Genomic DNA, 114,298 nt, shown 5'->3' with positions numbered 1-114,298 from the left:
TTTTTCTCGGCGCCCTGCTCGGAGGAAATTTAAGCCGCTGGCTCCCGAAGCAGATCGACGCCGGCTTTTTTCAGCTGTCGCTGGTTTCGAATCTGCAGCTTCTCTTCTTGCTCTCCGCGCTCTTACGGTTCACCGTCTCAATGAAGCTCCTTCCGATGATCAGAGAAGTCCGGGAAGTCAGACCGTTCGGGGCGAAGGACTTTTTCGTCGCCATGGCTCAAATGCGGCCGGTCTCCGGATTCAAATTCAATCTGTTTACCCTCGGAAGAGAAAGGGCTTCCACCGTTCTGAAAGAGATCCGCCGCCCCAAGGAAAAAGAAAAACTTCCCGTTACACTCGGAGACAGAAAAGAGTAGCAGCGGGCATCCTCCGCCCGATCACGTACGCCCGCGTCCACAGCATGAAAAAAGCATCGCCCCTGTTTGAGCATTTGAAAGTTTTTACGGATCTTAAGTCAAAAGGTCTTGTCATTTTGATTTTATTAGTGCTAAAATTTTTTAAGATTTCCGAAGGGGGAATTCAACCGGTCTAATCGGCTGTTGAATGAAGGAATCATGAAAACAAGAAGGCATACATCATCGGGCGGGGTCATTTATAAAGCGAAAGAAGACGGCATTCAGGTCGTGCTGATCTCGCATTACAACCAAAGGGGAAAACTGATTTGGTGTCTTCCGAAAGGTTCCGTGGAGAAGGGAGAAAGCCTCCAGGAAACGGCGATCAGAGAAGTGCGGGAAGAGACCGGCGTGTTTGGACGCGTTCTGGAAAAAATCGGACAAATACAATATTGGTTTTATTCCAAAGAGGAAGAGACGAAGATCTTTAAGACGGTCCATTTTTATCTTTTGGAATATTTAAGAGGTGATGAAAAGGATCATGATTCCGAGGTCGATGAAGCCCGGTGGGTGGCTCTGCAGGAAGCGATGGGAATGTTGACCCATAGCAGCGAGAGGACCATTATGGAAAAGGCGACCCGTTACTTGACGGCCGTATACGGCCAGAAAATACCGGTTCCTTCCGTGAAGGTTGAAAACATTCTTCCAAACGACACGGACAATTCAAGCACGATCTAATGAGCACGAACGCGCAGGAGATGAGGATGAGTTTGATGGAGGTTCGACCGATGGAGCAAGGCGATAAGAGAAGAAAGGCACTCCAAGAAATACTTTTGAACAAGAAAAGAGAGGTGGTCCAACAAATCGAGAATTTAATGGTGGCCCAGGAAGACACCCCGTCCGGCATCTTGGATACGGGCGATCAATCGCTCAAGAATCATGAAACCGATGTGGATCTGACCCTTCTCGAAATGAACAATCGTCTCTTGAAGGAAATCGAGGAAGCGCTGATCAAGCTGCCGGAAAACCGATACGGCATATGCGAGGAGTGCGGCGCGGAAATCAGCGCCGGCCGGCTCAAAGCGATGCCGTTTGCAAAATATTGTGTCGCTTGCAAAGAACGGCAAGAGCTTTTCGAAAAGATCGAGAAAACCCGAACCGAGGCGTAAGCGGCAGACCGGCCGATTTGATCGGCTCGCTGCGAAAACGTCGTGATTTCTATCCGGAATACTCACTCGGCGAGTGAAATACTGGAGCCAAGCGCCAAGAAACGGGGGGTGGCCTCTTTAACGAAGGAGGTTCACCCCCAAGTATTCTATATTCTAATCCCGCGACAAAATCCCGCCCGCCGGCCCTATACCTTAAGAGGCGGCCCTCCCTGATTCGCATAAAGGTAACCTGCTAAAAACATCGTCAATTCACGTTCTCGTTGTTTGACAGAAATTAGGTTATAAACTAAACTATTTTTAAAATCATCCTGTTCGAGAGCGTGATGTTAAGAGACCTCATTGCGAATCAGAAAGTACTGTTTTCAAAGAATCTTTACTCCGCGGGCCATATCGAAACGATCTTCAATGATCTGAAATCGAAGGGAGATTTGGTCACCGCCGTTTTATTGTTGGAGGAGAAAGACCGCTCTCTTCTGCTTTTCATTTTACAGGATGATCTCTACGCCGCAGTCGAACTGAAGGAGAATTCCTTCTTGCCCCTTCCCTTTACGGATTATTTTACCGAAATGTCCCAGGCCCAAGGGGCCATCCATCTCTACGTTACCAATCCGATCTTTTTCAAAGCGCTTCTCGTCTTGGCTCAGAAAAAACCGAATATCGTGGCGACGACCGACATCCTCAATATCGAAGCGCTTTTAAATCAGGTGCAGAAAAAAAAGAAGGAGGCCGTTCTCCTGCTGAAGAAGGGGGAAGAGATGAACCTCTTCTATTTCAGGGGAGGAAAACTCTCGGAGACCTATTTCCAGGCCGCGGGCGAAGTGACGAAAGAGGGGAGCCTTCACGAGCAGCTTTTAATCTATACCTACTCGTCGGACGGCGCCGAGCCGATGGAGATCCAGCTTTTTTACGATCTGGACGTCTCGCCGGCGGCCGATGTCGATGATGCCCTCGAAGCGTTAGGGGAGGGGGTGGAGCGCCATCTTGCCTCACGACCCCGCTTGATTCTCAAAGAAGAAAAAACGGAAGCGCCGATCGAAAAAATCCTCGATAAAGGGATTTTCACAATGGGCCGTGATCTCAGAAGCGATTGGGCGATCAAAGACCCGATGGTCTCAAGGGAGCATGCGATCATCAAAGAAGACGAGGACGGATTTTATATCGAGGATCGGGGGAGCCGAAACGGGACCTTCGTAAACAAGGAGAAGGTCCTCCGGAAAAAGCTCTCGGATCAGGATGAGATCCGGATCGGATCGGCGACCTTTCACTTCTCCGGAAAAGAAGGACAGACCGATTCGGAAATCTCCGCTTCGTCGACCTCCGAGCCGATTCGGTCCGCCCCGCAGGAAAATCTCGGAGCCTGGGCCCTCGAAGTGATTTCCGGAAAAGAGGTCGGCCGCTTCTTTGAGCTTTCTCCCAAACTGCTTTCGATCGGCAGGGGAAAAACCGACGTCGTCGTGAACGATCCGAAAGTCTCCCGTCATCATGCTGATCTGGAATGGTCCGAAAAGGGTTTTATCCTCGTCGATCTCAAGAGCACCAACGGCATCTTTGTGAATGATCAAAAGATCGACAGAAAACCCCTCTCCGCAGAGGATGTCATTACAGTGGGGGACACCCGCCTGAGGGTTGTTTGTAAGAAATGAACCAGGCTTCCTGGCGCTTCGACCTCTCCCGCCTTTTTGACGATCCGGTTCTTTTCCTTGAGCAGTGGATATCCGGCGTTTCCAAACCGACCCTCGTCGGTTATGCCTCCCTCTTTTTCCTGATCGCCATCGGTATTCCCCTTGCCCGGCGCTATTTTTCCATGCGTCCTTCGACAAATGCATACAATCCCTTGAAAGAGGCCAAAGAGGCCGCCAAATCGCACGATCTTTACCGGGCGGCCGAACTCTTCGAGCAGGCCGGGGAGTATGAAGAAGCGATCCGTTTATACAAAGAAGGGAAAGCATATCAGCAGGTCGGTCGAATTTTTGAGTTGAAAAAGCAATGGCAGGAATCGGCGCAATTTTATAAGCTTTCCGGGGATACCGAGAAGGCGGCCGTGATGTACCAAAAGGGAGGAGAGTACGTCCGGGCGGCGGAATGTTACCTGACCTGCAAAAAAATATCGCTGGCCGCCGAGGCATACGAAAAGGCAAAGCGGTTCAAAGAGGCGGCGAAGCAATACGAAAAGTTCGGAAACCTGCTTAAGGCGGCGACTCTTTACGATCAAGCCAACGATCTCCCCAAAGCGGCCGAAATGTACGAAAAGTACTTTTTGAGGGAGAAACGGGCCCGTTCGGGCCCCGCTTCCGAGAAAACAAATCAAATCGCTCAGGCCGCTTTCCAGAGCGGGCAAATTTATATGAAACTGAAACAGTTTCCAAAAGCGGTCGAGATCCTCACCGCCGGAGGCTTCGCCTTGGAGGCGGCGGAAGCGGCCGTTCAAGGAGGAGAGGCGGAGAAGGCCGCGGAATTGTTTCTGACCGCAAAAGCGTTTGATCGCGCCGCCTCACTTTACGAGCAAATCGGAGATACCCGCCGGGGGAATCGCGTGGTCGGAAAGAAGTTTCAGGAAGAGGGGAAATTCCTTCCCGCGGCGGAGGCCTTCGAGCGGGGAGAGGGGTGGGTCGAAGCGGCCGAGTTGTACGAACGGATCGGCGATAAAGCGAAAGCGGGCGAAATGTTGATGAAGAATGGAGACTATCACCGGGCGAGCGACCTGTTCCTCTCGGTCGGGGACACGGCGTCGGCCGCTCAGGCGTTGGAGAAAGGGGGCCGATTCAGAGAAGCCGCCGATCTTTATATCCGGCTTGAGCAGTTCGATAAAGCGGCCCGGATGCAAGAGTCCGGGGGGAATTATTACGACGCGGCCCTTCTGTACAAGCAGCAGGGGAAAGTCGATCAGTCGATCTCCTATCTTCAGAAAATCGATTCTCAGTCGTCCGAATATCATCCGGCGTCGCTCTTGCTCGGACAGCTCCTCGTGGAAAGGGGAATGATCGATGCCGCGCGGGAGAGATACCAAAAAATTATCTCGCAGGAGACGATCGGCCCGGAGAATTTGGAATTTTATTATCAGTTGGCCTTGCTCCATGAAAAGCAGAAGGAGTTTGAAGAGGCGCAAAATTTGTATGAGCGGATTCTGGCGGAAGACTACAGCTATCGGGACGCCAAGAGCCGCAGCACCCTCCTCAAAAAAGCGCTCACCACGGTGAAAAAAGTGCTTGATGCCACGCGGATCGAGGAAGCCACCGCCCGGCCGGCCGCCGCGCCGGTTCAGCCGTCCACATCCCGATATAAGATCATCAAAAAAATAGGACAAGGGGGAATGGGGGTAGTCTATCAGGCCGAAGATACCCTCTTGAAACGGCTCGTCGCTTATAAAGTCCTGCCGTCGGCCATACGTGAAAACGAAGCGATGCTCCAAAGCTTCCTGCAAGAGGCAAGGATTGCCGCGGCCCTCAATCATCCCAACGTGGTGACGATTTTCGACACAGGCAAAAATGGGGATGAAATTTTTATCACCATGGAATATGTCAATGGAATCACGCTCAAGGAATACCTGGAAAAAAACGAAACCGGGCTAAAAAAACTGATCGAGATTATGAAAGAGATCTGCGTCGGTGTTTCCTACGCGCACAGCAAAAATGTCGTCCACCGTGATATAAAGCCGGCGAATGTCATGCTGGCGCATGATCTGCGGGTCAAGATCATGGATTTCGGTCTCGCAAAGGTCGTCAGTGAAACGGCGGCGGATAAAACTTCAGTCAAAGGAACCCCGCTTTATATGGCGCCCGAACAAATTCTCGGGGAGAAAGTCGATCATCAATCGGATATTTACTCCCTCGGTTGTACTTTCTACCGGATGGTGGCGGGTCGCCCTCCGTTTGTTCAGGGGGACGTTTATTACCACCATCTTCACACGCGCCCCGCCCACCCCCGCACCTTGAATCCTAAACTTTCGGAAGAGCTCGACCGGTTGATTATGAAAACGATCGAGAAGGACAAATCGAAACGTTATAAGAAAGTCACCGAAATCATCGAAGATCTCGGAAAGCTCGCCTGACCGCCAATCGCCCTTCCCCTTTCCCCTTTTTCCGCATGCCTTGACAGCCTCTCGAAGAGGAGATTACACTCAAGGCAATGGGAAAGCCGTTCCTCAATTCGTGCAAGCAGAGACGTGTTGAGTCCTGATAGGTTTAAATTTCGATTGACAACTCATTCGGCACTCCATTAGAGTGCTGATCATCGTGCGGAGGGTGTTGTGAAGAAAGCGATTCCGTTCATTCTTATCCTCTTGTTGACCGCTTGTGCAACCGGCCCCGAGCGAATGGAAGCCGCTCCTGAGGATTTTCCCAAGGAGGCCGTCATGTTCCAATTCGGTTATCCGGCGGCCTTCGGTCGTATTGTTGATGCGCTGGAGGCGGAGGGTTATGAGGTTGCCGTCGCCGATGAACGCGCCGGGTTTATTCAAACGCATCCGAAGGAGATCGACGTCACCCCTGAAGATCCGAACCTCCAATACCGGGGTCTCTACCGGATTCAGGTCGACGGAGATCGCGACCGCTCATGGGCGCTCATCCAATTTATGGTCGTGCCGGAATTGCCGGGCGAGCGGGAAAAACTGGTCAATCGGATACAAGGAGGGACTCCACCCACACCATGATCCATTGGACCGCCTTTCTTCTATATCGGATGAGGGGATTCGCCGCCCCCATACTGCTTCTCGTTTTTTTGACCGGGTGCGCCTCTTTCACCGTCGATCAAAATGACAAGGCGCAGATTCGGATTTCGAACGGCGCCATGGGATCGGGTTTGGAACTCAATCCCCCCATTCTGAAAATCGAACCGGGAGAAACCGTCTCCTGGAGTAATTTTACGACCTATGATCTCCGGATCCAGATCGAGCCGGCCTCGCCGGCGTCCGATCAACCATCCTTCATCTCACCCTTTACGACGGTTGAAAAAAAATTCGAGGAGGCGGGGAGCTATGATTATACCCTTGTCTTCTCAACCGATAAGACCTTCGGCCGTATCACCGGAACGATCGTGGTGGGGGATCGTCCGACCAGCCCGCCGCACAAAAGAGAACAGCCCGAATCGCCTTCCCGGGAGAGAATCCCTGATACAGAACCGTTCATTCTCTAAAGACCGAGCCCCGAAGAGCGGGATGTCGATCCAGAGATGCTGGACCGCCGCGCTTTTGTTCTCGCTTCTATTCGTTTTATTCTCTTTCTCCACCCCCTCGGCCTTCGTCGGAGACGAGGAAAACACGATCGAGATCTATCAGCGCGTCAACGCCAGCGTCGTCAACATCACCAGCATCGCCGTCACTTACGATTTTTTCCTCAATCCCATTCCTTCCGAAGCCTCCGGCTCCGGCTCCGTCATCGATAAGAAAGGATATATCCTCACCAACAACCATGTGATCCGCGACTCCGAACGCCTGGAGATCACCTTGGCCGACGGGAGTAAGTGGCCGGGGGAACTGGTCGGGTCCGATCCGCAGACCGATCTCGCCGTCATCAAGGTCAACGCGCCGCCGGAGCGTCTGACGGCGATCCCGATGGGGAATTCGGACGGGCTCCGCCCCGGCCAAAAAGTCCTGGCGATCGGGAATCCCTTCGGCCTGGAGCGGACCCTGACCGCCGGCATCATCAGCTCCGTTCGGAAGAACATTCGCGCCGGCGACCTGGAGATGGATGAGGTGATCCAGATCGACGCCGCGATCAATCCGGGGAATTCGGGCGGTCCGCTTCTTAATTCGGAGGGAAAGATGGTCGGGATCAACACCGCCATCTTTACCCCGTCGGGGGGAAGCGTCGGGATCGGATTCGCCATTCCGATCAACACCGCCAAACGGATTTTGAACGAGCTGATTACAAAAGGCTATGTCGCCTATGCCTGGATCGGCATCGATACGCAGACCCTTCTTCCCGAATTTGCGGAGGCCCTCTCGCTGCCGGTCCGAAAAGGGGTGATGGTCGCCCGGGTGGTGCGGGGGGGGCCGGCGCACCGGGCCGGCATCCGGGGAGGAACCCAGCGGGTCGAGGTCGGGAACGCGATTCTCGTAATCGGCGGGGACATTCTGGTCGCCGTCGACGGGGAAGAGGTCGCGTCTGCGGAAGCGTTCCATCAGGTGATGAAGAGCAAACGGCCGGGGGATAAGGTCCGGCTGATCCTCTGGCGGGGCCGGGAGAAGAGGGAAGTCGAGGTCAAGCTGGGCGAACGCCCACGGCGGGGTCGATGATTTTAATAGGGTTCGTAGGGGCGAGGCACCGCCTCGCCCTGCTTTTGCTGTGCGTCTGATTGCCGTGAAAAGAAGGGCGACCCACCGGGTCGCCCCTACAATGCTCCAATGAGGTATGGTATGATTGCTCGGTGGTTATTTTGACAAAGATGAATTTGAGATTGAAATGAAGTTCCTGAACCTCGTCCATTACTTTGAGAAGCTGGAAGCGACGTCGAAACGGCTGGAGATGTTTGCGATCCTCTCCGATCTCTTCCAGCAGGCGAACGCGGAAGAGATCGACAAGATCATCTACCTGGCCCAAGGAGAGCTCCTCCCTCCTTTTCATGGAATCAACATCGGCATGTCGGAGAAATATCTCCTTCGCGCCCTGGCGAAGGCGGGCGATGTCGATCCGGAGATGATCGCGAAACAGTATCGGATCGTCGGAGACCTCGGCGGATTGGCGGAGAAGGTGATTCACGGCGAAGGGAAGGGGCTCACGGTCGCCGAAGTCTACGAGCGAATTGATGCGATCGCGACGATGTCGGGGGAGGGGAGCGTGGAGCGGAAGATCGATGCCGTTTGCGAGCTCATCGGCGCGGTTTCCCCCCTCGAAGCGAAGTATGTCGCCCGGTTTATGGCGGGAAAGCTGCGGCTCGGCGCGGGAGATGCCACCATCCTGGAAGCGCTGGCCCTCTCGAAAGGGGATCGGGCCTATCGAAAGGAGCTTGACCGGGCCTACAACATCACCTCCGATCTCGGCCTCGTCGCCAAAACCCTCTACCAAGCGGGAGAGGAAGGGATCCGCGCCATGTCGGTCCGGATGGGTTATCCGATCCGCCCGGCCCTCTGTGAACGGCTGAGCTCCGCCGAAGAGATCGTCGAGAAGATCGGCCGCTGCTCCGTGGAGGTGAAATATGACGGCCTTCGTTGCCAGATCCACAAGAGCAAGAATGATCTCGCCATCTTCTCCCGAAACCAAGAGCGGACCACCCCGATGTTCCCTGAAATCGCCGAGGCCTGCCGGAATCTCTTCCGCGAACAAGAGATCATCATCGAGGGAGAGGCGCTGGCTTTCAATGAGGCGACCGGCGATCTTCTGCCGTTTCAGATCACCAGTCAGCGGAAGCGCAAACATGGGATCGAAGATATGGCGAAAGCTTTCCCGCTCAAGTTCTTCGTCTTCGATCTTCTTTATTTGAACGGCGAGGATTATACCCATCATGGGTATGCTCAGCGGAGAAAAAAACTGTTCGAGCTGATCAAGAAAAACCCGGTGATGGAAGTCTCCCACGCCATCGAGACCGAAGATCCGGTCGAGATCCAAAAATTCTTCGACGCGTCGATCGAGCGGGGACTGGAAGGGATCGTCGCCAAACGGCTCGATGGACCTTACGCGGCCGGTTCTCGGAACTTCAATTGGATCAAGCTGAAGCGGAGCTATAAAGGAGCGCTCTCCGACTCGGTCGATCTCGTCATCGTCGGCTATTTTGCCGGCAAGGGCCACCGGGCGAAGTTCGGCATCGGGACGATTCTCTCGGCCGTCTACGATCCGGGGGAAGATCGATTCAAAACCGTGACGCGGATCGGAACCGGTTTTTCGGAAGAAGAGCTGGTCCAGCTCAAACAGCTCCTCGACGAAGAGGCGGCCCCGGAGCGTCCCCATCCGGTCGACTCGGAGATCACCCCCGATGTCTGGGTGAATCCCAAATATGTCATCACGGTGACCGCCGACGAGATCACCCGATCCCCCAACCATACCGCAGGGAGAGACGCGGATGGGATCGGTTATGCCCTCCGTTTCCCCCGCGTCCAGGGGTTCATCCGGACCGATAAAAGCCCGCGGGACGCCACCACCGTTTCTGAAATCATCGATATGTTCAACCTGCAAAAACGGGTGAAGATGGAATGAGTGCGCTTCGCTCGTATCTGAAAGTTCGGATCAAGGGGCTTGTCCGGACATGGACGGAGGAGTGGGCGACCTATTTCATTCTCGCTCCGGTCATGATCGGCGCCGTCTTTCTGTTGGGACGGCGGATCTTTCACGATTTCGCTTCCAAGATCGGCGCGGTCCAGTCCATCGCCATCTCCCAAGAGACGTTGCTTCAAGGGGTGCTCGCCGTCCTTTCCTTGAAGATTTTCTTTAACTTTCTCCCCCTTTCAAAACGCCTCTATCCGACCGAGCAATCGCTGACGATTGATGATCTGTTGCCGATCCGGCCTGAGACACGATACGTGATGTTCTATATCGAACAGCTGATCCGAGACTTTCCCTTCTTTCTCTTCGCCCTTTTCGCCGTCCTCTTCTTTGATAAGCCCGACCTGATCGGGTGGGTCTTTACCTTTTGGCTTTTCTTTCCCGGCATGGAGATCGGGTTGACGATCTTATGGAATCATCTTCATCCGCCGAGCCGGGCGGAGCTCCTCTTGGCCCTCTTCATTCTCCTCTGGCTGATCTGGTTTCTCCCGATCGAAAGCATGGGCTGGTGGCTCGATTTCGCCGCCCCGTTTCTGGTGACGGTCGGATTTTGGGGATTCGGGCGGTGGCGGTACAGCGATGTCTCCGGGGTCGAGCAGCTTCTGCTTGAATCTCAATCGAGGGGAAACCTCTTTAACCGGATCGGCCGGTGGCTTCCAGAGAGTGTCCGCCCGCTGGTGGTGCGCGACTTTCAGTTGACCCTGCGGAATTTCGCCCCGCTCTTCTGGCGCAATCTGGCGATTGCCTTCATTCTGGTTGCGGCGGTCGTTCTGCGCGGAAATATTCCCGCCGCGGTTTTCTGCGCGGGGGCGGTCTATTTCCTCTCCGCGACCGCTTCGACCCTCTTTGCCCTCCAGCGGCCTTATCGCGCGATGGATTACATTCTTCCCCTGGCGGTGGAGCGGATCTGGCGAGGAAAGGTCCTCTATGCGGTTTTTCTCTCTCTTCCGATTCCCTGGCTGGTGTGGGCCGTCGAAATGATCGTCCGTCCGCTCTCCTCGACGCAAGGCTTCTCTCTGCTGTTTCAACTGGTCCTCGTGGGGCTTGCAGTATCCGCCCTGACGGGGGGGACTGTCTGCGAGGGGGACCAAAAGCCGGCGCTTCACTACATCATCGCCGGTTTCCTCTCGTTGCTCGCCACCCTTTTTATCGCCGTTTTTCACCCGCTCCTTTTTGTTCTGGTCTTTCCGGTTCTGGGGAACCTGCGCGGTTCCGCAATCACGCGTCTTGAAAATGAGGAGGCGGCCTAGCCATGTCGATTCAGCTCCAAGGGGTCACCAAACGCTACGGCCGGATTGTGGCTGTCCAACCGCTCGATTTAAAAATCGGCGGGGAAATCTGCGGTTTGATCGGCAACAACGGGGCCGGCAAATCGACCTTGATGAAGATGATCACCGGGCTGCTTCACCCCGACGCGGGACGGGTGGAGATCAACGGGATCGACTTGAAGAAGGATCCGGAGGAGGCCAAGCGCCAGATCGGCTATCTCCCCGAATCGCCGATGCTCTACCCGCGCCTCACGCCGGAAGAGCTTTTAACCTACATCGCCGAGATCAAGAATGTTCCTTCCCCGGCGGCGGAGATCGACCGCTGGTTGGCGACCTTCGGACTGAGCGAAAAACGGAGAGCGCTCCTGCGGGATCTCTCCTTCGGGATGAAGAAAAAGGTCGCCCTCTCCACCGCTTTCATCGGCTCGCCGCGCCTTCTGATCCTCGATGAGCCGTTCAACGGCCTGGATGTCGCCACAATGGAGCGGCTGGCGGAGATGATTGTCGAATTCAATCGAAACGGCGCGACTGTCTTGATCTCCAGCCATCTGATGGAGTATGTAGACCGCCTCTGCCGGCGCGTATTGATCCTCAAGAAGGGGGCCGTGGTCCGGGAAGGGACGCCGGAGGCATTAAAGGAAGAAGCCAAGGCCTCTTCCTTTCATCAGGCATTTCTTTATTTCACCAGTGACGGGAACCCGGAGACAAAAAATTGAAAGTCGGTTTCGTCCAATTCGATTGCCGGTTCGGAGAGGTGGAAAAGAACACCGACCGCGCGGCGGAGTGGATCACGCGGCAGCGGGCCGACCTCTGGGTTCTGCCGGAGCTATTTAACACCAGCTATCAGTTTACATCAAAAAAAGAGGTCGCCGCGCTGGCCGAGCCGGTCCCGAGCGGCCCGACGACGCAACGGCTGATCCGCCTCGCCAAGGAGAACAGAACCCATCTCGTCGCCGGGCTGGCGGAGCGAAGCGGAAAACAGTTTTACAATTCTTCAGTCTTGGTCGGGCCGAAAGGGCTTCTTTCCGTCTACCGGAAGATCCATCTTTTCTATGAAGAGACCCGCTGGTTCACCCCCGGCAATCTTCGGTTCCAGGTCCACCCGGTCGGCAAAGCGCGCGTCGGGATGATGATCTGTTTCGACTGGTTCTTTCCGGAGGCGGCCCGAAGCCTCGCCCTTTTGGGGGCGGACATCATCGCGCATCCTTCCAACCTCGTCCTGCCGTATTGTCCCGATGCAATGCCGACCCGCTGCTTGGAGAACCGACTCTTCGCGATCACCGCCAATCGGGTCGGGTCCGAATCGCGCGGGAAGGAAACCCTCACCTATATCGGCATGAGCGAGGTGGTCGATCCGAAAGGGAGAATCCTTTATCGGGCCTCCGATCGGAAAGAGGAGTCCCATGTGGTTGAGATCGACCCGAAGCTGGCCCGGAACAAATCGCTCAATCGCTACAATCATCTCTTAAAAGATCGGCGCGACCGACTTTACGTCAAATCCTAAAGTATGATATCAACTCTTTGCTCTTGATCTTCACCCCTCATTCTTCGTTTCCAGTTCTGTTATGATAAAACCATGAGAGATCCGAGTGTTCATGAAACCCGGCCTGTTCTGATCACGCGCGCCTTTATTCTTCTCTTTACCGCTCATCTTCTTTTTGGGCTCTCTTTTTGGCCGTATGTCCTGCTCCCGGTGTTTCTTCAGCAATTGGGAGCCGATCTTTTTACGGTCGGCCTGATCATGGGGACCGCCTCGTTTTCCGGAATCCTCATTCGTCCGTGGGTCGGCGCGGCGCTTGACCGGATCGGCCGGCGGAAAATATTGATCGCCGGCGGGGCGGTCTTTTTGGGGGCCAATCTTTCTTATCTGGCCATCGATGAGGTCGGGTGGACGATCTTCGTTGTCCGGCTGCTTCATGGGCTCGGTATGGGAATCTTGATGGCGGCCTTCTTCACCCTGGCCGCCGATCTGTCGCCGGCAACGCGGCGGACGGAAGGGATCGCCCTTTTCGGGGTGTCGGGGCACCTCTCCGGCGCGATCGGTGTTTTGGTGGGGGAGCAGATTATCCGGCTTGGGGGATATCCCGCCCTCTTTCTCAGCAGCGCGACCCTTGCGCTTTTATCGATCTTCACCAGCCTCTTTATTCGCGAACCCGAAACCCCTTCTCACGACGCCGAACCGGAGGGCTTCTTCTCCGTTCTGCGGGGGCCGGCGCTTCGCATTCCGCTGCTCGGAACCGTCGCCTTCTCCTTCAGCATGACCTCCTACATGGTCTTTCTCAAGCCGTATGCCCTGAAGATGGGAATCGGCTCGATCACCCCTTTCTTTATCGCGTACACCTTCACCGCCGTGACCGTCCGGCTGGCCGGGAGCAGTTGGCCCGACCGGTTCGGACTCAAGAAGGTTCTTTATCCATCGATGATTTCAATGGCGGTCGGGATCGTCGCCCTTTTGTTCTGGCCGACCCCCTCGGGGTTGATCGTGGGCGGCGTGCTCAGCGGGATCGGGCATGGATTCATTTTTCCGATTCTTTCGGTCATGCTGATCGAGCGGGCGCGGGAAGAAAACCGAGGAAGCGCGATCACCCTCTTTACCATGCTCTACGATTTGGGTCTCTTCATCGGAGCGCCGCTGCTCGGCTTCATCGCGATCGGAGAGCGTTACGGAAGGATGTACGTCGCCGCCGCGGCGGTTCTGATGGTCAGCCTGATTGCATTCATCCGGTTTGATCGGGAGAAGGGGGAAGGGGGGAGCGGGCCGCCGCTCAGGGAAGGCGGAGGATAAAGTCGGCCATCGCCTTGAAATAGGCCTCGCCTCCGACCTCTTCGGTATTGTTGTGGCCGGCGCCGGGAATCGCATAAAAGGTCTTCGGCCCGCGGGCCGCCTCGAAGAGCTTCCGGCCCTGCGCGAAGGGAATCGTCTCGTCCCGGTCGCCGTGGAGGATCAAGATCGGAATTTCCAATCGTCCGATCTTCGAGAGATTATCGTAGCGGGTCGTGATGAGCCCTCCGACCGGAAGCCAGGGGAGGGCGACCCGCGCCATCTCTCGAATCGAGGTGAAGGGCGCCTCCAAGACCAGCCCCTGCACTTTTCTCTGAAGGGCCAGCTCGACCGCAACCGCCGCCCCGAGCGAAGCCCCGAAAGGAATGATCCTCGCCGGATCGACATCGTCCCGGGTGAGAAGGTAATCATACGCCGCGACGGCATCCAGATAGGTCCCTTTCTCCGAGACCCGCCCGCCGCTTCGCCCATATCCCCGATAGTCGATGATGAGAACGTTTGCTTTTAGCGTGTGATGGGAACGGTCGATTCGCCCTACCCGGTGGCTCATGTTCCCCCCGTTTCCGTGAAGCCAGAGAATCGTCGTCTGTGCTTCGGGATGGGGGACGAACCACCCGTTGATTTTGACGCCGTCGGCGGTGGTAAGGGTGAGGTCTTCGAATGCAAGGCCGGCGTCGGCGGGGGTGAGGGTGATCTCTTTCTCGGGGAAGAAAATGAGGCTTTTCATGGCGCAACCGCTTTCCAGGAGAAAGGCCGATAAGAACCAGAAGGTGAAAGATTGAAGGAATCGAATCCGTGGCGCTTTCACCATACCGTAACTGCCGATTGAGTGAAAGATGTCAATGCAAGTACAGTGCGGACTGCCGCAACCTCCGATGACCTGATGCAGTCGAAAACACCCAATGGAAGCGAACCCGGGAATGGCTTAGGATCGACGGGAGACAGACGCGCAGAGCGTTCAATCCGAGATCCACATTCCTGAATCAATCCGGGGGATTTGCCCCACCGTTGGGGGATTTGCCCACCCGATTGGGCGGATTCTTTTCGCAAGAAGAAAGCAAAGTTCATTTTATCTCCTTGTTTCAATAGGATAAAAGAGTATACGAGAATGATCATTTGGCACGGGCCTTGCTGTATATGAAAAATGTATTTTCAAAAATCTTCAAGGAGGTAAAATGATCGATCAATATTTTGGATTATGGATTGTCTTAATTGCTTTCTTATTTATTAATGTGATCTTTGCAATGACTTCATCGATGGATATTCAGTCCGACGTTCCGGACAACAATCAGACACCCGAGGGGATCGAACCGAACTGGAGTGGAACCACGCAGCGGCCTGTCGTTGGGAAAATAAAATATCTGAAGCCCCACGCCGGCGAGCCGATCATCCACTCCGCCCGCTGAACGCGGCTGATTTATTCTTCCTCTAAAAATCATTCCTTCGTCGGCGGACAATCTCCCGGATCAGGGGATTGTCCGTCGACTCATTTCGAGTCATGGAATTTTCATGAGCGGAGGGATGGCCGGGTGAAGCGGATTTTCCGCCGAATCGATGAGGCCAAGGAAGCCTTCGGTCGGCTGGAGCGCATACGATTTCCAAAGCGCTTCGGAGAGCCAGACGGGGCGGGCCGTTTTGTTTTTCATATCGACCTCCCACCACCAGCCCCGCAGAATACCCCGCCGGTCATCCTCCCGCGTGCCATATGTATAGCTGATGAGGTAGACCGCCCCTTTCCATTCGGTATACCAACCGTAAACACAGTGGGTCTGATCTCCCGTCCAACACTCCTCGCGCTCCGCGTAGGCGGTCGTCTCCTCCGGAAGATCCCGAACCCCTTCTGCCAGCATGGATTGATAGTCGGCTTTGATGAATTCGATTGCGGCAAGGGAGTCCGGTTTCCAGATGGAGGGGAGGAGGAAGGAGATAATAAATCCACCCAGCGCGAGCCCCAGGAAGAGGATGACGAAATAGGGCCCCAGCTTTTTGACCCAGCCGGTCGGTTCGATTTCTTTCGGCTCGATGGACACGCAGCTCGGCGTTGAAGGTGAGTGGATCTCTACCTTAGACCCAGGCGCGCGTTTTCTCGTACGCGCTGATCTTCTCTTCCTGCTGGAGCGTCAACCCGATATCATCCAATCCGTTTAAGAGGCAATGCCGCCGGAAGGGATCGACATCGAATTGAAAGAGCAGGCCGTCGGAAGAAGCGATCTCCCGCTTTTCCAGATCGACATTCAATCGATAACCCTCCCTGGCGCGGGTCCGCTGGAAGATCGTTTCGATCTGATCCTCGGAAAGGACGATCGGAAGCATCCCGTTTTTAAAACAATTGTTGTAGAAGATGTCGGCGAAAGAGGGGGCGATGAGGCACTTGAAGCCGTAATCGAGGAGCGACCAGGGGGCATGCTCGCGCGAGGAGCCGCAGCCGAAGTTGGCGCGCGTGACGAGAATCGTCGCCCCTTTATACCGGTCGGCGTTCATCTCGAATTCGGGGTTGAGCTGCTTGCCGTCGATAAAACGCCAGTCATAAAAAAGAAACTGTCCGAATCCGGTCCGCTCGATCCGCTTCAGAAACTGCTTCGGAATGATCTGATCGGTATCGACGTTCGGAAGATCGAGCAGCGCGACCAGTCCGTTTAATTTGGTGAATGGCTCCATGAATTCTCCCTTTCTACTTTTTAGAATCGTATTGACGAACGTCGACGAAATGTCCCTCGACCGCCGCGGCGGCCGCCATGATCGGGCTGACGAGATGGGTCCGTCCTCCCTTTCCCTGGCGTCCCTCGAAATTCCGGTTGGAGGTGGAGGCGCAGCGTTCGCCCGGCTTGAGGATATCGGGATTCATGCCGAGGCACATCGAGCAGCCCGACTCCCGCCAATCGAACCCGGCCTCTTTGAAGATGCGATGGAGCCCTTCCTCTTCGGCCTTTTTCTTCACCTGCTGCGATCCGGGGACGATCATCGCATAGACTTTGGAGGAGACCCGGCGGCCCTTCACGAACTGGGCGACCCGGCGAAGATCTTCGATCCGGGCGTTGGTGCAGGAGCCGATGAAGACACGCTCGATCGGGATCTCCTCGATCCGGGTTCCGGGGTGCAGCCCCATGTATTCGAGGGCCCGCTCGGCCGACTTCCGGTCGTTCGGATCGGTATATTCGGACGGATTCGGAATGCGGGCGTCGATCGGCAGGACCTGGCCGGGATTGGTTCCCCAGGTGACCTGAGGGGTCAACGTCGCCGCATCGATCTTCAGCGTTCGATCGAAGGCCGCGCCCGGATCGGTCGGGAGCTTCTTCCATCGCGCCACCGCCGCATCAAAATCTTTGGGGGCGTATTTTCGTCCTTTCAAATATTCAAAGGTCTTCTCGTCCGGGGCGATCATCCCGGCGCGGGCTCCGCCCTCGATCGACATGTTGCAAACGGTCATGCGCTCTTCCATGCTGAGCGACCGGATCGTATCGCCGGCGTATTCGATGACGCTGCCGACGCCGCCGCCGGTGCCGATCCGCCCGATGATGGAGAGGATGATGTCTTTCGCCTCCACGCCGTAGGGGCGCGGGCCGTTCACGTCGATCAGGAAGGTTTTCGGTCTGTCTTGAAGAAGACACTGCGTCGCCAAGACATGCTCCACCTCGCTCGTGCCGATTCCGAACGCCAGCGCCCCGAACGCCCCGTGGGTGGAGGTATGGCTGTCGCCGCAGACAAGAGTAAAGCCGGGGAGGGTCAGCCCCAATTCCGGACCGATGACATGGACGATCCCTTGCTCCGGATCGTTCAGATCGAAGAGGGTCACCCCGAACTCTTTGCAATTGCGCGAGAGGGTGTCCATCTGTTTGGCCGAGATTTCATCTTCGATCGGGAGGGCGCGATCGGTGGTCGGGACGTTGTGATCCATCGTGGCGAACGTTAATTCGGGCCGCCGCACCTTCCGCTTGGCCAGCCGAAGTCCGTCGAAGGCTTGGGCCGAGGTCACCTCATGAATCAAATGCCGATCGATGTAAATGAGCGACGGCTTCCCGGCCTCTTCATGGACGACGTGGGCTTCCCAGATCTTTTCAAACATTGTTTTCGGTTTCATGCTGTTCTCATCTCCCGATCAATCCGTTTAATGACGATGCGAGCCGCCATTATAACCGAAACCAAGTGGCGTTGAAAAGTGGTTTTCAGACGGACTTTGTTTTGATTATTTCCCTTCTCTTTGATAAGATGCTTTTCATTTTGAAAATAAGGGGGCATAAAGCATGTCGAAACTCATTTGGGCCATGGTGGCGGTCGGAATTTTACTGACAGGTTGTTCGGGCGGAATCAGCGATGAGGCGCTGGCGGGCCTTTCGCCGGCCGAGGCGGGGCAGAAGGTCTTTGATGCCAGGTGCAAGCGGTGCCATGTGATCAACGGCTCCGGCGGAACGCGCGGACCGAATCTCTCGAACGTCGGAGGGCGTTTGGAGGAAGCGGCCCTCCGGGATTTCCTTCAAGATCCCGAAAAAGCAAGGCCGGGAACGCGGATGCCGAAGGTCGCCCTCACCGAGAAACAGCTCGACGCGGTGGCGACTTATCTTGCGGGACTGAAATAATGCTGATAGAGTCAAGAATGGAAAATCTTTCTCTCTGATACTGATCACCGGCTTCTGAATCCTTGATCTCCTCCCTGGATCTCTCCGATGACATGGTGGACGCTCTCTTTCTATCTACTCGTTCTCTTGGCGGCGGGGTCCGTCTTTTCGGTCAAGAAGGACGCCTATCCTGACCGGGGAGCCCTGTTCGACCGACAGGGCTGGAGCATTTGGATCGGCATCTTCGCCGCGACCCTTCTCAAATCGGTCAGCGCCATCGTTCTCTGGTCCCCCTGGTCCTTCCGGAATCAACCGGCCATCGTGCCGATCTATTTTCTGGCCGAAATCTCGGTCTTCGTCGGCGTTCTCCTCTTTTACCGGCTCATCACCGGTCAGCCCTTTACCCTCCTCGGCTTTTCATCGGAGCGGTTGGGAATACGCCTCCTCTTCGCGATGAGGTGGATCATCGGTGTGTTCTTCGTTCTTTACTGCGTCTTCTATATCTTCCTTCTGTTTCAATCGGTCGAAGTGTCCCAAGCCTGGTTGATGCGGCTTTACCGAAACCGCGATCTGGTCACCGCCCTGATGCACTTCTTTGAAAAAATGTGGGGGCTCCCTTCCGTCGTCATTCCAATCCTATTCATGGTGGTCCTTCGTCCGTTTGCGGAGGAGATCGTCTTCCGCGGCCTGTTATATGGGCCGATCCGCCGGAAGTCCGATCCGATCATGGCGGCGCTCATCTCCTCTTTTCTTTTCACCCTGGCGGACGGATCGATCGCGAGCCCCCATCTCCTCACCGGGGTCCTTTCGGCCTATCTCTACGAGCGGACGGAGAGCCTTTTCCCCGGCATGATTCTGCATGGGCTGCTTAATCTGGGAAGCGTCGTCTATTACTTCGGCGGGAAAAATGTCATCTCCGTCGTCGTGCGCAAAACCGAGGCGGGTTGGATGACCCTTTTGCTTGCGGCTCTCTTCGTCGGGGTCGTTATCCTCTATCGCGTTCTGCGGAAGAAGGGATACGGATGGGGAGGGACGGTTTCAATTTCTTAATCGAACCGGCAATCGAGGGCCAGCGCCTTCTCAAGACGTCTCATGTACTCCGGGCGTGAAATCTCGACGGCGCCGAAACTCTGCAAGTGGGACGTAATGAACTGCGTATCGAGGAGAAGGTAGCCCCGATTTTTCAGACGCTCGACCAAAAAGGCGAGGCAGACCTTCGAGGCGTCCCGCTGAGCGGTAAACATCGACTCCCCCATAAAAGCGCCGCCGAGCGCGACCCCATAAAGCCCTCCCGCCAGGGTTCCCTCCGCATAAGCCTCCACAGAATGGGCCTTGCCGGACCGGTGAAGCGCCAGGTAGGCCCGGATGATCTCCTCGCTGATCCAGGTCTCTTGCCGAGAGGCGCAGGCCCGAATCACCGCCTCGAAGTTCCGGTTGATCACAATTTCAAAAGGTTCCCGGCGGATGGTCCTGGCCAGCCGCTTCGGGAGATGGAACGATTCGAGATCGATGATCCCGCGGGGATCGGGAGAGTACCAACGAACTTCCCCCCCGTCGGCCATCGGAAAGATTCCCTGGCGATAGGCGGCCTCAAGGAGTTCGGGGGTCAGGGAGATCTGCATGGAGAGACTATACCCGAACTGATGCAGAAGGGTAAAGTGGAGATGGGGAAATAAAAACGGATTAGATGGGGACGGAAGGTGAATAAGTTTCGTGTCACCGCTCCGATCTCTCTAATCCGTCTTCAATGAATCCGTGTTGGACCGACGCTATGCCGCTTTGCGCAGAAGGTCATCCCGAAGGGAAGAGAACTTTTTCGCTTCGCGCGTAATCGCCTCGTAGTTTTGGCTCTCCACATGTTTACGGGGAGTCAGCAAGCTTCCCAAAGCAATCGCTTCCACGCCGATGGAGAGGTACTCTTTAAACGAATCATAACTCTTGACCCCCGCCGGAATGATTTTAAGAAAGGGGAGCGGCTTGAGGATCTCGTCGATATAATCCGGGCCGCCGAGGGCATCGACGGGGAAGACTTTGACCATATTCGCCCCTCCTCGCATCGCCGTATAAATTTCAGACGGGGTCGAGGCCCCCAATATACAGGCGACATTGCCGTCTCGGCAAACCGGAACCATCTCCAGGTTTCCGACCGGCGAGGCGACGAAGTGACAACCCAGGCCGATCGCGGAGCGCGCTTCACGGAGGGTCAGCACCGTCCCGGCGCCGACCAGGATATTCCTTTCCTTCATCAATTCCCGAATGACGTCCTGCGCATCCGGAATGGTGTAGGATATCTCAAAAATACAAACCCCGCCTTCCATGACGGCCTGCACGGTCTTCACGGCTTGATCGGCATTTTCGGTTCGAATGACTGCGATAATTTTTTCTCTGGTAATACGCTCAAGCACGTCATTTAACATTTTTCCCCTCCGGATCAATAGGCCAAGATTTTTTTGCCGAACCACATGAAAGACCCTCTTCCAGTGTCTCTTGTATATAAAGCATCCGATCTCTCCAGACGGGTTTGAGAACGCGCATCGACCATGAAAGAGCGGTCCTGTTCTATTCCTGGTAGGGGGACTGATCTGCGGCGGCATTCTTCCGAACAGAGAAGATCGATCTGCATCAAAGTAAATTTTTGCAAAACGAATGCCGTAAAATCCGGCCACATAAGCGATTTATAGATCGCTTGCGCCTTCCTTGTGCAAAAAAATCACAGCCGCCGGCCGACCGAGCCGGTTCTGAGAAAAAGAGGTTCGGACAACAAACACAAGGCGTCTGCAGGGGGCACTTCCATTTTGAGCGCCCCTTTGAACCGGAGGAATCGACCGTCTATTGACCCGAGAAAAAAAATCACGACTTCATAAAGAAAATATTAAAACCACCCTACAGATTTCGATTCGGTGCGTCATTCGGCAATGTGATCTTCCCTACTTTGGGTAAAAATGAGCATTTATTTTCAGCCTCAAACACGGTTCAGGCTGAGGTTTCTTCCAAAACCCGTTCAGAAGATTTGCAATGCCTTGTGTGAAAATGCCGAGCCTCCGGCCGGACAGTTGCTCCATCCTCGGTGATAATCATGAATGTGTTCTCTTGATCAAACACGTGAACGCCTGGATCGGTTCTTCATTTCAGGACGGCTTTCCCAATCAGGCCACTCACAAAACAGGCTTCAATCGCGGGTAAAGTAGCATTTTCATGTAAAAGGGCTTGACATGTTTGCGCCGTCTCGGCTAGTATCGGCGATGCTCTTTGGGTCCCCATCGTCTAGCCCGGCCTAGGACATCGCCCTTTCACGGCGGTAACCGGGGTTCAAATCCCCGTGGGGACACCAGATGCCTTTTTAAAAAGTGTCGCTCTTTCCCAAAGCCGAACGGATCTATACCAAAATCAATTTCAGTGATTTCTCCACTTCAAGCGGAAGAGGAAATTTTACCTGCCGTAATCTTTATAAAAGAAGGGAGTTCTTACCGATGTCAAAGAGAGTATTAATCGTTGATGACAACCAGGACGCCATCCATATTTTGTCGGCGGTCCTGAAGAGGGGAGGCTACGCCGTCTCTGTCGCGAAAAACGGAGCCGAGGCGGTCGAGATGGTCCGTCAGGACCATCCCGCTCTGATCCTGCTCGATATCATGATGCCGAAAATGGACGGCTTCGAGGTTTGCCAGGAGATCAAGGGAAGCCCGGAAACACGCGCTATTCCGATTCTCATGATCACGGCGAGAAAAGACCCGGAATCGCGGAAACGCGGTCTGGAGGTGGGCGCCAGCGAATATCTGGTCAAGCCGATCCACCCCGCCGAGGTCTTGCGAAAAGTTCAGGAATATTTGGGGGACGACCGATCTTCTCCGCCTTCCCTGAAATCGATTTTTCTACCGTTTCTTCTTCTTCGTGAAAAAATCACTTTTCAGTTGGGAGCGTTTGCCTACTGCTCCGCCGTCGACAAAAAACCGACAATCTGACAAACACAGGAGAACAACGGCGCAGACCCGATACGCCGTTGTTCACATCCGCCGCTCTCGTCAGAAAAGTGCTCCCTCCCGCCGCCGCTTGTCTTCTTCGAACCGAACATGGTAGATTGACTCATTGACCGGATTCCACCGGAACGCTCGATCACGCTCACTCGAAGCCGGGATACAGAGGGTCGGATGAAGATCGATTTTACAAAAAGCGGCGGCTTTGCAGGAATGAGATTGGCCGTCCGAATCGACACGGATACCCTTCCTTCGATGGAAGCGGATCGGCTGCGCCGCCTGATCGAAGAGGGGCGTTTTTTCAACCTGCCGACCTCCCTCAAATCGAACCTTCCGGGGGGCGACCGTTTTCAATATCGGATCAAGGTGGAAGAAGGGGGAAAACGGAAGGAAGTGTTTGCCGACGAAGCCGCGGTCCCGGAGACCCTTCGTCCGCTGATCGATTATTTGACCGACTGGGCCCGCTCCAGCCAAAGAAGAAAAACGGTTTAACTTTCAAACGCAGCTGACAATTAAGTGAAAATCATTGGTCTTCCGCCTCCGGAAAATCTTTCTCAATCACAATCTCAATCTCATCCTCGGCTGAAATCCCCCGGTTCCGAATGTGGGCTTTCAGATCGGGATGCCGGCGCAATAAGGTGAAGATCGACTTGAGAATTTCCGGCTTGATTTGCCCCTCCCACCGCTTCAGCCAAGCGTAGTCGTCTTCCTCTCCGTCGTAATTTTCTGGAAACCGGGCTTCCAAACTAAACCGCAACACGAACGTCTTCTCTTCGCGAAACACGTTTCCTCTCTTCCGGGATGGGTAATTATGTTTTTGAGATGAACAGCCCGATCTGACCGGCGAGGAATCGCGCGACCTCCGCGGTTTCAAACGGCCAGGCATACAGAATGGAAAGGCCCGGGTGGCGGCGGCGGGCTTGCTCGATCGCCTCGGGAATTTCCGCTTTGGAGTGGGCGCCGCCGGGGGTCATCATCGGCGTAACGACGATCACCTGCTCCGCTCCGACGGCCGCCGCCCGATCGATCGCTTCATCCACCGTCGGCGCGCAAAATTCATTGAATCCGATCACCACTTCGCATCCCATCTCCTTCCGAAGCTGTTCGGCGAGGGCCTGCGATCCTTCGAAAAAAGGATCGTTCTCGGCGGTTCGAGGCCACGTCCGCATCTTCGTGTCGAGCTGATGAAGCCGCTCTTGGAGCGGGGTCCGTCCCGCCGCGGGGGGGTGCTTGAGCTTGGCGCGCAGATCAAAGAACTCCGCCCTCTCTTTTTTGGGAAAATCGTTTGCCGGTGCCCCATGCATGGCGAGAACAACGACCCTCTTCAATGGAATCCTCACAAAGGGGTTTATCATTCGGCGTCAATCGATGTCATGACGGGCCGAGTATAACATGACCGCCTCCCGAATGCTTCTGGAAAAACCGAGAAGGTTGCTGTAGAATAGGCCGACTCATGGAGGAAAAATTGGCTAAAACGGACGGGAAAGTAGAAGCGAAGCGTCCCCTCTTGGGAGCGCATATGTCGGTGGCCGGCGGGCTCGATCAGGCGCTCTACCGCGGGCGGACGGCCGGGTGCGATGTCATTCAGATCTTCTCGAAGAACTCCAACCAGTGGAAAGCAAAACCGCTGACGGTAGAAGATATCGCGAACTTTAAAAAAGCCCGCCTGGAGACGGGGGTCTTCCCCGCCATGGTGCATAGCTCTTACCTGATCAACCTCTGCTCCGACAAGGAAGAAGAGTGGAAGAAGTCGGTCGAAGCGCTCCACATCGAAATGGAGCGGGTCGAGGCATTGGAGATGCCCTATCTGGTCCTCCACCCGGGGTCACACCTCGGGGCCGGAGAAGAGGTGGGGATTTCCAGGGCGGCCGAGGCGCTGAACCTTCTTTTTCAACGGACCGCCCGGTTTAAAATGCAGATCCTCATCGAGCTGACGGCCGGGCAGGGGAGCTGCATCGGGAGCCGGTTCGAGGAGGTCGGCGCGATTTTCGACCGGATCAAAGCGCCGGAGCGGATCGGGGTTTGCTTCGATACCTGCCATGTTTTTGCGGCCGGGTATGACTTGAGAACCGAGACAGACTACCAGGAAACGATGGCCGCCCTCGACCGGGCGGTGGGCTTGGGACAGGTCCGGGCCTTTCATCTAAACGATTGCAAAAAAGAGCTCGGCTGCCGGGTGGACCGGCATGACCACATCGGCCGGGGAAAGATGGGAACGGCCCCCTTTTCATTTTTAATGAACGACCCGCGTTTCTTCGGCTTGCCGATGGTCCTGGAAACCCCGAAGGGAAAAGAGCTCAAAGAGGACATCCAAAACCTGGCCATTTTAAGGAACCTGCAACGGCGATAGGCTTCGAAGCGAGGGTTGAACTTCATCATTTTTTACATTTCTAGATTCCTCATTCATCCTTCTTCATTCTCTGTTTGGGGTTGATTTCACGCCGATGCGCTGTTAGAATCGGGCGAATACGCGATCTCCCGTTCTATTTGCTTTTCATAGCTTAAAAAGGTATGATCGGCCCGTTTTTGAAGATCCCTGAGCCAGGGAGGGTTTTCTTCGGTTCAGCTTTTATAATTGCGTGCCTACGCGGATTGTATTGGAGGAGGATTGATGGCAAACGAAAAAAGACAGTATGTGAACTACATTTTCTACAAGTTGGATCCGGCGTGGCGAAGGTTGCCGGCCGAAGAGCGCGAAGCGGGGAAACGGGAGCTGTCCGCGGCCATCGAAGGCTTCACGTCGAAGGTGCTGGTGATCCCTTATTCCACGGTCGGAATCCGGGCGGAGACCGATATCATGCTCTGGCGGATCAGCTACGATCTGGAATCGTTTCAGGACATGACGGTCAAAATGCTCTCGACCAGCCTGGGCAAATACATGAACACCGTCTACTCCTACATCGCGATGACGAAGCGGTCGATCTACGTCGACAAGCATTCGCACGAGGGACAGGAGTCGAAGCGCCTCACGATCGTCCCCGGCGAGTCGAAATATCTCTTCATCTATCCCTTCGTCAAGACCCGCGAATGGTATCTTCTGACCAAATCGGCCCGGCAGGGGATGATGAACGAGCATATCGAGATCGGCCACAAGTACCCGACGGTGAAGATCAACACCTCCTACTCCTTCGGATTGGACGATGCCGAGTTCGTCGTGGCGTTCGAGAGCGACCATCCCTCCGACTTTTTGGACCTGGTCATGGAGCTGCGCGAAGCCGAGGCGAGCCGGTACACCCTGCTCGACACGCCGATCTTCACCTGCGTTCGAAAAAGCCTCAAGGATACCTTGAACGATCTGGGGAATTAAACCGCACATGACGGAGAAGATCGAAAACGTCATCATCATCGGCTCGGGGCCGGCTGGCCTCACGGCGGCGATTTATGCCGCCCGGGCAAATCTTCATCCCGTCTTGATCGAAGGGGCCCAAGCCGGCGGGCAGCTGATGATCACGACCGACGTGGAAAACTTTCCGGGATTCCCCGACGGCATCCAGGGGCCGCAGCTGATCCTGGAGATGAAGAAGCAGGCGCAGCGCTTCGACACCACCTTTATCACCGGGGATGTCACCTCCGTCGATTTCTCTCAGCGCCCCTTCAGCATCGTGGTCGACGGGGAGCGGACCTACCGGACCCGATCGGTGATCATCTGCTCCGGCGCCCGGGCCAAGCTGCTCGGGATTGAATCGGAGGCGCGGCTGATGGGCCACGGCGTCTCCGCCTGCGCCACCTGCGACGGGTTTTTCTTTCGCGGGAAAGATGTCTTTATCGTCGGCGGGGGCGACACCGCCATGGAAGAGGCGACCTTTCTGACCCGTTTCGCGAATCAGGTCAGCGTCATTCACCGGCGGGATAAGCTGCGCGCCTCCAAGATCATGCAGGACAAAGCCTTCAAGAACCCGAAGATCAAATTCATCTGGGACACGACGATCACCGATATTTTGGACGGGCCTTCCGGAACGGTTTCGGCGGCGGTCCTCCAGAATCTGAAAACCGGGGAGACTTCTCAGCGGAAGATCGACGGGGTTTTCATCGCGATCGGGCATGAGCCGAACACCGCTCTGTTCAAGGGCCAGCTGGCGCTGGATGATCGTGGTTACATCAAAACCCAGCCCGGGACACCGCGCACCAACGTTCCGGGGGTCTTCGCCGCGGGGGACGTGCAAGACCCGAACTATCGCCAGGCGATCACGGCCGCCGGCACCGGCTGTATGGCGGCAATGGATGCCGAGAAGTTTTTAGAATCTGAGGAAGGACATTGAATGGCTGAAAGACCCGATATTCTGTTGATCGCTTGCAGCGAGACCGACTCCAACATCTACTACGCAACCAAGTTCCTCGCCCCCGATAACTTCATCTTCCTTCGCGCCCGCGGTAAAACGTTTCTTCTCATGAGCGATCTGGAAGTCGACCGCGCCCGCGCCCAATCGTCGGTCGATCAGGTCCTCTCCTATTCAGAGTATGAAGAACGGACCAAAAAGCGGGGGATCGATCGCCCCGATATGGCCGATGTCGTTCAAACGCTCCTCCAGGAACAAGGGGTCAAGGAGCTGACCGTTCCGGCGAATTTTCCGTTGGAATACGGCGACGCGCTCCGGTCCCGCGGTTTTACCCTCTCGATCAAGAAGGAGCCGTTCTTCGAAGAACGGGCCCTGAAGACGCCGGAAGAGGTGGCCGCCATCCGAAAGAGTCAGATCGCCGTGGAAGAAGCGGTCGCGGAGGCGTTCGATCTTCTCCGAAGGGCGGAGATTAAGAACGGTCAAATCTATCTTGAGGGAAAGGTCCTCACGTCGGAGTCGGTTCGAAGCCATCTCCACCTCCGGATGATGGAGAAGGGATGCATCGGGCAGCACACGATCATCGCCTGCGGGGTCGATGCCTGCGATCCTCACAATGAGGGATCGGGCCCGCTGCGGGCGAACGAGCCGATTATCTTCGATGTTTTTCCCCGATCCTCCGAGACCCGCTACTTCGCCGACATGAGCCGGACGGTGGTCAAAGGACGGGCTTCCGATGGAATGAAGAAGCTCTACGACACCGTCTTGGAAGGGCAGGAGCTCGGCATCAGCCGCGTCCGAAGCGGCGCCTCCGGGAAGGCGATTCATGAAGAGATCGTCGGGCTCTTCGAGAAAAAAGGCTATCATACCGGCAAGGTCGGCGGGCGGATGCAGGGATTCTTTCATGGGACGGGGCACGGCGTCGGCATCGATATCCATGAGCCGCCGCGGATCAGCCGGGCCGATTGGATCCTCAAAGAGGGAGAGGTGGTGACCGTGGAGCCGGGGCTATATTACCCGGAGATCGGCGCGGTCCGGATCGAAGACATGGTCCTGGTTGAAAAAGACGGATGCCGGAACCTCACGACCTTTCCAAAAAAACTGGAGATTCCCTAAGTGGCTTCCAAGCGCAACGGAAATCGATCGACCGGCGACAGCCTAAAAAAGAGCATGGAGACAGAGACCCCGGCCGTCAAAGAACTGGTGGAAAAACTGCTGGTTTCGTTGGGAGAAGATCCGTCCCGGGAAGGGTTGAAGGGAACGCCGGGCCGCGTCGAGCGATCGCTTCGATTTCTGACCAGCGGCTATCACCAGAATGTCGACCGGATTTTGAACGACGCCTTCTTTACGATTGATCATGAAGAGATGGTGATCGTCAAAGACATCAACTTCTTCTCCATGTGCGAGCATCATCTTCTTCCCTTTTTCGGAAAGTGCCATATCGCCTATCTTCCCAACAAGAAAGTCGTCGGCCTAAGCAAGCTTCCCCGGGTGGTTGAGATTTTCTGCCGGCGGCTGCAGCTGCAAGAGCGCTTGACCGGCGAGATCGCGCAGGCGATCGCCGATAAGATCGACCCGCACGGCGTCGGCGTCGTCATCGAGGCGCAGCATCTCTGCATGATGATGCGGGGCGTCGAGAAGCAGAACGCCCGCACCGTCACCAGCGCGATGCTCGGGGTCTTCAAGACCGACCCTAAAACCCGCGCTGAATTCCTCGACCTGCTGCGACACGATAAGATTTAATTTCTCCGACACCTCACCGTCTTGGGTTCGCGATGATTTCCGTTGAAGAAGCCCGAAAGATCATTCTCGCCGAAATCCGCCGGATGGGGACGGAGCGGGTGCTGCTGTCCAATACGCTCGGGCGGGTTCTTTCGGAGGATCTGCTCTCCGCGCTCGATCATCCCCCTTGGGACACCTCCGCGATGGACGGCTACGCCGTCCGTTGGAACGACACCGCCGGCGCGTCCAGAACAAACCCGCGGATACTCAAGATCATCGAAGAAATCCCAGCGGGGACCCTCCCTCAGAAAAAGATCGAGCCCGGAGAGGCCTCGAAGATCATGACCGGCGCGCCGGTCCCGGAAGGGGCCGAGGCGATCGTGAAGGTCGAGGAGACGGAGCGACACGGCGACCAGGTAAAAATTTTCGAGGCGGCCGATGACGGCGATTTCATCCGGAAAAAGGGGGAGGCGATCCGGACGGGGGATCTGATTTTAAGGAAAGGGATCCGGATTCGTCCCGCCGACATTGCGATGATGGCGTCGATCGGACGGTCGGTGGTTCCGGTCTATCAGCAGCCGCGCGTTGCGATCCTCTCCACCGGGGACGAGCTGGCCGAGATTGATGAGCCGCGCGGGCCGAACAAGATCCTCAACAGCAACGGCTACGGCGTGGCGGCGCAGGTGATCGAGGCGGGGGGACTCCCGATCAACCTCGGCATCGCCAAAGACACGCGGGAGGATCTCGACAAAAAGCTGAGGGGGGGGCTCCACGCCGACTTTCTGATCGCCTCCGGCGGGGTCTCGATGGGCGATTACGATTTCGTCCAGGAGGTCTTGATGGAGCTGGGAGCCGAGATGAAATTCTGGAAGGTGGCGATGAAGCCGGGCCAGCCGCTCGCCTTCGGGGTGATCGGCGGAAAACCGGCCTTCGGGTTGCCGGGGAATCCGGTTTCCGCGATGGTTTCTTTCGAGCAGTTCGTCCGCCCCGCGCTCCTAATGGCCGGCGGCCGGACCGAAGTCTTCCGACCGATTATTCAAGCAACCCTTGAAGAAGAGGTCCGCAAACACCCCGGCCGCCGTCACTTCATGCGGGCAATCGTTTCCGTCCAAAACGGGGAGTACCGTGTCCGGACCACCGGCGATCAGGACTCCCACATCCTCATGTCGTTGGTAAAAGCCAACGCGCTGATGATCCTGCCCGAGGCCGGCAACATCCACAAAGCGGGTGAAAAAGTCGCCGTCCAGCTCCTGTCCGATGTGGCCGTTGCCGGAAACGAGCTAAGTGGATTAATATAGAGTCTGTTCCCAATCTCCTTGTCACCACCCTTCCCTCAGCGATCTTGAAACCCACATCAAGTCACTGATTGTTGGCGCTCGACAAACGTCTCACTGAGAGGAACCTTCATCATGACTTACAAAATAGAATTCCAGCATAAATCGGAAGGCCGCTTGAGACCCTCCGACACGAGCCAAGACCAGGAACTGATCTTTAAACAAGGAGAATTTATTCCGATCCCCAACGTCGGCGACAGCGTGACCTACTCCCATGATAACGAGCGGAGAAGTTATCGGGTCTTTAGTCGGCATTTTAGTTATTCATACACTCCCGCGGAAGGCGAACTCTGTCATATCAATATCGTTGTGATCGATCTTTCGAACGACGAGGAGGCAGGGCGGCGGAAGGGGTAAGCCAAAAAAAGGGCGCCCCAAGGCGCCCGTTTTTCCAGTCATCTATTGATCATCCCTTACCGGGGAGGCTGTTTCACAAATATCGGCCGATGATCGTCGCGATAGATCGCATAGGTAATGCCGGGGCTGATCACGTTGAGGAACATCATCCTGCCGTCGTTCGAGAAACAGGCGCCGCAGAACTCGCTCGTGTTTAGGTTGTTCCGGGCGAATTTGAAGAGATCCCCCGCATCGTCCACTCCCACGACGAATTGCTCCCCTCCGCCGGTGCAGACAAAATAGATCAACCCGTCTGCATACCACATTCCCTCGCCGCGTGAGAATAGAGCCACTCCCTTGCACTGCGCTTCAACGCGGACGGTGTCGCCGGCCGGATCGACCTCTTCGATCTCGACCCAGCTCACCGGAAGCGGCTGCCCGAGGAACGACTGAACGCCGGTACGGGTGTCGGCGCTGGTTCCGGCGGCCGGAAAGATCGTTCCATCGCAGACCACCATGGTGGATAGATTCTCCGCCTGACGAGACGGCCGCCAATCCGGACCCGCTCGTCTGAAGGGAGGCTAACGCAACGAAAATACAGCTGCCTTAAGAAGATGTTAATTTTCTGTTAAGGATGAATTTAGGATGGGAATCGAAGGGACTCGAAAGGCTTAGGATCCGTACTCGTCCTGATAATCTTCCATCGCTGCCAGGATGACCCGCTCCGCATGCTCCCGGTTGTACGCGGCATCGATGACCACATGCGACGACTCGCCGGGGACAAGCTTGTAAGTGCTGAAGTAATGCCGAAGCCGCTCTACAAGGACCCCCGGCAACTCCGAGATGTCCTTCACATCGGACCAGAGATGATCGTTCTTGATCACGGCGATGATCTTGTCGTCGGCTTCCCCGTCATCCAGCATCGGCAATCCCCCCACCACGCGGGCCTGCAAAATCACGTCGGAACGGTCGATCGGACGCTCGCTAAGGACACAGATATCCAATGGATCCCGGTCACCGATCTTGGCGTTCGGCATCAGCGCGCCGACGCGTCGGCCGCAGTAGGTGCGTGGAACGAAACCGTACAGGCTGGGAGGAAGGGCGGAGGACCGCTGAGGACGGTCTACATGCAAATAGCCCGTGGTTTTGTCCAGCTCATATTTGACCGTGTCGAAAGGGGTGATCTCAATATAGGCGTGAACCAATGAGGGAGGATTCGGACCAACTTCGAGACCATGCCAAGGATGCGGCCTCCACCGATAGAAAGGGGATGGAAAGGACATGTCGGTTCTCCAATTGTTTGGGGGATACGATTTAACCGGTATGATCCCCGGCCGGTGCTGTTTTAATCATCCGGTCATGAAGAAAAGAACGGATCATTCAATGATTACATACGATCCACTTAAAGCCGTTTTCTTAAAAAACGGACCCCATTTATAAACCAGTTAGACCTGCATGTCAATCGGTTATTCTGCGGGAGAATTCAGCAGTCCTAGGAAGGGGATGCAGAAGTGTCGTTTTCCAGATAAAGCGCGACAGCGGCGCCGGCGCTGGCGGCGCTGATCGTCTTTTTGACCGCAAAACCGCGTGCGATCAGACTCTCTTCCCGCCAGGAATTGCCGTGGACGCCGAACATGAGGTTGGCGGTCATTCCGATGCCGTTGAGGATCGCTTCGCCCATCTCTTCGCTCGCGGCAATACCGGTGATGAAGCCGATCACGAGAATGGCCAATACGACGCCGATGCTCAGCTTCCACATCTTTTTCATCATCGCCCAGACGAACCCGAAGAAGAAGGCGGGCCAGGACCAGCCTTGCTTCACCGCCTCGATCGCTCCGGACGGATGTTTGAATATCTTAAATTCCTTCATGCCGGTTGCCTTTGAACCTCACGAAATTCACGAACCTTGGTTATTACGTCTCTGTTTTTATATTTCAACTCGCCTTCGTAGTCAACAGCTAATTCCGAGAATATGAATATCGTGAGAAAGAATAGGGGAGTCGGAAGAAAAAGAAAAAGGGGACAGGCCGCCTGAGTCACCTGTCCCCCTTTCTCCGGCGGTAGATCGTCGGCTAGAACACCCTTCGGCCGGGATGGGGCGCCGGTTTGGCTGCTCCCCGGCGGACGATCTCGACCGCCTTGGCGACCTGCTCTCCATATTCCGGGTCGGCGTTACGGAAATGCGCAATGGAACGTTCGATAATCTCCTCACGGCTGACCCGTCCCAGGGTCGACGCAATCGCCTCGATCAGACGTTTCTTTGCATCCGGGCTGATCAGCCGATAAAGATCGCCCGCCTGCACGAAGTCGTTGTCTTCGGCATGGCGCGTCGCTTTTTGCGCGCCGGTCATGCCGTGCACCGCCAAAGGAGCGTCGTACCGTTCGTTGCTCTGGGCGGGGCCGTTGTCGCTGTTCGGCTCGTAGTTCTTCGCGCGTCCGCCGTTGCCGTCGAAGCGCATCGCGCCGTCGCGTCCGTAATTATTGACTTCAGCCGCGTGCGGCCGATTAACCGGGAGAGAGGTGTGGTTGATGCCGAGACGGTAGCGGTGGGTGTCGCCGTAGGCGAACAACCTTCCCTGAAGCATTTTGTCGGGGGAGGGGCCGATACCGGGGACAAAATGGCCCGGGTTGAAGGCGGCCTGTTCCACATCGGCGAAGTAATTCTCCGGATTCCGGTTCAAGACGAGCTTGCCGACCTCGATCAACGGATAGTCGGCGTAATGCCAGACCTTCGTGAGATCGAAGGGGTTGAAGCGATAGTTTGCCGCATCGGCGACCGGCATGATCTGCATCTTCAGCGTCCAAGAGGGAAACTCCCGGCGGTCGATCGCACGGAGCAGGTCGAGATGGTGATGGTCCGGATTTTCACCCGCGATCCGCGCGGCTTCCTGAGCGGTCAGGCACTGAATCCCCTGATCCGTCTTGAAGTGGTACTTGACCCAAAATGCTTCACCGTTTGCGTTCACCCATTGAAAGGTGTGCGAGCCGAAACCGTCCATGTTCCGATAGCTCGCCGGAATGCCGCGATCGCCGAAGAGCCAGGTGAACTGATGGGTCGCCTCCGGGGAGTGGGAGAAAAAGTCCCACACATTGTCCGGCTCCTGGACGTGGCTGTAAGGGTCCCGCTTCTGCGAATGGATAAAGTCGGGGAACTTGAGCGGATCGCGCAAGAAGAAAACCGGCGTGTTGTTCCCGACGAGATCGTAGTTGCCTTCTTCGGTGTAGAACTTGATCGCGAAACCGCGCGGATCGCGAACGGTGTCGGCCGAGCCAAGCTCTCCCGCTACGGTCGAGAAGCGAATGAACAGATCGGTCCGCTTGCCGACCTGATTTAAAAATTTGGCTTTCGTCCAACGGCTCACGTCCGCCGTGACCTCAAAATAGCCGAAGGCCCCTGAGCCCTTGGCATGGACGACCCGTTCGGGGATCCGCTCGCGGTCGAATCGGGCGAGCTTTTCGATTAGGTGGTGGTCTTGCAACAGGATCGGACCGTCCGGTCCGGCCGTTTGGGAGTTCTGGTTGTCGGCCACCGGCGCGCCGGCTTCAGTCGTCAGCTTCTTGGGCTCTTCGTTCATGTTCGTTCCTCCTTTGTAGGTTTATTCTAAAATTAGAATTATTCTAATATCAGAGCAAAAAAATTTACTTCTTTGTCCCTCTCAATAAAACCTGGACCCCGTTGATTTTGAATTCTTCACGTAATTTAACCGAGAGGTTGACCGATTCCGGCTCGACATCGTGCAATTGTCCGGTCTTTTCGTCGAGGAAATGGTAATGGACGTCGGTGTTACAATCATAAACCGCCGAATCGGAATGGGGGAATTTGAACTCCTGAATAATCCCGGCATCGACGAGCGTCTTCAACGTGTTATAGACGGTCGCCAGGCTCATCTTTGGAAAGTAGCGATCGGCCCATTTTTTAATCTCATCGGCGGTGGGATGATCCGCTTCACAGAGAATATAGCGGCAAATCGCAATCCGTTGGGCGGTCGGCTGAACCCCCGCGTCGATCAGCCGCTTCTCAATTTCCGGATGACTGAGTTGTTCTTTTTCTTGATGCATGCTTTTTAGAATAACTCTAATATTAAACTAAGTCAAGATTAAATTTGGAGCCATGCGCACTAGAAAAAACTTCGGGTCATGCCCGAGCATGTCCTTGTCCAAGACAACCTCCCGGACCCGCTGCTCCGCCTGGTTGGCCTGTTCGGCACACTCCTTCGCGACGGCGGGATCGTTTCTCTCGCGCGCCAGCTGCTCCATCTCCCGCAACAGCAATATCCGCTCTTCCAGGACGGCGGCGGGAAATCCGGACGGCAAACCGGAGACCAGTGTTTTCAGGGCCTGAACCCCTCCGGCGGACGCTCCGATGACAACGATGTCGCGTTGAACCATGTATCTCCTTCTTCCAAGGCGACCCAGCGGGACGGAACCGGGTGAGGATGAGACGAAAGCCTCGGAAGGTCGATTTGCGATCAAATTGTCGGCATTAAGCCGCTTCCTCCTTTTCCTCCGGCGGCTTCTCGGATTGGACTTCGATCCGCCTTCCGTTCCCCTCGGTCGCGGGAAGCGTCACGAAGAGAACCCCTTTATCGAACCGGGCCCGGACCTCCTCTTCCCGGATCGGTCCCGGAAAAACCACCGCGCGCTCGAAGCGATCAAAAGAGGACTCCTGAAAAATGCACTTCTCCGGGTCGAACCCCTCCGGCGGTTTCCGCTCGCCCCGGATGTAAAGTTGGTTATTCAGGACAGCAATGGAGACATCTTCAGAACGGACTCCCGGGAGCTCCACCCGGACGACCCAGTGTCCGTCATGTGTGTAAAGATCGACCGAAGGAACCCACTCGCCCGGCTGATAACCGGTGCCGAAGGCCCGCTCACCGAAGGTTTTTCGGAAGATCACATTCAACGATCGGATGAGATCGGCCATTTCTTCAAATGACCGCCATCGGGAGGCATCCCCAGCCATGCGCCTCACCTCCTTTATTCAAGATTGTGCTTGTTTCGGTTTTTTATCGTGTCCAACCGCTTTCTCACATCAACACGAAAGAACCCGTTCACCTCCATATCTGTTGGGACTATGCCGCTTTCGGCGTTTCCTCCGGGGGCTCTTCGGATTGAATCTCGATTCTTTTTCCCTTCTCTTCCGTCGCGGGAAAGGTGATGGAGAGGATCCCTTGCCGGTAACCGGCCTTGATCTGGTCTTCCGGAACGGGAGCAGGAAGGCTGATGATTCTCTCGAAGGAACCGGTGGAACACTCGTGAAGAATGCAATATTCAGATTTTAAGGCCTCCGAAAGCTTTCTCTCCCCCCGGATAATCAATCGATCATCGACCACCGAGACGAAAACGTCATTCGAATTCACCCCCGGCAGCTCGACCCGGACGACCCAGCGGCCGTCCTCTCTGTAGAGATCGGCCGGCGGCGTCCAGACTGTTTCTTGATCGGTGTGGAGCCCGGCTCCCGAGGAGCGTTGCCCAAAAATCATCTTGAAAAGATCATAGAATTGGCGCTTCAGCTTGAAGGGACGCTGATTGGAGCGATCTTTCCTCATCGACACCTCCTTTGTTTCTTTCTAGACCCATTTATTTTATTATGAGCGTATTCATTCAACACGGTCAAGGTCGGCGTCGACGACGAGATGGGTGGGGGATTTAATTTACAAGCTAAAATGCAGCGGCGGAACCAGACGAAGAAGATCCTGAAGCAGACCGAGCCCTGGCTCTTCCGTTAATAAGCTCTTATTGTTTTTAGGTTAGTGCCGGATATTCAAAAAAAGATAGGTTCCGATTCCGATAAAAAGGAGATTGGCGCCCCAGGCGGAGAGCCAGGGGGAAAGGGCGTTCACGTGACCGAGCGAGATCGTGACTGAAAAAACGAGATAATAAAACAGCCCCAGAGAAAGGCTGATCGCCCCCCCCCGGGCCGCCCCCGCGCTCCTCCGGTCATGGAGCGCAAAGGGAATCCCCACGAGGACCATCATGAAATTGATGAAAGGAAAAGCCTGCCGGCCGAGAAGATCGACGCGGTACCGCGTCGCGTCGAATCCATCCCGGGAGAGCTGATCGATATACGCTTCAAGCTGCTCATAGGTCATCTCCTCGGGCTGGGCGACCACTTTCTTGAAATCTTCAGGCGCCTTGTTGATCGGAATGATTTCTTCATCAAACCGTTTGATTTGAACGGTTCCGTCCCGCTGAAACCGGCGGCGGATTCCTTCAGAGAGGACCCAGCTCCCATCCCGGTATGTTAGCGCTTCGGCCTCGATCGTCTCCGGTAAGGAGAAATCGCTCCCGAGAGAATAGATCTTGATCCCGTGCATCTTCCGCCGGTTCGGTTCCGCGAGCTCGATATTGAAGAGGGTGCGGCTGTCGAGGCGGAGCCAGAACTTGTTTTGAACCAACTTTCCTTCCGCATTTCTCTTATCGATCCGGACCTCTTGAATCGTTTTTGCTTTTTTAAACGTCGTTGGGACCACCGTGCCGTTGAGAAAAAAAAGAACGCCGCTGAAAAGGGCGCCGAAGAGAAGGAGGGGAGCGGTCAGCTTGAGAAGGCTGACCCCCGAACTTTTGAATGCAATGATCTCATTATTTCGCGACAACATTCCCAAGGTGAGAAAGGTAGCGATCAGAACGGCGAGCGGGGAGATATCAAAAATGATTCTCGGGAGCTTGTAGAGGAAATATTGAACGACCAGCAGAAAGTCAGCGTCGCGCTGGGAAAACTTTCGAATCTTTTCCAGAAACTCGATCGTCAAATAGACGAGGGAGAGGACCGCCAGCGTGACCGAAAAGAATTTCAGGTACTCTTTCAGAAGATATCGTGAAATGATCGACACGGCTAGGGCCTCTTGTTGCTAAGTTGAAGGAATCGGGGGTAAGACTCCCGCGCCATGACCCTCATCAGATAAAGGGTCAGGGGGATGAGCGCAAAATGGGGAACCCAGACCGCCAGAAAGGGGGCGGCAAGTTGGATCGTGATCAAGTAGTCTCCCAATGTGTTGAGCAAATAATAAAGGGTGATCAACCCGATTCCGACCGTGAAACCTCCCAGACGGCCGGTTCTTCCCGAGATGATGCCGAGCGGAACGCCGACCACACCGAAGACGAGGGAGGCGAGCGAAAAGGAAAAGTTTTTATAAAATTCGGACAAGAGGCGCAAGGCGCGGATATCCGTTCCGCCGGAGGCCTCCACGCTTTTCTTAATCTCCTGATAAGTGGGCGTCTCCAAATTCGTATTTCCTCCTTGAAGGACCGCCTCCAAATCCAACCTCAAATCATACGTGGCAAAGACCACATGCTGATAATCGGACCCGTCTTTCCCTTGTGCGTGAAGACTTCCCTCCAGGAGATGAAACGCGATGGTGCCGGTGCCGGGATCGTTCAAGAGAATTCCCTTCTTGGCGACAATGACCTTGGGAGCGTTCTGATCTCTCACATCGTAAATGAAGACCCCTTCCATCTCCGTGAAGGTCGGCATCGACTCAACGTAGATCATAATATCCGAAAACGTCCCGTTGAATTTCCCCTCCTCGATTCCGACGCTGGCCCGCTTCTTCAGAATCTTCATTCCCAGCGATTTCAAAGAACCCCCTCCCCAGGGCTGGGCAATCATCCCCATAAACAGGGTGATGAGGGCCGCCGCGACCGAAAAGAAAAGGACCGGACGGAGGTAACGATAAAATCCGACGCCGGCCGATTTCAAAGCGGTAATTTCGTTATCATTTGAGAGCCGGTTAAAGGTCATGACGGAAGCCATCAGGACGGCCATCGGAATGGTCAGAAGGAAGAAAGAGGGGAGAAGGGTAAGAAAGATCTGTCCCACGCTGAGAAGATCGACCCCCTTGTCGATGACAAGCTCCATCAACCGCAAGAGTTGATGGATGAGAATTAAAAATGTTAGTATAAAAATGCCGAAAAAAAAAGGGATCAGTAGCTCTTTGAGAATGTAGCGATCGAGAATCCGAATCATGATGTGACACTATACATGGGAAGTGATCCAATTGTAAATATGGATCATTTCAAATTAGAAGGCAGCAAGGAGAGCGTTTCGGAAACCCGCCCACTTCGACCGGGAAGATCTACGGCACCTCGGCGTGGCCGGATGAAACGCACGCTATGCTGATTTGCGAAAGGGGAAATAAAATGAAGAACTGGATCAGATTAGCCGCTGTTTTGCTCATCGCAACCGGTTTGTCCGCCTGCTATGAGCGTCCTCAAGAAGAACAAGGTCCGCAAACACCCGCTGAAACACCTTCACCCGCGACACCCCCTGAAACACCTCCTCCCGGAGAGCCCGGCGGGACGCCTGAACAGCCCCCTCCGGCATCACCGTAAAAGGCGCCGGGCGCAGCTCGGTGATTGCATTCAAACAAAAAGCCTGCTGGTCGAGTCTGGATATAAACCAGCAGGCTTTTTGTTTGGTTTTCTTGACACATCGGGGGTTCTATGATATCTCCTAATACGAGTACATAGAGGGGATATCTTTGTCTTCAGATAAGAGTTCGATCATCGAAAAAGCCCAAAAACTCGCGGCAAAAGGGCAGATCGATAAGGCCATTGAAGAGTGGCAAAAGCTCATCGCTGAAACCCCCAATGACGGAAATATCTATAATACCATAGGTGATCTCCATTTAAAGGCAAATCATACCAAAGAGGCCATTGCGGCCTACCTGAAGGCCGCCGATGCATTTCGAGGGGCCGGCTTCGAGTTAAAAAGCATTGCGGTTTTCAAAAAGATCGTCAAAATCGATCCGACCCGCATGGATGTTTATGAAAAACTGGCCGATGTTCACGCGGAACGCGGGTTGGTTGCCAATGCCGCGGAGGACTATCTAAAGGTCGCGAAGCACTATGCAAAGGAGGGGGATATGCAATCCTCCATTGCAGTTTATCGAAAGCTCGCGAATCTCGACCCGAAGAACTTCGCGGTCCGGCAAAAACTCGCGGAGATTTGTCAGAAGTGGGGCCTCGCGAAAGAGGCCATCGAAGAATACAGCAAAGTCTTGTCGATCTTTAAGGATCGTCAGATGACTTCCGAGGCGCAAGAAGTCATCGACAAGGTGATGAAGATCGATCCCGCCTTTACGGGGACGACCTCGTCCGTCGACGAGAATGTTTCAGCCGAGAAAAGCCCGGCCTCCATCCCTCCCCCTATCGCAGAAGCGCCTCCTCCTCAGGAAGAGGTCTCTTCACAAGAAGTATCCCTTCCTCAGGAAGCGTCTTCTCCTCCGAGCCCGTCCGAACCGATTATCCCCCCTGCCGTCGAGCCGGCGCCGGAAGAAGCCCCCCCGCTGTCGATCAGGATGGAAAAAGCGTTTCAGGATGGAGACTGGTCCGCGGCGGAGCCCCTTGTCGAAGAAGTTCAAGATCAACCGGCGGAAGCTTTTGCGTATTTATCAAAGTGGGTTGATTTTTTTCTTGAAAGGGATTCGTCTCCCAAGGCGTTCTCGATTCTTCAGAAGGCGGTTTCTCTCGCCGAATCCCATCAGCTCTTCTCCGAGGGCCGGTCGCTCATCCAGCGTTACCTTGCGGCGAATCCGGAACAAGTATCGGCCCACCAGCTCCTTGGAGAGTCTTTCGAGAGGTCCGGAGAGGAAGGAGAGGCCATCCAGTGTTATTCAAAAATCATTTCTCTTCTCCATCAGCAACGATCGATGACCGATGCACAAGCCTATTATGAGGAGATTCAATCACGCCTCCCCGGGATTTCCGAGGACGCGCATTGTCGCCGGCTCTTTGAACCGGAAGAAGCAGCAGCGGAAGAAGCAGCGATAGAAGAGTTGCCGCTTGAGTCGCTGGAGGAACCGCTTCAAGCGGAGGCAGCGGCTCCGGTGATCGAAGAAGCGCTGCCCGAACTCGAACCGGCCGCCGAAGAGTTGCCGGAACCGATGGATATCAATGAAGTAAGCCAGGCCCCCGCCGAATCGGTCTCGGCTGAAAGCGGGTCTGCAGAAACGCCTGAGAGCCCCGTGGAGGAGGTTTCCGAAGCGACGTTTCAGGGACACTTGACGGAGGCCGAAGTCTATATCAAATATGGACTCAACAGTAAAGCGATTGAACAATTGACGCTTCTCCGGAAGCTCGCGCCGTCGAGGGAAGAACCTCACCTTCAATTAAAAGAGCTCTATTTAAAAGAGGGGATGCGAGAGGAGGCGGTGCAAGAATGTCTTTTTCTCTCGGAACTCTACGGGAAAATCGACGCGGAGGATAAAAGAACCGCCGTCTTGGAGGAAATGAGAGCCCTCGATCCCGAAGGACAATACCGGCAGGAGGCCGTCCCTGAGATCGCCGACGAAGGATCGGCGCCCGCGATCGAGGCTCTCGACATGCCCGCGGCGCCGACGGAAGGGATCGGTGAGCTTTCGCAAGAAGTCGAGCCGCTCTCGGTCTTAGAGGAGGGGGATTCCTCTTCCCAAGAAGAACTTCTTCAAGAACCGGATGAAGTTAAAATAAAACTAACACAAGCGGAAGAATACATACAGGAGGGAAAAAAGGAAGCGGCGAAATCACTTTTGTGGGAAATATTGAAAAGAGATTCCGGGTGCGCCGAAGCACGTTTGATGCTGTTGAATCTCCAGGCGAAAGAAAAAGAAAAAAAGAAAGTGTCCTCTGATGTAGAACGTGAAGTCGTAACCGATCCGCCGCCGACAGGGGAAGAAATTTCTTTTGAGGGACTCTCAGAGCTTGAGGAAAGTCTGGACGGCCTCCTTTCAGATGAAGGGGGGGAGGACTCTTCGGAAAGTGAACAAATCTCGGAAGAAATCTCATCCGAGAAGGCTGAAGAGCCGGCGAGAGAGGAATATATCGATCTGAAATCTATTTTTGGAGAGGAACTGAATACGGAAGCCGACGATTCATTCGATATCAGTATCCCCGGCTTGGAAGACAGCATCAATGATTTAAAAGCAAATATTCAAAGAGGACACGATGAACAAGAGTACGAGACCCACTATAATCTCGGCATCGCCTATAAAGAAATGGGCCTGATTCCGGAGGCGATCAAGGAGTTCGAGCTTGCATTCCAGGGGAACCTTCGTTTTCAAGACGCGTCGAGCATGTTGGCGAGCTGCTATAAAGAGAACGGAATGATCGATAACGCCGTGGAGATCATCCAAAATGCGTTGGAAGATCCGAGATGCAAAAATGAGAATGTCACCGCCCTGAAATACGAGCTGGCGATGCTCTATGAGATTCAAGGCGTCCTGGACCAAGCGAAAGTCCTTTACGAGCAGATCTATCTTCTTGACCCGACGTTCAGAGATGTTGCGGCAAAAAAGACAATCAAGGCGGAGCGACAAGAAGACACAACCAATCCGACGGTATCCTCGATCTCGGAGCCGGCCAAAAAACCAAAGCGGCAGGATTCCAAAAAGAAGGATAGAATTTCTTATCTGTAAGAATCGATAATAACCGATGAGTTATCTTGAATTTTATAATTTAAAGGAACAGCCTTTCTCGATTTCTGTTGATAATCGATTTTACTTCAACAGCAATCAGCACGCGCATGCATTGGTTAAGCTTCGATATGCGGCTGAAGAGAGGAAGGGGCTCGCCGTTCTGGTCGGAGGGGTCGGAACCGGCAAAACAACGCTGGCGCGCCGGATGCTCGATGAGCTTGAAGAATCCACGTTCGAATCGGCATTGCTTGTCGTGATTCATACCTCCATCACCTCGGAATGGCTTCTGAGAAAAATCGCCGTTCAATTGGGGGTGCAAAACCCGTTAGACGACAAGACCGAGCTGTTGAGCCAGCTTTACAATCGCCTGGTAGAGATCTATGATTCAGGGAAAAAAGCGGTTGTCCTCATCGATGAGGCGCAGATGCTCCAGCGCCGGGAGGTGATGGAAGAGTTCAGAGGAATCCTGAATATTGAGCTCGATGGACAAAAACTGATTACCTTTATTTTTTTCGGGCTGACCGATCTGGATACCTATCTGGCATTGGATAAACCGCTTCAGCAACGGATCGCGGTCCGTTATGAATTGGAATCCTTTACGGAGAAAACAACGGAAGAGTATATTCGGTACCGTCTTGAAGTCGCCGGCGCGAAGAGGGAGCTCTTCACGAAGGGGTCATTAACGACCATCCACCGGTTCTCGGAAGGGATCCCTCGATTGATCAACAGCATTTGCGACAATGCCCTTCTGGAAGGATATCTCCGAAAGAAAGATCGAATCGACGAGGAGATGATTAAGGAAGTGATTTCCGATCTCAAACTCGTCGGAACGGGAAAAGACCCTGTCTAAAAAGGACGTTAGAACAACCCGCCTTTTTTAGGAAACGACATTTACCGGTCCTGATCCACAGTAATCACCGGAACCGCCACACAAACAATTTAAACCTCTCATGATGAAAGGTGTAAGAAAATGCGCGTCCCCTTGCTTGATTTAGTCGCACAGTATCATACCATCCGACCGGATATTCAGAAAGCGGTTCAGGAGGTTTTTGAAAGTCAGCAATTTATCCTCGGCCCATCCGTCACAAAACTTGAAGAGGAGATTGCGGCGCATTGCCAAGTCCGGCACGCGATCGGCGTCGCCTCCGGATCGGACGCCCTCTTGCTGGCCCTGATGGCGCTGGGCGTGGGGCCCGGTGATGAGGTGATCACCTCCCCTTATACATTTTTTGCCACCGCCGGCTCGATTGCCCGGCTCCAGGCCAAGCCCGTTTTTGTCGATATCGATCCAAAAACTTATAATATCGATCCTTCCTTGATCGAAGGGAAAATCACCCCTCGGACCAAGGCGATCATTCCCGTTCATCTTTACGGCCAATGCGCCGAGATGGATCCGATTCTAGAGATCGCAGAACGGAGGCATATTCCGATTGTTGAGGATGCGGCCCAGTCGATCGGGGCGACTTATAAAGGACGGCAGGCCGGCTCGATGGGCGCGTTCGGCTGCCTCTCCTTTTTTCCGTCAAAAAACCTCGGCGGGGCGGGGGACGGCGGGATGATCCTGACCCAAGACGGGCACTTTGCCGAAAAGATCAAAATTCTCAGAGTCCATGGTAGCCAGCCGAAATATTACCACCAGGTCATCGGCTGCAACAGCCGCCTCGATTCGCTCCAGGCGGTGGTTCTCTCGGTGAAGCTCCGCCACCTTGAAGGGTGGAGCCAGAAGCGGCGCGAAAATGCCGAATTCTACAATAAACACCTCGGATCCCTGGACAAGGTGGTTGTCCCCCATGTTGAATCTCATAACAAATCAATTTATAATCAATATGTTATTCGAGTATCCCAGCGGGATCAGCTTTTAAACTATCTGAAAGAGAAGGGAATCGGGACGGAAATCTATTATCCTGTGCCGCTTCATCTACAGGCCTGCTTTAAGTATCTAGGACATTCGGAGGGAGATTTTCCCGAATCGGAGCGGGCCGCGCGCGAAACCATTGCGCTCCCCATTTATCCGGAACTGACAATGGATCAAAAAATCTATGTGGTCGATCAGATCAAGCGGCTTTTATTGTCTTGACTTGACTGGTTGAGCTCTCTATAATGGTAAAAATTTTTTTGTCCAGCGGGGAATAATTGTATCATGTTGGAAAATTTAACAAAACGGCTCGACTCCGTTCTCAAAAACGTGCGCGGAAAAGGGCTCTTGACCGAAGAGAATATTGACGAAGCGTTGAAGGAAGTCCGGCTTGCTTTATTGGAAGCGGACGTTCACTTCAAGATCGTTAAAACATTCAACGAATCGGTCCGCGCAAAGGCAGTCGGAAAAGAGGTTTTGGAGAGTCTCTCCCCCGGACAACAGGTCGTGAAGGTCGTCTGGGAAGAACTGGCCAAACTAATGGGAGAAAAGGGGGTCGGGATCTCCCTGGCCGCTCAACCGCCGACCCTGATCATGCTGGTCGGCTTGCAGGGTTCCGGAAAAACAACCACGGCCGGAAAGCTGGCCCGGCTTTATAAGCGACAAGGGAAACGGGTCCTTCTCGTTGCGGCTGACCTTCAGCGTCCGGCGGCGGTAGATCAGCTTCAGATTTTGGGGAAAAATATTGACGTGCCGGTTGCGGCTCCCCAATCCGAAAAAGACCCGGTCGATGTCATCACGAGAGCCGTTGCGCAAGGAAACGAGCAGGGTTTTGACCTGGTGATCATCGATACGGCCGGCCGGCTCCAGGTGGATGAACCGCTCATGGAGGAATTGGTCCGGATCAAATCCAAAGTACTCCCGAATGAAATCCTCTTCATCGCCGACGCGATGACCGGACAAAACGCGGTCAACGTCGCAGATGCCTTTCATAAGCGGCTCGGTCTCACCGGAATTATTCTGACCAAGACGGAGGGGGACGCCAGAGGGGGGGCGATTTTGTCGATGCGCTCCGCCACGGGCGCCCCGGTTAAATTTATCGGAACCGGGGAGAAGCTGGATGCGTTCGAGCCGTTTCATCCGGATCGGATGGCTTCCCGAATCCTCGGCATGGGGGACGTTCTCTCTCTGATCGAACTCGCAGAGCAGAACTACTCGAGAGAACAAGCGGAAGTCCTTCAGGAAAAGCTTCGCTCTCAGCAGTTCACATTGGAAGACTTCCGTCAACAGATGAAACAGATCAAAAAACTAGGAAGCCTTGAAAAAATCCTGGAGATGATTCCGGGAATGCAAAGCGTGAAGGACCTCCCTGATCAAGGGCAGATCGATAAAGAAATGCGTCACATCGAGGCGATCATTTCCTCCATGACCCCTCGTGAACGCGATGATCCCGGCACCATCAACGGAAGCAAGAGAAAACGAATTGCGAAGGGGAGCGGAACCTCCGTCCAGGAAGTCAACCGACTTTTAAAGCAGTTCTATGAAGCGAAGAAAATGATGAAACGTTTTTCCGGCGGTAAAGGGGGTAAAAAGGGGTTGGGGCAAATGCTGGCGCGATTCAAGTAAACGTCAGCCCTGCAGGCTGGTGAAATCGTTTTAGCGATTTTTTAAACAACGAGGCGAGAATGGCCTCACACAATAAAGGGGCGATACGTGGCAGTTAAGATCAGATTAACCCGGATGGGGCGACATAAACGGCCTTTCTATCGGATTATTGTTGCGGACTCTCAATCTCCAAGAGACGGACGATTTATCGAAATTTTAGGAACCTATGATCCCTTGGCCGACAAAGAAGGGGTGAACATCAAAGAAGAAAAAGCGATTGGATGGCTAAAAAAAGGGGCCGAGGTTTCCGAGACGGTCAGAACCCTTTTTACAAAAGCGCAGTTATTTAAAAAAGCGAAAGAGCCGAAAGCGAGTTAGATCGCGGGTTGTGTAATGTCGCGCGCCGAGGAGTCGTTCCCGGCGCAGATTCCTGTGTCGCCTGTGAATGCAAATGGAGGTAGCGTCGATGAAAGAGTTGATCGAGTACATCGCAAAGTCGCTTGTTGATCGACCTGAGAATGTGGTTGTTAGAGAGACCGAAGGGGAAAAAACGACGATTATTGAGTTGCGCGTTGCCCAAGAAGATTTGGGCAAGGTCATCGGCAAACAAGGCAGAACAGCGAGAGCCATGAGGACGATTCTCAATGCGGCGGGGACCAAGGTGGGCAAACGCTGTGTTCTTGAGATCCTGGAATAACATGTCTGAAAATGTCGATTACGATAGGAACCATACTGAAATCGGTCGGTCTTCAGGGGGAGTTGAAGGTCTCCCCGCTGACCCACTTTCCTCGGCGTTTTAATCAGCTTCGGGATATCACGATTCAGACGAAGGAGGGCCAATCGCAAACATATCGCATCGAGCAGGTACGGTACGCGTCTCCTTTCATCTACCTTAAATTGGCCGGCCTCTCTTCTCTGGAAGAGGCCCAACCCCTGGCGGGGGGATCGATCCTCATTCCCGAGGAAGATCGCATGCCGCTTCCGGAAGGGAGTTATTACCATTTTGAAATCGAAGGTCTCGATGTCTATCTGGAGAACGGAACCCGGCTCGGAAAGATCGCGTCTATCATGGAAACCGGCAGCAACGACATTTATGTCGTAAAAGCGGAAGGGAAGGAGTTTCTGATCCCTGCTCTTTCTTCCGTCGTAAAAGAAATCAATTTACCAGAAAGGCGGATGACGATCCGCCCCATGCAAGGATTGCTAGAACTTTGATGAAGTGTGATATAATAACGCTTTTTCCCGGGATGGTCGCTCCGGCATTACACGAGAGCATCTTGAAGCGGGCGCAAGAGCGCCGTTTTCTGGAAATCGGCGTCCATCGACTGCGCGACTATGCGACGGATAAACATCAGACGACCGATGATGTTCCCTACGGCGGCGGCCCGGGGATGGTTCTTAAACCGGAGCCGATTTTCGCCGTTGTGGAAAAAATTCACCGGGAACAGGGGGAGACGCGAATCATCATGCCTTCTCCCCAAGGCAAACGGTTCGATCAGAAAATGGCCTCTGCATTCTCAAAAGAAGAGCGGCGGCTTGTTTTTATCTGCGGGCATTATGAAGGGATTGATGCCCGGGTAAAAGAGGGAATGCCGGTCGAAGAAGTCTCGATCGGCGACTATATCCTCACCGGGGGAGAATTGGCCGCGTTGGTGATGATCGACGCGGCTGCGAGATTAATCCCGGGGGTCTTGGGGGAGCCCGCTTCCCTCGAAGAGGAATCCTTTGCATCTTCTCTTCTAGAATATCCTCAGTATACGCGTCCAGTGGAGTTTCGTGGGCTTCGGGTTCCGGACATCCTTCTCTCCGGGAATCACAAGTCGATCCGAACCTGGCGGAAACAGCAAGCCCTTCTCAATACCCTTCGGAAACGGCCTGACTTGTTGGCAGACGCCTCTTTAACCGAAGATGAAAAGGAATGGGTCGATCGGCAGTGCGACACGGTTAAATCTCACTCTTGAATTGAAAAAAGGAGATCAACTTCAATGAATCGGTTAGAGCGGTTGGAAAGAGGACTTTTAAAGCAGTCGGTCCCGGACGTTAAAATCGGGGCGACCGTAAGAGTTCATGTCAAGATTGTCGAGGGCGAAAAAGAACGTATTCAGGTCTACGAGGGGGTGGTCATCAGAAAGAAGGGAACGCGTAACCGTGAGACCTTCACCGTCCGGAAGGTATCGTACGGTGTGGGGGTTGAAAGGATCTTTCCGGTCCACTCTCCCTATATCACTCAGATCGATGTCGTTCGCGAGGGAAAGGTGAACCGGGCGAAACTCTACTACCTGAGAGAAAGAACAGGGCAAGCCGCCCGTATCAGTGAGCGGGAAAGATCGTATCCATCGGAACCGAAGACGACCTCCCCCGTCGAAGAGCCGCAGCCCGTGAAGGTGGAATCTTAATTTGCCCTGAGCGGTTTCCCGATCTTTAGTGGACCGACCGCTTCCTTCGATGAGGAGGAAGCGGTTCGCTGAAAGTGAAGAAACGCTCTCTCACCTACTTTACGATCCGTCGGTCACACCATCTTCGGCAAGATCTCGATCTCACTCCTTGGGTTGGTTTCGACGCATGACGCCTCTCAAAACGGAAGAAGCGCATCGCCTGTTTGGAATGACTCTCTTCGAGAGGTCGCTCTCTTCCTACGGCTATCAAATGGTTTGCGGCATCGATGAGGCGGGACGGGGCCCCCTGGCGGGGCCGGTCGTCGCCGCGGCGGTGATTTTACCCTCGGGATACACCGCCGACGGGATACGCGATTCAAAACTGCTGACGGAAAAACAGCGCGAGACGCTTTATGATAAAATCTCCCTGGAGGCGGTTGCCGTCGGGATCGGCGTCGTCGACCACACCACCATCGATGAGATCAATATTTTGCAAGCGACCTATTTGGCGATGGAATCGAGCATACGAAATCTCTCCGTTCAACCGGACCACCTCCTCATCGACGCCCTGACCCTTCCCCGGATCGATCTTCCACAGAAGGGCATTATTCGCGGCGACAACCTCTCCATCACGATCGCGGCCGCATCGATTATCGCCAAGGTCACGCGGGACCGTCTCATGACGGAATACCATCGGGACTTTCCGGAGTACAATTTTCTCTCCCATAAGGGGTATGGGACGGAAGAACATCTTCGGAATTTAAGGACGTTCGGACCTTGTCGAATTCATCGGAAGACATTTCGAGGCGTTCTCCCGTGACGGGGGCGGAAGGGGAGAAGATCGCGGCGGAATTTTTGCGAAAGCGGGGCTATCGGATTCTGGAGCGGAACTTCAGAAACGTTTTAGGGGAAATCGACATCATTGCGCTCGACGGAAAAATTCTGGTCTTCGTCGAGGTCAAAGCCCGCTCCGGAGACCGCTTCGGCGCGCCGCAATTCGCCGTGGACGCGAGAAAACAGGCCAAGATGAGTCGTGTCGCCCTCGCTTATCTCAGCCGAAAGAAAATCGCTCCGTCTGAATGCCGATTCGATGTCGTGGGGATTATCCGCAGGCCGAACGGAGCGACCTCGATCGAACATTTAAAAGACGCCTTTGAAGGACAGGAAACGGGAAGAGGATGTTAAGCGGAATCAATACCGATATTCAGTTCAAGGGCGAAGTGTACCATGTTCAAACGGAAGACGGGGGAACCAACAACCCGATTATCACGACGTTGCTTTTTAAAGGGGGGGCGATCTTTTCATCCAAAAAAACGAACTATGCAGAAATCCTTCAATCTCCTTCTTATCAAGAGGTGGTCAAGGAACTCATGAAAGAGCAGCACAAAAGTATGGTCCGAGATTTGACCGCCGGCAAATTTCAGACACCGGCCCGAAAAGAGTTCCGGGATGATCGGACGGCGCCGGACGTAAAGGCGCCGTCACCGGCGCCCGTTCCGCCGCAAAAGGTAAGCCAAAAGAAAAGTTTGGATGATCTGATTCTCGACTATCTCTCTGAAAAGGAAAAAGACGCCGATTAAGCTCCAAATTCATTTGGATAATTCTTCCTTCTTCTATTTCTTTATCACGACCGACTGTTTCGCTCCGCACGCGGATACCACGACAAATCAACTGCGAACCACGACCAGTGACGCTCGTTTCTTTCGGATCGTTATAAAAAGGCTGGCAAACGATGATCCAGATGTTTCACGTTTATAAATATTACGGTAAAGATCACGTCGCTTTGGACGATATTAATTTGAAGATTGATAAGGGGGAATTTGTTTTTCTGGTCGGTTCGAGCGGCGCCGGAAAGTCGACCCTCCTCAAGCTGATGATCTGTGAAGAAAGAGCGGAACAGGGACAAATTCTCATTGGAGGAAAAAATATCTCTCGGCTGAAAGAAACCCAGGTTCCGTTTCTCCGTCGCAACATCGGATTCGTCTTTCAGGACTTTAAACTGATCCGTCGCAAGACCGTTTATGAGAACATCGCGCTTCCGTTGGAAATCGTCGGGGCTCCCGGCGGAGAAATCCGAAAACGGGTTCACGAGGTTTTAAAGATGGTTCAACTGGAACATCGCCGGAACCAGTTTCCTCAATTCCTCTCCGGAGGGGAACAGCAACGGGTCGCGATCGCCCGGGCGTTGATCAACCGTCCCTCTCTTTTGTTGGCGGATGAGCCGACCGGCAACCTGGATGAATTCCTTTCGGTTGAAATTATGGATCTGCTCAAAAATATTCACATCAGCGGAACCACCGTGATCGTGGCGACACACAATCAGCATCTGATGACAAAAATGGGGAAGCGGACGATTGTCCTACAAAAGGGGAAAATTTACTCGGACGGGGCCTCGGCATGAGGAAAACCTTCTATTTTCTTAGAACGGCCGTTGAAAACCTGCAGATCAATCGAATGATGGCCTTCTTTTCCTTTCTCTCACTGAGTCTCACGTTGACACTATTTGGTGTTTTTCTGCTTTTCTATTATAATGTGCAGAATCTGCTTCGATCGATGCAGGAGGATGTTCAGTTCAGCATTTACCTCTCGGATGGAACGGCTGAAGAAGAAGTCCGCTCGATCAAAGAACGATTATCGAGCGATGACCGCATCTCCTCCGTGACATATATTTCCAAAGAGGAGGCGCTCGCGATTTTTAAAAAAGAATTTCATGACGAATCATTGTTGAACAGCCTGGGAGGAAATCCGCTGCCGGCTTCGTTTGAGGTCAAAGTCAAAGGGGAGTATCAAGATCCGCGACAGCTTTCGGTGATGGTCGATCGTTTCAAACGGCTCCCGGGCGTAGAAGAAATCGCATACGGATCGGAGTGGCTCCAGAACCTTGACGCATTTCTAATCCTATTGAAGAAAGTCGGAATCGGCGTGGGGGGATTGTTGTCGGTCGCAATCGTAACCATTATCGCGAATACGGTCCGTCTGCACTTTTATAGCCGGAGAGATGAAATCGAGGTGATGAATTTAATCGGGGCGACGCACAGCTTCATCAAGATCCCCTTCTTCATTGAAGGTTCTCTCATCGGTTTGATCAGCGGCTGGATCTCCGTGTTGATGCTCTTCGCTCTCTTTCATTTTTCCCAGCCTCATCTGCAATCGATCGGAGGGATGATCGGAGGCTTTCTCAATCCGCTCTTTCTACCCGCCCCGTTTCTTTTCGGCATTACAGTCGGTGGGGGGGTGCTTGGCGGGGTAGCCGGCTTTCTTTCGCTGTCCGTCTTATTGAAGGCGCGTTTTCCGACCGATGGAAAAAAGCAGACTTAAAAGATTTGGACTCTGTCTCGTGATCTTTTCTATGATCGCGATAGAACGGATCCCCGCCGCGGCTGCGGAGAAGGCCCCCTCGCTGAACGAGAAAATAAAACGCGAGAAAAAGGAGCTCGAAAAATTAAGAGAAGAGATCGAGGAAAAAAGAGACAAGAGCATCACCATCAAGAAACGGGAGGGCTCCGTTCTCTCACAGCTGGAGGAGATGGATCGCCGGCTGCGGGTTCTCCAAAAAGAGGCCGGCCTGATCGAATTAAAGACGCGTGAAAAAGATATCGAAATGGAGGAGCTCTCTACGGTGATCGACGGGCTGAACAAAGAGATACGGGAAAAGAGGGGCGCCATCTCAAAACGGCTTCGGACCCTTTATCAAGAAAGACAGACCGGCTCCCTTAAAATATTGTCCGCCGCGCGAGATTATCCCGACTTCATGAGACGGCTGCATTATTTGAAAACGATCGCCCGCAAAGAAGGTGAAATACTGTCTCAATTCAAGGAAAAGCAGAACGAATTGGAAGGGAAAAACCATCAGGTGGGGATGGTGAAGGAACAACTCGTTCAGGAAAAAGAGACGCTGGCCCGTAAGCTGGCCGAGATTCGGTCCGAAAAGAGGAAAAAGGATCAGCTGCTGACGCGGGTCCGTAACGAAAAGGTATTTTATGAAAGGGCTCTCGCCGAGTTGGACGAGTCTTCTATGCAGCTTCAATTGATGATCAAGAAGCTGGAGGAACAAAAGAGCCGTCTGCGTCAGCCCGCTTCCGGTAAATTCTCAAAGGAGAAAGGGCGTCTGACCTGGCCGAGCGACGGCCAGATCGTCTCTTTGTTCGGACGACAAAAACATCCTAAATTTGATACCTTTATCTACAAAAAAGGGATCGAGATCGAGCCGTCGAGAGGTGATACGGTCCGCGCGGTTTACGATGGAACGATTATTTTCGCGAATTGGTTTAAAGGGTATGGAATGGTCATCATCATCGACCATGGCGAGAATTATTATTCGCTTTATGCGCATCTCGCGAAGTTGTTGGTTTCGGTCGGCGACAAAGTAGGACGGAGCAAGCCGATCGGACAGATTGGAGAGACAGGGCTTTCCCAGGGAAGCAGTCTTTATTTTGAAATCAGACATCAAGGGGAGCCGCTCGATCCTTTGACCTGGCTCCAGAAGAAGCGATGACCCGGAACCAACCGGTTCTATCAGCAAGGAGGAATAATATAATGACATTCAGCAAACGGGCACGGATCACCTTTTTGGCGATGATCATACTCTCCATTTTTAGTATGAGCATCTTTGTGGAAAGGGATCTCGAAGGGAAGGTTTCGTCTGAATCGGACAGCTACGAGGACCTGAAGCTCTTTTCAGAGGTTCTCTCCACGCTTCAGAGAAATTATGTCGAGCCGGTGAAGAGTAAAGAGTTGATGTACGGCGCCGTCAAAGGAATGTTGAACACCCTGGATGCCCACTCCGCTTTTATGCCGCCTGAAGTATACAGAGAGATGCAGGTCGATACAAAAGGGGAGTTCGGCGGGTTGGGACTTCAAATCGGGACGAAGGAAAACAGGTTAGTCGTGATCGCCCCCATCGAGGGAACCCCCGCAGAGTTGGCTGGAGTAAAAGCAGGAGATATCATCCTCAAAGTCGATGATAAGGTCTTGACGAAAGAGACCAGCCTGATGGACGCTGTCAATAAAATGCGGGGAGAGAAGGGGACGAAGGTCATCCTGACCATCCAGCGAGACCAAGTTCCAAACCCGCTGGTTTTTGAACTCGTCCGAGATATCATCCGCATTCAGAGCGTCAAATCAAAGGTCCTCGAGCCGGGGATCGGTTATATTCGACTCACCCAATTCCAGGAGCAGACCGCGCGAGATCTCTCAAAAGCAATTTCGAGTTTGCGTGAAAACAATATGCACTCGCTCATCCTCGACCTTCGAAACAATCCGGGGGGTCTGCTCACATCGGCCGTCGAGGTGACGGAGCAATTCCTGGAAAGTGGGAAGCTGATCGTATTTATCAAGGGAAGAGACGGCAAGCGAGATGAGTACCTGGCAAGCAATTCAAGCGCGCTAAAAGAAATACCGATCATTGTGCTTGTGAATGAAGGGAGCGCTTCCGCATCCGAAATTGTCTCGGGGGCGCTGCAGGATTGGGGCAGGGCCATGGTCGTAGGGACCCAAACCTTCGGAAAAGGTTCCGTTCAGACGATTCTTCCCTTGTCCGACGGCTCCGCACTCCGTCTGACGACGGCGAAATATTACACCCCGAAAGGACGTTCGATTCAAAATACCGGGATCGATCCGGATATCCTGGTCAAACCGATTTTGCCGAAAGAGGTCAAAAACACACCGATTCTCCGTGAAAAGGACTTGGATCGGCACCTGGAAAATGAGCTCCGCCCCGATGCGGATAAACCTGATCAGGTCGATTTAGCCCCTCAAGGTTCATCGGATGAAATCATCGGGATCAATGAGCCTCCTCAAGATAAAGAGGAAGACGCTCAGCTTCAAAAAGCGATTGATCTTCTGAAGAGTTGGAGGATCTTCAAGGACCTTTCCCCTAAATTGACGGCGCAGCAAAGCGTCAGGTAGTCGGCCCCGGTGAGGATACGACAGACGACGGAGAGAAATTGAATCCCGAGTTTTGAGAAATTTTAGTCTCAAGATTAAAATAGGACTTGATTTTGTTCTCGGGATTGTTATATATCTTATTAGCACTCTGAATGAGAGAGTGCTAATAAGTCACTCTCCACTCTAAATACCTTGTAAAATCAGCCTAATTTCAATTTTGAAGGAGGGAACCATGGCACAGGCTACGAAATCTGCCGTTAAATTCAAACCGCTCAAGGAGAGAGTTTTCGTCAGCTACTCGGGCGAACCTGAAAAGACTTCCGGCGGGCTTTATATTCCGGATGCCGCCAAAGAAAAACCCCAGAAGGGTAAAATCGAAGCAATCGGCGGAGAAGTGAAAAACGTCAAAGTCGGAGATACCGTCCTCTTCGATAAATATTCAGGCAGCAAAATCACCATCGACAATCAGGAATATCTGATCTTAAAAGAAGAGGACATCCTCGGTATTCTCGAATAAAAAAATTCTAGAACTTTAAACTGTTAACCGCTCAGAAGGAGGAAATTCGATGGCAAAGCAGATGGTATTTAGCGATGAGGCCCGCGCAGCCATCCTACGGGGTGTCAATCAGCTTAGCAATGCAGTCAAGGCGACATTAGGTCCAAAGGGAAGAAATGCGGTCATTGAAAAGAAATTCGGCGCACCCACAATTACAAAAGACGGGGTAACGGTTGCGAAAGAAATTGAGTTGAAAGATCCCTATGAAAATATGGGCGCTCAACTGGTGAAAGAAGTGGCCAGCAAAACGTCCGATGTGGCGGGCGACGGAACGACCACCGCTACGGTTTTGGCCCAGGCCATTTTCAGAGAAGGGGTAAAGAATCTTTCCGCCGGCGCGAATGCAATGGAGTTGAAGCGGGGGATCGACAAAGCGGTCGAAGCGGTGACGGAAGAACTCAAGAAAATTTCCAAGCCCTGCCAGACGAAAAAAGAGATCGCCCAAATTGGAACCATTTCGGCAAACAATGACAAGACCATCGGAGATCTGATCGCCGAGGCGATGGAGAAGGTCGGCAAGGACGGGGTCATCACCGTCGAAGAGGCCAAGAGCATGTCGACTTCGTTGGATGTCGTCGAAGGAATGCAGTTCGACCGCGGTTATATCTCTCCTTATTTCGTCACCGATTCAGAGAGAATGGAAGTATCGCTCGAGGACGCTTTCATCCTCATCAATGAGAAGAAAGTCTCCACGATGAAGGATCTCCTCCCCGTTCTTGAGCAGGTCGCAAAGATGGGGCGTCCGCTCTTGATCATCGCAGAGGACGTTGAAGGGGAAGCCCTTGCCACACTGGTAGTGAATAAACTGCGCGGCACCCTCCAGGTGGCTGCGGTGAAAGCGCCGGGCTTTGGTGATCGAAGGAAAGCGATGCTTGAAGATCTCGCCATTTTGACCGGAGGCCAGGTCATCTCTGAAGATCTTGGATTGAAACTTGAAAACGTGAAGATCTCCGACCTGGGAAAAGCCAAGCGGATCACGATTGATAAAGACAACACCACGATCGTCGAAGGGGCAGGGGACGCCCATAAGATCCAGGGCCGCGTGAAGCAAATCAAGGCACAGATCGAGGAGACCACCTCCGATTACGACCGAGAAAAACTCCAAGAACGCCTTGCCAAGCTCGTCGGCGGGGTTGCCGTCATCAATGTCGGCGCGGTCACGGAGACGGAGATGAAAGAGAAAAAGGCGCGCGTGGAAGACGCCCTTCATGCCACCAAAGCGGCGGTGGAAGAGGGGATCGTCCCCGGCGGCGGGGTGGCGCTGCTTCGCTGCATTTCAGCTTTGGATAAAGTAAAAATTGACGGGGATCAGAAGATCGGCGTTGATATCGTACGCCGATCCCTCGAAGAACCGATCCGTCAGATTTCCGAAAACGCCGGCGTTGAAGGTTCTGTTGTCGTAGAACGGGTGAAACGAGAAAGCGGCGCCAACGGATTCGATGCAGCCTCCGAGTCCTATGTCGATATGGTCCAGGCGGGGATTATCGATCCGACCAAAGTCACCCGCACCGCGCTCCAGAATGCCGCCAGCGTGGCCAGCCTGATGCTGACCACGGAGGTGATGGTTGCCGAGATCCCCGAAGAGAAACCGAAGGGACCTGCCATGCCTCCCGGCGGAGGAATGGGCGACATGTATTAAACATAAAAAACCTCTTGACGTCGGAAGAGGTGTGAGCGTTCGAAAGCCCCCCATAATCCTCTTTGGTATGGGGGGCTTTCATTTCTTCTCGTTGACTTGGCTCGGCAAGTTGGATAAAATGGACTCAACTTTTGAAAGGGAGATGAGATGGGAAATGCAGCAAAGGTGACCAGTCAAACCTGGGAACAAGAAGTACTCAAATCGTCCGGTGCGGCCATGGTCGATTTTTGGGCGGCTTGGTGCGGCCCCTGTCAAATGATCGCGCCGACCATTGATGAGCTTGCCGTTGAATATGCCGGAAAGTTGAAAGTCTATAAGCTCAATACCGATGAAAATCCCGATATCGCCGGAAAATATCAGATTATGGGGATTCCGACACTTCTTTTCTTCAAGGATGGAAAACTGGTCGATAAGATTGTGGGAGCGGCCTCCAAAAAACAGTTCAAACAAAAAATCGATTCCATCCTATCTTCATCGTAACGCATTCCAAATATGCTAAGAGAGCTTCGCATACAAAATTATGCAATTATCTCCGAAGTCTCTCTTGAGTTCTCTGAAGGCTTAAATATCATCACCGGCGAAACAGGCGCCGGAAAATCAATCCTCATCGATGCGCTCTCCACTCTCTTAGGGGGGCGCACTTTCCCCGAAATCATTCGGGAAGGAAAGGACGAAGCGCTCCTGGAAGCGCGCTTTGATTCGATCGACCTTCCCCTTCTAAACGATTTTCCTTCAAGCGAATGGCTGATCCTTAAACGCATTCTTTCGAAATCGGCTAAAAATAGGACTTATCTGAATCATTCTTTCGCAAACCTATCGATATTGAAAGAAGTCGGCCAGCGGCTCACTGAAATCCACGGTCAACACGAACATCATAACCTGACCAATTTAGAGTGGCAGCTCGACCTCCTGGATGCCTTCGGCAGCCTCCCGGAGCAAAGGAAACAGGTTGCAAACGGCTACCGTGTCTGGCACCGGCTTTTACAGGAACGGACCGCGCTCCAAAAACTTGGATCGGAGGGCAAACAGAAGCAAGCGTTTCTCGAATACCAGCTCTCGGAAATAAACAGCGCAAACCTCCAGCCCGGAGAGGAGGAAGCGCTAGAAAAAGAAGAGAAGACGCTGAAGAATTGGGAAGCTTTTTTATCAGCCACGGAGACATCCTATGCCCTCCTGTCGGAAGAGGGAGGCATCTTAAGCAGGTTGGACGAAACCGGGAATGCGATTGACCGGCTGAACCAGATTACAAATGACGCCTCGGAGGAGACACAACTCTGGGAGAACGCCCAAATCAACCTAAAAGAATTATCGACCCTCCTGCGGAATCGGCTCAATGCGCTCGAGTATGATCCCCATCGTTTACAGGAAGTCACAGAGCGGCTCTACTTGATACAAAAATTGAAGAAGAAATACGGTTTATCCCTCCAAGAAATTCTATCGCTCCGGTCCCAATTGGAAATGGACCTTTCTAAAATTTCCGGTTGTGAAACGGAGCTGGCAGAAATAGAACGGAAAATTGAACGCGCCGAGAAAGATCTTAGGGAAAAAGCGGATTCTCTCTCTCGCGCTCGGCTGAAAGCCAAAACAAAGCTGGAGGAGAAAATTCAGGAAGAGCTTCAACTATTGGGGATGGAGAAAACCTGCTTTCAAATCACTACGGAGCGAAAATCTCTCTCGGAAGATGGAATCGATCGGGTTGAGTTCCTGATTGCGCTGCCCCGAGAAACGCCGCAAAGTCTCGGGAAGATCGCCTCCGGCGGCGAACTCTCGAGAATCATGCTGGCGCTGAAGGTAATTCTTGCCGAGGTGGATCCTGTAGAGGTATTGGTTTTTGATGAAGTGGACGCCGGTATCGGGGGCGGGGTGGCCGAAAGGGTCGGCAAGCGGCTTTCGAAACTATCAAAAACCCACCAGGTATTCTGTATCACCCATTTACCGCAGATCGCTCAATTCGCGGATCACCATTATTTTGTGGAAAAACAGGACTCGGAAAAGAGGATCACCACTTCGGTAAAGAGATTGTCTAAAAAGGAGAGAGTGCACGAACTGGCGCGGATGTTGGGGGGGGTCACGATCACCCCGATTACTTTACAGCATGCGGAAGAGATGATCGACCGAAAGTCATCGGAAGAAGAAACTATATCATCGCGGCAAATAAAGCAATTGAGAAGAGAACGTAGTAAATAAAGAAATTTGAGGGGGTGACCAAATACCGCTCCGTCCAAAGATAGAGTAGCAGCAAAACACCTAGAATCAGAAAGGTGACAGTGTTCATATCAATTTCTTTTAACTCCTTTGCTTGGAAACGGTGCCCGTTTCTTTTGACCCTTCCCGCTGTTCTTTAAAATAAGTCTTGATCTCCTCCAGGCTTGCATTTTCGCCGAATGTGCTGCCGATCTCACTGAGGAAACCTTTCAGTTCTTCCATCTTTTTCTTTTTATTAAGCGCTTTATTGATAATGTTGATAATTTCCGAAATATTAAAGGGCTTGATCAAATAATCGCAAGCGCCATGTCGAATCCCATCGATCGCGCTCTTTAAGCTCCCATATCCGGTAATAATCAACACCTCAATATCGGGATTTTTTTGCTTGATTTGCTTCAGCACTTCCCCGCCATGGGGACCCGGCATCTTGAGGTCGAGCGTCACCAGATCGATTTCCTTCTCTCGGATAATCTCAAGGGCTTTAATGCCGTCTTCAGCGGTCTCAACATTGTAAAAGGGTTTCAGAATCATCTTCAGGGATTCACGCGGTCCGATCTCATCATCTACAATTAGGATTGTTCTTTTAGAGACCATCAACTCCTCCAGCGGTTTGAGTGCGTCCATTCTTTGATGCAAGAGAAATACCCAAGCGAGTCATACCCACCTAGAATATAAGCCCCTAATTTAAAAAGAAAAATTTCAAAGAGAGGTGGACAGATCTTACTTTCTGGAAAAAGCATGTGTGCAGTTTTGAACTGATGCACATATATGTTCATTTGGGAAGTATCAACGTTTCGCCTCTGTTCTAACAAAATATCTCAATGCTGACTGAATTCAATAAATATTTTTGTTGTGATTTATAAATGAAATGATTTAAAAGTAAATTAAAGATGAAAAGTGGATTTAAATTCTTGACAAAAAAATTACTGGAAAGTAGAATCACGCCCGTGAATAGCCGCGGGAAAAAAGGAATTCTTCTGATTGTCTCCAGTCTCCTTCTGATCCTTCCATCTATTTCAGACAAAGCATTTGCCGAACGCCCCTTTCTCGTGACTGAAAGGGCGATCCCTCTGGAAAGGGGGAATTATCAATTGGAAACCGGTCTGGTTTTAAATCGGTTCTCCTCCGACACGCGTGATGCAAACCTGCTCGTTGATATTCGATATGGTCTCATCCAAAATCTGGAATTGGACATCCTTCTTCCATATTTATTTCGCGAAGAAGATGGAGAACATGAAAACCAGATCGGGGATCTATTACTGCGTGCAAAGGTGCGCTTCTTAAAAGGGCGCGAGGCGAATCCACTCTCGATTGCAGGCCAACTCTTTATAAAAGTGCCGAGCGCCGGGCGTGATCGCTTTTTCGGCACCACCGGAGAACCCGATGTAGGCATTGTCGCCATCGCAAGCAAAGAATTCACGCCCGTGACGGCCCACATCAATTTCGGTTATATTTTTATCGGGAATCCGCCTCTAGGCGATCTGCCTGACCAGATCCTCTATGCGCTCGGTTTGGAGCTCCAAACGATCGAGGAACCATTGTCTCTCATCGGAGAAATATCGGGAAGCACCGAGATTGGAAGTTCGGCTTCGAAGGGAATCTTAACTCTACTCGGAGGAGTCAATTACAACTTGGAGAGAACCGCCAGTGTTGATGCCTCCGTCGGGTTTGGGCTCACTGACGACAGCCCCGATTACCTTGTTCAATTTGGGTTCACCTACCTCTTTGAATAAATCCTCGCAATGAATGCGGATTGCTTGTTTATTGAACCAGCCGATTTCTCCGTAACCCTTGTCCTAACAGTTCTCCTTCCGCGGCAGTGAGAAGATTACCCTCTTTCCGGGGTGGCGTATTGGAGTCACTAAAGCCAAAGGCCGCTTGCAGCTTGAATCTTTTATCTTGAACCTCCCATTCAGATCCTTCAATCATCTCTTTTACTTCTTTGGAAAGAAGCCGGGCCTGCTCAATCGTTCGATTCGGCATCAGCCAGAAGAAAATGGAATCTTTCTTGTAGCTGATCACCTCGGATGACTTTAACATCGAAGCGAATTTCAATGAGAGCTTCAGGAGGATCTCGTTTTTTAGATGAGGAAGTTTGATAAAAGAAGGAAAGAGAACTTGAATCGCCATACATGCCAGCGGAAACGACTGCTGCTTTAATTTTGCCAATTCCTCGGCAAGTCGAACCTCCAGATAGAGCGAGGAAGAAAGGCCCCGGTGTCCATTTTCTTGATGAGAATGGGTCCCATTCTGCTCTGGAGACGGCATTCCGGAAGAAAGGCCAGAAGAAGGGGAAGAGAGCGCCTCTTTCAGCTTGTGAATTTTTTCAGCGGCCTTGCTGACGAAAAAACCTTCCTCAATCAGTTTCTTCACCTTCTTTAAGGTTTCGACATCCTCATCTGTGTACCGATTAAATACCTTCGCACCGTGCATCTGCTTCGTCGGTTTGATCACGCCGATCATTCCCCAATAACCGAGTTGGCGTTGTGAAATACCCACAGATTGACAAACCGCTTTTGGGCCATATGTCTTTTGCATTTTTTCTCTCCCTAATATTCAAGTAGCCGTGGAGGAAATTCCCTTAATCCCAGGAATTTGCAAGTGAAATGCCATCGTTGATCAATTGTGGTTGATGTCGAGAAGATTGATTTCCGATGAGAATCCAAATGCTTACGATGGGGATGCCCCGTTACCTTGGGCGCGGGAGAGAAAGATGGGGTTGAAGGATGGCTTACCGGAAGTAGATTACTTAGTGAGAGGACACAATTTGTCACCGGCTCAATGACCGGACTTTATCCTGCTTTGATGACTTTGCCTGCCTTGATGCAATTGGTGCAGGCCAGAATCCGCTTTACCGTTTTACCGATCAAGGCGCGAACAGTCTGAAGATTCGGCTTGAAGCTCCGCTTGCTTTTGTTATTCGCATGGCTGACCAAATTACCGATCTGATGCCCCTTGCCGCAAACCTCACATACTCTTGCCATGATCCCGAAATCCTTTCCGTTAGTTGTATCTCGTTGATAAAAAAGCGACCCTATGGTATCATGAACACTTCGAATTGGCAAGAGAAAAAGCGCTTTACATCCTGAAAATCACCTCCTGAATGCGATGACCGAACAGGCCAGACAGATCAATGACTCAAGCCCATTTCCGTGGGATCAGCCGATTCAGTACCTGAAAGGAGTCGGCCCGAAGAGGGCCGTTCTTTTCGGCAAGCTTGGAATTGAGACCCTTGAAGACCTTCTCCTCTTTTCCCCCTTCAGGTATGAAGATCGAACCGCTTTAAAAAAAATCGCTCACCTTCAACCTGGGGAAGAGCAGACGATCTTGGCCGAAATTAAAGCGGTCTCCCTGGTTCAGACACCCCGACGCAGAATGAAGATCGTCGACGCGGCCGTGATGGACGAAACCGGTCTTCTCCACGCAAAATGGTTCAATCAACCCTACCTAAAGGACCTCTTCAAGGTAGGCGAAAAAATCATGCTTTCCGGAAAGGTAAAAGCAAACTATTACGGCGGATATCATCTCGAAATGGAAAGCCCCCTCTACGAAAAGGTCGATGAAGAAGAGGTTCAGATTCATATGGGTCGGATTGTTCCGATTTATCATGAAACCAAAGGGGTGACGAGCCGCCAGATTCGATCCTTGATGAAGGTGGTGTTGAATCAATACCTCGCCAAAATTCCAGATATCCTCCCGTCCGCCCTGATTCAGAAGTACAATCTGATCCCTCTCTCCCAGGCGATCTTGGGGCTTCATTTTCCCGCATCGGATTCAGCGCTGGCCCCATTGAACGCCGGCCGGAGCCCCTTCCACCGCCGCCTCTCGTTTGATGAACTCTTCCTTCTCCAAACCGGTTTGGCCCTCCGCAAAAAGCGGTTTTCAACTCAGGAAAAAGGAATCTCCTTCCGGACCTCCGGATCACTTCCGGATCGGCTTCGCCAGATTCTTCCTTTTCAACTGACGCCGGCGCAGGAAAAAGTCCTTGCAGAGATCAAAGAGGACATGGCCTCGGATCGTCCCATGAACCGGCTGGTCCAAGGGGATGTCGGATCGGGCAAAACACTGGTCGCCCTCATGTCGATCCTGATCGCCCTTGAAAATGGATACCAGACGGCGCTGATGGCTCCCACCGAAATTCTGGCCGAGCAACACTATCTTTCCATTCGGGGGTATATTGAACGGTTAGGAAGAACGATCACGTTTCTGACCAGCGAGATGCGGAAGAAAGCCAAAGAAGAGATCCTGGAAGGAATCCGAGCGGGAGCGTACGATCTGGTCATCGGAACCCATGCCTTGATCCAGGAGGGGGTGGAATTCAAAAAGCTCGGGATGGTCGTTGTCGACGAGCAGCACAAGTTCGGGGTGCTGCAGCGGGCGAAATTAGCGGGGAAAGGTTATCGCCCCGATGTCCTCATCATGACGGCGACGCCGATCCCCCGGACCCTCGCGCTGACCCTTTATGGAGATTTGAATATTTCCATCATCGATGCGCTGCCGCCGGGCCGGTCACCGATTCGCAATTTCCTTTTCTATGGAAAGCAGCGGGAGCGGGCTTATTCCTTTCTTGAGAAAGAGCTCGCGAAAGGAAGACAGGCCTATGTCGTCTGTCCGCTGATCGAAGAGTCCGAGAAGAGCGATCTCAAGGCCGCTCTTGAACTGTCCGTGACCCTTCAGCGTGAGATCTTCCCGCATCGACGGATCGGGCTGCTCCACGGTCGATTAAAGCGGGAGGAGAAGGAATCGATCATGCGGGAGTTCAAAGAGGGGCGGATCGATCTTCTGGTCGCGACGACCGTCGTGGAAGTGGGAATCGACGTGCCGAATGCGACCCTCATGCTGATCGAGCATGCGGAGCGATTCGGTTTGGCCCAGCTTCATCAACTCCGGGGGCGGGTCGGGAGGGGAAGGGAGCAGTCCTTCTGTCTCTTGGCGGCGGAGTATCCGATCAGCGCCGAGGCGAAGCGCCGTCTGGATGCCATGGTGAAGAGCAATGACGGCTTTAAGATCGCCGAGATCGATTTGGAAATCCGCGGTCCCGGCGAATTTTTCGGAACACGGCAATCTGGCATTCCGGAATTGCGGATTGCAAACTTGATGAGAGACACCGCCATTTTGGAAACGGCCCGCCGCGAGGCCTTCACATGGGTCGATCGAGATCCGAATCTGACCGAAGCGGAGAGCCGGCCGATTCGCCTCCTGCTGGAAAGAAAGTGGAAGGGAAAACTCGAGTGGTTGACCACCGGATAATGGTCGAATGAAGTGAGGATGGAATGGCCCTTTCGTGGGAGATCTTCTTAAAAAAGTGGTGGAAACCGGAGGGGGGGCTCTTCCCAAAACATTGGAAAGAGGATATGATTCGGGGCTGGCAAGCGGTCCAAACCCGCTCCGCCTCCGCCGTCGATCGCTCTTTCGCCGAGGTGGAGCTCATCCGGATCCGTTATCGTCTGGAGAAAACAAATCGGAAACTCTTTGAAGCGCATCAAACCCTGGGTAAAAGGGTCCACGATCATTGGTCCGGAAAGGGGAATCTGACCGAGGAAGAGAGGAAGAGGGAATTTCGACGCATCGGACTCTTATTGGAAGAGCAAAAGATTCTCCTCGACCAGATGAAAGAGATGGACCAGCCATCCGACCCCGATGAAAAAGTATCGCCTTGATTGAGGAGAGAGCAGATTAATGGCTGTCATTGCGGGAATCGACATCGGCACGAACACCCTTCGTCTTCTTGTGGCGGAAATGGAGAATACACAATCGCTCCGTGAAATTTGCTCCGCGAAGGAAATCACCCGGCTGGGAGAGGGCTTTTCTACAAAAAAGGCCTTCCTCCCCGCCGCGATCGAGCGATCGGTCGCGGCGTTGAAGCAATTTAAGGAGATCCTCAAGAAATATTCGGTGAACCATCTAATTGTGGTCGGCACCAGCGCGGTTCGGGAAGCGGAAAATCGTGATCTCTTTTTAAATGAAGTGAAACGGCAAACCGGATTCGATGTACAGGTCATCTCAGGAGAGGAAGAAGCCCTCTGCACCTTCCTGGGGGTGAATCTTGTGATAAAAAACCAGACCGAGCCGATGCTCGTTATCGATATCGGGGGAGGAAGCACGGAATTCATCGGCGCCGAAGGAGACGCGCCCAACTTTCTCCTCAGCACCGAGTTGGGGGTCGTTCATCTGACCGAGAAGTATTTGAAGTCGGATCCTCCGACGCCGGAGGAACTCAAAAGTTTGCGGCTGGCGGTCGATAAGGTGATCAAACCGATCGGTTATCACTTTCCTCCGAAGGGACTCTTGGTTGGAACGGCGGGGAGCATTACCACCCTCGCCGCGATCGACCAAAAGATGACCGCATACGATCCACAAAAGGTGAACCGCTATCCCCTCTCGCGCGCCGCCATCGAGCGGATCTATAAGGAACTCTCCCTGATGCCGCTCGAACAGAGGCGGAAAACGCTGGGGCTGGAGAAGGGGAGGGAGGACATCATCCTCACCGGGAGCTTGATCTTGCTCGCCGTGATGGAACTTTTCGGATACGATCCGGTCTATGTGAGTGATTACGGCTTGAGGGAAGGGGTGCTGATTCATTTATATCAGAAAGAATATGAAGAGACATCGTCTTAGAAATCGACCGATTCGAACGATCTATCTGGAGTTCATCCACCGGCCATTCCGGTTAACCGAAGGGAAAGCGGACGAAAATGATTGAGAAGCGAAAACACATCCGGGTGACGATTAAATCGATCGCGGAGGTGGTGCTGCTGGACGGCGATTTCGATCAAGCCTATGTCGGCGGCATCAGCCGGGGCGGACTGGAAATGTATACGAGTAAGGAGATTAAAAAAGATACCTCTGTAAAAATCACGCTTCATTTCTTGCTCGAAGGACAGGAAGAGACGGAAGTCGTTCAAGGCAAAGTAAAATGGAGCGCCTCCTTCAAGAACGCCTTTGTTTCCGGGGTCGAATTCTCCAACATCCTGACCGCGGGGACACATCCGAACCTCACCCGCTGCATCGAGCAGGCGGAATCGTATTATAAATAGTTCCCTAAGGAGTATACATGCAACCTGTCAAATGCAGCGCGGAAGTGATCGACATCCGGGTCTTGACGCATGACGTCAAAGAGATCAGCTTGAGAATGATCGATCCCCCGCAGCTTGAATTCACCGCCGGGCAATACATCTCGATCGAGGTCACCGAGATGAAAGACGGACACCCCCGACAAAACAATCGGCCCTACTCGATTGCCTCTTCTCCGGAGGAGAAGGAGATCATCACGCTTTGCGTCAACCTGGTGAAGGGGGGACCGGGATCGACACAGATCCACTCGCTTCAGATGGGGGACAAGTTGAAGTTCCTCTATCCGCTCGGTTATTTCACCGTAAAAGAAGCGGCCACTTCGCTTCTTTTTGTGGCGACCGGCACGGGGATCGCGCCGATCAAATCGATGATCGTTCACCTTCTTCGGAGCGGAAGCCGCCGCCCGATGACCCTCTACTGGGGACTCCGAAGCGAGATCGACCTTTATTACCAGGAAGCGTTTACCTCCCTTGCAAAGGAGTACCCCTTCTTCAAATATTGCGTCACCTTGTCCCGGCCGACCGACGCCTGGACCGGATTGAGGGGACGGGTGACGACGCTTCTTCCCGGCCTGATTCAAACCGTAGAGAATCTAGAAGCCTATCTCTGCGGAAACGGGGAGATGATCAAAGAGGTCAGGACCCTTCTCATCGAAAAAGGGATGCCGCGGAAATCGGTCCACTACGAAAAGTTTTATTAACCTCTCCTTTCAGCCGAATCTCTCTTCCAATAGACCTATCCAGAGTGTCCCGCTCCGTCATCCTGAGCGGCGGCGAAGGATCTCATTTAGTCACCCGCAATTGCTCCGCATTAAGAAAATGCCGCCGATAGGTTGTCCTTTGAAGAAGCGCGATCCCTCCTTTATTTGACAAGATCCCACTTTGTGATAAATTTTCAGAAAAACACAAAGTTAAGCGAAAGAAGGCGCCATGAGCCGGTTCCTGGGCGAACACCTGATTGCAGCCAAGAAGATCACGGAAGACCAGCTAGAAAAAGTGCTGGAGCGGCAGGTCACGGAAGGGGGTCGCCTCGGGACGAACCTGATCGAGTTGGGATATCTGACCGAAGAAGAGCTGACCCACTTCCTGAGCGAGAAGTTCCAAATTCCGATCGTTCCTCAGGTCGTCCTCGCCCAAATTCCGAAAGAGGTGATCCAGCTTGTCCCCAAGGGGCTTGCGATTCAATACGAGATGATCCCGTTCGGGCGGCAGGGGAATATCCTACGGATCGCCGTGGCCGATCCGACCAATACCCCCGAGATCGCCACACTCCCGATCTTCCAGCCGTATGAGCTCCAGTTTCATGTCGCTTCCGAAATTCGAATTCAATATTTTCTGAAAAAGTATTACCAGGCCGACGCCAAGATGCGGTTTCTCTCCATCTTGCACCGAGAGCAGGACCAATCCAAAAATGGAAGCCGGGTCGATCGAAGCAACGAAGATGTCGATCCGTCGAAAATCGAGCTCTACATGGAATTGGCCAAGAAAGATCTTCTCCTGATTCAAGATCAAGACGAGGTCATCCGGTCGCTCATCCGCTATCTCTCCTTCTTCCTGGAGCGGGTTTACTGCTTCTCCGTGAAGAAAGGAAAACTGAACCTTTGGATGAGCATCCCGGAAGAAGAAGGTCACGACCTGAGCCTCCCCACCGACGATCTCCCGCTCTTCAAGCAGGTGATCAAGAACAAAACATTCTATGACGGACCGATGATCGCCTCCGGTATGGAGAAGCTGATCGAGGCCCTCGATATCCAGGTTCCCCCACAGGTCGTCGTCATCCCGATGTTGATCCAAGGCCATGTCGTTTGCGTGATCTACGGCGACAACTTTTTCTCCAGACGGATGATCCCTCACATCCCCGCCATCAAAAGCCTCGTCGCGAAAACGGCGATGGCGCTGGAAATCATCATCCTAAGGAAAAAGATTATCGACGGGTAGTCCAGGCGGCTAACGTTCGGCGAGTGCTTCAGCCGCCTTAAGATAACCGGCCATGATCGTCTGAAGCCGAGAGGAGAGGGTCGGATCTTTCAACGTCCCATCTTCCGCGAACGCCTTGTCGGCCGCCGCCAGCGCAAACATATCCGGGTAGAGAAAGACTCCCAAACCTTCCAACGGAATCCGGAGTTGCCAGAGGCCTCGAATCCCGCCGACAACGGAGGTGGCGGCGGACAAAAGAAGGCCGCTCTTCCCGCGAAGCGGCATCGGCTTGGCGCGCGAGACCCAATCGATTGCGTTCTTCAATGTGCCGGGGAGAGAGTAATTATATTCAGGCGAGGCAATGATCAACCCATCCGCTCCCTCAATCCGCCGGACCATTTCCAACGCGCCGGGAGGCAGCCCCGATTGGGCTTGAAGATCGCCGTTGTAGAGCGGCATATCGAACTCATGAAAATCGGCCAGATCGACAACATGGCCCGACCCTCGGACGATCCCGGCCGCCAGGCCGATCAATTTTCGGTTCATTGACTCTTTTCGAAGAGAGGCGGCAAACATCAGAAACTTCATTCAGTCCTCAACGAATCTGTTTCCGGATTCATGATACGCGATTGCTCCAATCGTCGCAATCACTCACCCGATTGATATCGAAAGCAGTCGGTCGTGTGATCGTTCACCATCCCGACCGCCTGCATCAAGGAATAACAGATCTTCGTGCCGACAAACTTGAAGCCCCGCTTCGCAAGATCGCGGCTCATCCGATCGGAGACATCCGACCGGCAAGGGACCTCCTTGAAGGTCTTAAAGGAATTTCGAATCGGGCGGCCGTCGACAAACCGCCAAAGGTAGCGATCGAGCGATCCAAACTCTCTTTGCACCTCGAGACACTTCTGCGCGTTGAGGACGGCGGCGTTGACCTTCAGACGATTTCGAACGATTCCCGGATCGTCCAGCAGACGCCTGATCTTCGCGTCGGTGTACCGGGCCACCTTCGCCGGATCGAAACCATCGAATGCCTTCCGGTAATTCTCCCGTTTCTCCAAAATCGTCCGCCAGCTCAATCCGGCCTGCGCTCCCTCCAGGATCAAAAATTCAAAGAGCCGGCGGTCATCGTGCAGCGGCATGCCCCATTCCTTGTCGTGATATTCGATCATCAGCGGGAGATCTCCCGCCCAACTGCACCGGATCATTCTTCTCTCCTAATGAGTCAACCCCATTCGTCCCGCCGAAATGTATCAAAACCGAAAGGAGAAATCCACCTCGATCAAGCCCCTGGGGCAACGGATCAGGCCCCCCGGTCTTTCCCGCTTCGCCGAGTCATCCACCCACAAATCATTGAATTCATCTTGACTTTTTGGACATAAATCGTACATTATCTAGCGATTCTTCATCATGTAAATCCAACTTCCCCTCTCTGAGAGGGGGCACCCAGGGAGTGAGGCGATTCGATGAGCATAACAAGTGTTTATACCAGCCCGGAAAAGCAGCTTGAAAAGTGGCGGGAACTCAATGATTTTATCAAGAAACAGTTCGCCAAGGACGCCATCCCGGACGAAGCCTTCAAGGCGATCGAACCGAAACTGAAGGGGTTGACGAGCAAGAGCCGTCTTTTCTACGGATTCGGCGACAACGGCCAAGGCCAAGCCGACCCTTTTTTGACGGGCCATATCTTCGCGACTTACCTCACGGGAAAATACCACCTCGATAAATCCCGTTTCGTCGACTTTTATCCGTCGCCGCCCGATCCGTTACGCTTCGACTTCTATCGGCCGAAGATCAAAATGCGCGACGGCGCCGCGCCCCGCCCTAAAGGGTTTTATATCAAAGAGCTCCTCCCGAAAGATTATGAAGAAGGATTGGGCGCCGCCTACAAAGACCAGTCGCCGAACGACATCCGGAAAATGTCCCCTTGGGGGATCGGTCCGGAGGGATTCGAGTTCCTCGCGGTCGAAGAAGCCTATTACCCGCTTCTCTCCGAGAAGAAGGTCCCGGTCTATGTCCTTGGCGATTACTCGGTTTCTCCCTACGGCGAGAGCGATTTTTCGAGCACCATCTTTATCGGCGCCGCTCGCGAGAAGGTGGAAATCGGCTGCACCAATTCCCGGGACAACATCGCGAAGTATCGCGCTTCCCATTTTGCATCGTAACCTCATTTGTCCAAGGGCGAACAGGCCGGTTTTGCGTAAGGCAATCCGATCTGTTCGCCCTCGTCTTTGAAACATAGAATGAAGGATTCCAGATCATGCCCTCCAATTTAAAACACAAAAGCCACATCCTCACCGACGGTCCCGACCGGGCCGCGGCGCGGTCTTACTTCAAATCGATCGGTTTTACCGACGAAGATCTGCGCAAGCCGATTATCGGAGTTGCCAACACCTGGATCGAAGCGATGCCGTGCAACTTTCACCTCCGGCGTCTTTCGGCGAAGGTGAAAGAGGGGATTCGGGCCGCCGGCGGAACGCCGATGGAATACAACACCATCGCGATCTCCGACGGAATCAGCATGGGAACGGAAGCGATGAAAACGTCGCTGATCAGCCGGGAGGTGATCGCCGATTCGATCGAGCTCTGCGCCCGCGGTTACCTCTTCGACGCCGTCGTCGCCCTCTCCGGCTGCGACAAAACGATTCCCGGCACCGTCATGGCGCTCGCGCGATTGGATCTCCCCTCGGTGATGCTCTACGGCGGATCGATCGCCCCCGGACGATTCGAAGGACGCGACGTCACGATTCAAGATGTTTTCGAGGGGATCGGCGCCTTCGCGAAGGGGAAGCTGACCGAACTTCAGATGGCCGATCTGGAAGAGCACGCCTGTCCCGGGGCCGGCGCCTGCGGCGGGCAGTTCACCGCCAACACCATGGCCTTGGCGATGGAGGTCCTCGGCGTCTCCTTGATGGGAACCGCCGGCGTGCCGGCGGAAGATGCCGAGAAAGACCAGGTCGCCTTCGAAGTCGGACGCCAAATAGTTGAAATCCTCAAGAACGATATTCGGCCGAGCCGGATCATCACCCGGAAATCGATCGAAAACGCCATCGTCTCGGTCGCCGCGAGCGGCGGCTCCACAAACGCCGTCCTCCATTTTCTCGCGATCGCGCGGGAGATGGGCATCAAGCTCGACATCGACGACTTCGACAAGTTAAGTTCCAAGACCCCGCTGCTCTGCGATCTGAAGCCGGGGGGGAAATATGTCGCCACCGACATGCACCGCGCCGGCGGGAACCGTCTCCTCGCCAAAAGGCTCCTCGATGCAAAGCTGCTCCACGGGAATCAGAAGACGGTGAGCGGAAAAACGATCGGGGAGGAGGCGATGTCGGCGCAGGAAACGCCGGGCCAAATGGTGATCCGGCCTCTGACCGATCCGATCAAAAAAAGCGGCGGGCTGGTGATCCTCAAGGGAAATCTCGCTCCGGAGGGCTGCGTCGTGAAGGTGGCCGGACACGAGCGGATGCTCCACAGCGGTCCGGCGCGCGTTTTCGATTGTGAAGAAGACGCCTTCACCGCCGTCCAAAAAGGAAAGATCAAAGCGGGGGATGTCGTCGTCATCCGCTACGAGGGACCGAAGGGGGGACCGGGAATGCGGGAGATGCTCGGCGTCACGGCGGCCCTGATGGGGGCGGGGCTCGGCGACTCGGTCACGCTGCTGACCGACGGGCGCTTCTCCGGCGCGACCCGCGGCCTGATGGCGGGGCACGTCGCCCCCGAGGCCGCGGTCGGAGGACCGATCGCCGCGCTGAAGAACGGCGACATCATTACCTTCGACATCAAGGCGCGCGAGCTGAGCGTCGCCCTTTCGCAAAAAGAGATCAAAATCCGCCTAAAAAACTGGAAAGCACCGAAGCCCCGCTACAAGATCGGCGTCATGGCGAAGTATGCGCGCCACGTCTCGTCGGCGGCGGAAGGGGCGATCACCACTTAGAGGAAAGATGACCGAACCGATCGCACTTCCCCCGAGCATCTCAAAATCCAAACAAGGCCAAACCGAATTCGTCACCTCCGATTTCGGCCATGTCTACGTTCCGTCGCGCGTCCTCTACAAAGGAAGCACCGGCTTGCAGGAGATCGAGGTGTATGAGACCGACACCTTCGGCCGGATCATGTTCCTCGACGGCAAGATCCAGGTCTCTTACCTCGACGAAGAGCGCTACCATCAATACCTCGTTCAAGGACCGCTTCTCGCCTGCGAGAATCCCAAGAGCATTTACATCATCGGCGGCGGGGACGGCGGCGCAATCGAAGAGGCGGCGAAACATCCCGGCATCGAGCGGATCGTGATGGCGGAGATCGATCAGGTCGTCATCGACAAATCGAAGGAATATCTTCCGGAGATCTCGCGCGGCGCCTTCGACGACAAGCGGCTCGACCTTCGCTGCGTCGATGCCTTGAAAGATCTGCAGGAAGATAAAAATAGATATGATGTCATCATCGTCGATCTCACCGAACCGCACGGCCCGTCGAAGATGCTCTACACGAAAGAGTTCTACCAGCTCCTCGCCTCGCGCCTGACGGAAGGGGGAATGGTCGGCGTTCACACCGACAACTTCGACCTCTTCCCCGAATCGTACGGAACGATTTATAACACCCTCAAGTCGGCATTCGGCGCCAACATTCTGACCGCGCACGTCGGGATGCCCTGCTTCGGGATGGCGTGGTCGTACCGGATCGTCTCGCCGTATCGGATCAACTTCGAGCGGATCGAGAAAAACTTCCGCGCCGCCGTTCAACGCGGCATGCAGCTCGATTATTTCCACCCCTCCACCTATCTTGCCCAGCCGACGGCGCGCGAGCGTGCCGTCATCGAAAAGTTCAACCGCGTCTCCACTAATGCCAGTCCGTATGACAAGTTCGAGCAGGCGGCGACCTACATCACCGGAAAAATATAGAGCGGGGAGTCATGGGAACAAAACCGGGCGAATGGTCAGTGAAAGCGCCGCTGAGCGCCCCGCGATCCCATCCCGCTGTGGCCGTCCATGGACGCAAGATCTACTCCTTCGGCGGCGGTGGCCCCGCCTTTAAAAGCCTGAATCTCTCCGAAGTCTACGATCCCAAAACCGACCGCTGGTCCTCGCTTCGCCCAATGCCCACCCTCCGCTCCGGCGCGATGGCGGCGACGATCGGCGATGTCATCTATGTGATCGGCGGCGGGTTCAAAAAACCCGACGGCAAATTCAAATTTCTCACCACGGTCGAAGCCTACTTCCCGAAGGAAGACCGATGGGAAACCGGCCCCGACCTTCTCCAGCCGCACGACTATCCCGCCTCGACGATCCTCGACGGAAAGATCTACATCATCGGCGGCCACCATCCGAACGCCACCGAAGGAGGCCCCCAGACCGATCCGGCTTTTTCGTTCTCAGAGCGCTGGTCACCCGGCATGAAAGGATGGGAAGAGATCGCCCCGATGCCGACGCCGCGCTTTGCCGCTTCCGCCGTCGTCGTGAACGGACAACTCTCGGTCTTAGGCGGGGTCGCATTTACCCCGCAGGGGTTCAACGAATACGACCGGATCGAGACCTTCGATCCCAAGCAAGGGACCTGGACGGTCAGCCCGCTGAAGCTTCCTTGGGGTTCGGCAGGGCAGGGGGCCTGCGTGGTAAATGACCGGCTCTACATCTTCGGCGGCTTCCGCGGAGACGAGGGGATCGGCACCCACGGGGCAATATTTGATCCGACTTCAAAGAAATGGTCGGAGCTTCCACCGATGCCGGAGGCGCGTGCCGCGATGGGCGTAGCCGTAGTCGACGGAACGATCTACCTCCTCGGCGGCTGGGCGAAGGACCGGTCGGTGATGGGATCGGTGGTTGCTTTTTAGAGGAGTAGCAGAATTGATTTAAACCTTCTAAGCACTCTGATATAATTCAAGGGTGATCTTTTCAAAAAATAGGAAGGAATATCAATATGCTGGATTTAAAACGACTTAAACTTCAATACGTTACTGATAAAGGTGGTGAGAAAAAGGCGGTTATCTTACCCATAGAGGAATTTGAGGAGCTCATTGAAGATATTGAAGACCTTGCTGCTGTTGCAGAGCGCCGCGAAGAGCCGACCGTCCCACATGAGGAATTGATCACAGAGCTGAAACGAGATGGCCTTATTTAGTATCCGCTGGAAAAGCTCCGCCGTAAAAGAATTAAAAAAACTTTCCAAAGATACTATTTCAAGAATCATCAACGCAGTAGAAAAATTATCCGAAACACCGTATCCCGACGGCGTTCGCAAACTAGTCGGGTCGGAACATACCTATCGTATTCGGGTCGGGGACTACCGGGTCATTTACACCATACTCCGCTCAGACCTTGTAATCGAAATTGTCCGAGTGGGACATCGCAAAGATATTTACAATAAATAAATCCTTTTTCACTCTTTTTAAAATCTAAATACATAAAACGTCGCTTCTCTTGCTCCTTTAGCAAGGGATCATAGAAAATACCTTCCACAATGGTTTTCCATCGCACACCTTTCTCATGTCACCTGTATCTTCTTGATAAAAAAACTTGACCTTTGAAAGTAATTTCAACTACCCTCAATAATTGACCGACCATCCGCTTTCGGTCTGATTCGGCAAGATCGATCCAGGAAGACAAACCATCAACCGTCTAACCAAACAGAGGGGGAACGAAGATGAAAAAATCTCTGACATACCTCCTGATAGGTGCCGCGCTCATCCTGCTTCAAACCGCACCCGTCTTTTCGCACGAAGACAATGACGATGGACCGCCGCCCGCTCGACCGCCCAGGCCGATCGGACTCTCCGCCCGATTAGGGGGGCTGCCCGAGGTTCCGTCGGTGTCGACAACGGGGAGCGGCCGATTCAAGGCAACGATCAATGCGGATCGGACCGAAGTCGATTGGTCGTTGAGTTATGACAACACAGAAGGGGAAATCTTCATGGCCCATATCCACTTCGGACAGCAACATACCAACGGCGGGATCATGGTCTGGTTCTGCGGGGATGCGCCGCCGCCGTCCGTTCCCGCCGGTCTTCCCCTCTGTCCGCTGAGCGGAACCATAGAGGGAACCTTCACCGCAATGGACGTCATCGGTCCGGCCGGGCAGGGGATCGCCGCCGGCGAGTTCGAAGAGTTCGTGAACGCCATCCTCAGCGGAGCCGCCTACGTCAACGTGCACTCCCTCAAACATCCTCCCGGCGAAATCCGCGGACAAATCGATTCACGCCGGTTCGGCCCGCGCTGAGATTCGTCTACGTTCCGAAAATCCGCCGGCCAAGGGGGTTGCGCCCTCCTTGGCCGGATTTATTTTAGGAGGTCCCTCAAAGGAAGATGAAATTGATTTTGTAAAGAACATGGCCTATAGTATAAACCGGTCAAAAGGATTGGTCCTTCCCTTATGAGCAACGCATCAGAGCAGACCCCGGATCAGCAGGTTGGGCGGTATCGTTCCCTGCTGGAAGTTACGGAGGCGATTGCCCTCCATCGGGATCTTCATGAACTCTTTCGAGATCTCGCCCACCGCCTTCCACAAGTCGTTTCCGTTCATTTCGTCGGCCTCTCCTTATACAATGCTGAACGGAACACAATTCGGCTTCATACGCTACAGGCAAACGTTCCGGCGGAGATCATCGGCGGTCACGAATCATCCCTTGAAAACTCCCCGGCCGGGTTCGTCTGGAAACAACAGGATGCGCTGATCGTTCACGACGTGAATGAAGAAGACCGCTGGCCCGAGACGGTCCGAAGAATGAAGGAGGACGGGATCAACTCATTCTGCGTTGTGCCGCTGACGACACCGGTAGGTCGATTGGGTGCGATCATTTTTTCGAGCTTGAAGAAGGCCGCTTACGACGGCTGCGATCTTGAATTCTTGAAGCAGGTCGGCAAACAGGTTGCGCTCGCCGTCGAGAATGCGCTGAATTTCCAAAACGCCCAGTCGTATCAGAAGCAGCTGACGCATGAACGCGACCGGCAGCGTTTACTTTTGGAGATCAACAACGCATTGGTCTCCCACCTTAATTTACAAGATCTCCTGAAGGCCTTTTCAGCGCATTTGCGTCAGGTCATTCCACATGATTATGCCGGCCTCAGCATCTATGACCCTCATCAAGGCCGGTTAATCAGACATGCGCTCGATTTCCCGCAGGATCAAGATATTCTGAAAGCCGGTTTCCAGATACCGCTCGACTCGCCGACAGGACGCGCCTTTGCCTCCGGTAAAACGATGCTCTTCCCCACCATTGATCTCGTCGCACTTCCCGAGGAGTATCGGAAGAGAATGATCGCCATCGGAGTCAAATCGGGCTGCAGCGTGCCGCTCATTTCTCATGGCCGGGTGTTGGGAACCTTGGATGTGGCGAGCTTGCGGGAAAAGGCTTTTTCCGAGGAAGACGCAGAACTGCTGACCCAGGTGGCCGGCCAGATCGCGATCGCCGTCGAGAACGCCCTCGCCTATCAGCAGATCGAAGCGCTTAAAAACAAATTGGCCAAAGAGAAGCTTTACCTTGAAGAAGAGATCCGCGCCACCGGACACAACTTCGAAGAGATCGTCGGTGAAAGTGCGGTGCTGAAGCGAATCCTCCAGCAGGTGGAGACCGTGGCGCCGACCGATTCCACGGTGCTGATTCAGGGGGAAACCGGCACCGGCAAGGAGCTTATCGCGCGGGCGATCCACAATCTCAGCGGACGACACGAGCGGACATTCGTGAAGATGAACTGTGCCGCGATTCCCACCGGGTTGTTGGAGAGTGAGTTGTTCGGCCATGAGCGGGGCGCCTTCACCGGCGCGATCGCGCAAAAGATCGGCCGGTTCGAGTTGGCCCATCAGGGGACTCTCTTCTTGGATGAAGTCGGCGACATCCCGTTGGAGCTGCAATCCAAATTATTGCGGGTGCTTCAAGAACAAGAATTCGAACGGCTGGGAAGCAATAGAACGATTAAGGTCAACGTCCGTCTGATCGCGGCGACGAACCAAGATCTCTTGCGGATGGTCGCCGAGAAACAGTTCCGAAGCGATCTTTACTACCGACTCAACGTCTTTCCGGTTTCCCTCCCATCTCTGCGGGAGCGCTCCGAAGACATCCCGCAGCTTGTCCGTTATTTCACCCAAAAGTATGCGCGCCAGATGAACAAACAGATTGAGACAATCCCCTCGGAGGCGATGGCGGCTCTGTCGAAGTACCCCTGGCCCGGCAACATCCGCGAGCTCGAAAACCTGATCGAGCGCTCCGTCATCCTCTCCCAGGGAACCGAGCTGCGTGTTCCTCTCGGAGAGCTGAAGGGGTCCGCGGCGGCTTCGTCTGATGGAAACGCCACACTGGAAGCGGCGGAGCGCAAACATATCCTCCGTGTTCTCCAAGAAACCAATTGGGTCATCGGCGGGCCCTCCGGCGCCGCAACCCGCCTCGGCATGAAACGGACGACCCTGCAATCTAAGATTCAAAAGCTCGGCATTACCCGCCCTTCATAACGCCGACCCTTCGGCACCTGCCGATATATCGGCACGCCGTCATCGGCACCTTCTCGAAAATCCTCCAGAACAAATTTTTAGAATTCTCCTATTTCTGTTTGTTTTCTATACCTTAACTCCCTTGCCCAAACGCGAGCCTCTTTTGGAATAGAGATTGCTCTCTGTTGGAGGCAACAAGTTGGACAAGGAGTCGATGCACCATGTTGAAGATCACGACAGAAACAGACCCCGGCCGAACGAGGATCACCCTCGAAGGAAAGCTGGCCGGACCGTGGGTGAACGAGTTAGCGCGCTGTTGGCAAGCCGCCGCGGCCCAGTCGCCGAACAGCGTCCAGGTCAATCTCGCCTCGGTGACGTTTATCGATGAAGAGGGAAAAGCGCTCCTGATGGAGATGTACCGGAGCGGCGTTGAACTCGTGGCGAACGGTTGTATGAACCGGTGTGTCATTGAAAAAATTATCGCTTCCGTCGAAGAACGGAAGAGATAGATATAAAGAGGGGGGAGGAACAAAATGAACCTACTTTGGAGACGGAAACAGATCAAGGGAAAAGAAACAAAAGGGGGTGTCGATTCGCGGACGGGGACGCGCCTGTTCGCCCTCCTCCTCTTCCTGGCGGCGGGGCTGCAAGGCTGCGGCAATGAGGCGACCTCCGCGGCGCCCCCGCCCGTCCCGGAAGTGTCGGTGGTGACCGTCTCGACAGAGACGATCCCCGATGAGCCGGAATTCATCGGACAGGTGGAGTCTTCCCGGCCGGTCGAAATCCGATCTCAGGTGACCGGCATCGTGAAGGAGCGATTCTTCCCGGAGGGCCGTGAAGTCAAGAAGGGGGATCGGCTCTACCAGATCGATCCGGTTCCGTTCCAGGCCGCCTTCTCCAGCGCAAACGCGCGGGTGGCCCAAGCCGAAGCGCGGCTGAAGCAGGCGAGGCAAAATATCGGTCGGATCCGTCCTCTTTTGGAAGAGCAGGCGGTCAGCCAAAAGGATTTCGATGACGCCGTCGCCGAAGAGCTGGCGGCGGAAGCGATTTTGGAAGGGGCGAAAGGAGAGTTAGTGAAGGCGAAGTTCGATCTCGACAACACACTGATCACCGCCCCGATTTCCGGCCTGATCGAGCGGACCCGGGTCTATGAAGGCCGCCTCGTCTCGGCGCAGAGTGATCTGCTCACCGTCATCCATCAGGTGAATCCGATCTATGTCACGGTGAACGCGCCGGAAAGCTTCTTTTTACAGAAGCGAAGAGAACTCGCAGAAAGAAAGATCGCGGGAACCGATCTCTACCAGCTTCGCGGGGTCATCTCCTTCACCGACGGCACGACCTACTCCCACGAAGGGAAATTGGATTTTGCCGATGTCGTCTATCGGAGCGAGACCGGGTCGCGGCAGGGACGGTTCGTCTTCCCGAATCCCGACCGAATCCTCCTCCCCGGGCAGTTCATGAAGGTCCGCGTCAAAGGCTACACCAAGCCCGACGCCATCCTCCTGCCGCAGCAGGCGGTGCAGCAAGGGCCGAAGGGACCGATCGTCTTTGTGGTGGGAAAGGAAAAGCGGATCGAGATCCGGAGCGTCGAGGCGAGCGGATGGATCGGCAGCCGGTGGCTGATCGAGCAAGGGCTCCAGCCGGGAGAGCAGGTGGTGGTCGACGGGCTGCACCGGGTGATGCCGGGAGCGCCGGTGAACCCGGTCCCGACGATCACCGCGAAAGCGGCTTCCGCAGGTCAATCAATCGAATTAAAGAAGGAGGAAGTCCGATGAGTCCGCGATTCTTTATCGATCGGCCGATCTTCGCGTCGGTCCTCTCCATCGTCATCGTGGTCGTCGGACTCGTGGCGATGCAGGCCCTTCCGATCGCTCAGTTTCCCGACATCACCCCGCCGGTGGTGCAGATCGACGCCGACTATCCGGGGGCGAGCGCCGAGGTGGTGGCGAACGCGGTCGCCCGTCCCATCGAAGTGCAGCTGCCGGGAATCGACAACCTTCTCTATTTCGAATCGACCAGCACCAACGACGGCCACATGACGATCAAGGTGACCTTCGAGATCGGGACCGACATCGATATCGCGCAGGTCCAGACGCAAAACCGGGTAAAGCTTGCGGAGCCGCAGATCCCGCAGGAGGTCACCCGCCAGGGGGTGACGGTCAAAAAACTCTCCTCCGATCTTTTGGCGGTGATCACCTTAAGCTCCGACGATCCACGGTACGACACCCTCTTTCTTTCCAACTACGCCACGCTCCAGATCCTCGACAATATCCGGCGTGTGCCGGGAATCGGCGACGCGACCGTCTTCGGGCAGCAGAACTACAGCATGCGGCTGATTCTCAACCCCGACCGGATGGCGCAGCTTCAAATCACGCCGACCGATATCGTGACCATCGTTCGGGAGCAGAACCGCGACTTTCCCTCCGGCACCATCGGACGGGAGCCGGCGCTCAAAGGAACCCTGTTGACCTTCCCCGTGATCACGCAGGGGCGTCTCACCGAGGTAAAAGATTTCGAAGAGCTGATCATCCGGGCCCTCCCGGACGGATCGATGGTCCGGCTCAAAGATGTGGCCCGCGTCGAGCTCGGTGCCCAGAGTTATGCCTTGGAATCGCGGAAGGACAAAAAGCCGACCACCTTCATCCTCGCCTTCCTTTCTCCGGGGGCGAATGCCCTCGATTCCATCAGCCAAGTCCGTCAAGCGATGGGGGAGATGTCGAAAAACTTCCCGACCGGCATCACCTGGGAGATCCCCTTCGATACAACCCCTTTTATCCAGGTCTCGATCGACGAGGTCGTGAAAACCCTGATCGAAGCGATGATCCTGGTGATCCTCGTCGTCTACCTCTTCTTGCAGAGCTGGCGGGCGACGCTGATTCCGACCCTGGCGGTGCCGGTCTCGTTGATCGGGACCTTCGCCGGAATGTATGCCCTCGGCTTCTCGATCAACACGCTGACCCTCTTCGGAATGATCCTGGCGGTCGGCATCGTCGTCGATGACGCGATTGTCGTCGTCGAAAATGTCGAGCGGCATATGGCGCTCGGCCTTGGGCCGAGAGAAGCGGCGAAAAAGGCGATGGAGGAGGTGACCGGTCCGGTCATCGCGATCGTCCTGGTCCTCTGCTCGGTCTTCATCCCGGTCGCCTTCCTCGGCGGGATCACCGGAGAGCTCTACAAACAGTTTGCGATCACGATCGCCATGTCGGTCACGATCTCGGGGTTGGTGGCGCTCACCCTCAGCCCGGCCCTCAGCGCGCTGATCCTCAAACCGGGACACAGCGCGCCGAATCGATTCTTCCGTCTCTTCAATCGGCTCTTCGATCGCATCCGCGACGGCTACAGCGCCGCGGTCGCCGGAATGTTGAAACGGTCGCTCCTCTTTGTCGGGATCTTCGGCGTCGTCTTGTTCCTCTCGATCGGCATGTTCAAATTCATTCCGAGCAGCTTCCTGCCGGAAGAGGACCAGGGCTACTTTATCGGGATGGTCCAGCTTCCCGACGGCGCTTCCAAACAGCGGACCGACGAGGTGCTGGAGCGGCTGGAGAACTATTTCCACTCCGATCCGAGAATCAGACATACCAATGTCCTCTCCGGGCAGAATTTCGTCTTCAGCACCCGGGGGCCGAACGCGGCGACGATCTTTCTGCCGTTGAAAGATTGGGACGAGCGGACCGATCCGCGGGATCATGTCAAGTCGATCATCGGCGCCGCGTTCGGGGAATTTTCAAAAATCCCCGAAGCGCTGGTCCTCGCCTTCAATCCCCCTCCGATCCGGGGTCTCGGCGCCACGGGGGGATTCTCCGCGCAGCTGCAAGACCCGCTCGGGGGAGATTTCAGGGCCTTCTCCGATGCGACGCAGGAATTCATCGCCAAGGCCCGTCAAGAGCCGGCGATCGGAGGGATCGGGACCAACTTCCGCGTCAGCGCCCCCCGGCTTTACGCCAAGGTCGATCGGGAGCGGGCGAAGGCGCTCGGGGTGTCGATCTCCGATATCTTCGACACGATGCAGGCCTATTTCGGCAATTTCTACATCAACGACTTCATCAAATCGGGAAGGGTCTATCGGGTGCAGACCGAAGCGGACCCGGAGTACCGATCCAGCCCTGACGACATCGCGAATCTCTACGTCCGGGCGCAGAACGGGAAGATGATCCCGCTGAGCGCCGTGATCACGACCGAATTTACCAGCGGCCCCGATCCGGTGACCCACTTCAACGGCCTCAACTCGGCCCTGTTGCTCGGATCGGCGGCGCCCGGCTACAGCTCGGGCCAGACGCTCGACGCCCTGGAGCGTTTGGCAAAAGAGGTCTTGGAGCCGAAAGGTTACCAACTCGACTGGAGCGGAATCTCTTATCAGGAGCGAAAGGGGAGCAGCCAATCGCTTCTGGTTTTCGGGATCGGCCTGTTGATGGTCTTTTTGGTCCTGGCGGCCCAGTATGAAAGCTGGTCGATCCCCTTTGTCGTCAATCTCGCCGTTCCCTTCGGGATCTTCGGCGCCTTGGCGGCCGTCTGGCTGCGCGGGCTGACCAACGACATTTACTTTCAGATCGGGCTGGTGACCCTCATCGGCCTCTCGGCGAAGAATGCGATCTTGATCACGGAGTTCGTCCATCAACGCTATAAGGAAGGGGTGCCGTTAATTCAGGCGGCGGTGGAGGGATCGCGGCTTCGGTTCCGGCCGATCATCATGACCTCAATGGCCTTTATCCTGGGGATTTTGCCGCTCGTCGTCGCGAACGGGGCGGGGGCGGCCAGCCGCCACTCGATCGGCACCGGCGTCTTCGGGGGGATGTTGGCCGAATCGGTCGTCGCCATCTTCTTTACCCCGCTCTTCTTCGTGGTGGTCCAGAGGTTCACGAGCCGATTCTCCATCCGGAAGCCGGCCGCGCCGATACCGGCGAATGCCGAGCCGGCCACACTCCAACCGACCGTAGGAGGACATTGACATGCGTTTCATGAGCCTGATCATTCTATCGCTGTTGATCACCGCGTGCGCCATGGGGCCCGATTACACCCGGCCCGACGTTCCGGTTCCGGACTCTTTCCGGATGGCCGAGACCGAGGAGACCCAATCGATCGCCAACCTCCCCTGGTGGGAGCTCCTTCGCGACGAGGAACTTCAGAAGCTGGTTCGAATCGCGTTGCATGAGAACAAAGACCTGCAGCTCGCGGTCGCGAGGGTCGAGGAGTTCCAGGCCTTTCTGGGGAGCGCGCGGATGGAATTCGCTCCCCAACTGAACGCCGCGGCCAATCTTCCGTTCGGCAAGTTAAACGCGGTCAATCTCCCCAGGGTTCCCTCGTCCACCAGTTATTATGGACAGGCCCATCTGGCGTGGGAGCTCGACATTTGGGGTCGGGTCCGAAGAGCGAACGAAGCGGCGCGGGCGCAACTCTTGGCGGAGGAAGAAAATCGGCGGGCCGTCGTCTTGGAGCTGGTGGCAAGCGTCGCCCAAGCTTACTTCGATCTTCGCCAATTGGATATGCAGTTGGAGATCGGAAAGGAAGCGCTCCAGTCGTGGGAGGAATCGGTTGAGATCGCCGAAGCGCGACTGCGGCAAGGGCTGATCACCCGGTTGGATGTCGATCAGTTCGAAGCGGAGCGGGCGAATGCCGCGGCCCGACTGTTCGAGCTGGAGCGGGCGATGACTCAGAAGGAGAACGAGCTGAGCGTCCTGCTGGGGAGAAACCCGGCTCGAATCGGAAGGGGCCGATCGCTGACCGAGCAGGGAATGACCCCCGAGGTGCCGGCCGGTTTGCCTTCGGAACTCCTTCAACGCCGGCCCGACATCCTCCGATCGGAACAAGACCTGGCCGCCGCAACGGCCCGGATCGGAGTGGCCAAGGCGTCCCGTTTTCCGACGATCAGCTTGACGGGGGTCCTCGGTGTGGCAAGTCCCCAGCTCTCCGGCCTGGAGGAGGGGAAGTTCGGCGCGGCCGGTGTTGGATTGTTCGCTCCTCTTTTCAACGCCCGGACATTCGGGTTCGAGCAGAAGGCGGCGGAGGCGCAGGCAAGACAGGTAATGGCGCTATACGAGCAGACGGTGATCATCGCCTTTAGAGAGGTTGAAGATGCGCTTGTCGCGGTTCGGACGGCCCGCGATCAACACAAGGCAGAGGAAAGCCGGGTTGCAGCGCTGCAGTCGGCCCTTCATCTGGCCGATCTGCGCTATCAAAGCGGGCACGCCAATTATCTCGATCTCCTCACCGCCAAACGCAATCTTTACGAAGCGGAGCTGGCGCTGACCGCCACCCGCCGGCTTCATCTGGTATCGATCGTCCAGCTCTACAAGGCGCTCGGCGGGGGATGGGAGCCGGCGATGGAAACCGCCGCGATCGACCCGGTTCCCTCCTGATTTGCATTGGGGGAGCCGATCGAGCCGGATGACAAAATAGAGGGGTCCTGTTTTTACGCTCCCTTTTGACAGCGGGAACCGGTCGTGATATCTTCGGTCCGGGAAGGTATTCCGATGGGGAAAGCCGATGACAAAAATCAAGATCCAACCGATGCGATCGGTCCGGGAGAGCCCCTTTCACCGCCGGTGATTCGATCGGAGACCGCCGGTCCGGAGCGTTTGTCTCCCGCCCCCGAGGTGTTTCGCCATCCCTTTTTTATCCGGCTCACCCATTGGATCAATGCGCTTTGTCTTCTGATGTTGGTTATAAGCGGCTTTCAGATCTACACCGGCCGTCAATGGCTCTTCGGCCGGTGGCACCACTTCTTGTTCGCTTGGATCTTCTCGTTCAACGGGCTGGTCTATGTCGCTTACAGCGTCGCCAGCGGACATCTTCTCAAAAATCTTTTTCCGGGTTGGAGCGACTTCCGGAAAATCGGATCGACCCTCCGGGACACGCTCTTCTTTCGCCATCCGAAAGGAGCGGAAGCGGCCCGATACAACGTCCTTCAAAAAACCGCCTACACGGGGGTCGTTTTCATTTTGGGGCCGTTGATTCTTCTGACCGGCCTCGCCAGCTCCGCGCGGGGCGAAGCGGTCTTTCCCTTCCTGCACGACCTCTTCGGCACCCGTAAAAGAGCGCAGTCGATTCACTTTAACTTGACGATCCTCTTCATCGCTTACACCGCTTTCCACCTTTTGATGGTGATCCTCACCGGATTCGGCAACAACCTCCGGTCGATGCTCACCGGCTGGTACCGCATCCCACCTGTGGACGAAGGCAACGAAAAATAAAAGAGGGGATAACGGGGATCAGGCGGCTTTAAGAAAAGGGCTCGCTCTGTTTATTCCGGAAGAGGTTGGCGGGCGAAGAAGAATCTCCCTCCGCTTCTAGGACAATTGAAGACCGATATCGAACGTCCCCGCATATCCACCCTCCGGCTGTTTCGTCAGCGGAAGCATCAGCTCTTCGCCGCCGTTTTCAAAAATGCCGTCCTGGCGATTCGTCGTTCGCCGCCCTTTGCTGTAGGGGGGTTGGGTGAAGACCTCGTCGGTGAGGGCATCGTCGAAATAGATCTGCGAGGTAAATTCGTACCCGAACATCGCCTCCGGATCGAGACGGATCTTAAAGTGAATGTGGACCGTTCTGCCGGGGTACCAACCGGGATAAATCGTCAGAAACGGCGCCGTCCCGTCGGCGTCGGTCATCTGGTAGCCGCGCAAGAACTTCTTCCCCCGCGTGTCGAAGGCGTCGTCGCGAACGTCCGAATAAACGCCGTCGGCGTCGCATTGCCAAACATCGACCATGGCCCCTTCGATCGGCGCGCAGGCATTGTCGCGAATGCCATGAACCCGGATCGCCAGTTGGAGCGGAACCCCTTCCTTGACCGATCCGTCCATGGGGTCGGAACGAATGTCGGAGCGGTTGAGCCGCTCATCAACAAAATAGGGCCCTTCCATCTGCTCGGGACGCACGATGCAGGGAGGGATGGAGGCAATCGCCGGCTTTCGAGCCCAAAGGCGCCGCCACCAACCGGGGCCGGCGCCCGGCTCGCACCCCACCAGCAGCGCGGCAGCGGCTGTCCCCATCAAACCGAGCAATGATCGTCGGCTAATCGCCATTGGCTTCCTCCTTTAAGCAATGTTCCCATGATACTATTTTCAGACCCCGCAGGTAAAGGAGCAGGGTCTGTAACAAAGGGCAAGTGAGTCTCTGTGGGGATGCTGATTTATCGGAGGCTAATGCTGGATCGCTTTACGGCTTCAAGCGCTTTCGATGTTCCAATCCTTTCGAGGGCGGACTTCGCATCCAAGCTGACGATCAATTCCTGATCATCGAGAAGCTTGATGAGGGAGGGGACCGCTTCAACCGCGGGTTGCTCCATCGATTTGATCGCGTAAGACGCCCACGAGCGAACGATAAAATCGGTTGAACCGAGCGCTTCAATCGTATTCGACAATGCGGAGAGACCGATCTTTCCGAGCGCGCGCGCCGCGGCAAAACCGATCTCCTGATCGGCCATCGCGGCAACGAGCGGAGAAACGGCATTTTTCGATTTGGAGCCGCGGGAGCCAAGCGCATTCACCGCGGACAGGCGCGCTTTCGGGCGGCTCTCTTCATTTTTTACGAGCTCGATCAGCGCTTCTGTCGGGTCAATCTCTTCGGGTAAATGATAAAATGCGTTTTTTGAAATCAACTCTCTCTGCCGATCACTTCCGCTTTGGATGATTTCGATAAGATCATCGACCTTGCCGATCTTACCCAACGCGACAGAGGCGCAATCAGGAACATCCTGGCTCACTTCATCGAGCAGATCGATCAGGGACGGGATCGCTTCTTCCGCTCCTTTTCCCATTTTTCCCAACGCCCGGCAGGCGCCGAGACGAATGTTCGGGTCTTCGTCTCTTAAAGCATCGATGAGGGCCGGGATCGCCGTACGGCGCAGATTGGAAAGCAAGGTCATCACGACGTCGCGTCTTTCGCTGTCCGGCTCTCGAAGATAAGCAATCATGACAGGAACCGCCGACTCGGTTTCATTTCCCAACGACGCGAGGAGCGCCGCTGCATTGAGCTGAACATCCGCGTCTTTATCTTTGAGCGCTTCTACCAGAAGAGGGAGGTAGTGCACCTGTTCTGCAAGCGCGAATTGACCGACCTCCTGCAAAGCCAGCAAACGCGCGAACGATTGGCCCGACCGAAGCCGCTCCGACAGAGGGTCGGACGATTGGGCCATGAGCGAGGGCGAAGCATAGAAGAAAACCATCACGACGAACAAGAATGTTTTTATTCGTGAGAACATTGGTATTGAACTCACCCGACGTCGATTGTTTTGGTTGATGCTAACGATATCGGTTAGTATACCAAATAAGTAAATTTCGGGAGGAGACCCGATTTCTGAAAAAGGAGACTCTTTCTCCTCTGTTCGCCCAGTCGTAAGCCGATCCCATTCACCCGCCTTTCGTCGCATTCCCCACAAAAATGTAGATCGCGAGTTCGAATGAAAAAAGTTTCTCCACATTTTTATGCATCCCATGCTCGTATAAAAAATAAATATTCTTGATACTAAAACCATGAATGGTGTGCGTCTCGGATGAAAAAGAGCCAGGCGGTCATTCTGGCATACCCTTTGCTCTTACCGGGGGACAGAAGACAATGACGCGCTTCAAGGAGCAATGGCGCTCCTTACCTGAACGGGTAGGGAGCGCTTTTTATTTAACGGAGGAAGCCATGTTTGAAGAAATTTTGGAGTATGGAATTCCAATCATGATCGCCATGGCGTTTGTCAGTTTTATTTGGGCGTTCATTCTGACCGCAGTGAAGTCACCCGGGCCTTTGGAAGAAAAACCGATTCAGTCCAAAACCGATCAGAACCGGGTCTATCCGATGCCGGCCCTGAAAGAGTCGGAATCGGCCTTCTGTGAGAGATCCGAATCGCACGAAATCGAGCCGCAGACCACAGCGGTTTGATCTTCTCGGAAATAGAGGCATGATCGTATCGAACCGATCCTTCTTAAACGAAGGAACGGGGCCGAAAATATTCTTCCAAAAATACGCTTTCCTTTCTCCCAACGGAAAATCCTCTTTTCACCCTCACCTTAATCGGGTATCATAAATATATTCTATGACGACACCTGAACTCCGTCCAAAAAGGGAGGCGCCTTCGGATGTCATCGAAAATCCCAGGCATGTTGACGCAGGATGAGCTCGCCCGGCGGGTGAGCGCGGGGGAGATCGATACGGTCCTGCTCGTCTTCACCGATCACTACGGCCGCTTCATGGGAAAGCGGCTCGACGCCGATTTCTTCCTGGAAGATGCCGCCAAAAAGGGGACCCACGCCTGCGATTATCTTCTGACGGTTGACATGGAGATGGAGCCGGTGCCGGGATACCGGTTCGCCAATTGGGAGAAGGGCTACGGCGACTTTCATCTCATTCCCGACTTCGCCACGCTGCGGGTCGCGAGCTGGCTGGAGAAGACGGCGCTCCTGATTTGCGACGTGGAGAACGAGAAGAACCATCGTCCGGTGGTCCAGGCCCCTCGTTCTATTTTAAGAAAGCAGATCGACCGGGCCGCAAAGATGGGGTACCGGGCGATCGCCGCCTCGGAGCTCGAGTATTACATCTACAAGAATTCCTATCGGGACGCCGCGGCCAAAGGCTACAGCGGGCTTGAGCCGGCCGGCTGGTATCTGGAAGATTATCATGCCCTGCAAGGGGCGCGCGAAGAGGGGTTCAACGGCGCGGCCCGCCGCCACCTCAAACGGTCCGGCATCCCGGTCGAGACCTCGAAAGGGGAGTGGGGGCTGGGGCAACATGAACTGAATGTCCGCTACGCCGACATCCTCACCATGGCCGACCGCCACGTGACCTTCAAGCAATGCTTGAAGGAGATCGCCGAGCAGATGGGATTAAGCGTCACTTTCATGGCGAAGATCGCCGCCGACCAGGCCGGATCGAGCTGTCACATCCACTTGAGCCTCTGGCAGAAAAATCACCCCGCCTTTCCCGGAAAACAGCGCCTCGGTCCGGTCGCCTGTTCCGAAACCTTTCGTTGGTTCCTCGGAGGCTGGATCGCCCATGTCCCGGAGATGATGGTCTTCTATGCGCCGACGATCAATTCATACAAACGATACCAGGCCGGCTCCTGGGCGCCGACGCGGATGGCCTGGAGCTACGATAATCGGACCGCCGGCTTCCGCGTGGTGGGGGAAGGGAACAGCCTACGGATCGAGTGCCGGATCCCCGGCGCCGATTGCAATCCTTACCTCGCCTTCGCCGCCGCGCTGGCGTCCGGGCTCGACGGCATCGAGAACCGGATTGAGCCTCCGCCGATCTTCGAGGGAGATGTCTACGCGGCGCAGAATCTCCCCCGCGTTCCGCGCACCCTCCGCGAAGCGACCGATCTCTTCGAGAAGAGCGAATTCGCGAAGAGCGCTTTAGGCGAAGAAGTGGTCGAGCACTACCTTCACTTCTATCGAACGGAGCAGGAAGCGTACGACAAAGCGGTGACCGATTGGGAACGCCAGCGGTATTTTGAAAGGATCTGACCGAATGTCCCCTCCGCTCATTGGGATCACCACCTACGGCCGCGGTGAGAACAACCGCTTTTATCTTCCGGCGCAGTATGTCGACGCGGTCCGCCGCGCCGGGGGGATTCCGCTCCTCCTTCCTCCCGGAGAGCCTCACGCGGAGAGTCTTTTGGTCCAACTCGAAGGGTTGATTCTGACCGGCGGCGGGGATCTCGATCCGGCCCTCTACGGCGGCGCCCCCCATCCGGCGATCTACATGGTCGATCCGGAGCGGGATAAAAGCGAGATCGCCCTGGTCCAATACAGCGCGCAATCGGCGTTGCCGACGTTGGGAATTTGCCGCGGCAGCCAGATCATCAACGTCGCCCTGGGGGGGACATTGATCGAACACCTCCCCGATGCGGTCGGTGAGACGATCCTCCACCGGCTGCCGCCCCGGGAGCCGACACAACATTCGATTCGGCTCACGCCGGGATGCCGTCTCGCCGAAATCCTCTTTCAAGAGGAATTCCTCGCCCCCTCCTGGCATCATCAGGCGATTCGCCGGCCGGCCCCCGGTTTGAAGGTGGTCGGACAGGCTCCCGACGGAACAGCGGAGGCGGTCGAGATGTCCGATCATCCTTGGCTGATCGGCGTTCAGTGGCACCCGGAGCTGGCCGCCGCCGAGGAGCCGCTTCATCAAAAACTCTTCAATGGTCTCGTCAGCGCCGCTTCAGAGTGGAAACGAAGATAAAAAATAAGGAGAGGACGATGCGGTTAAGAGACAAGGTCGCCCTGATCACGGGGGCGGGAAGTGGAATCGGGAGGGAAGGGGCCCTCCTTTTTTCGAGCGAAGGGGCCGGGATCGTAGCGGTCGATGTCAACGACGACGCCGGAAAAGAGACGGTGAAACAGATCGAATCGAAGGGGGGCAAGGCGATCTATGTCCACGCAGACGTTTCCAAGGGGGGTGACTGTAACAAGATGGTCGCCGCGGCGGAACAGACCTTCGGAAAACTGAACATTCTTTTCAATAATGCCGGGATCATGGACAGCAACGACGACAACGCCATGACGACCGAAGAAGCGGTCTGGGAAAAGACGATGGCGATCAATCTCAAGGGGGTCTTCCTCGGCTGCAAATATGGCATTCCCGCGTTAAAAAGGGCCGGAGGGGGATCGATCATCAACACCGCCTCGTTCGTCGCCGTTCTCGGCGCGGCCACCCCGCAATTGGCCTACACGGCGAGCAAAGGGGGCGTTCTGTCGATGACGCGGGAGCTGGCGGTGATTCACGCGCGGGAGGGGATTCGGGTCAATGCCCTCTGCCCCGGCCCGCTCCGGACGGAGTTGTTGATGAAGTTCCTGAACACGGAGCAGAAGAAGCAGCGGCGGCTGGTCCACATTCCGATGGGCCGGTTCGGCGAAGCGAGGGAGATCGCCAAGGCGGCCCTCTTCCTCGCCTCCGACGATTCGTCGTACATGACCGGCGCGTCGTTGATGGTAGACGGCGGCATCACCGCCGCCTATGTGACGCCGGAGTAATCCCCTTCTTTATGGAAGAGAAATCGCAGGAGGAAAGCGGTGTATCTGAAAGTCATTAATCCTTACGACCAAAAACTTCTCATCGAGCTGCCGTTCGACCGGGGAAAGGAGGTCGAAGGGAAAGTCGCCGGCGCACGCAAGGCGTATGAGCGATGGCGCCGTCTTTCTCTGGAAGAACGGGCGCGCCGCGTCGAGCAGGGGCTGAAATACTTTCGAGATCATGCCGACGAAATCGCCCGCGACATCACCCTGCAGATGGGAAAGCCGTTGACACAGGCGCGGAATGAGGTGAAGGGCTTCTTCCATCGGGCCGAATATATGCTCTCGATCGCGAAGGAAACCCTCGCTCCCGAGATCCTTCCGGGAAAGCCCGGTTTTCATCTCCGGATCGAGCATGCGCCGCTCGGCGTCGTCTATAACATCGCCCCCTGGAATTACCCCCTCCTGACCGCGGTGAATGTGGTCGTCCCGGCGCTCCTGGCGGGGAACAGCGTTCTGTTGAAACACAGTCCGCTCACACCCCTCATCGGCCGCCACTTCGAAGCGGCCTTCGGCGAGCTCGACCCGCCGAATCTCGTCACCAGTCTCATTCTAACCGACAGGGAGGCCTCTCAGCTGATCGGCGACCCACGGATCAACTACGTTGCCTTCACCGGATCGGTCGCCACCGGAACGAAGGTCTATCAGCAGGCGGCGAAGCGGCTGATCGACGCGGGGCTCGAGCTGGGAGGAAAAGATCCGGCCTACGTGGCCGCGGATGCCGATCTTGATTTTGCGGTGGAGAACATCGTCGACGGCGCCTGCTACAACGCCGGGCAGTCGTGCTGCGCGGTGGAGCGGGTCTATGTCCATCAGACCCTTTATAAAAAATTCATCGAGCGGGCGAGAGAAGTGATGAAACAATATCAGCTCGGCAATCCGATCGATGAGAAGACGACGCTCGGTCCGCTTGCCCGCCGGGAAGCGTTGCCGTTTTTGGAAAGCCAGGTGAAGGAGGGGGTTCGCCGCGGGGCGCGGCTTCTTCTCGGCGGCAAACGGGTCAAGGGGATGAAGGGAAACTTTTTCGAACCGACCCTGCTGGCCGACGTTCCGAATCATGCCAAGGTGATGCAGGAGGAGAGCTTCGGTCCGCTCGTCCCGGTCCTCTCGGTCAAAGATGACGGCGAGGCGCTCGCACGGATGAACGAGAGCCGCTACGGCCTCACCGCCTCCATCTGGACACGCGACCGGATGCGCGTCGAGCTCTTCGCGCGGGAGCTGGAGGCGGGGACCGTCTTCCAAAACCGCTGCGACTACCTCGATCCTTGCTTGCCCTGGACAGGAGCGAGAGAAAGCGGAATCGGCTCGACGCTGTCACAATACGGGTTCTATCACCTGACGAGACGGAAGGGGATTCACTTCAGAGCGAGGTAGGGTAGGCCTATGTGCCTGCCCTGTCTTACTGTTATTTATTCCAGTCGCCAAAGATCGTTGAACGGTGTGAATTCTTCCGTGCCGCCGAACAGCAGGAAGTGCCCGGCGGGAACGGCCGTCGGAAAAGTCCGCGCGGGGGGTCCTCCCGATGCTCCATCAGCAGTGGCAAAAGTGTCGTCTTGTAAAACGAAGGCATAGATTTTATCATCGGACGAATTATTGAATGTGCCTCCTCCGAAGAGAAGAAACTTGCTGCCGTCCCAGAACGACGCCGCACAGCAACGGGCCGAAGGCGCCGTTCCTCCCGAAGGGGTGAGTTCTTTCCATGTCGCCGTTTGGAAGGTCGCATCAAACGTTAGCGTCCAGAGATCTCCAAACAGGGTTGCGCCGCTCTGTCCGAATCCTCCAAAACCACCGAAGATAATCATCCGACGATTGGTTGAATCATAACCGACCGCCATGCAACAACGGGCCGAAGGACCTCCCGTCGCAGGCATGGAAATTTGTCGCCAAGTAGGAATAAATTGGGTCGCGTCCTCCAAGACCCAAACATCATCAAATATGGCCACGCCCGTCTGAGCGCCGCCAAATACAATCATGATATCTGCTTGCTCATCATAGACTGCTGCATGTCCCCAGCGGGTGGAAGGAGGTGAACCGTTGAAAGGAGGAAGTTGCCAGGAGGGTGATCCACTACCATCTGCATCTGAAAGCGACCAGAGATCGTTTCTAAGAAGGGAAGTCCCGTCGGTACTGCCCGATCCGGCGAATACAATCATCTTATTGGTCTGTTTATCATAGACCGCCGTGTGACTGGCACGGATTGGGGGGGGAGAGCTCACATTCGGCGGAGTCCAGGTCGGATTTCCTGCTGAAGCGCCTGAAGCATTCGATAAGACCCACAGGTCTTGTAACGTGGCCGACTGAGTTTTCCCGCCAAAGACGATCATTCTGTCCGTAGTGGGGTTATAAACCGCGGTGTGGCTGTCGCGTGCCGGAGGGTCGATCACCGTCACCTGGTCCAACTGCGTCCACTTCCCCGGCATCGCGCCGACGACCGCGGAAGGATCGCTTTCGCTGCCGCCTGAAACCGCGGTGACGCCATAGAAGCGGGGAACTCCGTTGCTTAGATTCTCATGGAGGAATGGACTGGTCGCCCCTTCGATCTTATTCCAGGTCGGGGTCGTGGTGTCGGGAGAGGTAGACCAATAAATGTTAAACGAGTCGGCGTTTCCGGAGCTGAGCGCAAAGGTCAACGTGTTCTCACCATCTCCCGGAACAGCCGAGATCGACAGGTTGGGGTTCTGCGATCCTCCCCCTCCGGTGCTTCCTCCCCCGAAGCAGTTTGCGACAGTGCAAGCTCCACCGCCGCCCCCCCCGCCGGTGATACTATCCCCGTCGCACGCGGCAAGAAGGAATGTTATTGCCAAGCTGCAAAGAAGAAATAAACCGATCTGCCGTTGAATCGAAACCTCTTTCATTTTACTCCGCCATCGTGAATTTTGATCGGCTGTACACATCACCTTGCCTCTCCTCTCCCCTTTGCATTACCATGATAGAAGATATCGCGACCGAACCTGAGTTCCATTATAACGTATGATGCATGGCTCTACAAACGATCTCTCAAATCTCCGATTACGCCCTCATCGGCGACTCCCGCTGCGCGGCGCTCATCTCCAACACCGGGTCGATCGATTGGCTCTGTCTGCCCCGGTTCGACAGCCCGTCTATCTTTAACCGTCTCCTCGATTGTCTGCGCGGAGGTTATTTCGCCGTCCGGCCGGCGGGCGGCTACTCGACCCGGCGCCGCTACCTCCACGACACCAACCTCTTGATCACCGAATTCCACACCCGAAGCGGCATCGTTCGAATGACCGATTTCATGCCGGCCCTGACGGAGAAAGAAAAGCAGGAGATGATGATTCCGTTCCGCAGCATCTTGCGAATTGTGGAGGGGATTGACGGAAATGTCGAGATGGAAGTGGAATGTTTTCCTCGCCCGAATGACGGACAGTTGATCCCCCAATTCAAACGCCGAGGCCGGGAAGGATATTTTGCCGATATCGACGGGGGACTCTTTCATCTCGCCTCCGATTGCCCGCTGGAGATGAAGCGCGAAGGGCTGTCGGGAAGGTGGACGATTCGAAGCGGGGAGCGATCGGTCTTCTGGATCGCCTATTCTCGGGATGCCCCGGCCGTTTATCCGCGGCTGGACGAACGGGTCGATGATGTGAAGGAGCGTTCCATTCGATACTGGCGAGCGTGGGCCGGCGGCTGCAATTACCGGGGACCCTACCGGGATGCGGTGGTCCGAAGCGCCCTCGTTCTCAAACTCCTCTCCTACGCCCCCTCCAATGCCGTCGTGGCGGCGCCGACGACGTCTCTGCCGGAAGCGATCGGCTTCAACCGCAATTGGGATTACCGCTACTGCTGGCTGCGCGACGCCTCCTTTACGGCGCAAATCTTCTTCCGGCTTGGATTACGAGAAGAGGCCGTCGGGTTCGTCTATTGGCTCACACACGCAACGCGCCTGACGCAGCCCTCATTGAAGGTCGTGTATGACGTCTACGGCCGTCTTGGTAAACCTCAGCGGGAGGTCGAATATCTCGAAGGTTATCGCGGCTCGCGGCCGGTGCGGGTCGGCAACAACGCGGAGGCGCAATATCAGCTCGACGTCTATGGCGAAGTGATGGACGCCTTGTGGCTCTATACGGAGAACGGATGTCGTTTCGACAGGGACATGCAGCGGAGTTTTTGCCGGATGGCCGATTACGTCGCCGATAACTGGAGCTACCCCGACCACGGCATTTGGGAAATTCCCGGGCCGCGCCGGCATTACGTCCATTCCAAAGTGCTCTGTTGGACGGCGCTCGACCGCGCCTTGCGCATTGCCCAAAGACTCGGCCTCTCATGTAATCAGAGGCGATGGGAGCGGGTCGGACGGGAAATCCGCGAGATCATCCTGAGAGAAGGATTTCATCCGGCGCTCGGCAGCTTTACCCAAACGCTCGGAGGATCGGCGCTCGACGCAACCGCCTTTATCTTCCCGCTGGTCGGTTTTATCGAGCCGAAAGATCCGCGACTGAACTGGACGGTCGACGCGCTGGAGAAAGAGCTCGCCCTGGAAGATCTGGTCTACCGCTATCGGATCGACGACGGATTGGAGGGGGAAGAAGGAACCTTCCTCGCGTGCGCTTTCTGGCGGGTGGAGGCGCTCTGTATGCTCGATCGCCGCGCCGAAGCGGCCAGCCTCTTCGAGAAGCTCAGTCGCAGGGTGAACGAGGTCGGCCTTTATTCTGAGGAGATCCGTGAGGACGGACTCTTTCTCGGAAACTTTCCCCAGGCGCTCTCCCACCTTTCGCACATTGCGGCGGCGCTCCGGCTGGCCGATCACAAACTGTAGAAAGCGCCGAGGACCCATCCGAAGGCAAGATGGGCCAGCATCGCCACGGCTGGGGTCTGGTAGCCGTAATTCAGGGCGAGAAATCCGGGAGGCTCCAGAAGCCGGGTGGGGGTAGGGCCCCAGAATTCCGAAGCCATCCTCGGATGGACCCCCGGCAGGAGGGGAAGGACGACGATCAAAACGAACGCCCCGTGAGCGATCCCCATCAGCCCCCCCAGCCACCAGGAGACGAATCCGAACCCGCTGAAGAAAACCGCATAGAGAAGCGAGAAAAGAAACCCGTTGATGAAGTGAACGACCGATCCGATCACCTTGGCGAAATCGCGGTTCGACGTAAACATCGTCCCCAACATGAACGGGATGTCCATCCGAGTATAACCGAGGCCTTCCGCGCCCCGCATGAGGGTCGTCAACAATCCGGTCGCCAACAGCCCCCAAAGAATAATGTCGTTCCAATTCACGATTTCCGCAATCTTTGTTATGATGCGACCTCCGCCGGTTCCAGTTTCACCTTGATCCAACCGGGCTCTCGTTTATCGAAGGCTTTGTAGGCATCGAGCGCCGCATCGAACGATTCATGCTGTGTGAGGACTTCGGTCGGATCGATCACGCCGGTCAGAATCATCTCGATCAACATCGGGATATACTTTCGATGATTACAATTCCCCATGTTGAGGGTCAGGTTCTTATTCATCGCCTTCCCGATCGGGAAAAACCGATCGCTCTCCGGATAGACGCCGATGATCGAAAGGGTTCCCGCCTTCGCCAGCGCGTCGACCGCCCACGTAGATGCGATCGAAGGCGCGTCTCCCGGATGCCAGTTGTCTCCCTGCGGCTGCGGCTGCTGCGCGATCTCCTGGCGTTCCTGCCGGAATTGTTGCTCCCTCTGTTTGAGTTGCTCCGCCGCCGGTCCCTGATGCGGCCGGGAGGCGTCGACGCCGACGGCATCGATGGCGCGGTCCACTCCGATTCCGCCGGTGAGCCGATGAATCGCTTGGACCGGATCTTCCTGATTGTAGTCGATCGGAATCGCCCCTTGCGCCCGCGCCATCTCCAGACGGGAGGGAATCGTATCGACGGCGAAAACCATCCCCGCATCGAGGAGCTTGGCGCCCGCGATGGCGAACTGTCCGACCGGCCCGCAGCCGAAAACAGCGACGGTATCTCCCGGACCGATCTCGGCCAATCGGGCGCCGAAGTAGCCGGTCGGGAAGATGTCCGAAAGCAGAATCGCCTCATCATCGGTCAGCCCTTCCGGCGCGAGAACCAGACTCGAATTGGCAAAGGGAATGCGGGCCCGCTCCGCCTGGAGCCCATTGATCGGCCCGGTCTGCGCCGGCCCCCCATAGAAAGCCGTTCCCGCCGCCGGTCCGTTTGGATTGGCGTTGTCGCATTGGGAAGTATATCCTTCTCGACAGTAGGAACAGTAGCCGCAAGAAATGGTGGAGGGAATAACCACCCGATCGCCGACGCTGAAGTTGCGGACATCGGGCCCCAGCTCCTCGATGATCCCGACCCCTTCATGTCCCAAGACCGTCCCCGGTTTCATCCCCGGCATGGTTCCCCGGATCATGTGAAGGTCGGTCCCGCAGATGGCGCTCGCGACAATACGGACGACGGCATCGTTCGGCTTCTCAATCCGCGGATCGGGAACCTCTTCGTATCGAATATCACCCACACCGTGAAACACAACCGCTTTCATAAGACCTCCTTCTCTCATTACGGACTCGTTGGACCGGGCCGGCTTCTCCCTCACCCGGATCGATGATCTTCATCGACAGAATAGCCTTTCGTCCGAGCGCTGTCTATTTCACTCATGAGATTAATCCGATCGAGCGAGGCGCTTCAGCGCGCCGTGAAATTGGGATTGTCATCCGATTTTCGATCTGATATAGATGGTCCGACATGGTTCGACAAGGAGGAACCGATGAAGATTGCATTTCTGGGATTGGGGATCATGGGGAGCCGGATGGCCGAGCGTCTGATTCGTGCCGGGTTCGAACTGACCGTCTGGAACCGAACACCCGGTAAAGCCGAAGGGCTGAAGAAGATGGGCGCCAAAGAGGCGACCTCACCGAAAGAAGCGGCGGCCGAGGCCGATGCGGCGATTACCATGCTGGCCGATCCGGCCTCGGTCGAACAGGTGCTCCTCAAAGGGGGTCTGCTGGAGGGATTGAAGAAAGGGAGCCTCTACATCGATATGACGACCGTCTCCCCGGAAACGTCCAGAAAGCTCGGCGCCGCATGCGCCGAGCGGGGCGTCGCCTTCCTCGACGCGCCGGTGACCGGGAGCAAGCCGGCGGCCGCTGCCGGCGAGCTCCTTCTGATGGTCGGCGGGGACGCGTCGGTTTTGGAACGCGCCCGGCCGGTCCTGCAGCCGATGTCGAAAAAGATCGTTCATATGGGAGCGATCGGGCAGGGATCGTTGATGAAGCTGGTCAACAACCTGTCGATGGCCGGGGCGATGGCGACATTTTTCGAAGGATTTACCCTGGGAAAACGGGGCGGCCTCTCCGGAGAAGCGATCCTGGAGGTCTTGACCTCCGGCGCTCTTGCTTCTCCCTTATTGCGACTGAAAGGAGAGGCGGTCCTGAAGGAAAACTTCGAGCCGCTCTTTTCGTTGAAGCACATGGCCAAGGATGTTCACCTGGCGGTGGAAGAATCGGAACGAAAGGAATTCGAGGCGCCGATTTCGCGCCTCCTGGACGGTCTCTTTCAAGAAGCACAGGGGAGGAATTTCGGAGAAGAAGACTACGCCGCGCTGATCAAGGTATTCGGCGTGAACGGAGAGAAGAAGTGAAAATTCTATAAAGGGCTATCCCGAGATGATGAGAAAAAGGCCGAAACAACCGTTCAAATCGATCCCGCTTAACACGGCGGATCATCGGATCGATCCTCCCGTAAAACCCTCGATCTCTTTAATTTTATTGCCGTACCACTAAAATTATGCTATATTTCTCCGCCTGTTCAAAGGAGAAGGATGTTCGCAATGCCGACACGCGCGCAGAAAACCGTTTCGACGAAGAAGGGGTCCGCGAAAGGGGCCTTGGAGCAAAAAACGCGAGAGCTCGGGGTGCTTCATCGGATCACAGAGCAGATCAGCTCGAACCTGGAACTCGAGGTCGTCCTTAAAGAAATCGTCGAAATGGTCGTCGAAATCACGCAGGCCGACGCCTGCCTTCTTTATCTCCTCGATGAAACCCAAAAGGAGCTGACCCTTCGCGCATCGAAAAATCCCCATCCGAAGCTGATCGGCCGGATCCGCTTGGAGCTGGGGGAGGGGATCACCGGCTGGGTGGCCAAAGAAAAAAAGATGGTCGCCATCGCCAAAGACGCGTCGGAGGATCCTCGTTTTGCGCTGTTCCATAATCTCCCCGAAGATCGCTACCACGCCTTCCTCTCGGTGCCGGTGATCAGCAAAGGGGAGATCATCGGCGTGATCAACATTCAACACAAAAAGCCTCACTATCATTCGGACGGGGAGATCGCCCTGTTGACCACGATCGGTCATCAGGTCGGCAGCGCGATCGAAAACGCGCGTCTCTATGAAGAGATGAAAAGAAAGGCGATGCAGATCGATACCCTCTCCCGGATGAGCACGATGATCGCCTCCAATCGATACCTTGAAGAGATTCTCAATTTGATCGTGACGATGACCGCGGGAATGATGAATTCGAAGATCTGCTCGATCATGCTCCTCGACGAGCCGAAAGGGGAGTTGAAGATCGTTGCGACGCAAAGCCTGAGCGAAGAGTATCGGCAAAAAGCGAACGTGAAGATCGGGGAGAGCGTCTCCGGCCGGGTGGTGAAGGAGCGCCGGCCGATCACGGTTCTCGATGTCACGGGCGATCCCCACTTCCGATTTCCGGAGTTGGCGAAAAAAGAAGGGCTTTTCTCTCTCCTGTCGGTCCCGATGATGATCAAAGATCGGGTGATCGGGGTGATCAACAGCTACACTTCCAAAGAGCACCACTTTACCCCGGAGGAGATCAACATCCTTCAGACGGTGGCCAATCAGGCGGCGGTCGCCATCGAGAATACGACCCTCGTCCAGCAGTCGTCCGCCATGCAAGAGGCGCTGGAGACCCGCAAAGCGGTGGAACGAGCGAAGGGGATCTTGATGAAGCAGGGGAAGATCTCGGAGGAGGAATCGTTCCGGCTGATTCAACGTCAAAGCATGAACACCCGGAAGACGATGCGGGAAATCGCCGAGGCAATTATCTTGGCATCAGAGATCAAGAAGGGATAATCGCCGGGCTTCCACTCCCCAATCCGCACCGATCAAATCCATCCGACGATATAATAAAACGTATTCTCCAAGAGACGCTGGAGCCAATTCCGGCGGGTCCATTCCGTGGCGCGGATCTCACGCGAGGACTTCAAATCGTCCCAAAACATCCCCTCCATTTTGTCGCCGAAAGTAGCGCCGAGGATCACCACGTTCACTTCAAGATTGTAGAAGAAGCTGAGCTGATCGATGTTGGACGAACCGACAGTGCTCCATCGCCCGTCGACGACCGCCGTCTTGGCATGCAAAACCGGTCCTTCCCACTCAAAAATACGGACCCCCCATTTCAGAAGCCGGCTATAGAGGGCGCGGGTGGCATAATCGATGATCCGGACATCGGACCGCTTGGGGACGAGGATCATCACCTCGACCCCCCTTCGACAGGCTTTCTTCAGTGCGGTCAAAAACCAATGCGGGGGGACGAAGTAAGAGTTGGTGATGCAGACTCTTTTTCTGGCGCGAAGGATCGCCCTGAGATAGGCCTTCTTGATCTGATTTCGTCCTCGAAGACCGTTCGATGCAACAATCGACACCCCCAGCCTTCCCGAGGAAGAGACTTCCGGATAGTAGGTTGTATCGGGTTTCAGGCGCCTTTTTTTGTTCTTAAACCAGGTCGTGAGAAAGATCTGTTGGAGTTTTAAAACCGCCGGCCCTTCCAGCTTCAAATGGGTGTCGCGCCACCCCCCGCCCCCTTCCGCAGGATCGGCGTATTCTTCTCCAATGTTGATCCCCCCGACGAAACCGCAGCGGCCGTCCACCACCAAGATTTTTCGATGATCGCGCCGCTTCAAGTTCCACTTTAGGTTCCACCCCCATTTCCATGGAGCAATCGGGTGATACTCGAAGAGTTCCACTCCCGCCTCTTCCATAAAACGGAAGAGCGCTGGGTCGGTGGTCAGTGAGCCGAGAGAGTCATAAATAAGTTGGACGTAGACCCCTTCCCGTGCTTTTTCGGAAAGGGCTTCCGCGAATCGCCATCCGACACGATCGCTCCGGAAGATGTAGGTCTCCAGATGGATCGTTTCCTCGGCCTCTTTGATTGCTTTGAGCATCTCCGGAAAGATTTCGGAACCGTCTTTGAGAATCCGAACGTTGTTCCCGGAAATCCAGGCGGGCCGCCTCGGTTTGAGGAAGGTCGATAATTTCTGCATGCTTTATTTTAACATAGTCAACATCCTCAATTTAAGCTTTCATTTCATAGTGATGAACCAAATCGACAAACCCATGCGACTATGTTAAGATACTTTTCAACGATGCAAAGGATGGAAGATGGACGCATTTCTTTTAGCGGGCGACCGCGGGGCAAGTCACCAGATCCTGGGAACGAATAAGGCCCTCCTGAAATTAGAGGGATACCCTCTCTTCATTCACGTTCTCAAGGCCTTGGATGAAGTGGCCGAAATCGATCGCATCTATCTCATCGGTCCCCAGAAAAAGATAATGGAAGAGATCGAACGGGCCCTGCCATATACCCTCTTCTCCAAAAAAATCGAAGTTCTTGAACAAAAGAACAGTCTCATCGAGAATATCCTGGCCGCCTACAGCCATTCCCTGCCGGGTTATCACGACGGCGTGGACATTCATCGGCTGAACCACGGCGATCCGCCCGGCCTCTTCCTCCCGGCCGATATTCCGCTGATCACACCCGCTGAAATTCGGGAATTCATCTCCAAAGCGGATATGGAAAAATCGGATTACTGCCTCGGCGTCACCCCGGAGGAGGCCCTGGCCCCCTTCTATCCGAAAGCAGACCAGCCCGGGATGAAGATGGCCTACGTCTACACACGCACCCAGGCGTATCGGCTGAATAATCTCCATCTGGCGCGGCCGCTTCGCATCGGAGCGGGACGGGACATTCAACAACTCTACGATCATCGCTACCAGAAATACCTCGGAAATCGAATCCGGATCATGCTTGAAATTTTAAAACGGCCGGGATGGCCGAGCGTCTTGAAATCTTACCTGTTGGCCCAAACGGCCGTTTTCCTCGCGCAGTCCAACCGGCCCGGACTGGCCGCTCTCTTCCGTCGGCCCCTTGCCCTCTCCAGGGTGGAGCGGGAAATGAGCCGCTTCCTGGAAACCCGCTTTAAAGTGGTCGAAACGAATATCGGCAGCGCGGCGCTGGATATCGACGATGAGGCGAGTTATCGAACCCTCTCCGCGCGCTTTCGAGAATGGCGTGAATTTCTCGCGAGGTTCAATCAGGGACAAGGGGGGGGGAGCGCTTGTCCGTTTCGAACGGAAGCATGCGGATGAGGAACTTCGTCATGCGGAGATCGACGCGGAAGAAAACCGCTGAAGGGAAACGCTCGAACGGACGGGGAAAGAGATGGATCGCGCCGCTGATCCTGGCGTTCGGTGTTTTGCTCTTTTCGGCCGAGGCCTATGCCTGGGGGGTCGGGATGCACATGATGCACGGATCGACCCTCCTGCAAAATCTTCAATGGCTGGCAGGATCGTTGGTTCCGGTCTTGCGGGCTTTCCCGCGGGATTTCTTATACGGCTGCGTCAGCGCCGATATCTTTATCGGCAAAGGTTCCAAATACCATGCCGATCATTGCCACAACTGGTCGACCGCCCGGCGGCTTCTCCAACAGGCGGACGATCCCCGCTTGCAGTCGTTCGCGTGCGGCTACATCGCGCACCTGGCCGCCGACATCATCGCCCACAACGTTTACGTCCCGAACCAGCTCTATCTGACCTCCTCCACCACGCGACTGGGCCATATTTATTGGGAGCTCCGCGCGGACGAATTCGCCGATCAAAAATATTGGAAGCAGGTCCTCGATATCCTCTCGGGGGCCAACGATCAGAGCGATCGTTTCGTCCAGGAGATCGTCAAAAAAGACCTGGTCTCATTCGACATGAAGAAAAAGCTCTTTACCCATGCCGTCAAGCTGTATGACTTGGGGAAACGCCAGCAGGCCGTCTCTCTGGTCTCGCGGAACTCGCGTTGGGATGTTCCTCAGCAATATGTCCAGTCGCTCAACCGGAAATGTCTCAACCTGATCGTCAATGTTTTGAACCATCCGGAAGACTCGATCTGTTACCGGTATGATCCGATCGGGAGTCAACGCCTGGCCGAGGCGAAGAGATTGCGTCAATTCTCAAAACGGATCCACCGCAAAGAGCCGACCGACTATATCTTCGATCCGCCCGCGGAGATCGAAAGCTTTTTTTGCTGTCACGCCCATTCCGATGAATCCGCCTCCGTCGGCGCCCTGCGTTCCGACTCCGTCGGTCATATTCATCTTAATAGAGAACCCCTTCATCCATCATAAAACATAAGACGAGGAGACATGGAGAATCGCAGAAAACAGAAGCGGGTTCCGCTCATGACGTTGGCCCGCATCACCCCGCACGGTCTTCAAAAAACGGTCGATGCGATGATTCGTGATGTTTCGATCCATGGAATGGGGGTTTACGTCAAAGGTCCTTACCAAAAGGGGGATCTGCTGCTCGTGAAAATATCAGTGAAGACCGAAGAAGGGAAGGCGATCAACGAATCGCTCTACGGTCAAGTGGTTTGGGCCACTGCACTTGAAGCGGCGGGTCAATATGCCATCGGGTTGGAGTTTCACGATATGGAAAAGAAAAACCCCGCCCTTTATGCTTACATCAAACGCTTGGAGAAACTCCAGAATTAACCTACGACAGAATGCTCAGGGGAAAACGCCGCGCGCCAGCTTGGCGCTGGCGATTTTACGGATGGCGAGCATCAGCGCCGCCATTCGCATATTGACCTTTTCTTCTTGAGCGAGGGTTAAGACCGCGTTGAAGGCGCTCGACATGATCTCCCGCAGCTTTTCGTTGATCTCTTTTTCCTTCCAGAAAAAGTTCTGAAGATCCTGTACCCATTCGAAGTAAGAGACCGTCACCCCGCCGGCATTGGCCAGGATATCGGGAATTAAAAAGATTCCTCGATCTTGAAGGATGAGATCGGCCGCGGGGGTCGTCGGCCCGTTCGCCGCCTCCGCCAAAATAGTGCATGAAATCCGCCCGGCGTTCTCCTCCGTGATCTGGCCCGAGAGGGCGGCCGGCACCAGGACATCGCAGGGGAGCTCCAGCAACGCGCGGTTCGTGATCGGCTCTCCGCCGGGAAATCCCTCGATAAACCGGCTGTGCGAGAGATATTGAAGCAGGGCCGGGATATCGAGCCCCTTCGAATTGTAAACACCGGAGCGGACATCGCTGACGGCAATGATCTGACACCCTTCTTGATGAAGGACCTTCGCGACGTTCGATCCGACATTCCCAAACCCCTGAACAACGATCTTTTTCCCTTCCGGTCTCGTTCCGAGATGATTAAACGCCTCCATGATGCAGTAGACCACGCCGCGGCCGGTCGCTTCGATTCGCCCGAGGGAGCCGCCGATGACGATCGGCTTGCCGGTGACGATTTCCGGGATGGAGTAGCCTTTGAACTGGCTGTAGGTATCCATCATCCAGGCCATCACCTGCTCGTTGGTGCCGACATCCGGGGCGGGGACATCCACATCCGGCCCGATGAACTGGATGATCTCCGCGGTATATCGCCGGGTCAGCCGCTGCAGCTCGTTTCGCGAAAAGGCGTTTGGATCGCAGCTGATTCCTCCCTTGGCGCCGCCGAAGGGAAGGCCCATCAAGGCGCATTTCCAGGTCATCCACATCGCCAGCGCACAGACCTCGCCGAGATTCACATCGGGATGGTATCGAATCCCTCCTTTGGAGGGACCGAGGGTATTGTCGTGATGGACCCGATAGCCGTGAAACACTTCGATGTGTGAGTCGTCCATTCGAATCGGAACGGAGACCATGATCGCCCGCTTCGGCACCACAAGACGCTTCCGGACGTTCGGATCCAGCTTAAGCTGGTCGGCCGCCTGGTCAAACTGCGTCACCGCCATCCGGTAAATGGGGGTCATATATTCCGGCTCATGCCGTTTTTCTTGTTCGATGTCCATCCTGCTTTGTCCCCGGATTGAGTGAGGGTCCGACCAACGCGGCGGGCCGACTTATTTTTGGTTCGAAAAAAAACGGGGAAGGTCGCGGATCGAGATCATGCCGATCAGATCTCGAATGGAGAGGATGCCGATGATCTCTCCTCTCTCGGTCACGGCCAGGTGCCGGACCCCCTTCGTCGCCATAATCTCGTTGGCCTCTTGAATCGTCCGGGAGAGGTCGATATCGAGAACCGGCGTATTCATGATCACCCCGACCGGGATTTTGGAGGCGCTCAGCCCGTAACCGATCACCTTTCGGACCAGATCGGTCTCGGTGATGATTCCGACGTACCGTTTCTCGTCGACGATCATCAACGAACCGATTTTCTTCTCATCCATTTTTCGCGCCGCTTCCTGGGCCGTCGCAAAGGAGTCAATCGTTTGAATATCGCGACGGACTAAAACGGTCAACGGTTTGACGATATCGGTCATGGCGTGCAGGGGGCTTTTCTTGTCGTTCGAGAAATACCGGACCAGGTCCCGGACGGAGATCATCCCGATGATCTTTCCACTTTCTGAGACGGCGAGATGCCGGATTCCGTTCAGATGCATCAAATGATTCGCTTCGATCGGCGTTTTTTCAACGTCGATGTCAAGCAGCGGCACGTGCATGACGGAGCGGGTCGGGGTCTCGGGGGAAACCTCCTTGGTCAGCCCTTTCCGGACCAGATCGCTCTCCGTAACGATGCCGATATATTGTCCCCCGTCTTCTACAAAAACGGAGCCGATTTTGTACCGTCGCATCATTTGGGCCGTCTCGACCAGGGTGGTCGTCGGACCCGTCTTTTTTATGTCGGAGTGAATCAGCTCCCTCAATGACATCTTGTCCTCCTTCAGGCAATCGTCCGGAATGATATCTAAATGTCCCTATTCTGTCAACCAAAGGACCTTAGCGCATAATCACTTGATTGGGAAGAGATTTCAGCGAGAAATGCCTCGTGTTTTCCAGTACCGACTTTATTGACACCCACCGAATCGTATGTTAGACTCAGCCGGAAATTTCTGCTGCTTTATCTATATCTTAAGGAATGATTCCGGGAGGCGCTGACATGGCGGAAACCGAGTTAACCCACTTTAATCAAGAAGGCCGGGCGCGAATGGTCGACGTTTCCGGAAAGGCCGACACCCATCGCACCGCGGTGGCGACCGGCATGGTTTATATGAAACCCGAAACCTTGGCCCGGATTCAAGCGGGACAAATTGCGAAGGGCGATGTCCTCGCCGTGGCCCAAGTGGCCGGCGTCATGGGGGCCAAGCGGACACCCGACCTGATCCCGATGTGCCATCCTCTTCTTCTCACCAATGTCGATATCCATTTTAAAATCCATCCAGCCGAAAATGGGGGCCCGGCCGCCGTCCAAATCAACGCCACCGTCAAAACCTCCGGCCAGACCGGTGTGGAGATGGAAGCGGTGACGGCCGTCTCGGTGACCGCGCTGACGATTTATGACATGTGCAAGGCGATCGATAAAGGGATCAGCTTCGGCCAGATCGGCCTTCTCTCCAAAAGCGGCGGCAAGTCAGGTACCTATACCCGTCCCGAGCCCTTCCCGAAATGATCCAGATCGAGCACCTGATAAAAGAATACGCCTCCGGACGAAAAGCAGTCGACGATATCAGCTTTCAAGTTCACTCAGGCGAAGTCTTCGGCTTCCTCGGCCCCAATGGGGCCGGAAAAACGACCACCATCAAAATCTTGACGACCCTTCTCCGACCCACCTCCGGAACGGTCCGGGTGGCCGGCCATGATGTCGTCGAAAATCCGCTGGCGGTTCGGATGTCCTTCGGGTATGTCGGTCAGCAAAGCGGCGTCGATCCGGCGATGACCGTCCGCGAAAATCTTCTTCTTCAAGGAAAACTCTACCACCTCCCCGCATCTCCTCTCCAGGAAAGGATGATCTTTTTGCTCGATCTGCTTGATATGAAAGGGACGATCGATCTCTGGGTGGGGGCCTTGTCGGGCGGGATGAAGCGGAAGTTGGATATCGCCACCGCGCTGATTCACGAGCCCAAACTCCTCTTCCTCGATGAGCCGACGTTGGGACTCGATCCACAAAGCCGATCCGACCTTTGGAATTATCTCCGCCGGCTGAACCGGGAACAGGGGGTCACCCTCTTTTTAACAACGCATTACCTTGACGAAGTCGATCAGCTGGCCCACCGGGTTGGGATTTTAAATCACGGAAGGGTCCAAACGATCGGAACCCCCGATCAGCTCAAAGACAGTCTCGGCGCGGACTGCGTTCACCTCACTTTCAAACAGCCCCTTTCCGAATCGGTCGTTGCCTCCTTTCGCCAAAAGGAATGGATCAAAGAAGTTATCCGCCAGGAAAACCAGCTTCGCCTCTACCTGGAGAACGGGAAAGGACTTCTTCCCCGTCTGCTCCAGTGTGTGGACGAACTCGGCTTGACGGCTGAAACCGTCGTTTTAACCCGTCCCACTTTCGATGATGTCTTTTTAAAATACACCGGCAAAAATTTCGCGGACGAAGACAAGAAAGAAAACGACTCCGCCGGATGGGGCTCCTGGGGGAAAAAATGGGACAACAATTCCGGCGAAAACGAGTGGGCGAAGAAATGGCAGAAGGAAGGGGAATCGGGGGAGTCGGGCAAAGAGTGGGGAAGCGAGTGGAAGAAGAAAAAAACCGGCTCGGAAAAAGAGTGGGGCAACCAATGGAAGCAGCCGGAACCGAAGGATCCCGCAGCCGATACCCCGGCGAAACCTGAAGAACCCTCCGAGAAAAAGTGGCCGCAAGGGGAGTGGCCCCAGGGCGAGTGGAAGAAGGATCAAGGATGGAACAAAAAATAGTTGTCGCCCCAACATCGACCCCGGTTCCGGCGTCAGGAATGCCGGTGAAATGGCTGGTGGCCGATACTGCAGCCCTCCTCAAAAAATATCTTCTGATGACATGGCGGATGCCGATCTGGACCTTCTTCGGACTGGTCCAGCCGCTTCTCTGGTTGATCATCTTCGGTCAATTGTTCAAGAACCTCTCGCGCCTTCCCGGCTTCCCAGAAGCCGATTACATCCAGTTCCTCGCACCGGGGGTGATCGTCATGACCGTGTTGTTCGGCTCTTCCTGGTCGGGGGTGAACCTGCTTCGAGACCTGACTTTTGGAATCATGGAAAAACTTCTGGTCGCCCCGATTTCCCGGACCGCCATTGTTTTGAGCCGTCTGTTGCATGCGGGGCTGACGGTCGTCATCCAGGTTTTTCTCTTGGTCGGCGTGGCCGCCCTGCTTGGGGCCGGCTTTCCCCGCGGAGCGGGTCTCTTCTGGATCTGGGTTGCCGTGCTTCTCCTTGCGATCGGCTTTTCCGCCGTCTCGAATGCGCTCGCGATGATCCTGAAAAAAGAAGAGCCGTTGGTCGTGATGGGAAACATGTTGACGCTCCCCCTCCTTTTCTTCTCCCCCGCGCTGGTGCCGACCGATTTCATGCCGGTCTGGATGCAGATGGTCAGCCGGATCAATCCGGCCACTTATGGAGTGGAAGCGGTCCGCGCCTCGTATCGGGGCGTTTTTGACGCCTCCTTTTTCATCAGCATGGCGGTGCTCGGCCTGTTTACATTCGTTTCAGTTATCTCAGCCGTTTCCATCTTTAGTCAGGATCGCTCTTAGAATTTTAATGAGGACAAAAGAACAAGCGACATCGTTTTTATTCCTCCGCCATGGAGCCACCGATTTTCCGGAGAATCGATATTATTGTGATTCGGTGGAAGATCCGGCGCTCAATCCGGTCGGCCTGAAACAGGCCGCCGGCTGGCCCGATCGGCTTCAAGGAAAATCGATTGCCGCGCTTTATGTCAGCCCCTCGCGCAGGACGCAAGAGACGGCCCGGCCGACCGCCGATCGGCTCGGGTTGAAGATTGAAACCACGGAGGGACTCCGAGAGCGGACCTTCGGATCGTGGGACGGGCTGACGAGCGAAGTCCTTCAACAACGCTTCCCGGAGGAGTGGTCGGCCTGGAAGAAAGACCCGCTCCATTTCACGCCGGCGGGAGGGGAGTCGCTCGTCGGTTTTGCCAAGCGGGTCGATGAAACGATTCAGACCCTATTAGCGCGCCATGCGGGCCAGACGATCCTCCTGGTGACGCACGTCGGACCGATCCGGATGATCGTCGCCGCCGCGCTCGGGATGGCCCTTGAAAATCAAAAACGGCTCGTGGTCGGTTCCTGCTCGTTAACACAGATTGATTATACGGCCAGTTGGCCCAACTTGGTCTTTTTTTCGCTCCGACCGGAGTGACTCGATGAGGAAAACCGTGAAGAAAAAAATAACCCGAAAAAAAACGGAGAAGAGTAAGGCAACGCCTTCTCGCAAAAAGAGTAAAGAAACCTTCGACCCGATGAAGGTGATGAGCATCAGCTCGGCCTACTGGCAGTCGAAGATCCTCCACACCGCCCAGCGATTGAACATCTTCACCCGGCTGAAGGATCGGTCGGCGTCGGCGTCGGAATTGGCGGCCGAGATACCGGCCGATCCACGCGGATTGGACATCCTCCTCATCGCGGCGACGTCGATGGGCCTGCTCGACCGGAAAAAGGAGAAGTACCGAAACACCCCTTTCGCGAAAACCTTCCTGGTCAGCGGAAGCCCCCGATACCAGGGGGGGATCGTTTCGATGTTCGACAGCTGGTACGGCGCCTGGGGCGATCTTGATCAGGCCGTCCGGACCGGCAAGCCGGTGGTCGACAAACCGCACGACCAGGGCCCGGAAGCGCTCCGGAGCTATATCTATGGAATGCACTACCGCGCCATCGCCCAAGGGGAGCTGCTGGCGCGCAAGATCGATTTTTCGGGAAGACGCCAGTTGATCGACATCGCCGGAGGGCCCGGCACCTTCTGCATGAAGTTCTGCGAGCGAAATCCGAAACTTTCCGCGACGGTCTTCGATCTTCCGCAGACGTTGGAAGTCACGCGCGAAATCGTCGGCTCATTCGGGATGCTCGACCGGGTTACCCTCAAACCGGGCAACTATCTTGAGGATTCTTTTGGAAAAGGATACGACGCCCTGCTCCTCTCCTCGATGTTCAATCAGGAGTCCCCTCAAGTGATCAAAGAGATCTTCCGAAAAGCCTATGAAGCGCTCGATCCAAAGGGGATGATCCTCATCCAAGATCAGATGCTTAATCGGGATAAGACAGGTCCGATGCTGTCGGCGCTGATCGGGGTCAACCAGCTGGTCCATACGCCGGGAGGCGCGGCCTACTCGGAGAAAGAACTCGCCGATTGGATGAAGGGGGTCGGATTCAGGAAGATCAAACCGGTTCCCCTTCCTTCCCCGAGTCCCTTCACCGTTTTAGTCGGAGAGAAACCATCACGCCAGGAGTAACGGTTATGATTCGAAAAACAATCTATATTGTATTGTCCCTTTACATCATCCTGGGGGGCCTTCGCGTCGCCTCTGCGGAAGAGGCGCCCGCTTCTTCCAATGCCTTGGACGGAACCGAGATCATCAAGAAATCGAGAGAATTGATTTACCAAATCGGAGACCAAAAGAACAAGGTGATCCTTCACCTGATCGAGAAAGACGGAACCAAGAAAAAGATTGAGGCCAGCCGCTATTGGAAGAACTATCGGGCAAAGGAAGGTTTGGACAGCAAGATGCTCCTGGTGACCGATTTTCCTCCCGACTCGCGCGGAATCTCTTTCCTCATCTGGGATTACTCCCAGGAGAACAAGACCGACGATCTCTGGCTTTATCTGCCGGCCCTACGGATGGTCCGGCGGATCTCCGCGCAAGATCAGAATGACGCCTTCCTCGGGTCCGACTTGACCTTCGGGGACATGGGACAGCGCCGGCTCGACGAAGACGAGCATAAGCTATTGCGGGAAGAGGGTTATCTCGGCACCCAGACCTACGTCGTCGAGAGCGTTCCGAAGGAGAAAACGAGCATTTACAGCAAAAAGATCTCCTGGATCTCTAAGGACAACTGGACGGTCTTGAAAATAGACTACTACGATCGCAATTCAAAACTCCTCAAAAGACAAACGATCGAATGGCAGTCGCTCGACAACTTTAGTGTTTGGAAAAAAACGGAAGTGACCAACGTTCAGAACGGCCATCGAACCATCTTTGAGGTCAGTGATCTCAAGGTCAATGGGGGACTTGAGGATGAAGATTTTACCGAACGTACACTAAAGACCGGCATACGGAAATAAGGTTCACTCTGTCCTTCATTATGAAGAGCCTCCCGGCGCGGTTAAAAAATCACCGCACGCCGGGAGGTTCACTCTCTCCAGGGCTTTTATCTTCAGGATGTGATCTTCTGCACCGATATCCTCTGCCTTGATTCTCTTGTGTTTAGGTGATTTAGGCAGGCTGACATGATCAAACCAAAGGATACGAAAATGATGAAACGCTATGTTGAGAAAATCGTCGGCCATCCTTACCTGGTCATTTTCTCCGTTCTTCTCATTACCCTTTTCTTCTTCACTCAATTTCGAAACCTTCAGATGATGTTCGATCCAAAATCGATCCTTCCTCAGAATCACCCTTACGTTCAGCTGAATAATAAGATTGAAGAGGCGTTCGGCGGCAGCCGGGTGGTGGTGATCGGTATCCATAACAAGAAGGGGGATATCTTTAATACGGCGACCCTCTCGAAGGTGAAGGGAATCACGGACGATGTAAAGAAGATCGCCGGGATTAAGGAAGAGAATGTCGTCAGCGTTGCAGACCGAAAAATCAAATATGTGGTCGGAACCGAAGATCAGATTGAGATCACTCAACTCATGAATGGAGAGGTCCCGACGACACCGGAGGGTCTTTCCGAGCTAAAGAAAAGGGTTTACTCAAACGATCTTTTCCTCAACAGCCTGGTCTCGAAAGATGGGACGGCCGCTGCGGTGATCGTCGACTTTGGCCCCATCGTCCCTGGAGAGTGGGAAGGGGAGGGAGGCGCCGCAGGGGCAGCGTCCGGAGGAGAAAACTGGCAGCAATGGCAAAAAGGGGAAGGGACCGTCTCGACAGGAGAGCCGAAGCGATCGCAAGCCGCTCCCCAGCAAACAGCAGAGAAAGAAGAAGGGTGGAAGAAGTGGCAGGGGAGTGAATCAAATTCAGCCTGCGGCGCATGGCAGAAGAGTGAGCCGGGAAAGTGGCTGGCCGACTCATTAATCCATTGCCAACTTCAGGACATTACCGCAAAATACAGCGATGCCGACCACCAGATCTATCTCGGCGGGATGCCGATTGTTCTCTCCTATTTCGAGGCCGATTCTTTCAGGATGCTCGCGGTTCTCTTTCCGATCGCCATTTTGATCATCGGCATTCTTCACTATATCGCCTTTCGAACCTGGCAGGGTTTGTTTATTCCACTCGTCACTTCTTTGCTGGCGGTTGCCTGGGCAATGGGGATGATGGGCCTGACCCGCACCCCCCTCGACCCGTGGAATGCGATGACCCCGATCCTTATTTTAGCGATTGCGGCGGGCCATTCGGTCCAAATCTTAAAGCGTTACTATGAGGAATATGAACGGCTCGGCGATTCGAAACAGGCGGTGATCGAATCGACGACGCAGGTTGGATTGGCGATGGTGACCGCCGGCGTGATCGCCTCGGCCAGCTTTGCATCGTTGATTACGTTCAAGCTAAAGACATTCCAATCGTTTGGGTTGTTCACTGCTTTCGGCATTTTGAGCGCCCTCGTTTTAGAATTGACTTTTATCCCGGCCATTCGTTCCGTGCTCCGTCCGTCCCATAAAAAGCGGGTCGCCAGAGGACCCGATCTACTCGATCGGTTTTTGAGCAGTCTTGCTTCGCAAGTGACCGGAAGCGGACGGACGATCATCCTGACCGGCGCGGCCCTCTTTTTTGTCATTTCGGTGATCGGAACGCTCCGGGTTCAGGTGAGCAACAGCAACCGTTCTCAATTTTTCGAATCGACCCTCCTTCGACAAGATGAGCGAGCCCTTAACGAAAAATTCGCGGGAACCTCGACCTTCTATATTCTTCTAGAAGCGCAAAAAGAAAATGCCCTCAAGAACCCAAACGTGGCCCAGGCCGTGGACCGACTCCAGCGCCGTCTGGAAAGCTTGCCGGAGGTGGGGAAAACCGAATCGTATGTCGACTACCTGAAACAGATGAACCAAACGTTAAACGGCGGCGATCCGGCCTTTAATAAAGTCCCGGATGCACAAGATCAGATCGCTCAATTCCTATTTCTTTATTCCGTCTCGGGAAATCCGGCCGATTTTTCCCGATTGATGCGCCCGCAACAGGAAGAAGCGGTGATCTGGGTTTTTCTGAAAAGCGACGATACCCGTTTGGCGGAAGAGTTGATTCAGATCGTCGAACAGGCGGGTGACGCTGATTTTACCCCTCATCAAGTCTCTTTAGGGGTGGCAGGAAGCTCTCCCGTTGTGGTCGCCCTCAACGAAGAGATGATCCGAGGAAAGGCCTTGAATATCATCCAAATAGCCGCGATTACTTTTTTAATGACCGCGCTGGTACGACGATCGCTCTTAGGCGGCTTCTTTGTTATTATTCCGCTCGCCCTCTCGGTATTAATTAATTTTGGTATAATGGGACTCAGTGGGATCACACTCGGGATTGGGACCGCGGCGATTACCGCCATGGCGGTCGGTATCGGCGCGGATTATGAAATTTATCTCATTTTTCGCCTCAGGGAGGAGTTTAAGAAAAGCAAAAACATCGAAGAGGCGATCCGGACCACTTTGCAAACATCCGGGAAGGCGATTATTTTTGTTGCCATCGCGGTATCAGCCGGATATGGGCTTCTTGCTTTTACCGGGTTTTACCTTCATATGGAAGGAATTTTGGTGCCTCTGGCAATGTTGACCAGCAGCCTTGGCGCACTGACCATCCTTCCTGCTTTGGTCATCATTTTTAAGCCGAAATTTGTTTTCGACGGTCAGGAGGTGCCGCTCGCGCTAAAACCGACCGTCAAGTAAAAAAACCGATTCGGCTCCTTTATTTTGGGAGACGTGTAGAGTGAAAGGCAGATGGTTTTGGATTCTCATCATCGCAGCAAGCCTCACTCTTCCTCCGCATCCCAGCTTCGGCCAAGAATCCCGTTTAAGCATCGCCTATACAACTGGCGTTTATCAACCTTCTCTTAAATCCTTAAATAAAATCCTCGGCGATCCTCATCTTGCAATTCTTCAAGATCCTAACTATCTCCTTCCCCGCAACAGACTTCTACCCGCCGAAGTTCGAAACATCGTCGCCCCTGAAATAACCGGAAAAACCAACTACGGCGCAGAGATTCAGTGGGAAGCGACCGACAAGTTTTCATTGGTCGCAACCCTCTCGCTCTGGCAGGGTGAATCGACGGCGGAAGATGTCATTACTACTTTTCTTCGGCAGGATCTTCCTCCCGTTTCGGCGCCTAGAACAGCCGCCTATAATCTTTCCGTCACTCAGATCTGGCTTGGCTGGAAATATAACCTCTATCAAGACCCCGATCATGGGCGCTTTTTCATCAATGTCGGATTGATCGGAATCTCGATCGCCAATCTGATGATCGATTCTGTCGTACGGGTGAATAGCCCCGATCTTAATTTCGCATCGGTCAGTTCCACCGAGGCGGAGGGGATTGCATTTACTTCAAGGATCGGCATCGGGGGGGAATACTTTATTACGTCGTGGCTTTCTTTCGGCGTGAACGCGAATTATGTCATTGGAAGCAGCGCGAAAGTTAAAGTAAAGAAACATTTCCGTTCAAGTTTCTTCGACATTCCTCCCCCGCCACCCGAAACAACCAACCTGCAGAATGTTCCACCTGTCCCCGAAAACGGAGAAACGTTACGCTGGGCTCGCATTGAAACCCAAAACATCAGCGATTTTTGTGATCCTCCGGCAACCACTGAAGGCGGGAACATCGATCCGGATACCTGTTCTCAGCATGGTAGAGGGAATCCAGCGGGTCGACCGCTCGAATTGGAGCTAAACGGTTTTCAAGTTACCGGCATGCTTCGATTCTACTTCTAAAACCTTCCGACAACACTGTAATATGGCCTAAAATTCTTAGTCGAAAACATTGACATACTACTCTTATATGGTATATTAAGTTCAGGTTGAGGGTAAGAAATCGGGAAATAAATCAAGATCGATCTTCAAACCCGGTTTTTTTTGATCGCTAATGATAAAGTTAGCCTATGAATGGTTACGGATATTCAAAGTGCAGAGAGCAAAATAATAGTCAATAAACCGTCTTTGTTATAAGTAAACAGGTGAATATGTTATGGTGGGAAATGCCTTCTTCAGACAAAAGTGTTGTACTTTTTCTGTTGACACGTGATCCCCATTCTCTATAAACTTGACCCGAGTTGCGTGTACATAATTCCCACCAAACTTTATATATTTAAGGAGGTCTGATGAATCCCCTTGTTGACAGCTATAAGAGGACGGTTTCTTACATGCGAGTTTCCATCACCGATCGCTGCAACCTTAGGTGTGTTTACTGTATGCCGGAGGAGGGGCTGGAATGGACTCCGACAGACGAAATACTGACTTATGATGAACTCACACGAATTATCACCGTCGCTGCAAAAAGGGGACTTCGGAAGGTGCGTATCACCGGAGGTGAGCCGCTTGTGAGAAAGGGCGTCGTTGGATTTGTAGAACAGTTAAGTCGTGTTCCGGGGTTAAAAGAATTGGCGTTAACCACGAATGGAGTCTTCCTTAAGGAACTTTCAGCCGACTTATATAAAGCAGGATTAAGAAGAATTAACATCAGTCTTGATTCGCTTAACCCAAAAACCTTTGCTCAGGTCGTTCGCAGAGACATCTTCCCGAAAGTCTGGGAAGGGATCGAAGAGGCGGAGCGCGTCGGGTTCGAGCCGATTAAAATCAACTGTGTTCTTCAGCAGGGGGTGAATGACCACGAAGTCATGGATTTTGTTCGACTCACGTTGCGAAAACCTTACCACATTCGTTTCATCGAATATATGCCTTGCGCAAATTGGGACACTTGGGTAAAAACGTACAAGCCGTTTTCTGCAGTGGTTGATGAAGTTGAAACACAATTCGGAAAATTGGTTCCTGTTGGCGGTTCCAATGAAAATGACAATGGGCCAGCTGAGAATTTTAGGATTCCCGGCGCTCCGGGCGTGGTCGGCTTTATCCATGCCGTGAGCCATGACTTCTGCGATACCTGCAATCGCGTTCGATTGACAGCAGATGGGAAAATTCGGCCCTGTCTCTTTTCTGAAATTGCCGTCGATTTTCGTGATGCTCTTCGAAACGGTTGCAGCGATGAAGAAATAGAAGGACTCCTCGACCAGGTCCTCTATGTAAAGCCAGAGTATCATGAGCTGGACATGCTTCCGGAAGAGAAAAAACTGACCACGATGGTCAACTTAGGCGGCTGATTCCGTCCCAGTTGCTTCGTTAGTTAATTTTCGGAAGCATTCTCCTGCAATTTAGGAGAAAGCGTGCGAAATGATC

General features: G+C 54.6%; 116 protein-coding genes, 1 tRNA gene and 1 pseudogene (2 of these 118 only partly in view). 87 read left to right on the top strand and 31 right to left on the bottom strand.

Annotated features, from left to right (window positions below):
• From MNODULE_RS17860 to MNODULE_RS17800, 13 genes are all read left to right on the top strand, one after another.
• Positions 1–356, top strand: partial view of an MFS transporter gene (locus MNODULE_RS17860; RefSeq protein ID WP_168062385.1) — the end only. The gene continues 1,111 nt to the left of window position 1, outside the view; the window shows 356 of its 1,467 coding nt (coding positions 1,112–1,467); its start codon lies beyond the left edge, outside the window; the stop codon is at positions 354–356.
• Positions 357–554: 198 nt separating this feature from the next.
• On the top strand, positions 555–1,070 hold the full coding sequence (locus MNODULE_RS17855) for an NUDIX hydrolase (RefSeq protein WP_168062383.1): 516 nt from the start codon (positions 555–557) through the stop codon (positions 1,068–1,070).
• A gap of 26 nt (positions 1,071–1,096) precedes the next feature.
• Complete coding sequence (locus MNODULE_RS17850; protein ID WP_202882252.1) at positions 1,097–1,501, top strand: TraR/DksA family transcriptional regulator; 405 nt, start codon at positions 1,097–1,099, stop codon at positions 1,499–1,501.
• A 323-nt stretch (positions 1,502–1,824) separates the two neighbouring features.
• A complete protein-coding gene (locus tag MNODULE_RS17845) occupies positions 1,825–3,144 on the top strand; it encodes an FHA domain-containing protein (protein WP_168062381.1) in 1,320 nt (439 codons plus the stop codon).
• Positions 3,141–5,549 carry a serine/threonine-protein kinase gene (locus MNODULE_RS17840; RefSeq protein ID WP_168062378.1) on the top strand — a complete coding sequence of 803 codons (2,409 nt, stop codon included), beginning with the start codon at positions 3,141–3,143 and terminating at the stop codon, positions 5,547–5,549. The genes MNODULE_RS17845 and MNODULE_RS17840 overlap by 4 nt, the downstream gene beginning before the upstream one ends.
• A gap of 198 nt (positions 5,550–5,747) precedes the next feature.
• A complete protein-coding gene (locus MNODULE_RS17835) occupies positions 5,748–6,149 on the top strand; it encodes a hypothetical protein (RefSeq protein WP_168062376.1) in 402 nt (133 codons plus the stop codon).
• Entirely contained in the window at positions 6,146–6,631 is a 486-nt protein-coding gene (locus MNODULE_RS17830; RefSeq protein ID WP_168062374.1) for a cupredoxin domain-containing protein, read from the top strand. Before MNODULE_RS17835 ends, MNODULE_RS17830 begins: the two co-directional genes overlap by 4 nt.
• Positions 6,632–6,653: 22 nt before the next feature.
• Positions 6,654–7,733 carry a S1C family serine protease gene (locus tag MNODULE_RS17825; RefSeq protein ID WP_168062372.1) on the top strand — a complete coding sequence of 360 codons (1,080 nt, stop codon included), beginning with the start codon at positions 6,654–6,656 and terminating at the stop codon, positions 7,731–7,733.
• A gap of 166 nt (positions 7,734–7,899) precedes the next feature.
• Complete coding sequence (locus MNODULE_RS17820; RefSeq protein WP_168062370.1) at positions 7,900–9,627, top strand: ATP-dependent DNA ligase; 1,728 nt, start codon at positions 7,900–7,902, stop codon at positions 9,625–9,627.
• Positions 9,624–10,943, top strand: coding sequence for a hypothetical protein (locus MNODULE_RS17815; protein WP_168062368.1), 1,320 nt, complete (start codon positions 9,624–9,626; stop codon positions 10,941–10,943). Before MNODULE_RS17820 ends, MNODULE_RS17815 begins: the two co-directional genes overlap by 4 nt.
• 2 nt (positions 10,944–10,945) lie before the next feature.
• Positions 10,946–11,677 (top strand): ABC transporter ATP-binding protein, encoded by a 732-nt coding sequence (locus MNODULE_RS17810; protein ID WP_168062366.1) that lies wholly within the window; start codon positions 10,946–10,948, stop codon positions 11,675–11,677.
• Complete coding sequence (locus tag MNODULE_RS17805; RefSeq protein ID WP_168062364.1) at positions 11,674–12,465, top strand: nitrilase-related carbon-nitrogen hydrolase; 792 nt, start codon at positions 11,674–11,676, stop codon at positions 12,463–12,465. Before MNODULE_RS17810 ends, MNODULE_RS17805 begins: the two co-directional genes overlap by 4 nt.
• 72 nt (positions 12,466–12,537) lie before the next feature.
• Complete coding sequence (locus MNODULE_RS17800) at positions 12,538–13,746, top strand: MFS transporter (protein ID WP_168062362.1); 1,209 nt, start codon at positions 12,538–12,540, stop codon at positions 13,744–13,746.
• Here MNODULE_RS17800 and MNODULE_RS17795 read toward each other — a convergent pair.
• A complete protein-coding gene (locus tag MNODULE_RS17795; protein ID WP_168062360.1) occupies positions 13,727–14,470 on the bottom strand; it encodes an alpha/beta hydrolase in 744 nt (247 codons plus the stop codon). The genes MNODULE_RS17800 and MNODULE_RS17795 overlap by 20 nt on opposite strands.
• Before the next feature lie 448 nt (positions 14,471–14,918).
• Between MNODULE_RS17795 and MNODULE_RS17790 the strand changes: the two genes are divergently transcribed.
• Entirely contained in the window at positions 14,919–15,149 is a 231-nt protein-coding gene (locus MNODULE_RS17790) for a hypothetical protein (protein ID WP_168062357.1), read from the top strand.
• A 90-nt stretch (positions 15,150–15,239) separates the two neighbouring features.
• Here the strand turns inward: MNODULE_RS17790 and MNODULE_RS17785 are convergent, their stop codons facing one another.
• From MNODULE_RS17785 to leuC, 3 genes are read right to left on the bottom strand one after another with little or no spacing between them, the layout of a single operon-like run.
• On the bottom strand, positions 15,240–15,773 hold the full coding sequence (locus MNODULE_RS17785; protein WP_168062354.1) for a hypothetical protein: 534 nt from the start codon (positions 15,771–15,773) through the stop codon (positions 15,240–15,242).
• 34 nt (positions 15,774–15,807) lie between these two features.
• A complete protein-coding gene (leuD, locus tag MNODULE_RS17780) occupies positions 15,808–16,401 on the bottom strand; it encodes a 3-isopropylmalate dehydratase small subunit (protein ID WP_168062352.1) in 594 nt (197 codons plus the stop codon).
• 13 nt (positions 16,402–16,414) lie between these two features.
• Positions 16,415–17,821 (bottom strand): 3-isopropylmalate dehydratase large subunit, encoded by a 1,407-nt coding sequence (leuC, locus tag MNODULE_RS17775; RefSeq protein ID WP_168062349.1) that lies wholly within the window; start codon positions 17,819–17,821, stop codon positions 16,415–16,417.
• A 163-nt stretch (positions 17,822–17,984) separates the two neighbouring features.
• Here leuC and MNODULE_RS17770 point away from each other — a divergent pair, with 163 nt between their 5' ends.
• Together MNODULE_RS17770 and MNODULE_RS17765 are read left to right on the top strand one after the other, a co-directional pair.
• Positions 17,985–18,317, top strand: a complete 333-nt coding sequence (locus tag MNODULE_RS17770) for a c-type cytochrome (protein ID WP_168062347.1) — start codon at positions 17,985–17,987, stop codon at positions 18,315–18,317.
• An 87-nt stretch (positions 18,318–18,404) separates the two neighbouring features.
• Entirely contained in the window at positions 18,405–19,346 is a 942-nt protein-coding gene (locus MNODULE_RS17765) for a CPBP family intramembrane glutamic endopeptidase (protein ID WP_168062345.1), read from the top strand.
• Here MNODULE_RS17765 and aat read toward each other — a convergent pair.
• Positions 19,343–19,918 (bottom strand): leucyl/phenylalanyl-tRNA--protein transferase, encoded by a 576-nt coding sequence (aat, locus tag MNODULE_RS17760; RefSeq protein ID WP_238339611.1) that lies wholly within the window; start codon positions 19,916–19,918, stop codon positions 19,343–19,345. The genes MNODULE_RS17765 and aat overlap by 4 nt on opposite strands.
• 147 nt (positions 19,919–20,065) lie before the next feature.
• On the bottom strand, positions 20,066–20,713 hold the full coding sequence (locus MNODULE_RS17755; RefSeq protein ID WP_168062343.1) for a bifunctional 4-hydroxy-2-oxoglutarate aldolase/2-dehydro-3-deoxy-phosphogluconate aldolase: 648 nt from the start codon (positions 20,711–20,713) through the stop codon (positions 20,066–20,068).
• Between the two features lie 836 nt (positions 20,714–21,549).
• Here MNODULE_RS17755 and MNODULE_RS17750 point away from each other — a divergent pair.
• From MNODULE_RS17750 to MNODULE_RS17740, 3 genes are all read left to right on the top strand, one after another.
• Positions 21,550–21,627: transfer RNA gene (locus tag MNODULE_RS17750), tRNA-Glu, on the top strand.
• Positions 21,628–21,766: 139 nt separating this feature from the next.
• A complete protein-coding gene (locus tag MNODULE_RS17745) occupies positions 21,767–22,258 on the top strand; it encodes a response regulator (protein WP_168062340.1) in 492 nt (163 codons plus the stop codon).
• A 186-nt stretch (positions 22,259–22,444) separates the two neighbouring features.
• Positions 22,445–22,762, top strand: coding sequence for a protealysin inhibitor emfourin (locus MNODULE_RS17740; RefSeq protein WP_168062338.1), 318 nt, complete (start codon positions 22,445–22,447; stop codon positions 22,760–22,762).
• Positions 22,763–22,793: 31 nt separating this feature from the next.
• Here the strand turns inward: MNODULE_RS17740 and MNODULE_RS17735 are convergent, their stop codons facing one another.
• On the bottom strand, positions 22,794–23,054 hold the full coding sequence (locus tag MNODULE_RS17735; protein WP_168062336.1) for a hypothetical protein: 261 nt from the start codon (positions 23,052–23,054) through the stop codon (positions 22,794–22,796).
• A gap of 25 nt (positions 23,055–23,079) precedes the next feature.
• Positions 23,080–23,598, bottom strand: coding sequence for a sirohydrochlorin chelatase (locus MNODULE_RS17730; protein WP_168062334.1), 519 nt, complete (start codon positions 23,596–23,598; stop codon positions 23,080–23,082).
• Between the two features lie 137 nt (positions 23,599–23,735).
• Between MNODULE_RS17730 and MNODULE_RS17725 the strand changes: the two genes are divergently transcribed.
• From MNODULE_RS17725 to MNODULE_RS17695, 7 genes are all read left to right on the top strand, one after another.
• The gene (locus MNODULE_RS17725; protein WP_202882251.1) at positions 23,736–24,620 is read left to right on the top strand and encodes a deoxyribonuclease IV; all 885 of its coding nucleotides are present in this window, start codon (positions 23,736–23,738) and stop codon (positions 24,618–24,620) included.
• Positions 24,621–24,881: 261 nt separating this feature from the next.
• Complete coding sequence (locus MNODULE_RS17720) at positions 24,882–25,577, top strand: chlorite dismutase family protein (RefSeq protein ID WP_168062330.1); 696 nt, start codon at positions 24,882–24,884, stop codon at positions 25,575–25,577.
• A gap of 7 nt (positions 25,578–25,584) precedes the next feature.
• Complete coding sequence (gene trxB, locus MNODULE_RS17715) at positions 25,585–26,529, top strand: thioredoxin-disulfide reductase (protein WP_168062328.1); 945 nt, start codon at positions 25,585–25,587, stop codon at positions 26,527–26,529.
• Positions 26,530–27,660 (top strand): M24 family metallopeptidase, encoded by a 1,131-nt coding sequence (locus tag MNODULE_RS17710; RefSeq protein ID WP_168062326.1) that lies wholly within the window; start codon positions 26,530–26,532, stop codon positions 27,658–27,660.
• Positions 27,661–28,287: a GTP cyclohydrolase I FolE gene (folE, locus tag MNODULE_RS17705; protein WP_422666760.1), complete on the top strand. Its 627-nt coding sequence runs from the start codon at positions 27,661–27,663 to the stop codon at positions 28,285–28,287.
• Between the two features lie 32 nt (positions 28,288–28,319).
• Positions 28,320–29,564, top strand: a complete 1,245-nt coding sequence (locus MNODULE_RS17700; RefSeq protein ID WP_168062324.1) for a molybdopterin molybdotransferase MoeA — start codon at positions 28,320–28,322, stop codon at positions 29,562–29,564.
• A 111-nt stretch (positions 29,565–29,675) separates the two neighbouring features.
• A complete protein-coding gene (locus MNODULE_RS17695; protein WP_168062322.1) occupies positions 29,676–29,957 on the top strand; it encodes a hypothetical protein in 282 nt (93 codons plus the stop codon).
• A gap of 56 nt (positions 29,958–30,013) precedes the next feature.
• Here the strand turns inward: MNODULE_RS17695 and MNODULE_RS17690 are convergent, their stop codons facing one another.
• From MNODULE_RS17690 to MNODULE_RS17645, 10 genes and pseudogenes are all read right to left on the bottom strand, one after another.
• Positions 30,014–30,454, bottom strand: a complete 441-nt coding sequence (locus MNODULE_RS17690) for an alkaline phosphatase PhoX (protein WP_168062319.1) — start codon at positions 30,452–30,454, stop codon at positions 30,014–30,016.
• A 153-nt stretch (positions 30,455–30,607) separates the two neighbouring features.
• Positions 30,608–31,219, bottom strand: a complete 612-nt coding sequence (locus MNODULE_RS17685; RefSeq protein ID WP_168062317.1) for an inorganic pyrophosphatase — start codon at positions 31,217–31,219, stop codon at positions 30,608–30,610.
• A 209-nt stretch (positions 31,220–31,428) separates the two neighbouring features.
• On the bottom strand, positions 31,429–31,806 hold the full coding sequence (locus MNODULE_RS17680; RefSeq protein WP_168062315.1) for a DUF2628 domain-containing protein: 378 nt from the start codon (positions 31,804–31,806) through the stop codon (positions 31,429–31,431).
• A gap of 202 nt (positions 31,807–32,008) precedes the next feature.
• Entirely contained in the window at positions 32,009–33,511 is a 1,503-nt protein-coding gene (locus MNODULE_RS17675) for a catalase (RefSeq protein ID WP_168062313.1), read from the bottom strand.
• A 64-nt stretch (positions 33,512–33,575) separates the two neighbouring features.
• Positions 33,576–33,995: a Fur family transcriptional regulator gene (locus MNODULE_RS17670; protein WP_168062311.1), complete on the bottom strand. Its 420-nt coding sequence runs from the start codon at positions 33,993–33,995 to the stop codon at positions 33,576–33,578.
• A 225-nt stretch (positions 33,996–34,220) separates the two neighbouring features.
• Positions 34,221–34,325 (bottom strand): annotated as a pseudogene (locus tag MNODULE_RS25515) (chemotaxis protein CheB); the annotation flags it as partial.
• Positions 34,326–34,419: 94 nt separating this feature from the next.
• Positions 34,420–34,899 carry an Hsp20/alpha crystallin family protein gene (locus tag MNODULE_RS17660; protein WP_168062307.1) on the bottom strand — a complete coding sequence of 160 codons (480 nt, stop codon included), beginning with the start codon at positions 34,897–34,899 and terminating at the stop codon, positions 34,420–34,422.
• A 109-nt stretch (positions 34,900–35,008) separates the two neighbouring features.
• Complete coding sequence (locus MNODULE_RS17655; RefSeq protein WP_168062305.1) at positions 35,009–35,485, bottom strand: Hsp20/alpha crystallin family protein; 477 nt, start codon at positions 35,483–35,485, stop codon at positions 35,009–35,011.
• Between the two features lie 201 nt (positions 35,486–35,686).
• A complete protein-coding gene (lptG, locus tag MNODULE_RS17650; protein ID WP_168062303.1) occupies positions 35,687–36,769 on the bottom strand; it encodes an LPS export ABC transporter permease LptG in 1,083 nt (360 codons plus the stop codon).
• Positions 36,770–36,771: 2 nt separating this feature from the next.
• A complete protein-coding gene (locus MNODULE_RS17645; protein ID WP_168062301.1) occupies positions 36,772–37,902 on the bottom strand; it encodes an LptF/LptG family permease in 1,131 nt (376 codons plus the stop codon).
• A 514-nt stretch (positions 37,903–38,416) separates the two neighbouring features.
• Between MNODULE_RS17645 and MNODULE_RS17640 the strand changes: the two genes are divergently transcribed.
• The 20 genes from MNODULE_RS17640 to recN all read left to right on the top strand — a co-directional run bounded on the left by MNODULE_RS17640 (position 38,417) and on the right by recN (position 57,432).
• A complete protein-coding gene (locus MNODULE_RS17640) occupies positions 38,417–41,329 on the top strand; it encodes a tetratricopeptide repeat protein (RefSeq protein WP_168062299.1) in 2,913 nt (970 codons plus the stop codon).
• A 16-nt stretch (positions 41,330–41,345) separates the two neighbouring features.
• Positions 41,346–42,179 carry an ExeA family protein gene (locus MNODULE_RS17635; protein ID WP_168062297.1) on the top strand — a complete coding sequence of 278 codons (834 nt, stop codon included), beginning with the start codon at positions 41,346–41,348 and terminating at the stop codon, positions 42,177–42,179.
• 120 nt (positions 42,180–42,299) lie between these two features.
• Positions 42,300–43,406 (top strand): DegT/DnrJ/EryC1/StrS family aminotransferase, encoded by a 1,107-nt coding sequence (locus MNODULE_RS17630; RefSeq protein ID WP_168062295.1) that lies wholly within the window; start codon positions 42,300–42,302, stop codon positions 43,404–43,406.
• Positions 43,407–43,469: 63 nt separating this feature from the next.
• Complete coding sequence (gene ffh, locus MNODULE_RS17625) at positions 43,470–44,810, top strand: signal recognition particle protein (RefSeq protein ID WP_168062293.1); 1,341 nt, start codon at positions 43,470–43,472, stop codon at positions 44,808–44,810.
• Positions 44,811–44,897: 87 nt separating this feature from the next.
• Positions 44,898–45,167, top strand: a complete 270-nt coding sequence (gene rpsP / locus MNODULE_RS17620) for a 30S ribosomal protein S16 (protein WP_168062291.1) — start codon at positions 44,898–44,900, stop codon at positions 45,165–45,167.
• Between the two features lie 88 nt (positions 45,168–45,255).
• Positions 45,256–45,486: a KH domain-containing protein gene (locus tag MNODULE_RS17615; RefSeq protein WP_168062289.1), complete on the top strand. Its 231-nt coding sequence runs from the start codon at positions 45,256–45,258 to the stop codon at positions 45,484–45,486.
• An 11-nt stretch (positions 45,487–45,497) separates the two neighbouring features.
• The gene (gene rimM, locus MNODULE_RS17610) at positions 45,498–46,004 is read left to right on the top strand and encodes a ribosome maturation factor RimM (RefSeq protein WP_168062287.1); all 507 of its coding nucleotides are present in this window, start codon (positions 45,498–45,500) and stop codon (positions 46,002–46,004) included.
• A complete protein-coding gene (trmD, locus tag MNODULE_RS17605; protein WP_168062285.1) occupies positions 46,004–46,750 on the top strand; it encodes a tRNA (guanosine(37)-N1)-methyltransferase TrmD in 747 nt (248 codons plus the stop codon). Before rimM ends, trmD begins: the two co-directional genes overlap by 1 nt.
• A 24-nt stretch (positions 46,751–46,774) precedes the next feature.
• Positions 46,775–47,185 carry a 50S ribosomal protein L19 gene (rplS, locus tag MNODULE_RS17600; protein ID WP_168062283.1) on the top strand — a complete coding sequence of 137 codons (411 nt, stop codon included), beginning with the start codon at positions 46,775–46,777 and terminating at the stop codon, positions 47,183–47,185.
• A 166-nt stretch (positions 47,186–47,351) separates the two neighbouring features.
• On the top strand, positions 47,352–47,984 hold the full coding sequence (locus MNODULE_RS17595; RefSeq protein ID WP_168062281.1) for a ribonuclease HII: 633 nt from the start codon (positions 47,352–47,354) through the stop codon (positions 47,982–47,984).
• Positions 47,981–48,349: a YraN family protein gene (locus MNODULE_RS17590; protein ID WP_320412491.1), complete on the top strand. Its 369-nt coding sequence runs from the start codon at positions 47,981–47,983 to the stop codon at positions 48,347–48,349. Before MNODULE_RS17595 ends, MNODULE_RS17590 begins: the two co-directional genes overlap by 4 nt.
• The gene (locus tag MNODULE_RS17585) at positions 48,343–48,744 is read left to right on the top strand and encodes a hypothetical protein (protein ID WP_168062279.1); all 402 of its coding nucleotides are present in this window, start codon (positions 48,343–48,345) and stop codon (positions 48,742–48,744) included. Before MNODULE_RS17590 ends, MNODULE_RS17585 begins: the two co-directional genes overlap by 7 nt.
• Positions 48,745–48,896: 152 nt before the next feature.
• The gene (gene ftsE, locus MNODULE_RS17580; protein WP_168062277.1) at positions 48,897–49,565 is read left to right on the top strand and encodes a cell division ATP-binding protein FtsE; all 669 of its coding nucleotides are present in this window, start codon (positions 48,897–48,899) and stop codon (positions 49,563–49,565) included.
• On the top strand, positions 49,562–50,482 hold the full coding sequence (locus MNODULE_RS17575; RefSeq protein ID WP_168062275.1) for a cell division protein FtsX: 921 nt from the start codon (positions 49,562–49,564) through the stop codon (positions 50,480–50,482). Before ftsE ends, MNODULE_RS17575 begins: the two co-directional genes overlap by 4 nt.
• A gap of 31 nt (positions 50,483–50,513) precedes the next feature.
• Positions 50,514–51,659 (top strand): murein hydrolase activator EnvC family protein, encoded by a 1,146-nt coding sequence (locus tag MNODULE_RS17570; protein WP_168062273.1) that lies wholly within the window; start codon positions 50,514–50,516, stop codon positions 51,657–51,659.
• Between the two features lie 41 nt (positions 51,660–51,700).
• Positions 51,701–53,071 (top strand): S41 family peptidase, encoded by a 1,371-nt coding sequence (locus MNODULE_RS17565; RefSeq protein WP_168062270.1) that lies wholly within the window; start codon positions 51,701–51,703, stop codon positions 53,069–53,071.
• Between the two features lie 211 nt (positions 53,072–53,282).
• A complete protein-coding gene (locus tag MNODULE_RS17560; RefSeq protein ID WP_168062605.1) occupies positions 53,283–53,567 on the top strand; it encodes a co-chaperone GroES in 285 nt (94 codons plus the stop codon).
• A 49-nt stretch (positions 53,568–53,616) separates the two neighbouring features.
• The gene (gene groL / locus MNODULE_RS17555) at positions 53,617–55,245 is read left to right on the top strand and encodes a chaperonin GroEL (protein ID WP_168062268.1); all 1,629 of its coding nucleotides are present in this window, start codon (positions 53,617–53,619) and stop codon (positions 55,243–55,245) included.
• A gap of 147 nt (positions 55,246–55,392) precedes the next feature.
• Positions 55,393–55,725: a thioredoxin gene (gene trxA / locus MNODULE_RS17550; RefSeq protein ID WP_168062266.1), complete on the top strand. Its 333-nt coding sequence runs from the start codon at positions 55,393–55,395 to the stop codon at positions 55,723–55,725.
• A gap of 12 nt (positions 55,726–55,737) precedes the next feature.
• Positions 55,738–57,432 (top strand): DNA repair protein RecN, encoded by a 1,695-nt coding sequence (gene recN, locus MNODULE_RS17545; protein WP_168062264.1) that lies wholly within the window; start codon positions 55,738–55,740, stop codon positions 57,430–57,432.
• Positions 57,433–57,531: 99 nt separating this feature from the next.
• Here recN and MNODULE_RS17540 read toward each other — a convergent pair whose 3' ends face one another.
• The gene (locus MNODULE_RS17540; RefSeq protein WP_238339637.1) at positions 57,532–58,044 is read right to left on the bottom strand and encodes a response regulator; all 513 of its coding nucleotides are present in this window, start codon (positions 58,042–58,044) and stop codon (positions 57,532–57,534) included.
• 296 nt (positions 58,045–58,340) lie between these two features.
• On the opposite strand from MNODULE_RS17540, the gene MNODULE_RS17535 reads away from it, so the two are divergent.
• Positions 58,341–59,183, top strand: a complete 843-nt coding sequence (locus MNODULE_RS17535) for a transporter (RefSeq protein WP_168062259.1) — start codon at positions 58,341–58,343, stop codon at positions 59,181–59,183.
• 28 nt (positions 59,184–59,211) lie between these two features.
• On the opposite strand, the gene MNODULE_RS17530 is transcribed toward MNODULE_RS17535, so the two are convergent.
• Both MNODULE_RS17530 and rpmB read right to left on the bottom strand, forming a co-directional pair.
• Positions 59,212–59,988, bottom strand: a complete 777-nt coding sequence (locus tag MNODULE_RS17530; protein ID WP_168062257.1) for a MerR family transcriptional regulator — start codon at positions 59,986–59,988, stop codon at positions 59,212–59,214.
• 254 nt (positions 59,989–60,242) lie between these two features.
• Positions 60,243–60,434, bottom strand: a complete 192-nt coding sequence (rpmB, locus tag MNODULE_RS17525) for a 50S ribosomal protein L28 (RefSeq protein ID WP_168062255.1) — start codon at positions 60,432–60,434, stop codon at positions 60,243–60,245.
• Positions 60,435–60,558: 124 nt separating this feature from the next.
• On the opposite strand from rpmB, the gene recG reads away from it, so the two are divergent.
• The 6 genes from recG (at position 60,559) to MNODULE_RS17495 (ending at position 66,461) form a co-directional block, all read left to right on the top strand.
• Positions 60,559–62,700, top strand: coding sequence for an ATP-dependent DNA helicase RecG (recG, locus tag MNODULE_RS17520; protein ID WP_168062253.1), 2,142 nt, complete (start codon positions 60,559–60,561; stop codon positions 62,698–62,700).
• A gap of 23 nt (positions 62,701–62,723) precedes the next feature.
• Positions 62,724–63,110, top strand: coding sequence for a hypothetical protein (locus tag MNODULE_RS17515; protein WP_168062251.1), 387 nt, complete (start codon positions 62,724–62,726; stop codon positions 63,108–63,110).
• 19 nt (positions 63,111–63,129) lie between these two features.
• The gene (locus MNODULE_RS17510) at positions 63,130–64,068 is read left to right on the top strand and encodes a Ppx/GppA phosphatase family protein (RefSeq protein ID WP_168062249.1); all 939 of its coding nucleotides are present in this window, start codon (positions 63,130–63,132) and stop codon (positions 64,066–64,068) included.
• A 77-nt stretch (positions 64,069–64,145) separates the two neighbouring features.
• Positions 64,146–64,487, top strand: a complete 342-nt coding sequence (locus MNODULE_RS17505) for a PilZ domain-containing protein (RefSeq protein ID WP_168062247.1) — start codon at positions 64,146–64,148, stop codon at positions 64,485–64,487.
• A 17-nt stretch (positions 64,488–64,504) separates the two neighbouring features.
• Positions 64,505–65,224 carry an FAD-binding oxidoreductase gene (locus tag MNODULE_RS17500; RefSeq protein WP_168062245.1) on the top strand — a complete coding sequence of 240 codons (720 nt, stop codon included), beginning with the start codon at positions 64,505–64,507 and terminating at the stop codon, positions 65,222–65,224.
• Between the two features lie 229 nt (positions 65,225–65,453).
• Positions 65,454–66,461, top strand: coding sequence for a cyclic di-GMP-binding domain-containing protein, MshE-related (locus MNODULE_RS17495; protein ID WP_168062243.1), 1,008 nt, complete (start codon positions 65,454–65,456; stop codon positions 66,459–66,461).
• Positions 66,462–66,470: 9 nt separating this feature from the next.
• Here the strand turns inward: MNODULE_RS17495 and MNODULE_RS17490 are convergent, their stop codons facing one another.
• Positions 66,471–67,028, bottom strand: coding sequence for an NADPH-dependent FMN reductase (locus tag MNODULE_RS17490; protein WP_168062240.1), 558 nt, complete (start codon positions 67,026–67,028; stop codon positions 66,471–66,473).
• Positions 67,029–67,087: 59 nt separating this feature from the next.
• Positions 67,088–67,648, bottom strand: coding sequence for a DNA-3-methyladenine glycosylase I (locus tag MNODULE_RS17485; RefSeq protein ID WP_168062237.1), 561 nt, complete (start codon positions 67,646–67,648; stop codon positions 67,088–67,090).
• Between the two features lie 258 nt (positions 67,649–67,906).
• Here MNODULE_RS17485 and MNODULE_RS17480 point away from each other — a divergent pair, with 258 nt between their 5' ends.
• The 13 genes from MNODULE_RS17480 to MNODULE_RS17420 all read left to right on the top strand — a co-directional run bounded on the left by MNODULE_RS17480 (position 67,907) and on the right by MNODULE_RS17420 (position 83,041).
• A complete protein-coding gene (locus MNODULE_RS17480) occupies positions 67,907–68,605 on the top strand; it encodes a hypothetical protein (RefSeq protein WP_168062235.1) in 699 nt (232 codons plus the stop codon).
• A 95-nt stretch (positions 68,606–68,700) separates the two neighbouring features.
• Positions 68,701–70,374, top strand: a complete 1,674-nt coding sequence (gene ilvD, locus MNODULE_RS17475) for a dihydroxy-acid dehydratase (protein ID WP_168062233.1) — start codon at positions 68,701–68,703, stop codon at positions 70,372–70,374.
• Between the two features lie 7 nt (positions 70,375–70,381).
• Positions 70,382–71,338, top strand: a complete 957-nt coding sequence (locus MNODULE_RS17470) for a fused MFS/spermidine synthase (protein WP_168062231.1) — start codon at positions 70,382–70,384, stop codon at positions 71,336–71,338.
• An 11-nt stretch (positions 71,339–71,349) separates the two neighbouring features.
• On the top strand, positions 71,350–72,267 hold the full coding sequence (locus MNODULE_RS17465; protein ID WP_168062229.1) for a Kelch repeat-containing protein: 918 nt from the start codon (positions 71,350–71,352) through the stop codon (positions 72,265–72,267).
• Positions 72,268–72,353: 86 nt separating this feature from the next.
• Positions 72,354–72,554 (top strand): hypothetical protein, encoded by a 201-nt coding sequence (locus MNODULE_RS17460; protein ID WP_168062227.1) that lies wholly within the window; start codon positions 72,354–72,356, stop codon positions 72,552–72,554.
• On the top strand, positions 72,541–72,804 hold the full coding sequence (locus MNODULE_RS25510; protein WP_168062225.1) for a type II toxin-antitoxin system RelE family toxin: 264 nt from the start codon (positions 72,541–72,543) through the stop codon (positions 72,802–72,804). The genes MNODULE_RS17460 and MNODULE_RS25510 overlap by 14 nt, the downstream gene beginning before the upstream one ends.
• 272 nt (positions 72,805–73,076) lie before the next feature.
• Positions 73,077–73,649, top strand: coding sequence for a CHRD domain-containing protein (locus tag MNODULE_RS17450; protein ID WP_168062223.1), 573 nt, complete (start codon positions 73,077–73,079; stop codon positions 73,647–73,649).
• Between the two features lie 153 nt (positions 73,650–73,802).
• Positions 73,803–75,875: a sigma 54-interacting transcriptional regulator gene (locus MNODULE_RS17445; RefSeq protein ID WP_168062221.1), complete on the top strand. Its 2,073-nt coding sequence runs from the start codon at positions 73,803–73,805 to the stop codon at positions 75,873–75,875.
• A 200-nt stretch (positions 75,876–76,075) separates the two neighbouring features.
• Entirely contained in the window at positions 76,076–76,363 is a 288-nt protein-coding gene (locus tag MNODULE_RS17440; protein WP_168062219.1) for an STAS domain-containing protein, read from the top strand.
• 24 nt (positions 76,364–76,387) lie between these two features.
• Entirely contained in the window at positions 76,388–77,629 is a 1,242-nt protein-coding gene (locus MNODULE_RS17435; RefSeq protein ID WP_168062217.1) for an efflux RND transporter periplasmic adaptor subunit, read from the top strand.
• Positions 77,626–80,799 carry a multidrug efflux RND transporter permease subunit gene (locus MNODULE_RS17430; protein ID WP_168062215.1) on the top strand — a complete coding sequence of 1,058 codons (3,174 nt, stop codon included), beginning with the start codon at positions 77,626–77,628 and terminating at the stop codon, positions 80,797–80,799. Before MNODULE_RS17435 ends, MNODULE_RS17430 begins: the two co-directional genes overlap by 4 nt.
• Before the next feature lies 1 nt (position 80,800).
• Complete coding sequence (locus tag MNODULE_RS17425) at positions 80,801–82,207, top strand: efflux transporter outer membrane subunit (RefSeq protein WP_168062213.1); 1,407 nt, start codon at positions 80,801–80,803, stop codon at positions 82,205–82,207.
• Positions 82,208–82,321: 114 nt separating this feature from the next.
• Positions 82,322–83,041 (top strand): cytochrome b/b6 domain-containing protein, encoded by a 720-nt coding sequence (locus MNODULE_RS17420; RefSeq protein ID WP_168062211.1) that lies wholly within the window; start codon positions 82,322–82,324, stop codon positions 83,039–83,041.
• A 96-nt stretch (positions 83,042–83,137) separates the two neighbouring features.
• On the opposite strand, the gene MNODULE_RS17415 is transcribed toward MNODULE_RS17420, so the two are convergent.
• Positions 83,138–83,869 carry an intradiol ring-cleavage dioxygenase gene (locus tag MNODULE_RS17415; protein WP_168062209.1) on the bottom strand — a complete coding sequence of 244 codons (732 nt, stop codon included), beginning with the start codon at positions 83,867–83,869 and terminating at the stop codon, positions 83,138–83,140.
• A 107-nt stretch (positions 83,870–83,976) separates the two neighbouring features.
• Complete coding sequence (locus MNODULE_RS17410; protein WP_168062206.1) at positions 83,977–85,047, bottom strand: HEAT repeat domain-containing protein; 1,071 nt, start codon at positions 85,045–85,047, stop codon at positions 83,977–83,979.
• A gap of 428 nt (positions 85,048–85,475) precedes the next feature.
• On the opposite strand from MNODULE_RS17410, the gene MNODULE_RS17405 reads away from it, so the two are divergent.
• The 5 genes from MNODULE_RS17405 (at position 85,476) to MNODULE_RS17385 (ending at position 90,214) form a co-directional block, all read left to right on the top strand.
• Positions 85,476–85,715, top strand: coding sequence for a hypothetical protein (locus tag MNODULE_RS17405; protein ID WP_168062204.1), 240 nt, complete (start codon positions 85,476–85,478; stop codon positions 85,713–85,715).
• Between the two features lie 197 nt (positions 85,716–85,912).
• Positions 85,913–87,295, top strand: a complete 1,383-nt coding sequence (locus tag MNODULE_RS17400) for a glutamine synthetase family protein (protein WP_168062202.1) — start codon at positions 85,913–85,915, stop codon at positions 87,293–87,295.
• A 4-nt stretch (positions 87,296–87,299) separates the two neighbouring features.
• Positions 87,300–88,010 (top strand): gamma-glutamyl-gamma-aminobutyrate hydrolase family protein, encoded by a 711-nt coding sequence (locus tag MNODULE_RS17395; RefSeq protein WP_168062200.1) that lies wholly within the window; start codon positions 87,300–87,302, stop codon positions 88,008–88,010.
• A 17-nt stretch (positions 88,011–88,027) separates the two neighbouring features.
• Positions 88,028–88,801, top strand: coding sequence for a glucose 1-dehydrogenase (locus tag MNODULE_RS17390; RefSeq protein ID WP_168062198.1), 774 nt, complete (start codon positions 88,028–88,030; stop codon positions 88,799–88,801).
• 39 nt (positions 88,802–88,840) lie between these two features.
• Positions 88,841–90,214 carry an aldehyde dehydrogenase family protein gene (locus MNODULE_RS17385; RefSeq protein WP_168062196.1) on the top strand — a complete coding sequence of 458 codons (1,374 nt, stop codon included), beginning with the start codon at positions 88,841–88,843 and terminating at the stop codon, positions 90,212–90,214.
• Positions 90,215–90,249: 35 nt separating this feature from the next.
• On the opposite strand, the gene MNODULE_RS17380 is transcribed toward MNODULE_RS17385, so the two are convergent.
• On the bottom strand, positions 90,250–91,695 hold the full coding sequence (locus tag MNODULE_RS17380; RefSeq protein WP_168062194.1) for a Kelch repeat-containing protein: 1,446 nt from the start codon (positions 91,693–91,695) through the stop codon (positions 90,250–90,252).
• Between the two features lie 122 nt (positions 91,696–91,817).
• On the opposite strand from MNODULE_RS17380, the gene MNODULE_RS17375 reads away from it, so the two are divergent.
• Positions 91,818–93,617, top strand: a complete 1,800-nt coding sequence (locus MNODULE_RS17375) for a glycoside hydrolase family 15 protein (protein WP_168062192.1) — start codon at positions 91,818–91,820, stop codon at positions 93,615–93,617.
• On the opposite strand, the gene MNODULE_RS17370 is transcribed toward MNODULE_RS17375, so the two are convergent.
• Together MNODULE_RS17370 and MNODULE_RS17365 are read right to left on the bottom strand one after the other, a co-directional pair.
• On the bottom strand, positions 93,605–94,078 hold the full coding sequence (locus MNODULE_RS17370; RefSeq protein ID WP_168062190.1) for a hypothetical protein: 474 nt from the start codon (positions 94,076–94,078) through the stop codon (positions 93,605–93,607). The genes MNODULE_RS17375 and MNODULE_RS17370 overlap by 13 nt on opposite strands.
• Before the next feature lie 17 nt (positions 94,079–94,095).
• Complete coding sequence (locus tag MNODULE_RS17365) at positions 94,096–95,319, bottom strand: zinc-dependent alcohol dehydrogenase (RefSeq protein WP_168062188.1); 1,224 nt, start codon at positions 95,317–95,319, stop codon at positions 94,096–94,098.
• Positions 95,320–95,544: 225 nt separating this feature from the next.
• Between MNODULE_RS17365 and MNODULE_RS17360 the strand changes: the two genes are divergently transcribed.
• Together MNODULE_RS17360 and MNODULE_RS17355 are read left to right on the top strand one after the other, a co-directional pair.
• Positions 95,545–96,417, top strand: coding sequence for an NAD(P)-dependent oxidoreductase (locus MNODULE_RS17360; RefSeq protein WP_168062185.1), 873 nt, complete (start codon positions 95,545–95,547; stop codon positions 96,415–96,417).
• 189 nt (positions 96,418–96,606) lie between these two features.
• Entirely contained in the window at positions 96,607–97,866 is a 1,260-nt protein-coding gene (locus MNODULE_RS17355; RefSeq protein WP_168062183.1) for a GAF and ANTAR domain-containing protein, read from the top strand.
• Between the two features lie 32 nt (positions 97,867–97,898).
• Here MNODULE_RS17355 and cls read toward each other — a convergent pair whose 3' ends face one another.
• Complete coding sequence (cls, locus tag MNODULE_RS17350) at positions 97,899–99,056, bottom strand: cardiolipin synthase (RefSeq protein WP_168062181.1); 1,158 nt, start codon at positions 99,054–99,056, stop codon at positions 97,899–97,901.
• Positions 99,057–99,174: 118 nt separating this feature from the next.
• Here cls and MNODULE_RS17345 point away from each other — a divergent pair, with 118 nt between their 5' ends.
• From MNODULE_RS17345 to MNODULE_RS17335, 3 genes are read left to right on the top strand one after another with little or no spacing between them, the layout of a single operon-like run.
• Positions 99,175–100,161, top strand: a complete 987-nt coding sequence (locus tag MNODULE_RS17345; RefSeq protein WP_168062179.1) for a nucleotidyltransferase family protein — start codon at positions 99,175–99,177, stop codon at positions 100,159–100,161.
• An 11-nt stretch (positions 100,162–100,172) separates the two neighbouring features.
• Positions 100,173–101,186 carry a zinc dependent phospholipase C family protein gene (locus tag MNODULE_RS17340; RefSeq protein ID WP_168062176.1) on the top strand — a complete coding sequence of 338 codons (1,014 nt, stop codon included), beginning with the start codon at positions 100,173–100,175 and terminating at the stop codon, positions 101,184–101,186.
• A gap of 18 nt (positions 101,187–101,204) precedes the next feature.
• On the top strand, positions 101,205–101,552 hold the full coding sequence (locus tag MNODULE_RS17335; RefSeq protein WP_168062174.1) for a PilZ domain-containing protein: 348 nt from the start codon (positions 101,205–101,207) through the stop codon (positions 101,550–101,552).
• A 15-nt stretch (positions 101,553–101,567) separates the two neighbouring features.
• Here the strand turns inward: MNODULE_RS17335 and MNODULE_RS17330 are convergent, their stop codons facing one another.
• Together MNODULE_RS17330 and MNODULE_RS17325 are read right to left on the bottom strand one after the other, a co-directional pair.
• Positions 101,568–102,848: a Glu/Leu/Phe/Val family dehydrogenase gene (locus MNODULE_RS17330; RefSeq protein WP_238339609.1), complete on the bottom strand. Its 1,281-nt coding sequence runs from the start codon at positions 102,846–102,848 to the stop codon at positions 101,568–101,570.
• A 51-nt stretch (positions 102,849–102,899) separates the two neighbouring features.
• Positions 102,900–103,709 (bottom strand): CBS domain-containing protein, encoded by an 810-nt coding sequence (locus MNODULE_RS17325; protein WP_168062172.1) that lies wholly within the window; start codon positions 103,707–103,709, stop codon positions 102,900–102,902.
• Between the two features lie 227 nt (positions 103,710–103,936).
• On the opposite strand from MNODULE_RS17325, the gene moaC reads away from it, so the two are divergent.
• The 10 genes from moaC to MNODULE_RS17275 all read left to right on the top strand — a co-directional run.
• Positions 103,937–104,446 (top strand): cyclic pyranopterin monophosphate synthase MoaC, encoded by a 510-nt coding sequence (gene moaC / locus MNODULE_RS17320; protein WP_168062170.1) that lies wholly within the window; start codon positions 103,937–103,939, stop codon positions 104,444–104,446.
• Complete coding sequence (locus tag MNODULE_RS17315) at positions 104,443–105,696, top strand: ATP-binding cassette domain-containing protein (protein WP_168062167.1); 1,254 nt, start codon at positions 104,443–104,445, stop codon at positions 105,694–105,696. Before moaC ends, MNODULE_RS17315 begins: the two co-directional genes overlap by 4 nt.
• Complete coding sequence (locus MNODULE_RS17310) at positions 105,681–106,505, top strand: ABC transporter permease (protein WP_168062165.1); 825 nt, start codon at positions 105,681–105,683, stop codon at positions 106,503–106,505. Before MNODULE_RS17315 ends, MNODULE_RS17310 begins: the two co-directional genes overlap by 16 nt.
• 7 nt (positions 106,506–106,512) lie before the next feature.
• Positions 106,513–107,133: a histidine phosphatase family protein gene (locus MNODULE_RS17305; RefSeq protein ID WP_168062162.1), complete on the top strand. Its 621-nt coding sequence runs from the start codon at positions 106,513–106,515 to the stop codon at positions 107,131–107,133.
• 16 nt (positions 107,134–107,149) lie between these two features.
• Positions 107,150–108,220, top strand: coding sequence for a methyltransferase (locus MNODULE_RS17300; RefSeq protein ID WP_168062160.1), 1,071 nt, complete (start codon positions 107,150–107,152; stop codon positions 108,218–108,220).
• A 5-nt stretch (positions 108,221–108,225) separates the two neighbouring features.
• A complete protein-coding gene (locus tag MNODULE_RS17295; protein WP_168062158.1) occupies positions 108,226–109,050 on the top strand; it encodes an outer membrane lipoprotein-sorting protein in 825 nt (274 codons plus the stop codon).
• Positions 109,051–109,239: 189 nt separating this feature from the next.
• A complete protein-coding gene (locus MNODULE_RS17290; protein WP_168062155.1) occupies positions 109,240–111,801 on the top strand; it encodes an efflux RND transporter permease subunit in 2,562 nt (853 codons plus the stop codon).
• A 40-nt stretch (positions 111,802–111,841) separates the two neighbouring features.
• Positions 111,842–112,840 (top strand): hypothetical protein, encoded by a 999-nt coding sequence (locus tag MNODULE_RS17285; protein ID WP_168062153.1) that lies wholly within the window; start codon positions 111,842–111,844, stop codon positions 112,838–112,840.
• A 386-nt stretch (positions 112,841–113,226) separates the two neighbouring features.
• Positions 113,227–114,222, top strand: coding sequence for a GTP 3',8-cyclase MoaA (gene moaA / locus MNODULE_RS17280; RefSeq protein ID WP_168062151.1), 996 nt, complete (start codon positions 113,227–113,229; stop codon positions 114,220–114,222).
• Positions 114,223–114,285: 63 nt separating this feature from the next.
• Positions 114,286–114,298, top strand: partial view of a hypothetical protein gene (locus MNODULE_RS17275; protein ID WP_168062149.1) — the 5' end (the start) only. 1,109 nt of this gene lie beyond the right edge of the window; 13 of the gene's 1,122 nt are visible here — the first part of the coding sequence; it begins with the start codon at positions 114,286–114,288; its stop codon lies off the right edge, out of view.

The organism is Candidatus Manganitrophus noduliformans, assembly GCF_012184425.1.
Taxonomy (GTDB): Bacteria; Nitrospirota; Nitrospiria; order SBBL01; family Manganitrophaceae; genus Manganitrophus; species Manganitrophus noduliformans.
The sequence above is the reverse complement of the archived record's forward strand: the minus strand, read 5'-3'. Positions and strand labels throughout refer to the sequence as shown.

Coding starts and splice junctions, on each gene's coding strand:
- MNODULE_RS17855 (WP_168062383.1), top strand. CDS start 555: ATGAAAACAAGAAGGCATACATCATCGGGCGGGGTCATTTATAAAGCG.
- MNODULE_RS17850 (WP_202882252.1), top strand. CDS start 1,097: ATGAGTTTGATGGAGGTTCGACCGATGGAGCAAGGCGATAAGAGAAGA.
- MNODULE_RS17845 (WP_168062381.1), top strand. CDS start 1,825: ATGTTAAGAGACCTCATTGCGAATCAGAAAGTACTGTTTTCAAAGAAT.
- MNODULE_RS17840 (WP_168062378.1), top strand. CDS start 3,141: ATGAACCAGGCTTCCTGGCGCTTCGACCTCTCCCGCCTTTTTGACGAT.
- MNODULE_RS17830 (WP_168062374.1), top strand. CDS start 6,146: ATGATCCATTGGACCGCCTTTCTTCTATATCGGATGAGGGGATTCGCC.
- MNODULE_RS17825 (WP_168062372.1), top strand. CDS start 6,654: ATGTCGATCCAGAGATGCTGGACCGCCGCGCTTTTGTTCTCGCTTCTA.
- MNODULE_RS17820 (WP_168062370.1), top strand. CDS start 7,900: ATGAAGTTCCTGAACCTCGTCCATTACTTTGAGAAGCTGGAAGCGACG.
- MNODULE_RS17815 (WP_168062368.1), top strand. CDS start 9,624: ATGAGTGCGCTTCGCTCGTATCTGAAAGTTCGGATCAAGGGGCTTGTC.
- MNODULE_RS17810 (WP_168062366.1), top strand. CDS start 10,946: ATGTCGATTCAGCTCCAAGGGGTCACCAAACGCTACGGCCGGATTGTG.
- MNODULE_RS17800 (WP_168062362.1), top strand. CDS start 12,538: ATGAGAGATCCGAGTGTTCATGAAACCCGGCCTGTTCTGATCACGCGC.
- MNODULE_RS17795 (WP_168062360.1), bottom strand. CDS start 14,470: ATGAAAAGCCTCATTTTCTTCCCCGAGAAAGAGATCACCCTCACCCCC.
- MNODULE_RS17790 (WP_168062357.1), top strand. CDS start 14,919: ATGATCGATCAATATTTTGGATTATGGATTGTCTTAATTGCTTTCTTA.
- leuD (WP_168062352.1), bottom strand. CDS start 16,401: ATGGAGCCATTCACCAAATTAAACGGACTGGTCGCGCTGCTCGATCTT.
- leuC (WP_168062349.1), bottom strand. CDS start 17,821: ATGAAACCGAAAACAATGTTTGAAAAGATCTGGGAAGCCCACGTCGTC.
- MNODULE_RS17770 (WP_168062347.1), top strand. CDS start 17,985: ATGTCGAAACTCATTTGGGCCATGGTGGCGGTCGGAATTTTACTGACA.
- MNODULE_RS17765 (WP_168062345.1), top strand. CDS start 18,405: ATGACATGGTGGACGCTCTCTTTCTATCTACTCGTTCTCTTGGCGGCG.
- aat (WP_238339611.1), bottom strand. CDS start 19,918: ATGCAGATCTCCCTGACCCCCGAACTCCTTGAGGCCGCCTATCGCCAG.
- MNODULE_RS17755 (WP_168062343.1), bottom strand. CDS start 20,713: ATGTTAAATGACGTGCTTGAGCGTATTACCAGAGAAAAAATTATCGCA.
- MNODULE_RS17745 (WP_168062340.1), top strand. CDS start 21,767: ATGTCAAAGAGAGTATTAATCGTTGATGACAACCAGGACGCCATCCAT.
- MNODULE_RS17740 (WP_168062338.1), top strand. CDS start 22,445: ATGAAGATCGATTTTACAAAAAGCGGCGGCTTTGCAGGAATGAGATTG.
- MNODULE_RS17720 (WP_168062330.1), top strand. CDS start 24,882: ATGGCAAACGAAAAAAGACAGTATGTGAACTACATTTTCTACAAGTTG.
- trxB (WP_168062328.1), top strand. CDS start 25,585: ATGACGGAGAAGATCGAAAACGTCATCATCATCGGCTCGGGGCCGGCT.
- MNODULE_RS17710 (WP_168062326.1), top strand. CDS start 26,530: ATGGCTGAAAGACCCGATATTCTGTTGATCGCTTGCAGCGAGACCGAC.
- MNODULE_RS17700 (WP_168062324.1), top strand. CDS start 28,320: ATGATTTCCGTTGAAGAAGCCCGAAAGATCATTCTCGCCGAAATCCGC.
- MNODULE_RS17695 (WP_168062322.1), top strand. CDS start 29,676: ATGACTTACAAAATAGAATTCCAGCATAAATCGGAAGGCCGCTTGAGA.
- MNODULE_RS17690 (WP_168062319.1), bottom strand. CDS start 30,454: ATGGTGGTCTGCGATGGAACGATCTTTCCGGCCGCCGGAACCAGCGCC.
- MNODULE_RS17685 (WP_168062317.1), bottom strand. CDS start 31,219: ATGTCCTTTCCATCCCCTTTCTATCGGTGGAGGCCGCATCCTTGGCAT.
- MNODULE_RS17680 (WP_168062315.1), bottom strand. CDS start 31,806: ATGAAGGAATTTAAGATATTCAAACATCCGTCCGGAGCGATCGAGGCG.
- MNODULE_RS17675 (WP_168062313.1), bottom strand. CDS start 33,511: ATGAACGAAGAGCCCAAGAAGCTGACGACTGAAGCCGGCGCGCCGGTG.
- MNODULE_RS17670 (WP_168062311.1), bottom strand. CDS start 33,995: ATGCATCAAGAAAAAGAACAACTCAGTCATCCGGAAATTGAGAAGCGG.
- MNODULE_RS17660 (WP_168062307.1), bottom strand. CDS start 34,899: ATGGCTGGGGATGCCTCCCGATGGCGGTCATTTGAAGAAATGGCCGAT.
- MNODULE_RS17655 (WP_168062305.1), bottom strand. CDS start 35,485: ATGAGGAAAGATCGCTCCAATCAGCGTCCCTTCAAGCTGAAGCGCCAA.
- MNODULE_RS17645 (WP_168062301.1), bottom strand. CDS start 37,902: ATGATTCGGATTCTCGATCGCTACATTCTCAAAGAGCTACTGATCCCT.
- MNODULE_RS17635 (WP_168062297.1), top strand. CDS start 41,346: ATGAGTTATCTTGAATTTTATAATTTAAAGGAACAGCCTTTCTCGATT.
- MNODULE_RS17630 (WP_168062295.1), top strand. CDS start 42,300: ATGCGCGTCCCCTTGCTTGATTTAGTCGCACAGTATCATACCATCCGA.
- ffh (WP_168062293.1), top strand. CDS start 43,470: ATGTTGGAAAATTTAACAAAACGGCTCGACTCCGTTCTCAAAAACGTG.
- MNODULE_RS17615 (WP_168062289.1), top strand. CDS start 45,256: ATGAAAGAGTTGATCGAGTACATCGCAAAGTCGCTTGTTGATCGACCT.
- rimM (WP_168062287.1), top strand. CDS start 45,498: ATGTCGATTACGATAGGAACCATACTGAAATCGGTCGGTCTTCAGGGG.
- trmD (WP_168062285.1), top strand. CDS start 46,004: ATGAAGTGTGATATAATAACGCTTTTTCCCGGGATGGTCGCTCCGGCA.
- rplS (WP_168062283.1), top strand. CDS start 46,775: ATGAATCGGTTAGAGCGGTTGGAAAGAGGACTTTTAAAGCAGTCGGTC.
- MNODULE_RS17595 (WP_168062281.1), top strand. CDS start 47,352: ATGACGCCTCTCAAAACGGAAGAAGCGCATCGCCTGTTTGGAATGACT.
- MNODULE_RS17585 (WP_168062279.1), top strand. CDS start 48,343: ATGTTAAGCGGAATCAATACCGATATTCAGTTCAAGGGCGAAGTGTAC.
- ftsE (WP_168062277.1), top strand. CDS start 48,897: ATGATCCAGATGTTTCACGTTTATAAATATTACGGTAAAGATCACGTC.
- MNODULE_RS17575 (WP_168062275.1), top strand. CDS start 49,562: ATGAGGAAAACCTTCTATTTTCTTAGAACGGCCGTTGAAAACCTGCAG.
- MNODULE_RS17570 (WP_168062273.1), top strand. CDS start 50,514: ATGATCGCGATAGAACGGATCCCCGCCGCGGCTGCGGAGAAGGCCCCC.
- MNODULE_RS17565 (WP_168062270.1), top strand. CDS start 51,701: ATGACATTCAGCAAACGGGCACGGATCACCTTTTTGGCGATGATCATA.
- MNODULE_RS17560 (WP_168062605.1), top strand. CDS start 53,283: ATGGCACAGGCTACGAAATCTGCCGTTAAATTCAAACCGCTCAAGGAG.
- groL (WP_168062268.1), top strand. CDS start 53,617: ATGGCAAAGCAGATGGTATTTAGCGATGAGGCCCGCGCAGCCATCCTA.
- trxA (WP_168062266.1), top strand. CDS start 55,393: ATGGGAAATGCAGCAAAGGTGACCAGTCAAACCTGGGAACAAGAAGTA.
- recN (WP_168062264.1), top strand. CDS start 55,738: ATGCTAAGAGAGCTTCGCATACAAAATTATGCAATTATCTCCGAAGTC.
- MNODULE_RS17540 (WP_238339637.1), bottom strand. CDS start 58,044: ATGGTCTCTAAAAGAACAATCCTAATTGTAGATGATGAGATCGGACCG.
- MNODULE_RS17535 (WP_168062259.1), top strand. CDS start 58,341: ATGAAAAGTGGATTTAAATTCTTGACAAAAAAATTACTGGAAAGTAGA.
- MNODULE_RS17530 (WP_168062257.1), bottom strand. CDS start 59,988: ATGCAAAAGACATATGGCCCAAAAGCGGTTTGTCAATCTGTGGGTATT.
- rpmB (WP_168062255.1), bottom strand. CDS start 60,434: ATGGCAAGAGTATGTGAGGTTTGCGGCAAGGGGCATCAGATCGGTAAT.
- recG (WP_168062253.1), top strand. CDS start 60,559: ATGACCGAACAGGCCAGACAGATCAATGACTCAAGCCCATTTCCGTGG.
- MNODULE_RS17515 (WP_168062251.1), top strand. CDS start 62,724: ATGGCCCTTTCGTGGGAGATCTTCTTAAAAAAGTGGTGGAAACCGGAG.
- MNODULE_RS17510 (WP_168062249.1), top strand. CDS start 63,130: ATGGCTGTCATTGCGGGAATCGACATCGGCACGAACACCCTTCGTCTT.
- MNODULE_RS17505 (WP_168062247.1), top strand. CDS start 64,146: ATGATTGAGAAGCGAAAACACATCCGGGTGACGATTAAATCGATCGCG.
- MNODULE_RS17500 (WP_168062245.1), top strand. CDS start 64,505: ATGCAACCTGTCAAATGCAGCGCGGAAGTGATCGACATCCGGGTCTTG.
- MNODULE_RS17495 (WP_168062243.1), top strand. CDS start 65,454: ATGAGCCGGTTCCTGGGCGAACACCTGATTGCAGCCAAGAAGATCACG.
- MNODULE_RS17490 (WP_168062240.1), bottom strand. CDS start 67,028: ATGAAGTTTCTGATGTTTGCCGCCTCTCTTCGAAAAGAGTCAATGAAC.
- MNODULE_RS17485 (WP_168062237.1), bottom strand. CDS start 67,648: ATGATCCGGTGCAGTTGGGCGGGAGATCTCCCGCTGATGATCGAATAT.
- MNODULE_RS17480 (WP_168062235.1), top strand. CDS start 67,907: ATGAGCATAACAAGTGTTTATACCAGCCCGGAAAAGCAGCTTGAAAAG.
- ilvD (WP_168062233.1), top strand. CDS start 68,701: ATGCCCTCCAATTTAAAACACAAAAGCCACATCCTCACCGACGGTCCC.
- MNODULE_RS17470 (WP_168062231.1), top strand. CDS start 70,382: ATGACCGAACCGATCGCACTTCCCCCGAGCATCTCAAAATCCAAACAA.
- MNODULE_RS17465 (WP_168062229.1), top strand. CDS start 71,350: ATGGGAACAAAACCGGGCGAATGGTCAGTGAAAGCGCCGCTGAGCGCC.
- MNODULE_RS17460 (WP_168062227.1), top strand. CDS start 72,354: ATGCTGGATTTAAAACGACTTAAACTTCAATACGTTACTGATAAAGGT.
- MNODULE_RS25510 (WP_168062225.1), top strand. CDS start 72,541: ATGGCCTTATTTAGTATCCGCTGGAAAAGCTCCGCCGTAAAAGAATTA.
- MNODULE_RS17450 (WP_168062223.1), top strand. CDS start 73,077: ATGAAAAAATCTCTGACATACCTCCTGATAGGTGCCGCGCTCATCCTG.
- MNODULE_RS17445 (WP_168062221.1), top strand. CDS start 73,803: ATGAGCAACGCATCAGAGCAGACCCCGGATCAGCAGGTTGGGCGGTAT.
- MNODULE_RS17440 (WP_168062219.1), top strand. CDS start 76,076: ATGTTGAAGATCACGACAGAAACAGACCCCGGCCGAACGAGGATCACC.
- MNODULE_RS17435 (WP_168062217.1), top strand. CDS start 76,388: ATGAACCTACTTTGGAGACGGAAACAGATCAAGGGAAAAGAAACAAAA.
- MNODULE_RS17430 (WP_168062215.1), top strand. CDS start 77,626: ATGAGTCCGCGATTCTTTATCGATCGGCCGATCTTCGCGTCGGTCCTC.
- MNODULE_RS17425 (WP_168062213.1), top strand. CDS start 80,801: ATGCGTTTCATGAGCCTGATCATTCTATCGCTGTTGATCACCGCGTGC.
- MNODULE_RS17420 (WP_168062211.1), top strand. CDS start 82,322: ATGGGGAAAGCCGATGACAAAAATCAAGATCCAACCGATGCGATCGGT.
- MNODULE_RS17415 (WP_168062209.1), bottom strand. CDS start 83,869: ATGGCGATTAGCCGACGATCATTGCTCGGTTTGATGGGGACAGCCGCT.
- MNODULE_RS17410 (WP_168062206.1), bottom strand. CDS start 85,047: ATGTTCTCACGAATAAAAACATTCTTGTTCGTCGTGATGGTTTTCTTC.
- MNODULE_RS17405 (WP_168062204.1), top strand. CDS start 85,476: ATGTTTGAAGAAATTTTGGAGTATGGAATTCCAATCATGATCGCCATG.
- MNODULE_RS17400 (WP_168062202.1), top strand. CDS start 85,913: ATGTCATCGAAAATCCCAGGCATGTTGACGCAGGATGAGCTCGCCCGG.
- MNODULE_RS17395 (WP_168062200.1), top strand. CDS start 87,300: ATGTCCCCTCCGCTCATTGGGATCACCACCTACGGCCGCGGTGAGAAC.
- MNODULE_RS17390 (WP_168062198.1), top strand. CDS start 88,028: ATGCGGTTAAGAGACAAGGTCGCCCTGATCACGGGGGCGGGAAGTGGA.
- MNODULE_RS17380 (WP_168062194.1), bottom strand. CDS start 91,695: ATGAAAGAGGTTTCGATTCAACGGCAGATCGGTTTATTTCTTCTTTGC.
- MNODULE_RS17375 (WP_168062192.1), top strand. CDS start 91,818: ATGGCTCTACAAACGATCTCTCAAATCTCCGATTACGCCCTCATCGGC.
- MNODULE_RS17365 (WP_168062188.1), bottom strand. CDS start 95,319: ATGAAAGCGGTTGTGTTTCACGGTGTGGGTGATATTCGATACGAAGAG.
- MNODULE_RS17360 (WP_168062185.1), top strand. CDS start 95,545: ATGAAGATTGCATTTCTGGGATTGGGGATCATGGGGAGCCGGATGGCC.
- MNODULE_RS17355 (WP_168062183.1), top strand. CDS start 96,607: ATGCCGACACGCGCGCAGAAAACCGTTTCGACGAAGAAGGGGTCCGCG.
- cls (WP_168062181.1), bottom strand. CDS start 99,056: ATGCAGAAATTATCGACCTTCCTCAAACCGAGGCGGCCCGCCTGGATT.
- MNODULE_RS17345 (WP_168062179.1), top strand. CDS start 99,175: ATGGACGCATTTCTTTTAGCGGGCGACCGCGGGGCAAGTCACCAGATC.
- MNODULE_RS17340 (WP_168062176.1), top strand. CDS start 100,173: ATGCGGAGATCGACGCGGAAGAAAACCGCTGAAGGGAAACGCTCGAAC.
- MNODULE_RS17335 (WP_168062174.1), top strand. CDS start 101,205: ATGGAGAATCGCAGAAAACAGAAGCGGGTTCCGCTCATGACGTTGGCC.
- MNODULE_RS17330 (WP_238339609.1), bottom strand. CDS start 102,848: ATGGACATCGAACAAGAAAAACGGCATGAGCCGGAATATATGACCCCC.
- MNODULE_RS17325 (WP_168062172.1), bottom strand. CDS start 103,709: ATGTCATTGAGGGAGCTGATTCACTCCGACATAAAAAAGACGGGTCCG.
- moaC (WP_168062170.1), top strand. CDS start 103,937: ATGGCGGAAACCGAGTTAACCCACTTTAATCAAGAAGGCCGGGCGCGA.
- MNODULE_RS17315 (WP_168062167.1), top strand. CDS start 104,443: ATGATCCAGATCGAGCACCTGATAAAAGAATACGCCTCCGGACGAAAA.
- MNODULE_RS17310 (WP_168062165.1), top strand. CDS start 105,681: ATGGAACAAAAAATAGTTGTCGCCCCAACATCGACCCCGGTTCCGGCG.
- MNODULE_RS17305 (WP_168062162.1), top strand. CDS start 106,513: ATGAGGACAAAAGAACAAGCGACATCGTTTTTATTCCTCCGCCATGGA.
- MNODULE_RS17295 (WP_168062158.1), top strand. CDS start 108,226: ATGATTCGAAAAACAATCTATATTGTATTGTCCCTTTACATCATCCTG.
- MNODULE_RS17290 (WP_168062155.1), top strand. CDS start 109,240: ATGATGAAACGCTATGTTGAGAAAATCGTCGGCCATCCTTACCTGGTC.
- moaA (WP_168062151.1), top strand. CDS start 113,227: ATGAATCCCCTTGTTGACAGCTATAAGAGGACGGTTTCTTACATGCGA.